General features: G+C 68.8%; 91 protein-coding genes (1 of these 91 only partly in view). 41 read left to right on the forward strand and 50 right to left on the reverse strand.

Translation table 11 applies throughout. The features are described from left to right. Positions 1 to 651: the 5' portion of a HEAT repeat domain-containing protein gene (locus tag NE358_RS16465; RefSeq protein ID WP_289940188.1), read on the reverse strand. Its footprint begins 9 nt before the window's first position; only the first 651 of its 660 coding nucleotides appear in the window; it begins with the start codon at positions 649 to 651; its stop codon lies off the left edge, out of view. 95 nt (positions 652 to 746) lie between these two features. On the opposite strand from NE358_RS16465, the gene NE358_RS16470 reads away from it, so the two are divergent. Next, positions 747 to 1535 carry a hypothetical protein gene (locus tag NE358_RS16470; protein ID WP_267788700.1) on the forward strand — a complete coding sequence of 263 codons (789 nt, stop codon included), beginning with the start codon at positions 747 to 749 and terminating at the stop codon, positions 1533 to 1535. 34 nt (positions 1536 to 1569) lie between these two features. Here the strand turns inward: NE358_RS16470 and NE358_RS16475 are convergent, their stop codons facing one another. Then, positions 1570 to 2097: a hypothetical protein gene (locus tag NE358_RS16475; protein ID WP_289940190.1), complete on the reverse strand. Its 528-nt coding sequence runs from the start codon at positions 2095 to 2097 to the stop codon at positions 1570 to 1572. Positions 2098 to 2145: 48 nt separating this feature from the next. Between NE358_RS16475 and NE358_RS16480 the strand changes: the two genes are divergently transcribed. Together NE358_RS16480 and NE358_RS16485 are read left to right on the forward strand one after the other, a co-directional pair. Next, a complete protein-coding gene (locus NE358_RS16480; RefSeq protein ID WP_289940191.1) occupies positions 2146 to 2499 on the forward strand; it encodes an SdpI family protein in 354 nt (117 codons plus the stop codon). A gap of 237 nt (positions 2500 to 2736) precedes the next feature. Then, positions 2737 to 3672: a nuclear transport factor 2 family protein gene (locus NE358_RS16485; protein WP_289940192.1), complete on the forward strand. Its 936-nt coding sequence runs from the start codon at positions 2737 to 2739 to the stop codon at positions 3670 to 3672. 67 nt (positions 3673 to 3739) lie between these two features. Here NE358_RS16485 and NE358_RS16490 read toward each other — a convergent pair whose 3' ends face one another. Continuing rightward, the gene (locus NE358_RS16490; protein ID WP_246078310.1) at positions 3740 to 4930 is read right to left on the reverse strand and encodes an ROK family transcriptional regulator; all 1191 of its coding nucleotides are present in this window, start codon (positions 4928 to 4930) and stop codon (positions 3740 to 3742) included. 150 nt (positions 4931 to 5080) lie between these two features. Between NE358_RS16490 and NE358_RS16495 the strand changes: the two genes are divergently transcribed. The 9 genes from NE358_RS16495 (at position 5081) to NE358_RS16535 (ending at position 14873) form a co-directional block, all read left to right on the forward strand. Next, positions 5081 to 5851 carry an amino acid ABC transporter ATP-binding protein gene (locus NE358_RS16495; protein WP_103207626.1) on the forward strand — a complete coding sequence of 257 codons (771 nt, stop codon included), beginning with the start codon at positions 5081 to 5083 and terminating at the stop codon, positions 5849 to 5851. A gap of 61 nt (positions 5852 to 5912) precedes the next feature. Next, positions 5913 to 6866 (forward strand): glutamate ABC transporter substrate-binding protein, encoded by a 954-nt coding sequence (locus NE358_RS16500; RefSeq protein WP_235556917.1) that lies wholly within the window; start codon positions 5913 to 5915, stop codon positions 6864 to 6866. Positions 6867 to 6945: 79 nt separating this feature from the next. Continuing rightward, positions 6946 to 7590: an amino acid ABC transporter permease gene (locus NE358_RS16505; protein WP_056224894.1), complete on the forward strand. Its 645-nt coding sequence runs from the start codon at positions 6946 to 6948 to the stop codon at positions 7588 to 7590. Continuing rightward, positions 7587 to 8453 (forward strand): amino acid ABC transporter permease, encoded by an 867-nt coding sequence (locus NE358_RS16510; RefSeq protein ID WP_289940193.1) that lies wholly within the window; start codon positions 7587 to 7589, stop codon positions 8451 to 8453. Before NE358_RS16505 ends, NE358_RS16510 begins: the two co-directional genes overlap by 4 nt. 33 nt (positions 8454 to 8486) lie before the next feature. Then, positions 8487 to 9494 carry an asparaginase gene (locus NE358_RS16515; RefSeq protein WP_289940194.1) on the forward strand — a complete coding sequence of 336 codons (1008 nt, stop codon included), beginning with the start codon at positions 8487 to 8489 and terminating at the stop codon, positions 9492 to 9494. Further along, positions 9458 to 11251 (forward strand): copper homeostasis protein CutC, encoded by a 1794-nt coding sequence (locus NE358_RS16520; protein ID WP_289940195.1) that lies wholly within the window; start codon positions 9458 to 9460, stop codon positions 11249 to 11251. Before NE358_RS16515 ends, NE358_RS16520 begins: the two co-directional genes overlap by 37 nt. Beyond that, positions 11248 to 12018 (forward strand): glucosamine-6-phosphate deaminase, encoded by a 771-nt coding sequence (locus NE358_RS16525; RefSeq protein ID WP_103207619.1) that lies wholly within the window; start codon positions 11248 to 11250, stop codon positions 12016 to 12018. Before NE358_RS16520 ends, NE358_RS16525 begins: the two co-directional genes overlap by 4 nt. Beyond that, complete coding sequence (gene nagA, locus NE358_RS16530) at positions 12015 to 13151, forward strand: N-acetylglucosamine-6-phosphate deacetylase (protein ID WP_289940196.1); 1137 nt, start codon at positions 12015 to 12017, stop codon at positions 13149 to 13151. The genes NE358_RS16525 and nagA overlap by 4 nt, the downstream gene beginning before the upstream one ends. A 246-nt stretch (positions 13152 to 13397) precedes the next feature. Continuing rightward, positions 13398 to 14873 carry an LPXTG cell wall anchor domain-containing protein gene (locus tag NE358_RS16535; RefSeq protein ID WP_289940197.1) on the forward strand — a complete coding sequence of 492 codons (1476 nt, stop codon included), beginning with the start codon at positions 13398 to 13400 and terminating at the stop codon, positions 14871 to 14873. A gap of 85 nt (positions 14874 to 14958) precedes the next feature. On the opposite strand, the gene NE358_RS16540 is transcribed toward NE358_RS16535, so the two are convergent. Both NE358_RS16540 and pdxH read right to left on the reverse strand, forming a co-directional pair. Next, positions 14959 to 16119, reverse strand: coding sequence for a GTPase family protein (locus NE358_RS16540; protein ID WP_279365709.1), 1161 nt, complete (start codon positions 16117 to 16119; stop codon positions 14959 to 14961). Between the two features lie 122 nt (positions 16120 to 16241). Then, a complete protein-coding gene (gene pdxH / locus NE358_RS16545) occupies positions 16242 to 16883 on the reverse strand; it encodes a pyridoxamine 5'-phosphate oxidase (protein ID WP_289940198.1) in 642 nt (213 codons plus the stop codon). A 137-nt stretch (positions 16884 to 17020) separates the two neighbouring features. On the opposite strand from pdxH, the gene NE358_RS16550 reads away from it, so the two are divergent. The 6 genes from NE358_RS16550 to NE358_RS16575 all read left to right on the forward strand — a co-directional run bounded on the left by NE358_RS16550 (position 17021) and on the right by NE358_RS16575 (position 22754). Then, positions 17021 to 17662 (forward strand): TetR/AcrR family transcriptional regulator, encoded by a 642-nt coding sequence (locus NE358_RS16550; RefSeq protein ID WP_289940199.1) that lies wholly within the window; start codon positions 17021 to 17023, stop codon positions 17660 to 17662. Between the two features lie 162 nt (positions 17663 to 17824). Beyond that, entirely contained in the window at positions 17825 to 18691 is an 867-nt protein-coding gene (locus tag NE358_RS16555) for an ABC transporter substrate-binding protein (protein WP_289940200.1), read from the forward strand. Between the two features lie 2 nt (positions 18692 to 18693). After that, the gene (locus NE358_RS16560) at positions 18694 to 19500 is read left to right on the forward strand and encodes an amino acid ABC transporter permease (RefSeq protein ID WP_289940201.1); all 807 of its coding nucleotides are present in this window, start codon (positions 18694 to 18696) and stop codon (positions 19498 to 19500) included. Next, on the forward strand, positions 19497 to 20264 hold the full coding sequence (locus tag NE358_RS16565; RefSeq protein ID WP_141377173.1) for an amino acid ABC transporter ATP-binding protein: 768 nt from the start codon (positions 19497 to 19499) through the stop codon (positions 20262 to 20264). The genes NE358_RS16560 and NE358_RS16565 overlap by 4 nt, the downstream gene beginning before the upstream one ends. A gap of 38 nt (positions 20265 to 20302) precedes the next feature. Then, on the forward strand, positions 20303 to 21859 hold the full coding sequence (locus tag NE358_RS16570) for a gamma-glutamyltransferase family protein (RefSeq protein ID WP_289940202.1): 1557 nt from the start codon (positions 20303 to 20305) through the stop codon (positions 21857 to 21859). Between the two features lie 280 nt (positions 21860 to 22139). Further along, positions 22140 to 22754 (forward strand): hypothetical protein, encoded by a 615-nt coding sequence (locus tag NE358_RS16575; RefSeq protein WP_146035538.1) that lies wholly within the window; start codon positions 22140 to 22142, stop codon positions 22752 to 22754. Between the two features lie 39 nt (positions 22755 to 22793). Here NE358_RS16575 and NE358_RS16580 read toward each other — a convergent pair whose 3' ends face one another. Both NE358_RS16580 and NE358_RS16585 read right to left on the reverse strand, forming a co-directional pair. Continuing rightward, a complete protein-coding gene (locus tag NE358_RS16580) occupies positions 22794 to 23015 on the reverse strand; it encodes a helix-turn-helix transcriptional regulator (RefSeq protein WP_258027900.1) in 222 nt (73 codons plus the stop codon). Between the two features lies 1 nt (position 23016). Continuing rightward, positions 23017 to 23403: a hypothetical protein gene (locus NE358_RS16585; RefSeq protein WP_258027899.1), complete on the reverse strand. Its 387-nt coding sequence runs from the start codon at positions 23401 to 23403 to the stop codon at positions 23017 to 23019. A 301-nt stretch (positions 23404 to 23704) separates the two neighbouring features. Here NE358_RS16585 and NE358_RS16590 point away from each other — a divergent pair, with 301 nt between their 5' ends. Further along, the gene (locus NE358_RS16590) at positions 23705 to 24781 is read left to right on the forward strand and encodes an alkene reductase (RefSeq protein WP_289940203.1); all 1077 of its coding nucleotides are present in this window, start codon (positions 23705 to 23707) and stop codon (positions 24779 to 24781) included. A gap of 135 nt (positions 24782 to 24916) precedes the next feature. After that, entirely contained in the window at positions 24917 to 25390 is a 474-nt protein-coding gene (locus NE358_RS16595) for a hypothetical protein (protein ID WP_289940204.1), read from the forward strand. A gap of 58 nt (positions 25391 to 25448) precedes the next feature. Here the strand turns inward: NE358_RS16595 and NE358_RS16600 are convergent, their stop codons facing one another. From NE358_RS16600 to NE358_RS16620, 5 genes are all read right to left on the reverse strand, one after another. After that, positions 25449 to 25634, reverse strand: coding sequence for a hypothetical protein (locus tag NE358_RS16600; RefSeq protein WP_146035536.1), 186 nt, complete (start codon positions 25632 to 25634; stop codon positions 25449 to 25451). Between the two features lie 106 nt (positions 25635 to 25740). Further along, a complete protein-coding gene (locus NE358_RS16605) occupies positions 25741 to 26046 on the reverse strand; it encodes a hypothetical protein (RefSeq protein WP_146035535.1) in 306 nt (101 codons plus the stop codon). A 34-nt stretch (positions 26047 to 26080) separates the two neighbouring features. Next, entirely contained in the window at positions 26081 to 26668 is a 588-nt protein-coding gene (locus NE358_RS16610) for a dihydrofolate reductase family protein (RefSeq protein ID WP_289940205.1), read from the reverse strand. 60 nt (positions 26669 to 26728) lie between these two features. Beyond that, positions 26729 to 27433, reverse strand: coding sequence for a protein NO VEIN domain-containing protein (locus tag NE358_RS16615; RefSeq protein ID WP_289940206.1), 705 nt, complete (start codon positions 27431 to 27433; stop codon positions 26729 to 26731). Between the two features lie 78 nt (positions 27434 to 27511). Beyond that, on the reverse strand, positions 27512 to 28471 hold the full coding sequence (locus NE358_RS16620; protein WP_499318098.1) for a helix-turn-helix transcriptional regulator: 960 nt from the start codon (positions 28469 to 28471) through the stop codon (positions 27512 to 27514). A gap of 116 nt (positions 28472 to 28587) precedes the next feature. Between NE358_RS16620 and NE358_RS16625 the strand changes: the two genes are divergently transcribed. The 5 genes from NE358_RS16625 to NE358_RS16645 all read left to right on the forward strand — a co-directional run bounded on the left by NE358_RS16625 (position 28588) and on the right by NE358_RS16645 (position 31762). After that, a complete protein-coding gene (locus NE358_RS16625) occupies positions 28588 to 29043 on the forward strand; it encodes a VOC family protein (protein ID WP_289940208.1) in 456 nt (151 codons plus the stop codon). A gap of 373 nt (positions 29044 to 29416) precedes the next feature. Continuing rightward, a complete protein-coding gene (locus tag NE358_RS16630; RefSeq protein WP_147301871.1) occupies positions 29417 to 29761 on the forward strand; it encodes a hypothetical protein in 345 nt (114 codons plus the stop codon). Continuing rightward, the gene (locus NE358_RS16635) at positions 29758 to 30996 is read left to right on the forward strand and encodes a putative T7SS-secreted protein (RefSeq protein WP_289940209.1); all 1239 of its coding nucleotides are present in this window, start codon (positions 29758 to 29760) and stop codon (positions 30994 to 30996) included. The genes NE358_RS16630 and NE358_RS16635 overlap by 4 nt, the downstream gene beginning before the upstream one ends. Continuing rightward, a complete protein-coding gene (locus tag NE358_RS16640) occupies positions 30993 to 31481 on the forward strand; it encodes a hypothetical protein (RefSeq protein WP_289940210.1) in 489 nt (162 codons plus the stop codon). The genes NE358_RS16635 and NE358_RS16640 overlap by 4 nt, the downstream gene beginning before the upstream one ends. Then, positions 31478 to 31762, forward strand: a complete 285-nt coding sequence (locus tag NE358_RS16645; protein ID WP_289940211.1) for a WXG100 family type VII secretion target — start codon at positions 31478 to 31480, stop codon at positions 31760 to 31762. Before NE358_RS16640 ends, NE358_RS16645 begins: the two co-directional genes overlap by 4 nt. Before the next feature lie 180 nt (positions 31763 to 31942). Here NE358_RS16645 and dnaB read toward each other — a convergent pair whose 3' ends face one another. Next, the gene (gene dnaB / locus NE358_RS16650) at positions 31943 to 33310 is read right to left on the reverse strand and encodes a replicative DNA helicase (protein WP_103207564.1); all 1368 of its coding nucleotides are present in this window, start codon (positions 33308 to 33310) and stop codon (positions 31943 to 31945) included. A gap of 627 nt (positions 33311 to 33937) precedes the next feature. On the opposite strand from dnaB, the gene NE358_RS16655 reads away from it, so the two are divergent. Beyond that, complete coding sequence (locus tag NE358_RS16655; protein WP_289940212.1) at positions 33938 to 34957, forward strand: hypothetical protein; 1020 nt, start codon at positions 33938 to 33940, stop codon at positions 34955 to 34957. A 78-nt stretch (positions 34958 to 35035) separates the two neighbouring features. Continuing rightward, complete coding sequence (locus NE358_RS16660; RefSeq protein ID WP_289940213.1) at positions 35036 to 36730, forward strand: hypothetical protein; 1695 nt, start codon at positions 35036 to 35038, stop codon at positions 36728 to 36730. A gap of 235 nt (positions 36731 to 36965) precedes the next feature. Here NE358_RS16660 and NE358_RS16665 read toward each other — a convergent pair whose 3' ends face one another. The 10 genes from NE358_RS16665 to rpsF form a co-directional block, all read right to left on the reverse strand. Beyond that, entirely contained in the window at positions 36966 to 37709 is a 744-nt protein-coding gene (locus NE358_RS16665) for an amino acid ABC transporter ATP-binding protein (protein ID WP_289940214.1), read from the reverse strand. Beyond that, positions 37706 to 38572: an amino acid ABC transporter permease gene (locus NE358_RS16670; RefSeq protein WP_289940215.1), complete on the reverse strand. Its 867-nt coding sequence runs from the start codon at positions 38570 to 38572 to the stop codon at positions 37706 to 37708. The genes NE358_RS16665 and NE358_RS16670 overlap by 4 nt, the downstream gene beginning before the upstream one ends. Positions 38573 to 38576: 4 nt before the next feature. Then, entirely contained in the window at positions 38577 to 39443 is an 867-nt protein-coding gene (locus tag NE358_RS16675; RefSeq protein ID WP_258873558.1) for an ABC transporter substrate-binding protein, read from the reverse strand. 114 nt (positions 39444 to 39557) lie between these two features. Continuing rightward, entirely contained in the window at positions 39558 to 39989 is a 432-nt protein-coding gene (locus NE358_RS16680; protein WP_103207552.1) for a cupin domain-containing protein, read from the reverse strand. Then, positions 39979 to 41283: an amidohydrolase family protein gene (locus NE358_RS16685; RefSeq protein ID WP_435302730.1), complete on the reverse strand. Its 1305-nt coding sequence runs from the start codon at positions 41281 to 41283 to the stop codon at positions 39979 to 39981. Before NE358_RS16685 ends, NE358_RS16680 begins: the two co-directional genes overlap by 11 nt. Next, on the reverse strand, positions 41280 to 42650 hold the full coding sequence (locus NE358_RS16690; RefSeq protein WP_289940216.1) for an adenosylhomocysteinase: 1371 nt from the start codon (positions 42648 to 42650) through the stop codon (positions 41280 to 41282). Before NE358_RS16690 ends, NE358_RS16685 begins: the two co-directional genes overlap by 4 nt. A gap of 101 nt (positions 42651 to 42751) precedes the next feature. Beyond that, the gene (gene rplI / locus NE358_RS16695; protein ID WP_103207550.1) at positions 42752 to 43204 is read right to left on the reverse strand and encodes a 50S ribosomal protein L9; all 453 of its coding nucleotides are present in this window, start codon (positions 43202 to 43204) and stop codon (positions 42752 to 42754) included. A gap of 10 nt (positions 43205 to 43214) precedes the next feature. Further along, entirely contained in the window at positions 43215 to 43469 is a 255-nt protein-coding gene (gene rpsR / locus NE358_RS16700; protein ID WP_055832386.1) for a 30S ribosomal protein S18, read from the reverse strand. 101 nt (positions 43470 to 43570) lie between these two features. Next, positions 43571 to 44095 carry a single-stranded DNA-binding protein gene (locus NE358_RS16705; RefSeq protein ID WP_289940218.1) on the reverse strand — a complete coding sequence of 175 codons (525 nt, stop codon included), beginning with the start codon at positions 44093 to 44095 and terminating at the stop codon, positions 43571 to 43573. A 5-nt stretch (positions 44096 to 44100) separates the two neighbouring features. Beyond that, positions 44101 to 44493, reverse strand: coding sequence for a 30S ribosomal protein S6 (rpsF, locus tag NE358_RS16710; protein ID WP_058622540.1), 393 nt, complete (start codon positions 44491 to 44493; stop codon positions 44101 to 44103). Between the two features lie 190 nt (positions 44494 to 44683). Here rpsF and NE358_RS16715 point away from each other — a divergent pair, with 190 nt between their 5' ends. Together NE358_RS16715 and NE358_RS16720 are read left to right on the forward strand one after the other, a co-directional pair. Beyond that, the gene (locus NE358_RS16715; protein WP_289940219.1) at positions 44684 to 45838 is read left to right on the forward strand and encodes a hypothetical protein; all 1155 of its coding nucleotides are present in this window, start codon (positions 44684 to 44686) and stop codon (positions 45836 to 45838) included. Continuing rightward, the gene (locus NE358_RS16720) at positions 45835 to 46935 is read left to right on the forward strand and encodes a hypothetical protein (RefSeq protein ID WP_289940220.1); all 1101 of its coding nucleotides are present in this window, start codon (positions 45835 to 45837) and stop codon (positions 46933 to 46935) included. Before NE358_RS16715 ends, NE358_RS16720 begins: the two co-directional genes overlap by 4 nt. 51 nt (positions 46936 to 46986) lie before the next feature. Here NE358_RS16720 and NE358_RS16725 read toward each other — a convergent pair whose 3' ends face one another. The 5 genes from NE358_RS16725 to NE358_RS16745 all read right to left on the reverse strand — a co-directional run bounded on the left by NE358_RS16725 (position 46987) and on the right by NE358_RS16745 (position 53369). After that, entirely contained in the window at positions 46987 to 48678 is a 1692-nt protein-coding gene (locus tag NE358_RS16725) for a dipeptide ABC transporter ATP-binding protein (RefSeq protein WP_289940221.1), read from the reverse strand. Next, on the reverse strand, positions 48675 to 49757 hold the full coding sequence (locus NE358_RS16730; RefSeq protein WP_289940222.1) for an ABC transporter permease: 1083 nt from the start codon (positions 49755 to 49757) through the stop codon (positions 48675 to 48677). Before NE358_RS16730 ends, NE358_RS16725 begins: the two co-directional genes overlap by 4 nt. Position 49758: 1 nt before the next feature. Then, a complete protein-coding gene (locus NE358_RS16735; protein ID WP_103207537.1) occupies positions 49759 to 50832 on the reverse strand; it encodes an ABC transporter permease in 1074 nt (357 codons plus the stop codon). A 121-nt stretch (positions 50833 to 50953) separates the two neighbouring features. Beyond that, the gene (locus NE358_RS16740) at positions 50954 to 52585 is read right to left on the reverse strand and encodes an ABC transporter substrate-binding protein (protein ID WP_289940223.1); all 1632 of its coding nucleotides are present in this window, start codon (positions 52583 to 52585) and stop codon (positions 50954 to 50956) included. A 184-nt stretch (positions 52586 to 52769) separates the two neighbouring features. Continuing rightward, positions 52770 to 53369: a TetR/AcrR family transcriptional regulator gene (locus NE358_RS16745; protein WP_289940224.1), complete on the reverse strand. Its 600-nt coding sequence runs from the start codon at positions 53367 to 53369 to the stop codon at positions 52770 to 52772. Between the two features lie 90 nt (positions 53370 to 53459). Here NE358_RS16745 and NE358_RS16750 point away from each other — a divergent pair, with 90 nt between their 5' ends. Both NE358_RS16750 and NE358_RS16755 read left to right on the forward strand, forming a co-directional pair. After that, the gene (locus tag NE358_RS16750; RefSeq protein ID WP_289940225.1) at positions 53460 to 54374 is read left to right on the forward strand and encodes an SDR family NAD(P)-dependent oxidoreductase; all 915 of its coding nucleotides are present in this window, start codon (positions 53460 to 53462) and stop codon (positions 54372 to 54374) included. After that, a complete protein-coding gene (locus NE358_RS16755) occupies positions 54371 to 55174 on the forward strand; it encodes an SDR family oxidoreductase (protein ID WP_289940226.1) in 804 nt (267 codons plus the stop codon). Before NE358_RS16750 ends, NE358_RS16755 begins: the two co-directional genes overlap by 4 nt. Before the next feature lie 69 nt (positions 55175 to 55243). Here the strand turns inward: NE358_RS16755 and NE358_RS16760 are convergent, their stop codons facing one another. Both NE358_RS16760 and sfnG read right to left on the reverse strand, forming a co-directional pair. After that, positions 55244 to 56284, reverse strand: coding sequence for a putative FMN-dependent luciferase-like monooxygenase (locus NE358_RS16760; RefSeq protein ID WP_289940227.1), 1041 nt, complete (start codon positions 56282 to 56284; stop codon positions 55244 to 55246). A gap of 77 nt (positions 56285 to 56361) precedes the next feature. Continuing rightward, positions 56362 to 57495, reverse strand: a complete 1134-nt coding sequence (gene sfnG, locus NE358_RS16765; protein ID WP_289940228.1) for a dimethylsulfone monooxygenase SfnG — start codon at positions 57493 to 57495, stop codon at positions 56362 to 56364. 124 nt (positions 57496 to 57619) lie between these two features. Here sfnG and NE358_RS16770 point away from each other — a divergent pair, with 124 nt between their 5' ends. Continuing rightward, positions 57620 to 58681: an LLM class flavin-dependent oxidoreductase gene (locus NE358_RS16770; RefSeq protein ID WP_289940229.1), complete on the forward strand. Its 1062-nt coding sequence runs from the start codon at positions 57620 to 57622 to the stop codon at positions 58679 to 58681. A 332-nt stretch (positions 58682 to 59013) separates the two neighbouring features. Here the strand turns inward: NE358_RS16770 and NE358_RS16775 are convergent, their stop codons facing one another. The 3 genes from NE358_RS16775 to NE358_RS16785 are packed head-to-tail and all read right to left on the reverse strand — an operon-like array spanning position 59014 to position 62122. After that, entirely contained in the window at positions 59014 to 60327 is a 1314-nt protein-coding gene (locus NE358_RS16775) for an O-acetylhomoserine aminocarboxypropyltransferase/cysteine synthase family protein (RefSeq protein ID WP_289940230.1), read from the reverse strand. After that, positions 60320 to 61261 (reverse strand): ATP-grasp domain-containing protein, encoded by a 942-nt coding sequence (locus tag NE358_RS16780; RefSeq protein ID WP_289940231.1) that lies wholly within the window; start codon positions 61259 to 61261, stop codon positions 60320 to 60322. The genes NE358_RS16775 and NE358_RS16780 overlap by 8 nt, the downstream gene beginning before the upstream one ends. A gap of 45 nt (positions 61262 to 61306) precedes the next feature. Then, a complete protein-coding gene (locus NE358_RS16785; RefSeq protein WP_289940232.1) occupies positions 61307 to 62122 on the reverse strand; it encodes a M14 family zinc carboxypeptidase in 816 nt (271 codons plus the stop codon). A 185-nt stretch (positions 62123 to 62307) separates the two neighbouring features. On the opposite strand from NE358_RS16785, the gene NE358_RS16790 reads away from it, so the two are divergent. Then, the gene (locus tag NE358_RS16790) at positions 62308 to 63138 is read left to right on the forward strand and encodes a class I SAM-dependent methyltransferase (protein WP_289940233.1); all 831 of its coding nucleotides are present in this window, start codon (positions 62308 to 62310) and stop codon (positions 63136 to 63138) included. Between the two features lie 63 nt (positions 63139 to 63201). Here the strand turns inward: NE358_RS16790 and NE358_RS16795 are convergent, their stop codons facing one another. Then, complete coding sequence (locus NE358_RS16795) at positions 63202 to 64008, reverse strand: hypothetical protein (RefSeq protein ID WP_289940234.1); 807 nt, start codon at positions 64006 to 64008, stop codon at positions 63202 to 63204. A 93-nt stretch (positions 64009 to 64101) separates the two neighbouring features. Here NE358_RS16795 and NE358_RS16800 point away from each other — a divergent pair, with 93 nt between their 5' ends. From NE358_RS16800 to NE358_RS16810, 3 genes are read left to right on the forward strand one after another with little or no spacing between them, the layout of a single operon-like run. Next, complete coding sequence (locus tag NE358_RS16800; RefSeq protein ID WP_289940235.1) at positions 64102 to 64494, forward strand: YbaB/EbfC family nucleoid-associated protein; 393 nt, start codon at positions 64102 to 64104, stop codon at positions 64492 to 64494. Continuing rightward, positions 64491 to 64826, forward strand: coding sequence for a type VII secretion target (locus NE358_RS16805; RefSeq protein ID WP_289940236.1), 336 nt, complete (start codon positions 64491 to 64493; stop codon positions 64824 to 64826). Before NE358_RS16800 ends, NE358_RS16805 begins: the two co-directional genes overlap by 4 nt. Beyond that, on the forward strand, positions 64823 to 65584 hold the full coding sequence (locus tag NE358_RS16810) for a hypothetical protein (RefSeq protein ID WP_289940237.1): 762 nt from the start codon (positions 64823 to 64825) through the stop codon (positions 65582 to 65584). The genes NE358_RS16805 and NE358_RS16810 overlap by 4 nt, the downstream gene beginning before the upstream one ends. 387 nt (positions 65585 to 65971) lie before the next feature. Here NE358_RS16810 and NE358_RS16815 read toward each other — a convergent pair whose 3' ends face one another. From NE358_RS16815 to NE358_RS16835, 5 genes are all read right to left on the reverse strand, one after another. Further along, the gene (locus NE358_RS16815) at positions 65972 to 66361 is read right to left on the reverse strand and encodes a DUF779 domain-containing protein (protein WP_289940238.1); all 390 of its coding nucleotides are present in this window, start codon (positions 66359 to 66361) and stop codon (positions 65972 to 65974) included. Positions 66362 to 66450: 89 nt separating this feature from the next. Continuing rightward, complete coding sequence (gene exaC / locus NE358_RS16820; RefSeq protein ID WP_103207506.1) at positions 66451 to 68001, reverse strand: acetaldehyde dehydrogenase ExaC; 1551 nt, start codon at positions 67999 to 68001, stop codon at positions 66451 to 66453. 259 nt (positions 68002 to 68260) lie between these two features. Then, entirely contained in the window at positions 68261 to 68785 is a 525-nt protein-coding gene (locus NE358_RS16825) for a hypothetical protein (protein ID WP_103207503.1), read from the reverse strand. Between the two features lie 79 nt (positions 68786 to 68864). Beyond that, positions 68865 to 70151: a sigma-54-dependent transcriptional regulator family protein gene (locus tag NE358_RS16830; RefSeq protein WP_289940240.1), complete on the reverse strand. Its 1287-nt coding sequence runs from the start codon at positions 70149 to 70151 to the stop codon at positions 68865 to 68867. Between the two features lie 137 nt (positions 70152 to 70288). Beyond that, positions 70289 to 70849 carry a hypothetical protein gene (locus NE358_RS16835; RefSeq protein ID WP_116239659.1) on the reverse strand — a complete coding sequence of 187 codons (561 nt, stop codon included), beginning with the start codon at positions 70847 to 70849 and terminating at the stop codon, positions 70289 to 70291. Between the two features lie 112 nt (positions 70850 to 70961). Between NE358_RS16835 and NE358_RS16840 the strand changes: the two genes are divergently transcribed. Then, positions 70962 to 71996: an NAD(P)-dependent alcohol dehydrogenase gene (locus NE358_RS16840; protein WP_103207494.1), complete on the forward strand. Its 1035-nt coding sequence runs from the start codon at positions 70962 to 70964 to the stop codon at positions 71994 to 71996. A gap of 262 nt (positions 71997 to 72258) precedes the next feature. Here the strand turns inward: NE358_RS16840 and NE358_RS16845 are convergent, their stop codons facing one another. Both NE358_RS16845 and NE358_RS16850 read right to left on the reverse strand, forming a co-directional pair. Next, the gene (locus NE358_RS16845) at positions 72259 to 73686 is read right to left on the reverse strand and encodes a CCA tRNA nucleotidyltransferase (RefSeq protein WP_289940241.1); all 1428 of its coding nucleotides are present in this window, start codon (positions 73684 to 73686) and stop codon (positions 72259 to 72261) included. A 49-nt stretch (positions 73687 to 73735) separates the two neighbouring features. After that, positions 73736 to 75250 carry a DUF7059 domain-containing protein gene (locus tag NE358_RS16850; RefSeq protein ID WP_141377071.1) on the reverse strand — a complete coding sequence of 505 codons (1515 nt, stop codon included), beginning with the start codon at positions 75248 to 75250 and terminating at the stop codon, positions 73736 to 73738. Positions 75251 to 75357: 107 nt separating this feature from the next. On the opposite strand from NE358_RS16850, the gene NE358_RS16855 reads away from it, so the two are divergent. The 4 genes from NE358_RS16855 (at position 75358) to trxA (ending at position 80645) form a co-directional block, all read left to right on the forward strand. After that, the gene (locus tag NE358_RS16855; RefSeq protein WP_289940242.1) at positions 75358 to 77604 is read left to right on the forward strand and encodes a DUF6049 family protein; all 2247 of its coding nucleotides are present in this window, start codon (positions 75358 to 75360) and stop codon (positions 77602 to 77604) included. Further along, a complete protein-coding gene (gene murJ / locus NE358_RS16860) occupies positions 77601 to 79199 on the forward strand; it encodes a murein biosynthesis integral membrane protein MurJ (RefSeq protein ID WP_289940243.1) in 1599 nt (532 codons plus the stop codon). The genes NE358_RS16855 and murJ overlap by 4 nt, the downstream gene beginning before the upstream one ends. 73 nt (positions 79200 to 79272) lie before the next feature. Beyond that, positions 79273 to 80259, forward strand: coding sequence for a thioredoxin-disulfide reductase (gene trxB, locus NE358_RS16865; RefSeq protein ID WP_141377065.1), 987 nt, complete (start codon positions 79273 to 79275; stop codon positions 80257 to 80259). Positions 80260 to 80321: 62 nt separating this feature from the next. Continuing rightward, on the forward strand, positions 80322 to 80645 hold the full coding sequence (trxA, locus tag NE358_RS16870) for a thioredoxin (protein ID WP_103207476.1): 324 nt from the start codon (positions 80322 to 80324) through the stop codon (positions 80643 to 80645). Between the two features lie 267 nt (positions 80646 to 80912). On the opposite strand, the gene NE358_RS16875 is transcribed toward trxA, so the two are convergent. From NE358_RS16875 to rpmH, 9 genes are all read right to left on the reverse strand, one after another. After that, on the reverse strand, positions 80913 to 81260 hold the full coding sequence (locus NE358_RS16875; RefSeq protein WP_378712970.1) for a tryptophan synthase subunit alpha: 348 nt from the start codon (positions 81258 to 81260) through the stop codon (positions 80913 to 80915). A gap of 82 nt (positions 81261 to 81342) precedes the next feature. Then, positions 81343 to 82314: a ParB/RepB/Spo0J family partition protein gene (locus NE358_RS16880; protein WP_289940244.1), complete on the reverse strand. Its 972-nt coding sequence runs from the start codon at positions 82312 to 82314 to the stop codon at positions 81343 to 81345. Beyond that, positions 82314 to 83231: a ParA family protein gene (locus tag NE358_RS16885; protein WP_141377062.1), complete on the reverse strand. Its 918-nt coding sequence runs from the start codon at positions 83229 to 83231 to the stop codon at positions 82314 to 82316. The genes NE358_RS16880 and NE358_RS16885 overlap by 1 nt, the downstream gene beginning before the upstream one ends. 4099 nt (positions 83232 to 87330) lie before the next feature. After that, positions 87331 to 87960 (reverse strand): 16S rRNA (guanine(527)-N(7))-methyltransferase RsmG, encoded by a 630-nt coding sequence (rsmG, locus tag NE358_RS16890; RefSeq protein WP_103207464.1) that lies wholly within the window; start codon positions 87958 to 87960, stop codon positions 87331 to 87333. Positions 87961 to 87968: 8 nt separating this feature from the next. After that, positions 87969 to 88472 (reverse strand): Jag family protein, encoded by a 504-nt coding sequence (locus tag NE358_RS16895; RefSeq protein ID WP_103207461.1) that lies wholly within the window; start codon positions 88470 to 88472, stop codon positions 87969 to 87971. Positions 88473 to 88487: 15 nt separating this feature from the next. After that, a complete protein-coding gene (yidC, locus tag NE358_RS16900; protein WP_289940247.1) occupies positions 88488 to 89561 on the reverse strand; it encodes a membrane protein insertase YidC in 1074 nt (357 codons plus the stop codon). 2 nt (positions 89562 to 89563) lie between these two features. Beyond that, positions 89564 to 89920, reverse strand: coding sequence for a membrane protein insertion efficiency factor YidD (gene yidD / locus NE358_RS16905; RefSeq protein ID WP_141377060.1), 357 nt, complete (start codon positions 89918 to 89920; stop codon positions 89564 to 89566). Then, the gene (gene rnpA / locus NE358_RS16910; protein WP_103207457.1) at positions 89917 to 90255 is read right to left on the reverse strand and encodes a ribonuclease P protein component; all 339 of its coding nucleotides are present in this window, start codon (positions 90253 to 90255) and stop codon (positions 89917 to 89919) included. Before rnpA ends, yidD begins: the two co-directional genes overlap by 4 nt. A gap of 8 nt (positions 90256 to 90263) precedes the next feature. Further along, positions 90264 to 90401 (reverse strand): 50S ribosomal protein L34, encoded by a 138-nt coding sequence (gene rpmH, locus NE358_RS16915; RefSeq protein WP_013584598.1) that lies wholly within the window; start codon positions 90399 to 90401, stop codon positions 90264 to 90266. Positions 90402 to 90696 lie beyond the last annotated feature (295 nt).

Raw genomic sequence — 90696 nt, forward strand, 5'->3', positions numbered from 1 at the left:
AACCGGCAGAGCGCGCTGAGCCACCACACGCCGGGCCTCGACCGCGGCGGCGGCGAAGTCGGCATCCGGGTCGTCCATGATGATCGCCGTGGCCCGCGCGTGCGCGCTGACGACGTCGTACGGCGAGGCCGCGGCGCGTTCGACGGTCGGCTCGGCGCGCAAGCCGATCGCGGCGAACGCCCGACTCAGGCTCCGCTGGGTGTCGTGATCGCCCCGACCGAACTGGGTCGAGAGCTCGTCGGCGAGGCTCTCGTGCTGGTCGTCGGGAACGAGACCGGATGCCGTCCGCCAGGCCGCCCGCGCCACCTCGGGGTGCCTGTCACGCAGGACCGCGGGCGTGATCGCGGTGAACGCGACCGGGTCGCCGATCTTCGACAGCGTGTGCAGGGCCTGGCTCCGCGCCTGGGGGATCTCGGACCCCACCTCGGGGAGCAGGGCGGGCACGGTGCGCGCGGGGTCGTGGCGCGTGAGCGCCCACGTCAGCATGTCGCGCACGAAGAAGTCGGATTCGACCGCGCACCGCGCCACGAGCACGTCGACGTAGCGATCATCGGGTCGCGTTCCCGCGGCGAGCGCGGCCTGCAGCCGGGCCGAGGCGTCGGAGTGCTCGAGGGCCGCGCGCAGCCGGTCGGCGGGTGTGGGGTCGGTCATGGTCGATCCCTCCTTCGGATCCAGCGTTTCACGGCCCGGGGCGGGGTGGGCCGTGCGGTGGTCCGCCCGGCCACTGTCTTCCTAAAGTGGATGCCATGAGACGAACGTCGACGACGGCCCTCGGGCTCACTCTCGCCTCGGTCGGCCTTCTGCTGCTCGCTGCCTGCGCGCCGACCGGCGAACCCGGAACCGCTGACTCCCCCACCCCCACCGCGATCGCATCGCAGACACCGGCCGGCGTTCCCGCGGTCTCGTCTCCGCGCGAGTGCGACGACGTCGATCTCATCGCCGACGCGACGGTCACCGGCGATGCTCTCTCGGCGTGCGTGATCGCATACTCGCGCGCCGCGGGCAGCGGCCACCTGCACCTGCAGTCGGCCGATCTGACGGGCGAAGCCGACTTCGTCTTCGGCGACGCACCCGCGACCTCGGGATCGGTCACCGGCTCCGACGGCACGCACGACTTGGTGCTCACCTCCGACGAGGCGTGGGTGAGCTTCGACGGCGCGTGGGTGCGCGCCGACGCCACCAGCAGCGACTACCGCGCGGTCATCGCCGCCACGATCGGTGAGACGTACCGGGCGTTCGCCGATCCCTCGGCCGCCGCAGCGCTGCTCGCGGCCGCTCCCGGCTGGACGGTGCAACCCGATCAGGACACCGTCTCACTGCCCGACGGCACCGAGGTGCGCGCGTGGCGGGTGCACGCGAACGGCTCCTTCTCGGCATCCGGGGTCGACGTGAAAGACATGACCGTGTGGCTCGGCGAGGGGCACCGCGTCGTCGCCATCCAAGAGACGGGATCGTTCGGCGGCATCGAGACCACCACGATGCAGCAGTTCACGGGGTGGGGCGAACCCGTGAAGATCGAGGTCCCGAAGGGCTGACCGCGCTCGGCTTCCTCGGCACGGCCCGCCGTGCTCAGTCGAGGCGCGTGAACCGCCAGCTCTTGCCGTTCTCACCGCACTCGGGCATCCGCGGGCTGTTCCAGTCGGGGTCGCGCAGCACGGAGCCGCCCTTGCCCGCGCGCAGGATGAGCGACGAATCGTCGAACTGCACCCGGATCCCCCACTCGCCGACGACCTCCCAGGTGGCGGGCCCGGTGTAGACGCCCGTCCCCGCGGGCGCGAAGCAGAGGTGCCGGCGGCCGTTGCGGTTCTGCCGCGCCTCGTCGCGGTCCTGACGCGTCACGTCTCCGCGCGGGGCATCGATGACCTCCGCCGTACCGTCGCGCTGCAGCCGGATCCGCATCTCGCTCCCGGGCGCGGCTCCGTCCAAGGCCCCGCGCCACTCGACGGGAGCGACGGAATCGCGCACCGCGTGATCGTTGGCGCTGGTGAGACTCGCCCCCGCGACGACCGCGATGACGAGCACCACGATCGCCACCAGCAGGCCCCGGCGTTCCCGGAACACACGTGGAAGCCGCGGGGCGCGATCTGACGAGGACATCACGTGGAGCGTACGACGGCGAGCGTATGTCGGGCGTATCCTGCCGCCATGAGCACAGGGGCGATCATCCTCGCCGTCGTCGGTCTCGCTTTCATCCCCATCCTCGCCCTGTGCGGGCGCGGGGTCATCCCGAGGGGCTGGGGAGTCGGCATCCGGCTTCCCGCCATCCAGCAGAGCGACGCCGCGTGGCGGGCCGGGCACCGCGCCGCGGTGCTCCCCTATGCCGTGTTCGCTCTCGTAGCGGTCGGCGTCGCAGTCCTGCCGCTGGCGGTTCCGGCCCTGTCGGACGCCGATCCCGCCCTGACCGCGGTGGTCATCATCGCCGGACTCGTCGTGGGCGGCATCGTCGGCAGCCGCGCGGCCGACCGGGTGGCGTCGGACCGCGATCTGCGCGACGCCTGAGCAGCCGGCGGGTCTTATGAATCCGCCCAGCATCGACCGCCGTCGCCACGAATCCGACCTCGGGGTCAGTACCTAACGGTCAGGTGCGTACGTGTGCGCGCGGTGGAATCTTGCGATCCTGCCGGTACTCCACGAGCCGCCGACCGCGTGCTCGTGTCTCCACCGGTCACCGTCGCAGAGAGGACCACGAGTCGACGGAACGGTGACTCACAGATCCGCACTGCGTAGGAGAACACCATGCCCCCCGTCACCCCCCGAATCACCCGCGCGGCCGCCCTGGTCGCCGGGGCAGCCATCATCGGCGGACTCGTCGTCGCCGCCCCCGCCAATGCCATGCCGACGACCGGATCGCCCGCATCCACGGCCCCCTCCGGCGATCGGCAGAACGTCGGCGCCGAGGAGTTCAACGCCTGCCTCGTCCGCACGCTGTTCGCCACCACGTTCGCCGATCCCGACAGCCCGTTCGCCCAGGCGATCGCGGATCAGATCGTGGCCCCGGATGCCATCGCTCACGGCAGTGGAACGGCATCCGGACCTCAGGGGCTTCTCGCCCAGTTCGCGGCCGACCGGGAGCGTATCCCCGGGGCTCAGGCCGTGATCAAGCACCTCGCATCAGACGGAGACCTGGTCGCGGTGCACTGGCAGATCGCCCCCGACCCGAGTGATGAGCGCCGCGGCGACGCCGCCGTCGATCTGTTCCGCCTCCAGGACGGCAAGATCGTCGAACACTGGTCCCTCGACCAGGCGATTCCGACCGGCACCCCCGCCAGCGGCAACACGAACACGATGTTCAGCGACCTGTACCGCCCGTCGGAGCCCGCCCCGCCCCCGACCGAGCAGCAGGAGGAGGAGAACCGCGTCTTCGCCGTCTCGGCGTACGACACGCTGTTCCGCGACAAGGACGTGTCGATCCTCGACCGCGCGTTCGACCCCGCCTACCTGCAGCACAACTCGGTCGCCCCGAACGGCACCGCCGCGCTGAAGCAGTTCTTCTCGAGCGGCGTGCAGTTCCCGGCGCAGCAGTCGGTCATCTCGCTGTCCGACGGTGACATCGTCTGGACGTTCTCGCAGGCCGTCGGCGCCAAGCCCGACGACCCGCTGCTGGCGGCCGACCTGTTCCGCGTCGACGGCGGGTTGATCCGCGAGCACTGGGACGTGGTTCCGACCCGCTGAGGATCAGCAGGGGCGGTGGGCCCGCTGCGGGACGGGCCCACCGCCGCGCCCGAGCGGGCCCCGCGGGCTAGGCGCGAGCCGAGACCCGCAGGACCGAACGAGCGGATTCCGGCCCGAAGGCCGCGTCGAGGAACAGGCGCGCAGCCCCGAGGATGCCGCCCGTGCGCGGGTGGTGCGGCACGGCGACCTCGAGCTTCTCCGTCGCCATGGGCAGGCAGTCGGCCCACAGCTTCGACTTGATCGCGGCGATGAAGACGTCGGACGCGCTCAGTGAGCCGCCGACGACGAGACGGTCGGGGGTGAAGAAGTTGACGATCGTGGCGAGAACACCGCCGGTCATGCTCCCCGCTTCACGGAGCAGGCCGGTGGCGAGCGCGTCCCCGTTTCGGGCGAGATCGATCACCGTCTCGACGTCGGAGACGTCGCGTCCGGCCTCCTGGGCCGCGCGGGTGAGGGCCGACCCGCTCGCCACGGCGTCGAGGCAGCCGACGCGCCCGCACGAGCAGGGCACCGGCGCCGCACCGGGCACGGTGACGTGGCTGATGTCACCAGCGGCCCCGCTCCGGCCCGTGTAGAGCCGTCCGCCCGCGACGACCCCCGACCCGATCCCGGATCCGGCCTTGATGAACACCTGGTTGAGGGCCTCGGGATCGCCCCCGACGAGCTCGCCGACCGCCATGCAATTGGCGTCGTTGCTGGCGAGGGCCGGCACCCCGAGGACGTCGGACAGAAGGGCCGCGACGTCGACGTCGTGCCAGCCGGGCATGCGCGACGGCGCGACGAGCCGACCCGTCTCGGCCGACACCGGCCCGGGCAGCGCGATCGCCGCCCCCGTCACCGTGGGCGCGCCGTTCGCCGCCGCCAGCGCAGCGAGTTCTTCTGCGACGCGGCGGAGAACGGCATCCGGGCCCTCCGCCAGATCCAGCACGAGGTGCCGGTGGGCGAGGGAGGAGCCGGCGTAGTCGACCAGCCCGATCGTGCTGCGCTCGACCCCGAGGTCGACGCTGGCCACCGTGCCGAGGTCGCCGCGGACCGCGAGGCGCCGGGGTCGGCGACCGCCGCGTGAATCGTCGGTGCCGTCCTCGACGATCACGCCCGCCGCGATCAGCGGATCGACGCGCGCGGTCACGGTCGACGGCGACAGACCGGTGTAGGCGGCGAGCTCGGCTCGAGATCGCGCAGCGCCCGTGCGCAGCGGGGTCAGCACGGCGAGCGTCTGCGGGCTGTAGGTCGGCAGGGCCGCGTGGAGAGGCTTCACACCCATATCTTATTCCAAACTTGGAGTTTCTGTCTCGAATTATCTCTGTAACATGGCCTCGTTAGTTTGATTTCACCAAGGACGCGGAAATCACCTCCCGCGTCGGCTGTACCCGATATCGCGGCGAGTCCGCGGGAAGGATCCACCCCCGTGTCGACGCCCGCCTCCCCCGCAGCCCCCGCCTCCGCGCCCCTCGTCGCGGTCCGCGAGGTGCAGAAGCACTTCGGCGACCACCACGTGCTCAAGGACGTCGATCTCGACGTGGCTCGCGGCGAGGTCGTCGTCATCGTCGGCCCCTCGGGCTCGGGCAAGTCGACGCTGTGCCGCTGCCTCAACCGTCTCGAGACCATCACCTCGGGCACCATCACCATCGACGGCGTCCCGCTGCCGAGCGAGGGGCGCGGACTCGCCGACCTGCGCGCCGAAGTGGGCATGGTCTTCCAGTCCTTCAACCTCTTCGCACACCGCACGGTTCTCGACAACGTCGCCCTCGCCCCGCACATCGTCTCGAAGGTGCCGCTGAAGAAGGCGCGGGAAGAGGGCCTGGCCCTGCTCGACCGCGTCGGGATCGCCGACAAGGCCGACCGCTTCCCCGGCGAGCTCAGCGGCGGTCAGCAGCAGCGCGCCGCCATCGCCCGCGCGCTGGCGATGAAGCCCAAGCTCATGCTCTTCGACGAGCCGACCTCGGCCCTCGACCCCGAGATGGTCAGCGAGGTGCTCGACGTGATCACCTCGCTCGCCGAAGAGGGCATGACGATGGTCGTCGTCACGCACGAGATGGGCTTCGCCCGCCGCGCCGCCGATCGCGTGATCTTCATGGACGACGGACGCATCGTCGAAGACACCACCCCCGAGCGCTTCTTCACCCACGCCGAGAGCGACCGCGCCCGGGCGTTCCTGTCGAAGATCCTCGCCCACTGACATCCTCCCCGCCCCCGACGCGGCTCGTTCCGCACGCACCCGCAACCGAAAGGCAGTACCCGTGATCTCCTCTCGCTCGATCCTTCGCCGAGGCCTCGTCCTCTTGGCGTCCGCGGCCACGGTCGCGTCTCTCGCCGCGTGCTCGTCCGGCACCGCGGCCGTCCCGGGGTCCGACCCCAGCGCGTCGGCCAAGGCCAGCAGCCTCGAAGAGGTCTACGCGAACGCGCCCGTCGCCGACGCCGCGGCCCTCATCTCCGACTCGACGATGGCCAAGATCAAGGCGCGTGGCAAGCTCATCGTCGCCGAGGCCCTCGACGCCCCCCTGCTGTCGCAGCAGGACCCCACGAACCCCGAAGACGTGCAGGGCTTCGACGCCGATCTCGCCAAGATGCTCGCCATCTACATCCTCGGCGAGCCCAACGTCGAGATCGTCCCGCCGGCGTCCGAGACCCGCGAGGCCCTGCTCGCCAATGGCACCGTCGACGTCGTCTTCAACACGTACACGATCACCGAGAAGCGCGCCGAGCAGGTCGACTTCGCCGGCCCCTACCTCGAGTCGGGTCTGGCCGTCGCCGTCCGCAGTGACAACACCGACATCAACGGCATCGACGACCTGGGCGGCAAGACGGTCATCGTCGGCGCGAACACCCCCGCTGTCACGGCCGTGCCCGAGAAGCAGCCCACCGCGAACATCGTCAGCTTCGCCACCGACCCGCAGGCCCTCCAGGCCCTGACCCAGGGCCGCGGCGACGCGTACGTGCAGGACTTCACCTTGCTCGCGAGCCACGCCATCGACGACAAGAGCATCAAGGTCGTCGGCCAGCCCTTCACCAGTGAGGCGTACGGCATCGGTCTGAAGAAGGACGACGCGCAGTTCAAGTCGTTCATCAACGACTGGCTGAAGAAGATCCAGGACGACGGCTCGTGGGCCAAGATCTGGGACGCCACCCTGGGCTCGGCCGTCGAGTCGAGCGCTCCGACTCCCCCCGCGATCGGCAGCGTCCCCGGCTCCTGATCCCCTGACCGACCGGCGTCCGTTCCGCACATGACGGGCGCCGGTCTCCCCTCCCCTCTCACGCTCTTCTGAGGACCCCATGGACTTCTTCGCCTCGAGCGCCGGGCCGATCGCGCAAGCGCTCGGTACGACGATCCTGCTCGCCGTCTCGGCGGGCATCGGATCGATCGTGCTGGGCACGCTCGTCACCGCCGCGCGCATCAGCCCGGTGCCGGTGCTGCGCTGGGCCGCCTTCGCCTACGTGCAGTTCTTCGTCAACGTCCCGCTTCTGGTTCTCCTCGTGCTGGCGGTGTTCGCCCTGCCGGATGCCGGATTCCTGCTGCCCCTGACGCCGACGGCGATCATCGTGCTCACCCTCTACGAAGCGGCGTACGTCGCCGAGGCCGTCCGCAGCGGCGTGAACACCGTGAGCCGCGGCGAGATCGAGGCCAGCCGCGCGCTGGGGTTCTCGCTCGGCCAGACCCTGCGCGTGCTCGTCATCCCCCAGTCGCTGCGGGCCGCGATCCAGCCCATCGGCAACGTCATGATCGCCCTCACCATGAACACCGCCCTGGCCGCTGCGGTGGGCGTCGTCGAGCTGACGAGCGCCGCCAACAAGCTCAACCTCGTCGAGGCTCAGCCCATCCTGATCTTCACCGCGGCGGGGCTCATCTACATGGTGCTCGCGCTGGCGATCGGCCTCACCGCCGGCCGCCTCGAGAAGAAGTTGAGGATCCGCCGATGACCTCCCCCGTTTCGCTCTACGACGAGCCCGGGCCCCGTACTCGCCGCCGCATCCTCATCTGGTCGATCGTCAGCGCGGTCGTCATCCTGGGCCTCATCGCCCTCGCCCTCGTGCAGTTCGCGTCGAAGGGCCAGCTCGACAGCGACCGGTGGTTGCCGTTCCTCGACATCGCGATCTGGGAGTACCTCGGCGTCGGCCTGCTCGGCACACTGCAGGCCGCGGCCCTGACCGCCGTGTTCGGGTTCGTGCTCGGCCTGCTGCTCGCCCTCGGGCGTCTCAGCCGCGTCCGCTGGATCAGCTGGATCTGCACCGCCTACATCGAGATCGCCCGCACGGTCCCCGTGCTGCTGCTCATCTACCTGATGCTCTTCGGCCTCCCCCAGCTCGGCCTGAACTTCCCGGTGCTGTGGAAGCTCGTCATCCCGCTCACGATCGCCAACGCGGCCGCCTTCGCCGAGATCATCCGCGCGGGTGTCCTCGCCCTGCCCCGCGGGCAGACCGAAGCCGGTCTCAGCCTCGGTATGACCCGCTGGCAGGTCGACCGCAAGGTGGTCCTGCCCCAGGCGCTGCGCTTCGTCGCGCCCTCGCTCGTGGTCCAGCTGGTGAGCCTGCTCAAGGACACGTCGCTGGGCTACATCGTGGCGTTCACCGAGCTGCTGTACCGCGGGCAGGTGCTGTCGAGCTTCAACGGCCTGCTCATCCAGACCTTCGTGGTGGTGACCGTAATCTTCCTCGCGCTCAACGGCGGCCTCTCGGGCCTGGCCGCTCGCCTGCAGAAGCGACCGGGCCGCCGCAGCCTCGCGACCCCCGCCAAGGTCGCCCCGGCCGGCCTCACCACCCCGAACGCCCCTGTCGACCGCTGATCCGCCTTCGCCCCGGCATCGAAAGAACCACCCATGACGTCCCTTCCCCCTGTTCCCTCCCCCCTGGCCGACCTCGCCGTCGTCATCCGCTCGGGTGTCGTCGAGAGCCGCCACCTCGGCTCGATCGCCGCCCTGTCCGCCGACGGATCGGTGGCCTGGCAGACCGGGAGCGGCGAACAGATCCTGCCCCGTTCCACCGTCAAGCCCGTGCAGGCCCTCGCGTGCCTGCTCGCCGGGGCCGACATCGACGGAGCCGACCTCGCGATCGCCGCGGGCAGCCACACCGGCGAAGACGTGCACGTCGACGTCGTGCGCGATCTGCTCACCCGCGCGGGCCTCGACGAGAGCGCCCTCGGGTGCCCGGTCGACTGGCCCGAGGACGAGCCCACGCGCGAACGTCTCATCCGCGACGGCGAGCAGCGCTCGCGCGTGCGCATGAACTGCTCGGGCAAGCACGCCGCGATGCTGCTCGCCTGCGCGGTCAACGGGTGGGACACCGCGAGCTATCTCGACCCGTCGCACCCGCTGCAGCAGCTCGTGCGCTCGACGCTCGAACGCCTGTCGGGCGAGACGGTGGTGCACGAAGCCGTCGACGGGTGCGGGGCGCCCCTGTTCAGCGTCTCGCCCCTCGGCATCGCCCGCATCTTCCGCGCCCTCGTGACGGGCGCCCCCGGCACGCCGGAGCGGAGAGTGGCGGATGCCATGCGGTCGTACCCCCGCTTCGTCGGCGGCGACCACCATGCCAACACCGACGCCATGCTGCGCGTACCGGGGCTGCTGTCGAAGGGCGGCGCCGAGGGGGTGATCGGCATGGCGACGGCCGACGGGGCTGCGGTGTCGATGAAGATCCTCGACGGCAACCCCCGCGCGACGACGCTCGTCGCCCTCACCGTCCTCGAAGCCCTGGGCGCCGACATCTCGGGCGCGGGCGACCTCGTCGAGCTGCCGATCCTCGGCGGCGGGGTCCCGATCGGCTCGATCGAGGTGGGTCGCGACGTGCGGGAGTGGCTCGACGCCTCGGCAGCGAGCGCCGCACCGTGACGACCGCCGCAGACCCGGCATCCCTCGCCGAGAAGTCCTCCACGCGCGCCCGCGCCCTCGTGGAGATCTGCGTCGACGACCTCGCAGGGGTGCTCGCCGCCGAGCGGGCGGGCGCCGATCGCGTCGAGCTGTGCGCAGACCTTCTCGAGGGGGGCACGACGCCCAGCCTCGGAATGATCGAGTCCGTCCTCGCCGCGGTGCGGAGCGTGGGTGTGCAGATCATGGTCCGCTCGCGCGGCGGCGACTTCGTCTACTCCGACGACGAGCTGCGCGTGATGCGGGCCGACGCCCGCGCCATCGCCGCCCTGGCGCGCACCAGTCGGGTGCCCGTGGGCATCGTCTTCGGCGCGCTCACCGTCGACGGGCACGTCGACGAACAGGCACTCGAGGCGATCCGGACCGCCGCGGGAGGGGTGCCGATCACTTTCCATAAGGCTTTCGACGACACCGTCGACCTCTTCGACGCCTACGACACGCTCGCCCACCACGGCATCGCCCGCGTACTCACCTCCGGGGGAAAGGCCACGGCCGGCGAGGGGACCGATGTGCTCGCCGCGCTGCGCGCCCGGTCGGAGGGCACCCGGATGCCGACGGTCCTCGTCGGCGGCTCGGTCCGGGCCCACAACGTGACGGCGCTGCTCGATCGCACCGGCGCCCGTGAGGTGCACCTGCGCGCGCAGGTCGCCTCGGGTCGGGGACAGCTCGTCACCGACGAGTCGGTCATCCGCGACACGGTGCTCGCGGTGAGCGAGAGCGACCGCGCGTCGCACCCGGCCGTGATCGCCGTCGACATCGGCGGCACCTCGGCGAAGGGGGCGCTCGTCGACATCGACGGTCACGTGCTGAAGAGCTCGCGCATCGCGACGGGCGGTTCCGGTGCCGAGACGGTCACGCGCATCGCGGACCTGCTCACCGACCTCGTCGCGGGGGCTGAGGACCTCGGCCGCTCGGTCGTCGGTGCGGGCGTCGTGAGCCCCGGCCTGATCGACAGCGCCACCGGCACCGTCCGTTACGCCTCGACGCTCGGGTGGACCGACGTCCCCCTCGCCCGTCTGCTCACCGACGCCACCGGACTCCCCGTCGCGGTCGACCACGACGTGCGCGCCGCGGGTGCGGCCGAAGGGGCCTACGGCGCCGCCGCCGGTTCGCGCAACGTCGTCTTCGCGGCGATCGGCACCGGGGTCGCGGCATCCCTCACCTCCGACGGACGGGCCGTCGAGGGGGCCATCTCCGGGGCCGGCGAGCTCGGTCACATCCCGGTGGTGCCCGGCGGCGAGCTCTGCGCGTGCGGTCAGCGCGGCTGCCTCGAGGTGTACTTCTCGGGCGCCGGCCTGGCTCGGCGGTACGCGGCGAGCGCCCCGCTGCTCGACGGAGAGACTCCGGATGCCGCGTCGATCATCGCCCGCGTCGACACGGATCCCGTCGCCGCCCGCGTCTGGTCGGAGGGGCTCGACGCCCTGGCCACGGGGCTCGCGACCCTGACCCTGCTCGTCGACCCCGAGGTGATCGTCCTCGGCGGTGGCGTCGCGCAGGCCGGGGACGCGTTCATCGAGCCCCTGCGCGAACGGCTGACCGCGGCGCTCGCGTGGCGAGAAGCCCCCCGGTTGACGACCGCGGCCCTGGGCACGCACGCCGGCCGCATCGGCGCCGCGATGCTGGCCTTCGAGGCCGCGCAGCGACCCGAGGTCACCCGCTCGTGGACCGCACCTGTCATCCTGGCTGAGCCGACCACCCCCCGAACGGAGGCCCGCTCGTGACCGAGATCGCGATCGTGCAGGAACAGGCGGATGCCGGCCGCATCGCCGCCGACCTCATCGTCGCCGCGCTGAGTCGCCGCAGCGACCCGACGCTGGGACTCGCGACCGGCTCGACACCCCTGCCGGTGTGGGCGGCCCTGGCGGAGCGTTCCCTCGACCTCTCGGCCGTGCGGGGTTTCGCCCTCGACGAGTACGTGGGCCTGCCCGCCGGACACCCCGAGAGCTACCGCGCCGTGGTCGATCGCGACATCGTCGGCCCCCTCGGACTTGACCCGTCGCTCGTGCGCGTTCCGGGCGACGACGGGGGTCCGCTGGCCGAGGCCGGCGAGCGGTACGAGGCCGCGATCGCCGCGGCCGGCGGCATCGACCTGCAGATCCTGGGCATCGGCCGCACCGGGCACATCGGGTTCAACGAGCCGGGCTCGTCGCTCGCCTCGCGTACGCGCCTGAAGGCGCTGACGCCCGCGACCCGCGCCGACAACGCACGGTTCTTCGACAACATCGACGACGTCCCCACGCACTGCCTCACTCAGGGCATCGGTACGATCCTCGACGCGGGCGTGCTCGTGCTGCTCGCCTTCGGCGCGGCGAAGGCCCCCGCCGTCGCCGCGGCCGTCGAAGGGCCGCTGACCTCGTCGTGCCCGGCATCCGCGATCCAGCTGCACCGGCGGGCCGTGGTCATCGTCGATGAGGCGGCCGCCGCCCAGCTCGAGCACCGCGACTACTACCGCTTCGCCTGGGACCACCGCGAGATCGCCTCGGCATGACCGCCGACCTGCTGCTCACCGGCGCCCGGGTGGTCGACGCGCGGCGCGACCTGCCCGACGCGTGGGTGCGGGTGCACAACGGTCTGATCGCCGAGGTGGGCACCGGGCTCGCTCCGAGGGCGTCCGAGCGCATCGACCTGGGCGGGGCGACCCTGACCCCCGGCCTGATCGACTTGCACGTGCACGGGGGCGGCGGGCACGCCTTCGACGACGGAACGCATGCCATTACCGCCGGGGTCGCCGCGCACCGCCGCCACGGTACGACGGCGACCCTCGTGAGCCTGGTCTCGTCTCCGCTCGACGTCCTGCGTCGGCAGCTCACTCGCGTCGCCGTCGCACGACGGTCCGATTCCGCGATTCTGGGCGTGCATCTCGAGGGCCCCTGCCTCTCGCCCGCCCGGCGCGGGGCGCACGACCCCGGCGCGCTCGCTCTCCCCGACGGACCCGTCCTCGACCTCGTGCGCGATGCCGAGCCCGGCCTCATCCGGCAGGTCACCCTTGCGCCCGAACTCCCCGGAGCTCTCGACGCGATCACGGAGCTCACCGCCCTCGGCATCCGCATCGCGATCGGCCACACCGAGGCCGATTACGCCCTCACGCGCGAGGCGATCGCGCGTGGCGCCACCCTGCTCACCCACGCGCTCAATGCGATGCCCGCGATCGGCCACCGGCTGCCGGGTCCGGTGCCGGCCGCTCTTGAGGACGACCGCGTCACCCTCGAGCTCATCCTCGACGGCGTGCACGTTCACCCCGCGGTCGCCCGCATGCTGCTGACCTCGGCGCCGCGCCGGGTGGCCCTGATCACGGATGCCATGGCCGCCGCCGCCCACACCGATGGCGCGTACCGCCTGGGCGAGCTCGACGTTCACGTCGCGGACGGCCGCGCGTTGCTCGACGACGGCGTCACGATCGCGGGGTCGACGCTGACGCTGGATCGCGCGGTGCGCGCGGCCATCGTCGACCTGGGTCTTGCCGCGTCGGATGCCGTGGGAGCGGCGACGGCCGTTCCCGCGGCGGCGCTGGGCGACCCCGCGCGCGGGCTCCTCGAGCCGGGAATGCGCGCCGACCTCGTCGCGTGGGACGCGGACTGGCGCGTGCGGCGAGTCTGGGGTGGCGGGATCCGCGTCGAGTAGATGCGGCCCGCAAGACCTTTCCTGCGCACTTTTTCGCAAAGCGTCCAGCCGCGTGGAAACGGCGAGAAAAACGAAGATGTATCACAGAATTTGACTCTTCATCAGGCTTCTTTTCCCTTGTTAGCGTGACCGTGGAACGTCGCCTGCTCGCGGAGGAGCGTGCGTCGGTTCTCACGTCGAGTGCACCATTGCAACCACGTCGTTGCTCGCCCTTTGGCCCACTCTCTCAATGGAGAAGGTCAATACATGTCACGTCGCCCGTTCTGGCGGAAAGCACTGACCGTGCCCGCCGCCATCGCCCTTGCCCTCGGGGGTGTCGCGCTCACCGCCGCGCCCGCATCCGCCGCAGAGGCAGGCCTCACCGTCACCAGCCCGATCGACGGCTCGACCGTCGATTCGCGCACGGTGACCGTCCAAGGATCCGTCTTCGGCGGGTCCACCGTCATCGTGTACGACCAGAGCGGGAACAACGTTCTGGCGCGCTCCAACGTCGGCGGCTCCTTCGGTCAGCCCACGCCGTATTCGCTGACCCTGCCCGCTTACGCGGACGACGCCCCGGTCGCGCAGACCATCGTCGTCGGCGGCCTTTACGGGGGCAGCGGCATTCCGCAGCAGTCCGTGTCGTTCGCCCTGCCCGCGGCCGCCCCCGTTGGCAACTTCACCGTCACCGCACCCACCAACGGCCAGACCGTCGACTCCCGCACCGTGACCTTCACCGGCACCGGCACCGACGGCTCCACCGTCAACGTCCTCGACGCCAACGGCAACCGCATCCCCGGCACCACCGCCGCCGTCGTCGTCAACGGACAGTGGTCCACCACCGGCACCTACCCCGATGACGCCCCGGTCGCACAGACCATCACCGCCAACCAGGTCACCGGAGGCGCAGGCCGCGGCGAACAGACCGTGTCCTTCACCCTCCCCGCCGTGACCCCCGTCGGCAACTTCACCGTCACCGCACCCACCAACGGCCAGACCGTCGACTCCCGCACCGTGACCTTCACCGGCACCGGCACCGACGGCTCCACCGTCAACGTCCTCGACGCCAACGGCAACCGCATCCCCGGCACCACCGCCGCCGTCGTCGTCAACGGACAGTGGTCCACCACCGGCACCTACCCCGCTGACGCCCCGGTCGCACAGACCATCACCGCCAACCAGGTCACCGGAGGCGCAGGCCGCGGCGAACAGACCGTGTCCTTCACCCTCCCCGCCGTGACCCCCGTCGGCAACTTCACCGTCACCGCACCCACCAACGGCCAGACCGTCGACTCCCGCACCGTGACCTTCACCGGCACCGGCACCGACGGCTCCACCGTCAACGTCCTCGACGCCAACGGCAACCGCATCCCCGGCACCACCGCCGCCGTCGTCGTCAACGGACAGTGGTCCACCACCGGCACCTACCCCGCTGACGCCCCGGTCGCACAGACCATCACCGCCAACCAGGTCACCGGAGGCGCAGGCCGCGGCGAACAGACCGTGTCCTTCACCCTCCCCGCCGCCGTCACGCCGACCCCGACCCCGACCCCGACCCCCGCTCCCGCGGGCAACGGGTCGAGTGCCGCCCCCGTCGGCGGCTCGTCGAGTGTCGCGTCCGGGTCGAAGCTGGCCGTGACCGGTAGCGCCGACGTGATGCCTCTCGTCGGTGCCGGAGCCCTCGCGCTCATGGCTGGCGCGGGCATCTTCCTGTACGGAAAGCGCCGCCGCGTTCACAACTGAGCGTCGCTAAAGAGACGATGCCCGCCCCCTCCGGGGCGGGCATCGTTCTTTGTCGGGTCGGGCGCGTCCCCGCTCGACGTGTCTCTCAGCTCTTCTTCGTGACGCGCCGCTCCACGAGCTTGCGTGCCACGTCCATGAAGCTGGGCGCGTACTTCGCCCACTCCTGGTCGAGCTTGCGCACGTCGATCTTGCCGGTGTGCAGCAGCTCGCAGATCTTCAGCCAGCTCTCGCCCGTCGCCGCCGTTAACGCACCCGCGACCGCCGCGTTCACGACGATCCCGGCGCCCGGGATCAGCTTGAGGAAGCTCGTCGCGAGCGCCCGCCCCGCCACCTGCACACCGAACTGCGCGAGCGCGCCGGCCGAGAGCATCGTCTTGACCTCGAGGTCGTAGATCGCGGCGATCCGGCCCATCATCGTCAGCTGGATCGGCGCCAGCGTGACAGCATCCGAGACAGGAAGCGGAACGGTCGCAGCCCCCGCTGCGGCCGCGGCCGCCGCGGCGATGATCGGCCGCGCCATCTCCCTCTTCCACGGGAGGTTGAGTCGCTGTGCGATGCGAAAGGCGTCCTTGTCGCGCTCGGGGGCGAGCTCGAGGGTCTGCGTGACAAGGTCACCGAGGCCGTGCCCCTTGCCCTTCCCGTTCTTGTCGCGGGTCGAGGTGAGGACGACCTGCCGGTAGGGGATGCGCAGTCGTTCACCGGTGTTCGGGTCGACGGGGTCGTTGAGCCACTCGACGAACGCCTCCAGATCTTTCGCGATGCCCTGGTGCCCGGTGAGGGGGTTCTTGATCCAGTCGACCTTCGTCAACACCAGGATCACCGGCAGCCCCCGCGCGTCGAGCTCGCGGATCATCGCGATGTCGGCCGGGGTCAGCCGATCGTCGGCGGCTCGCACGCAGTACCAGACGACCGAGATCTGGTGGTCGCCGGGGTGGGCGGCGATCGCGTCGAGGTGGGTGCGCAGCTGCTGATCCGGCGGAACGGGAGAGCCGATCTCGAACCCCTCGACGTCCCAGATACCGAGCGAGTCGTCGCTGTAGAAGTGCACGCCGCGCGTGACCGGCAGCCCGCGCCCGACCTTCGCCCAGTCCCGCCCGAACACCGCATTGACGAGGGAGGATTTGCCCACACCCGAGGCTCCGACGATCGCGAGGTTGAAGCGGCCGTAGCGCGACTTCGCCTCGGACGTCGCCTGGACGAACGCCTTGTCGTCGAGCTGACGCGCGTCGGTGTTCTTCTTCGCCATGATCTGGCCCTACCCCCGATGATTCGCGTCGCGACCCGCGTGTGCGGGATGGATCGAATCTACGGGGCCGGGCGGCACGAGGGACTTTCGGGAGCGCCCCTTGCGCGACGACCCGGTACAGGTCACGGCTGCCGCCGCTGCCCCACCCACCCGTCGTCATCCCGCGTGAACGCGACCCGATCGTGCAGCCGCGATCGCCGGCCCTGCCAGAACTCGATCTCGCGCGGCTCGACCCGGTACCCGCCCCAGTGCGGAGGCCGCGGCACGACCTGATCGTCGGCGAACCGGGCGGTGACCTCGGCCATCTGCTCCTCGAGAGCGGCTCGGGATGCCACGGGCTTCGACTGATGGCTCGCCCACGCCGACAGTTGGGAGCCGCGCGGCCGCGACGCGAAGTACGCGTCGTCGCGCTCCGGCGGCAGCGGCGTGGCCGTGCCGAGCACGATGACCTGTCGCTGCAGCGCGTACCAGGGGAACAGGATCGACACCGCCGGGTTCCCGGCGAGCGCGCGGCCCTTCCGTGACTGCCGGTTGGTGAAGAAGACGAGCGCCCCGTCGTCGTCGATCCCGCGCAGCAGAACCGTGCGCGAGGTGGGCCGGCCCTCGGCATCCACCGTCGACACGACCATCGCGTTCGGCTCGGGCTGGTCCGCGGCATCCGTCAGCCACTGCTGCAGCAGCTCGAAAGGTGAGGCCGAGAGGGCGTCGTCATCCAGCTCGGCGAGCGTGTAGTCGAGCCGGTGGGCGAGGGGGTTCTCGGTCATCGCGGGTCCTCCGGTGGGTGGCTGGGACCCTAGCGTATGACGGCGCGGCAGAGACCGGATCGCCGAAAAGAGGACATGTCGGCCCCCGGTAACGCCCCCGTCCGGGGCCCCGGCCTAGCGGCCGATAGAATCGCCGCATGGAAGAGGGGGGAACGCGGCAGCAGATTCTCGTGCACGCGGCCCGCCTGTTCGGCCGGCACGGGTATCACGGCACCACGACGCGAGAGATCGCGGATGCCGTCGGCATCCGACAGCCGTCGTTGTTCTACCACTTCTCTGCGAAGCACGTCATTCTCGCCGAGCTGGTCGACGCCGACCTCGCGCAGACCTTCGGTCGGTTGCAAGAAGCTCGCGACCTCGACGCGTCGTGGGCGGAGCGGTTCCACTACTTCCTCACGATCAGTTCGCACGACTATCTGACGCTGCCGTACGACGCGCGGGGGTATTACAGCGATGCGATCTTCACCGAGCCGGAATTCGAGACCCAGCGCGGCGAGATCTCGCGCTTCCACGACGAGGTGCGCTCCCTCGTCGAGCACGGCATGACGGCGGGCGAGTTCATGGCGATGGATGCCGAGTTCGTGCAGCGCGCGATCACCGGCCTGCAGTTCGAGGGCATGCGCGAGCGCGAGACGAATGCGTCGGCGCCGGTCGCCCACCGCCCCCTTCAGGTGTCGGATTTCATCCTGCGCGCGGTGCTCGTCGATCCGTTCCGTCTCGAGGACGTGCGTTCTGCGACCCAATCGCGCCTCGAGGGCGCGGTCTCTTTCTCGCGGTAGTCCCCGCCCCTTCCCCCGACTTTTCTCGGGGGCGACTCCGTCGCGAAATGCGGGCGCAACACACGCCCTCTATCAATTGATAGACGCATTACCTATCACTTGATAGCCTGCTCCGCACGTCACGCCCGAGGTGACGGAGCATCGAGCATCGACGGAGATTTCATGCACACCACCACTCGCATCGCCGCAGTCGCCGCGGTCGCCGGCCTCGCCGCTCTCGGCCTGTCAGCGTGCTCGTCGAGCCCGGCTCCGGCAGCCGACACGGCATCCGCTGTCGCCACCGTCGCACCCACCGCCCTGCGGTCGGCCGACACGCTGTCGATCTGCACCACGAACCTGGGCTCTCCGCCCAACATCACCACCGATGAATCCGGAAACCTCGTCGGCAGCGAGATCGACCTGGCAAAGGCCGTCGCGGGTCGTCTGGGTCTCACCCCCGACTTCGTGACCGTCGACTTCTCGGCGCTCATCCCGAGCCTGCAGGCCACGCAGTGCGACGTCATCATGGCCTCGCTCTACATCAAGCCCGAGCGCAAAGAGGTCGTCGACTTCGTGCCCTACCTCACCTCCGCCACCGGCGTCGCGGTGAAGCAGGGAGCGGATGCCGGCATCACCGGCCTCGACGACTCGCTCTGCGGCAAGAAGGTCATGGTGACCGTCGGAACCACCGCTCAGGATCTCGCCGAGAAGCAGTCGACGACCTGCACCTCCGAGGGCAAGAAGCCCCTCGACATCAGCACGAACAACCAGGCCACGGTGGGTTTCCAGCAGCTGGTCAGCGGACAGCTCGACGCGTACCTCGACGCGGCCGAGCTGATCGGGTACTACCAGAAGCAGGGCACCGCGGGCATCGAGATGGTGGGCGACCCGACCGACGCGATCGACATCGGCGCGGCGACCCTCAAGGACAACACCGCGCTGCACGATGCGATCCAGAAGGCCTTCGACGACCTCGTCTCGACGGGCGACTACGAGAACATCCTCCGCACGTGGGGGCAAGAGGCCCTCGCGTACAACGGAAGCAACTGACGGTGAACTTCGACTGGGGCTTCTTCTGGAAGAACCTGCTCACCCCGGGCGCGCCCTTCCTGCAGGGGCTCGCGCTGACGGTGCTCATCTCGGTGCTCGCGATGGCCGGCGCGCTCGTCGTCGGTCTCGTGATCGCGATGATGCGGCGCTCGACGTTCGCGCCGCTGCGCGTGATCGCGAGCCTCTACATCTGGCTGATCCGCGGAACCCCCCTGCTCGTGCAGCTCGTGATCATCTACACGGGGTTCGCGGCGGCGAACGTGTTCCGGTTCCAGGACGTCGATCTCGGCGGCATCCTGATCAAGGCCGCCATCCAGGCCGCGATCGTCGGGCTGATCATGAACGAGAGCGCGTACATCTCCGAGATCATCCGCGCGGGCCTCGACTCGGTGCCGGTCGGTCAGACCGAGGCGGCGCAGGCGCTGGGCATGTCGGGGATGTCGGCGATGCGGTGGATCATCCTGCCGCAGTCGCTGCGGCTCATGGTGCCCCCGCTGGGCAACTCGTTCAACGGGCTCATGAAGAGCACGTCGATCTTGAGCGTCATCGGCGTCTCGGAGATGTTCCTGGTCACCCAGAGCATCAGCGCCGCGAGTTTCCGCACCTTCGAGATCTTCGCGGTCGTCGCGATCTACTACCTCGCCCTCACCACGATCTGGACGATCATCCAGAGCGCGATCGAGAAGAAGCTCAACGCCCGCGTCGGCATCGTCACCACGGCGTCTCCGTGGCAGCGGTTGTTCGGGGGTCGTCGGTCGGCGCCCCTCACCCCCGTCACCACCCTCTCCGACTCGGGAGTCCTGAAATGACCGATCCCCTCGTCAGCGCGAAGAACGTCACCCGCGAACTCGGCGGGCGTCAGGTGCTCGACAACGTGTCGTTGGACGTGCAGCCGGGCGAGGTCGTCGTGCTCGTCGGTCCCTCGGGCGCCGGCAAGACGACGTTCCTCCGCACGATGAACGGCCTCGAGAGCATCGACGGCGGCGACCTCACGGTCGCGGGCCAGCCGATGGGCTACCGGATCGCGCCGAACGGTCGACGCGTGCCCGCGACGAAGTCGGCCCTGCGGCAGCAGCGGCAGGAGATCGGGTTCGTGTTCCAGCACTTCAACCTCTTTCCGCACATGACCGCGCTCGAGAACATCTGGCACGCGCCCGTGCGCGTCCGCGGTGTCGCGAAGGCGGAGGCCGTCGCGCAGGCGCAGGCGCTCCTCGAGCGCGTCGGTCTGGGCGACAAGGCCGACGCCCGCCCGAGCAACCTCTCGGGCGGTCAGCAGCAGCGCGTCGCGATCGCCCGGGCTCTCGCGATGAAGCCGCGGCTGATGCTGTTCGACGAGCCGACCAGCGCCCTCGACCCCGAGATGATCGGCGAGGTGCTCGACGTCATGCGCGAGCTCGCCGCCGACCACATGACCATGGTCGTGGTCACGCACGAGATGGGCTTCGCCCGCGAGGTGGCCGATCGCGTCGTGGTGATGGATGCCGGAGCGATCGTCGAGGTCGCCCCGCCCGGCCAGCTGTTCGCCGCGCCCGAGCACCCGCGCACGCAGGCGTTCCTCTCGAAGATCCTCTGACCCTCTCCCCTCCCCGCACGATCCACCGAGGAACACCCATGTCTCGCACGCCCCTGACCGGCGCCATCGCCACTCCGCACGCCGACGCCACCCGCTCCGCCGAGCGAGCGTTCGCCCGCGGCGGCAACGCGATCGATGCCGCCCTCGCGGCCGCGGCCACCCTCAGCGTCGTCTACCCGCACAACGTCAGCATCGGCGGCGACCTGATCGCCCTGGTCCGCGACCCCTCGGGGCGCACGCGCTGCGTGAACGCCTCGGGCCCGGCGGCATCCACCGTCGATCGCGACGCGATGCGCGAAGCGCACGGAGAGGTGCTGCCGTACCGGGGTATCGACACCGTGACGGTGCCGGGAGCCGTGCGCGGGTGGGACGCGCTGCGGCGCATGGGCGGTCAGCTCGAGTGGGGAGAGATCTTCACGGATGCCGTGGCTGCCGCCCGTGACGGAGTACCGGTATCGCGTTCGCTCGCGGCCGCGTTCCGCGAAGAAGAGGCGGCCGTCGGGTTCGACGCGGGCTTCCGCGACACCTTTCTCGCCGACGGCCTGCCGGTGGAGGGCGACCCGCTCGTGCAACCCGTGCTCGCCCGCACCCTCGAGGCGATCCGCGACGGGGGCGCCGCGGCCCTGTACGACGGCGAGCTCACCGCCGGTTTCGTCGACGGTCTCGCGCGCCTCGGCTCGCGCATCGGCGCGGCCGATCTGCTGCTCTTCCACCCCGAGGTCGTCGAGCCGCTGACCACCTCGTTCGGCGCGTATCGCGTGCTGACGAGCCCGCCCAACACGCACGGCTTCGTGCTGCTGCGCGTGTTGCGCGAACTGGAACGGTACGGCATCGCCGACCCCCTGGGCGCGGACTTCGGCCGCATGATGGAGCGCTTCTTCGCCGCCAACCTCGTGCGCGACGAACTGCTCGCCGACCCGCGGGTCACCTCGGGAGACGTCACCGAACTGCTCACCGGCGACGCGACCGCCCACGGCGACGAGCCCGTGCTGCCCGGCTTCCGCCGCCCCCGCGGCGACACGGTCGGCATCGCGGTGACGGACTCGTCGGGGTGGTCGGTCTCGCTCATCCAGAGCGTCTACCACGCGTTCGGAGCCGCCGTCGTGGAGCCCTCCACCGGCATCCTGCTGCACAACCGCGGCACCGGCTTCTCGCTCGACCCCTCGTCGCCGAACGCCCTCGCCCCCGGAAAGCGCCCGCTCCACACCCTCATGCCGGTCATGGTCGACGACGCGAGCGGTCTGCGTTTCGTCTCGGCGACGATGGGCGGCCAGGGCCAGCCGCAGATCCACGCGCAGACGCTGCTGCGCGCGATGGCGGGAGCCACCGCTCAAGAGGCGGTGTCGGCGCCGCGCGCCATCGTGGGCCCGCAGCGCGACGGCGACAGCCCCTCCGACATCTACGTCGAGGGAAACCTCGCCGCGCCCGCCCGCGATTCGCTCGCCGAGACGCGGCTGCACATCATCGAAACTCCGGATGCCGACGAGCTCGTCGGGCACGCGAATCTTGTCATAGTGGGGGCCGACGGTGGCCTGGATGCGGGCAGCGACCCCCGCTCGGACGGTGCGGCAAGCGTGCGGGGGTATGGGGCCTGACGCGGGCGCCCCCGTCTGTCGCTGTCAACGACCGAGACCACAGTCGAGCGTGGGTCGGGGACAGATAGCGACAGTGACGGCAACGGGAAACAGATCCATAGTGGCGTGACGACCACCGTCACCGCGCCTGCAGCGGCGCAATCAGACGAGATGCACTCAAGAGCCGGATCGCGAACGTCACTTACGCATCGCGGCCCCCTCACATACGGTGAAGAATCGTGAATCCGCCCCCGGGCTGTTCGCAACATGTATCTATTGAGACCGAAGTGAAAGAACATTCATGAAAAAGAAATCATTGCTATCCGTTTCGGGTGGCGCAATACTCACCGTCCTCGTCGCCTCTTTCCTGTCAGCGGCTCCTGCAACCGCGGCGTCCCCCTCGGAAATCGAGCCATCACCGGCGACGCTGACACGCTCAGGTGGGACCGTGCTCGAGTCCGTCGGAGCCACGCGAGCGGAATGGGAAGCGGAGATCGAATCCCTCGTTGCCAGCGATCTGCCCCGGACCGTCACCGAGCAGGACGGGGTCACCCGGTACTCGTTCGAACTCACGCCCCAGGGCGAGGGCGTACCCACCGGATACACGATGGATTACACCGTGGAGCTGCACGACGACGGAGCCATCGTGCCGATGCTGGCTGGCGGCTCAAACCAGCACGGCCCTTATCTGGATCTGAACCAGTTCGATCAAGATCTGGTCATCAGTGGGGGCGCTGCCGCTATCGGGCTCGCCGCGTGCGCGATCCCGGCCGTGGGATGGGTCAGCTGCGCCGCGATCACCGCTGCATTGACGATTGCCGCGGTCGCTCTTGCGCACAATGGAAAATGCAAGGGCGAATTCCGCATCTATCTGAACCGCGCTCGGGACGAACCGCAGTACGCCTGCGTCACCTGAGCACGATTTCGTAGGTAGCCGTCCGAGCCGGGCATCGTGTTAGAGGACACGATGCCCGGCTTCGTCGTTGAGACGGAATACATCGTGGACGGAGGTGCCGAGCGCTTCGCTGATGCGAAGGGCGAGAACCAGAGAAGGATCATGTTGACCAGCCTCGAGCGACACGATGGTCTGCCGAGAGACAAGGCAGAGGGCGGCGAGGGCCTCCTGGGTGAGCCCACGCTCTCGGCGAGTGGCTCGCACGGTGTTGAGGGTCTTCACCTCATGCTCTCCTCGGCCGAGTCGCGGCGATGCGGATCCAGTAGTCGCCGAGGGCGATGAACAACAGACCCGCGAGCCAAACCCAGCCCGCGATGTCTGCCAGCAGGACCGCAGCGAGGAGAAGAATCGGTGCCGCGACCAGCACATCTCGGAAAGCCGATGCCCGCGCTTTGCGATCCACATCGGCTTCGATCCCCTCCTCCGCAAAAGACCGGGTCGCGGTTTCTCGCTTCTTCCGTACGGCCACGATGGCGAGTCCCGCCGCGGGGATGACAGCGAAAGCGGCGTACCGCAACCACTCTGCGCGGATGGCCTCCCCCACGCCGAAAAGGACGGCGATCAGGGCGATTCCGGTGGCCAGAATCACCACAGGTGCAAAGCGTTTCATGGAGCATCCCCTCGAATGTCAATCGTGCTTGTCATTCCACGATGTCGTATCAACCCGACATTTGCAAGCTATTGCCTCTCCGATGCACCCTGACGGCCGCGCCACACCCGCCCAGCGACACACAGACCCCGGCCCCCGTGGGCTGCGGATGGAAGGCGTTGTTCTGCGGCCCCAACCCGGGCGAACGACCAGACGCACACTCGCGTGCCCCTCGACACGCCGTGACCCTGCGCGTGCGGAATACCTGTTGCGCACCGCGGGTTGGCCAGCCACGGCCCTGTTCCCCCACGAAAGGACACCCATGAGCCTGTTCGCCCCCACCACCGTCGGAGAGATCGGCGTCCGCAACCGCGTCTCGCTCGCCCCGATGACCCGCCTGCGCGCCGGCGCCGACGGAGTCCCCGGCCCGATCGTCGCGAAGTACTACGCGCAGCGCGCAGGCATCGGCCTGCTGGTCACCGAGGGTGTCTTCCCGAGCGACGAGTCGCGCGCGTACCCGGGTCAGCCCGGCATCGTGACCCACGCTCAGGCCGCGGGCTGGGCCAAGGTCGCCGACGCCGTGCACGCCGAGGGCGGCACCGTCTTCATGCAGCTCATGAACGGCGGACGCGTCACGCACCCCGAGATCACGGGCACCGACCGCATCGTCGCCCCCTCGGCGATCGCCATCGAGGGCGACACGCGCCTCGCCGACGGCACGAAGGTCGCCTACGCCGTGCCGCACGCGCTCGAGACCGCCGAGCTCGCCACCGTGCGCGACGAATTCGTCGCCGCCGCCCGCAAGGCCGTGGATGCCGGGTTCGACGGCGTCGAGCTGCACTCCGCGAACGGCTACCTGCTGCACGAGTTCCTCTCCCCCGCCTCGAACCAGCGCACCGACGCCTACGGCGGATCGCCCGAGGCCCGCGCTCGCTTCGTCATCGAGGTCGCGCAGGCCGTCGTGGCCGAGGTCGGCGCCACGCGCGTCGGCATCCGCATCTCGCCCGCGCACAACATCCAGGACGTGTGGGAGAAGGACGACGCCGAGACCCGCGCCACCTACGAGGCGCTCGTGTCGGGCCTCGCTCCCCTGGGCCTCGCCTACCTGAGCGTGCTGCACGCCGACCCCGCCGGCGACCTGATCCAGGACCTCCGCCGCACCTTCGGTGGCACCTTGATCATCAACAGCGGCTTCTCGAGCGTGACCACGCGCGACGAGGCCGTCTCGGTCGTGGAGGACGACATCGCCGACCTGGTCGCCGTCGGCCGCCCCGCCATCGCCAACCCCGACCTCGTCACGCGCTGGGAGCAGGGCGCCGACGAGAACGACGTCGACCAGGCCTCCGTCTACGGCGGCGGCGAGCGCGGGTACACGGACTACCCGTTCCTGCAGGCCTGAATCTCGGATGCCAACGGGGCGACGTCGCGAAAGTGACGCCGCCCCGTTCGTATGTCCACCGCGAACACCTCTCCGCTAGCCTGACCGCATGAGGACCGGCGGCCGACACGCTCAATCCAATGGTCGGGTGAGACCGTGATGCGTCCTTTCGGCCCGCGCTCCTACGTCGTCTCGCTCGAAGTGCCGTTCGGCTTCGGGGACGATGTCGAGCTCGACCACGACCCGGCCTCTCTCCGGCACGGCCTCAAGCCGTTCCTTCGCATCGACCTGATGCTCTACGAGCTGCCCATCCCCGACTTCACCACGACGTACGGGATCTACTTCGCAACGCCCCCGCTCGCCGAGCAGCTGCGTCCGCTGCGCGGTCTGCGCGAGCGTGAATTCAGCCTGTCGTTCGACCCGCAGATGCAGGAGCTCGGGGCGTTCGAGGGCAAACAGCTTCCTGAGCTTGTCTGTTTCGATGTGACGGGAACCTTCGGCGTCGACGACTTCTCCCACGTCGAGGGGGAAGCGGACCTTCTCGTGTCTCAAAGGGCGGCCGCGGCGCTGCGCCGTTTCGATCTGGGGCAGTTGGGCACGATTCGCCGCTTCCGGCGCGCGCGCTCATAGCGAATACCGCCCCGCCGTGTCCCTCAGCTGCACCACGGGCGCCGGGTTCTCCCGCCGGTCAGCGCTGCGGGAAGTCGTCGGTGATGCGGTACGGCACGGGGTAGCCGCCGGTCCAGATCCGTTCTCCCTCGTACAACGTCTCAGCAAGGGTCTGCGCGTACCTCGTCGCCTCGTCTTGGTCCAAGAAGACACCGAGGATCTCCACCTCGTCGTCGCCCCTGTAGACGATCCACACTTGCTTCACGGAACGACGATAGCCACGGACCGCACGGCGATGCAGCACGTGTGGGAAATAAGGCCCGGGCTGCGAACACGGACGTTCCGTTGCTCCGGGCGGTCTCCGTCGTCACTCAGCTCCGCCACGGCCGCGCCCGCAACGCCGCGAAATCCCCTCGTATGAACTCATCGGCGATGTCGAGGCGTTCCCTGTCGCTCAGCCCCCGCAGACCTCCAACTTCCTCGCCGCCGACCTCGCTGTTCTCGAAGAGCACCCGATCCGGATAGAACTCGAGATTCCACGCGTCCGAATCGGACACCGAAATGCTCCGGTGCTCGTCGTCACCGTCGTACATGGCGATGGTCGCTAGCAGCTCAGCGAGACGGCCGAGCGTGATGTCGTCGTCTTCCTCTGCGCCATAACGGTCCGTGAAGCTCACCCATCGCACTCGAACCCGCTCCTCTCGTCGACGCTCAATCCTGCTCCGCTGGCCGAAACCTTTGCACAATGGCGCCCGATCGGAACTCTCGCCGCTCGACCAGCTCGAGCTTCAAGTCGACGCCGTCGAGCAGCCGAGGCCCCCGCCCCGCAATCACCGGATGAACGACGAACGTGTACTCATCGATGAGCCCGTGCGCCGCGAGCGTCGCCGGCAGCCTCACCCCACCGACCGAAATCCCTCGCCCAGGTTCGTCCTTGAGCCGCCGAACGGCCTCAACGAGATCGCCCCGGACCAGTTCGGCGTTCCAGTCGGCTCTGTCGAGAGTCCCGGATGCCACGACCTTCCGCATCGGATCCATCACTTCCGAGAACGCGACCTCACTGGCATCCATCCAGTCCGGCCATTCCCCCGACTCCGGTCGGCGCCACGCGCCCTCCATCAGCTCGTAGGTGACGCGGCCGTAGAGCAGAGTGTCGGAGCGGCGCAGCTCGTCGGTCCAGAACGCCATGGACTCAACGTCCGGCGGCAGGCCCGCCTCGTGATGGACGCAGCCGTCGAGGGTGACGTTGATGGCGTAGCGGAGGGGCTGTCGCGTAGCGGAGCCGCCCGATTTCGTCATCGTCCCCATCCCCCCGACATGAGCCAATTCTCTGTCGCCAGGCTAAGGCGCCTGTGCTTTTTAAGGAAGCAACTGAGCACCCACACCCAACGAGTGCGCGAACACCATTCCTGTAAGGGACTCAGGGGAGGGGACCCATGATCGCCAGAGCCGCTTGCGTCCACCCTGGGTTTCGACGTTCCCTTCTTCGTCCGTTGTCAGAAGGATTTCGTCGACGACAAATAACTCGGTTCCTTCGGTTTCGGACGCGTGCGCAACTTCGTTTCGAGTGAGCGTAACCACGTCGAGCATCCTCGTCGATCCCTTCACTTCGACATGAGTCTCGCCCCGCGCGAACCGGACATTCAGGTCGTACGGCTTGCCCAGTTCTGTGACTTCGAGTGCCCCCTGCGCCCAGTAGTAATCGGTGGCAAGTCGCACCGCGTGACGTTCTATCGATCGCCGGACGACCGAATCGACAGCGTATCCCTGCCCGACGCCTCCTGTCTCCGCAACAAAACCCTCCGGCCTGGACTCCGCGCGGGCGTCCCGAAGGCCCCACCTCCCCTGACCAAGTCCGGAGACCGTGCGAAAGAGATCACCGTTTGACGGACGGAAAGCACGCGAGTCGGAGGATGACTGTTGAATCGTGCGACGGACGATCGCCTGCCAAGATGGCGGAAGGGATTCTCGCCGAGCTGCAATCTCTGCGTAGATTTCCTGATAGGGGGCTTCTCCGCCTAGGCGCGTCAGCGCGTCAATGATTGATTCGCGCCAGGAAAGCATTCCTCGACACTATTACGTTGCGGGATGCGCCTTTGAACCCCGATGAGTAATGGCGCCCGCATTCCCGGCCGGTCCCGATTATTCATTCCCCACGCGGCGAGCCCCCGCCACCACAAACCGCCCAGCCTGCACCGCGAACGCCTCCATCAGCTCCGGCGGCCCGACAACCTCCATCGCCACCTCGAACCTCCCGAACGACGCGGCGAGCGCACCCCACGACCACGACCCCACCTCGAGGGTGCAGCGCTCATCATCGACAGCGGTCACCGTGCCGTCGCCAGCGAACGGCAGCACGTCCCGCGCCGGCGCGTGCAACAGCACCGTCCCGCGACAGGGCCACTCGTTCGTGTCCGCCCCCTTAAATCGCGCCGAGACGAACACGTCCACGTCCCCGCCCGGCACGACCCGCGGCACGAACGGCGCGCCGTGTGGAACCCGGGGTCGCACGCGATCCGCCGAGAAGAGCCGCCAGTCCTCCCGCTCGCGATCCCACCCGAGCAGGTACCACCGCCCGTCCGATGCCACGAGGTGGTGCGGCTCGATCCGCCGAACCTGGGCTTCTCTCTCGCCCCTCGGCAGGTAGTCGAAACGCAGGGTGACCCGGTCGCGCACCGCCTGTGCGAGCGTGAGCAGAACCTCAAGCGGCACGGCAGCAACGGGCGCTCCCCCGGCGCGACTGACCGTCGTCACATCGACCGCGTCCAGCCGATGCCGCAGCCGCGACGGCAGAACCTGCCGCATCGTCGCGAGAGCGCGCACCGCCGCCTCACCGATGTCCGACCCCAACGCGGGAGCCGCGCGCAGCGCGATCGCGACCGCGAGCGCCTGGTCGTCATCGAACAGCAGCGGCGGCATCTCGGCGCCCGCGTCGAGGCGGTATCCCCCGTCGGGGCCCATCGTCGTCTCGATCCGGTAGCCCATCTCGCGCAGGCGATCGATGTCGCGCCGCACCGTGCGATCGCTGACATCCAGCCGCGATGCCAACACCGACCCCGGCCAGTCCCGCCGCGCCTGCAGCAGCGACAGCAGGGTGAGCAATCGCGACGTCGTGGCCATGCATCCGACGGTACTCGCGGTCTAGGACAGAAACCGACCTATACGGGTGGGACCGTGATCTCACAAGCCGATCCCGGCCCATTAATCGAGGAGCAGACATGCCCGTGCAGACCACCACCCACCTGAATTTCCGCGGCGATGCCCGCCAGGCGCTCGAGTTCTACCAGTCCGTCTTCGGCGGCCACCTCGTCGTCAACACCTACGCCGACTTCGGCACGCCGGCCGAGATCCCCGGCTCCGACAAGGTCGTCTTCGGCCTGGTTGCCGGCGAGAACGGCTTCCGCATCATGGGTTACGACATCCCCAGCCGCACCGAGGGCGGCATTGCCGGTGACGGAGCGACGCATCGCGAGAACAATACGACAGTGACCGACCAGGCGGTGTTCGTCTCGATCAGCACCCCCACCCTCGAGGAGCTTCAGGGCTACTGGGACACCCTCGCAGTGGATGCCACGGTCGTCGAGCCCCTCGCCGCCTCGGCCTGGAGCGCCGGCTTCGGCATGCTGACCGACCAGTTTGGCGTGACGTGGAGCGTTTCGGTCGTCGCGGACTGAGGTGGGCGGTCGCGACGGCGTTCGATTGCGGGTCGCGACCGCTTCGCCTCAGGGTCCTGAACAACATAAGCGTGCTGCACAGCAACCGGACTCAGAGGTTGGCCCGAAGAATTTGAGCCGGGCCTGACGCTGGGTTGGGGTTGGATGCCCAGCACGGTTGCCTTGTCTTGCTCCTGGTGAACGCGGCAAGATGCACCCGTGCGAGCTGGGCCACACCACGGATAGGCCGTAAGCGGATCCGGGCGAGCAGATTCATGCTTCAGGCGACGGCACTTCGCACGAATCTCCACCAGCGTCATGTGGGGCTGTCGTCGATGTAAAGGTGTGCATCATTGACGCGACCACGCAGGCTCCAGCCGCACCCTACCGACCCATGCTGACCCGAGGTACCGTTGTTGATCTCTTCGGGGGTGACAGCTTGAGCAAATTCTCAGTGGATCCAGACGCATTGCGGCCAGTTGCGGAGAAGATTGACGCGATTCGCGCCGAGGTCGCCGCCGGCGGGGTAAGCGGTCTCGATGGCGACGTCGGTCACGCCGATCTCGCTGCCGCTGCTGCTGGCCTGCAGGCAAAAGCCTCGTCATCCTGGTCGGAGCAGGTGCGCGCGCTCCAAGAGGTCGTCACTCGTTTGCGCGGCAGCGCTTCCCTTTACGAGAAGGCGGATCAAGATGCGGTGCCTCGAGCGGCAGCTGCTAGCGAGGGACTCATGCGTCCATGACCGAATTGGGCCAGACCACAGACGCGCTCGTTCTCATCCCCGGGTCGGTCGCAGCGCTGACAGATGCAGCTGTTAATTGGCGGTCTCGCGCTGAAACGGCCCGGATGGCCGCCGAGGAGCTTGGACAGGTGAGCCCGCCTGAGAGTTGGGCCGGCGAGGCCGCCGACCTCTTTGCTTCTCGGTTGTCAGCGGTCACGAGCGCGTGGTTGAAGAACGCGCAGATGATGATGACCTCGGCGGACGCGTTGGAGAACTACGCGACGATGCTCGGGTGGGCGCAGGGCAAAGCTGGTGACGCGATCGACATGTGGGAAACCGCCCGCGTGCGGACGGTCGAGTCCCTAGCTCCAAAGCCTCGGAGCAATCAGTTCTACGGCAGCAACGTCACCATCGAACCACCACCGGCCGATGCGGGTGCATCTCTGCGCGCGGAAGCAATCGCACTCCTCACCTACGCACGCCAGGAAGTTTCCTCGGCTGGAGCTCAAGCAGCGGACACAATCCGAGCGGCTGCGGACATCGCGCCTCCTGCTCCGGATCCGTGGCAGGTCGCATCGGCCATGACGCAGATGGTCGTCCAGCTCGCGATCACGACTCAGGTCGACACTCTCACCAATCTGGTCAATGGGACGGCGTCGGTTGCTAACGCACTCATCGAACACCCTGAGACCATCCTCGAGATTCTCGGCGGAATCGGTCTCATGGCCGGCGGGGGCGCGCTGGCCGTTGGGGGGCTACCGGTCGCCGCCACCGGTGTGGGAATTGTCCCCGGAGGGGCGGCCGTTGGAGCGGGCATCACCGCGGCTGTCGCCGGCGCGGCCGCTACCGGCATGGGAATCATGAACGTCGCCCAGCACGCAACCGGCGACAGCGCGGTTCGCCCGTTACCTGGACGCGACGCGAAGGGTCGCTTTACATCCGATCAAGAGGTGAAGCCCTGGGTCGACAAGGAGAAGCAGGGAATCGACGAGATTCAGGAGGAGTTCGGCGTCGAAGTCAAAACGGAGCGAACCGCCGCCCGTATAGAGGGCTCGGACCACACCAGATACTTCGACGGCTTCTTCAGAAACGACGATGGAACGTACACAGCAATCGAGGTGAAGAGCGGCGGCGCAACGAGAACAGCCGGGCAGCGCGAGTTCGACGGTCTGGTGTCTGAAGCAAATCCCGCGATCGTGAAGGTCGACGGCGAAATTATTAGAGTAACCAGTGTCTACCTGAAGCGAGTGCCATGAGTAACGACAAGCCCACGTTCGTCTACGAGATCAACGGAGCCTCGTTCGCGAACCTCATCAATGGTCCGCGGTCGTACGAAGACAACTTGCAGCGGATGGTGTCTCTCCTGGGCAAGTCGGGCCGTTCGACGTTCTCCCTATCGAGGCTGCCAGACGGCCAGGACATCTGGGACGTAACCCGCGAGTCACTGCCAAGTGTGTTTCTACAGGCGGCCGGGACCGCCGAAGCCATGACCATCGAGTGGCGACGCCTGGAGCAGGACGGAACAGAGCGGCTCTACACCGTCGGTCATGGTGGACCGCGCGACGGCGAACCGCCCGTGACGATCGACTTCCTCGACGGGACGGCCCACGCCCTCGTCTACCCAGACGAAGTGTTCACTGCGGACGAGGCCGGCGAGATCTTCGTGCATTACTTTCACACGCTGACGGTCCACGACCGCTACGCCCTCCGCGAGCTGAACCTCACCACGCCAACACCATGACCATCTCGTTCGACAGCGATCGCCACGAAGCCCTACTGGTCTCGCTTCGGGTAGCAACGAATGCCATCGGGGCCGAGCTCGATGCGCTCGAACGCAAGGCGGACACGTTGCGTTCTTCCTGGAGTGGTGAAGCGCGCGACGCGTACGACGAGGCGCAGAACGCATGGAGCGTCTGCATGCGCGGATTTCATGGCGTACTCAGCAATACCAACATCGTTGCTGCATCCGCTGGCGACTCACTCCGCCAAGCCGAACAGGCGGTGCGGTCGCTCTGGGCCTGAGCAGGGCTGCTCCGTCAACCCGCGGACAGGTCGCTCCTCAAGTGGGAGTCGCCGCCTCCAGGGCATCCCGTCCGCTCCGAGAATGATGATCGGCGCGGAGGAGAAGTGGCTGAATGCAATGTCGAGGATGACGAGCGGCCGCGGTCCCGGGGCGCGCTTATGGCGCGTCCGACGAGGTCTTCACATCCCCGGCGCCATATCCGTGAACCGCGAATAATGCCCCTGGAACGCCACCGTGATCGTGTCCGTCGGGCCGTTACGGTGCTTCGCCACGATCAGGTCCGCCTCGCCCGCACGGGGCGAGTCCTTCTCATACGCGGCCTCGCGGTGCAGCAGCACCACCATGTCGGCGTCCTGCTCGATCGAGCCCGACTCACGCAGGTCCGACAGGGCGGGCTTCTTGTCGGCACGCTGCTCGGCGCCACGGTTCAACTGCGACAGAGCGATGACCGGAACCTGCAGCTCCTTGGCCATCAGCTTCAGCGCACGCGAGAATTCGCTGACCTCTTGCTGGCGCGACTCGACGCGCTTACCGCTGGTGAGCAGCTGCAGGTAGTCGATGACGACCATCTTCAGACCCTCGCGCTGCTTGAGGCGGCGGCACTTGGCGCGGATCTCGACGAGCGTCATGTTGGGGCTGTCGTCGATGTAGAGGGGCGCGTCGTTGATGCGACCGCGGGTGGAGGCCACCGTGGTCCAGTCACGCGAGTCGAGCGTTCCCTTGCGCATGCTCTGCAGGGGGATCTGACCCTCAGCACTGAGCAGGCGCATGGCGATCTCGCTACGACCCATTTCGAGCGAGAAGAAGATGCAGGGGGCGTTCGACTTGATCGCGGCGGCGCGGGCGAAGTCGAGCGCGAGCGTCGACTTACCCATGGCGGGGCGCGCGGCGAGCACGATCATCTGTCCGGGGTGCAGACCGTTGGTCAGCTGGTCGAGGCCGGCGAAGCCGGTGGGAATGCCCGTCATCGACCCGTCGCGGCCGCGAGCGGCCTCGATCTCCTCGACCGCGGCATCCACTGCCGTCGTCAAGGGGATGTAGTCCTCGGCGCTGTCGTCGCCCGAGACGTTGTAGATCTCGGCCTGGGCGCTGTTGACGAGCTCGACCGGGTCGCCCTCGCCGGCGTAACCCATCTGCACGATGCGCGTGCCGGCCTCGACCAGGCGGCGCAGCATGGCGCGCTCGGCGACGATCGACGCGTAGTAGCCGGCGTTGGCAGCGGTCGGAACGATCGAGGTGAGCGTGTGCAGGTAGTCCGCTCCCCCGGCGCGCTGCAGCTCGCCCGTCTTGATCAGCTCGTCGGTGACGGCCACGACGTCGGTGGGCTCCCCGTGCGAGTACAGGGTGAGGATCGCTTCGAAGATCAGCTCGTGCTTGGGCACGTAGAAGTCGGGACCGCGGAGACTTTCGATCACATCGGCGACGGCGTCTTTCGACAGCAGCATGCCGCCCAACGCGCTCTGCTCGGCCAGCGTGTCGTGCGGGGGCGTGCGCTCGGGGCGCGGCGCTTTTCCGAGGCGTTCTTCGGCGATATCGGCGATCGACACGGGCTCTCCTTCAGTTCGGGCACCCCTGGCCGGGCCTCGCGCGCGCGTGAAGCGTTCGCGGAAACGGGGCTCGGGGCGGCCTCGGCAGCATCAGATCACCAAGTTCCGACGTTGACGCGGACGGCACGATGAGAGGGCTGCCCGAGGGGCTGCACCCACGCTAGATACCACTCTCCCCACACGCAAACGAGCCTGTGGATAACTCTGTGGACAGACTGCGGGAAACGCCGCCATCTCTGTGCACAAGTGCTGTGGAGAACTCGGTGGATGGATACGAATATCGGGCGTGTATACCCTGCTGACCGGGCATTTATCTATCCACAGTTTTCCTGGGGAAATCCCGTGTGAAGTGAACGTTGAAGGTTGCTGCTAGGGGCATGCACATGTGTACAACTCGGGGGATAACTCGCCGATCGCGTACCGACCCGGAGCCCCCGCTGTCAAGTTTTTCTTCACCGTCCGGCGTGTCGCTCGTCATCTGGCGGTCTCCCGAAAACTACTTAGATTTCACCAACCCCCTTTCACCCGGGTGAAGACGGGCGTAGCGTCGCCGCCCAAGAGTTTCGGAGATTCACCTTTGGGGGGCGAATCATCATGGAGAACGCGTCCGGTCGGGGGGCACCGCGCATGCTGCGGCTGCTCCTCATCGGCGCGTCCACCGCCCTCGGAGCAGCAGCTCTCTCCGTTGCCCTTTCGGCCTCTCCCGCTTCCGCCGACGACGGCTCGGGTGGCCTGCTCGGCGCCGTCGGCTCGACGGTCAACCAGGTCACCGACACCGTCGACGAGGTCGTCAACACCGTCGTCTCTCCCACGGTCGAGCACGTCACCGAGACGGTCGCTCCCGTGACACAGGTCGTCACCGACGTGGCACCCGCCCCCGTGGCCGAGGTCGTCACGACCACCACAGCAACCGTCTCCGAGGTCGTCACGACAGCGGATTCGACCGTCGGCGGCACCGTGGACACCGTAGGAGACGTGGTCACCGACGTCGCCGGTTCAGGGGTCGTCGGTAACGTCGTCACCCCCGTCGTCGAAACCGTTCAGGCGGTCCCCGTCGTCGGAGACGTCGTGCACACCGTCGGGCTCGACGAGCTCATCTCGGGCGTCACCGACGCGGTCGACTCCGCGCTCCCCGTGATCGTCGGCACCCTCCCCCCGATCTCCCCCGTGATCCCCGCGACCCCGGGCGTTCCGACGGCTCCGGGTGGTGACACCGCCACCCCGATCCCCGGCATCGTTCCCGCCGAACCCTTCTCGGCCGACGCAGCGGACGGTGCGACAGCGGTCGTCGCCGGCATCCTGTCGGCGGATCCCTCCCCCGCTCCGTCGTCGTCCCGCACGGCCCCCTCGGGCGGGGCGGCGACGCTGCTCGACGCCACCACGACGGGCGCGGTCTCCGTCGCCGTCGCGGCCGCACAGGGCGCCCCCTCCGGCCCGCGGGGCCACGACGAGCTCGCCGGAGTCCTCGGCGCGAGCACGGGCTCGAGCTCGTCGGCATCCGGAAACTCCGGCGCGGGGGGCGCGAACGCCGCCACCGCCGACGGCGGCAAGCTCTTCGCCGCCCCGCTTCTTCTCGACCGCCGGACCGTCGTCGACGACGACCTGCCCGGCACCCCGGTCTTCGGCACCGACGTCTCTCCTGACTGAGGACGGTCGCACCGTGCATCGCACGGCAGACGACCCCGCGCTTTCGCGCACCCTCATTCATCTACAGGAGAAACTCTCATGCGCAAGATCTACTCGCGTGTCCTTCTGGGCACGCTCGTCGGAGGCGGCCTCGCCGTCCTCGGAGCCGGCATCGCCAATGCCGCAGACACCTCGGGCGTCGACGGTCTGCTCTCGGGCGACCAAGTCGGTGTCTCGGTGAACCTCCCGGTCACCGTCGGCGGCAACGCCGTCTCGGTGCTCGGAGACAGCAGCAGCGACGGTGCCGACACCTCCGCTCCCGCGGCCCCCGCTCCCGCACCCGTCACCATCACCGATGGCAGCGACGGCGTGGGCTCGGGCAACCAGGGGCTCGTGTCGGTCAACGTCCCCGTGACGGTCGGCGGCAACGCCGTCTCGCTCGTCGGAGACAGCAACAGCACGGATGCCGGCACCTCGGCGCCCGCGACCGAAGCTGCCGCCCCCGCGGCGGACAGCAGCACCGACGGCAGCGACAGCGTCGCCGGCGGCAACCAGGGCGTCGTCTCGATCGATGCTCCGGTCACGGTCGGCGGCAACGCCGTCTCGGTGATCGGCGACAGCAGCACCGACGACGCGGCCACCACCGGCGGCAGCGCCTCCGGCTCGACCGGCGGCGGCACCGTCACGGACGGCACCGACGGCATCCTCGGCGGCAACGTCGTCGACGCTCCGGTCGGCCTGCCCGTCACCATCGGGGGCAACGCGGTCTCGGTGGTCGGTGACAGCGTCTCGAACGGCGCCGACACCACCGGCGGCACCACGGGCGGCACCGGCTCGACCGGCGGCAGCCTCACCGACGGCACGGACGGCATCGGCGGCGGCAACGTCGTGGGCCTCCCGGTCGGCATCCCCGTCACCATCGGCGGCAACGCCGTCTCGGGCATCGGCGACAGCGTCACCGACGGCGCTGACACCACCGGCGGCACCACCGGCTCGACCGGCACCGGCAACACCTCCACCGACGGAACCGACGCCATCGGCGGCGGCAACATCATCGGCCTCCCGGTCGGCATCCCCGTCACCATCGGCGGCAACGCCGTCTCGGGAATCGGCGACAGCGTCACCGACGGCGCTGACACCACCGGCGGCACCACCACTGGCGGAACGGGTAACACCAGCACCGACGGCAACGACGGCATCCTCGGCGGCAACATCATCGGCCTGCCGATCAACGCCCCCGTCACCATCGGCGGCAACGCCGTCTCGGGCATCGGCGACAGCACCTCCGAGAACGCCACCACCACCGGCGGCACCAGCACCGACGGCACGGGCAGCATCGGCGGCGGCAACATCATCGGTCTGCCGATCACCATCCCCGTCACCATCGGCGGCAACGCGGTCTCGGTGATCGGTGACAGCACCACCACCGACTCCACCACCGGAACGCCCACCACGCCCGGAACCCCGGGAACGCCCGGTACCCCCGGCACCCCCGGCACCCCGGGAACGCCCGGCACCCCCGGCACGCCCGGAACCCCCGGAACGCCCGGAACCCCGGGATCGAACGGCACTGACGGAACGAACGGCACCAACGGCACTGTCACCGTGACCGGCTCGCTCGCCTCGGTCGGCTCGGTCAACGCCCTTGCGGCCACCGGATCGAACAACGCTCGCGGCGCCCTCGCCGTGACGGGAACGGACGGCTCCATGGCCGCCGGGCTCGGCATCGCCGGCCTGCTGACCCTGCTCCTCGGAGCCGGTCTGCTGCTGCGTCGCCGCCGCTCGGTCGCCTGACCCGGAGCGTTCGCCCACAGAACGCGACACCGGATGCCACGCCCTCGGGCCGGCATCCGGTGTCGCAGCGTGCCCGGGACGGGGTTCGACCGCGGATCCCGGACCTTTCGACACGCTCAGGGTCGCGTGCCTCGCACCGTCAGACCCCGAACGTCGGGGCGCGTAGCGTGCACTGGGGCGCCCGTTGCGCGCCCCAGTGCACAAAAGACGCCCCACACCCTCTGAACCACACGCGCTACAGCACCCCACCCCGCCGCTCGCGCTCGAGGAACGCGATCGTCTCGGGCTGCTGCGGGGCGTCGAGGATCTGGGCGGGAGTGCCCTGCTCGACGATCCGGCCGCCCTTCATGAACACGATGCGGTCGGCGACCTCGCGCGCGAACGACATCTCGTGCGTGGCCATGAGCATGGTCGAGCCGCGGTCGCGCAGCACCCGCACCAGGTCGAGCACCTCGCCGACCAGCTGCGGGTCGAGGGCCGAGGTGATCTCGTCGAGCAGCAGAAGCTCGGGGTCGGTCATCACGGCGCGCACGATCGCGACGCGCTGCTGCTGGCCGCCCGACAACCGGTCGGGGAACTCTCGCGCCTTCGCGCCCAGGCCCAGCTGCTCGAGCAGTTCGGTGCCGCGCGCGTAGGCCTCGGTCTTCGGCATCCCGTGCACCTTCCGCGCCGCCAGCGTGACGTTGTCGATGACGCGCAGGTGCGGGAACAGGTTGAAGTGCTGGAACACCACGCCGATGCGCGACCGGGCGGAGTCCTGGTCGATCGTCGGGTCGGTCAGATCGTCGCCGTTGAGCAGGATCTGGCCGTCGTCGACGCGCTCGATGAGGTTGATGGTGCGCAGCAGCGTCGACTTGCCCGAGCCCGAGGCGCCGATCAGCACGACGACCTCGTGCTTGGCGAGCTCGAGGTCGATGCCGTCGAGCACGACGTGGTCGCCGAAGGCTTTCCGCACCCCGCGGACGTCGAGCACGCTCATACGATCCCGCCCATCTGCTCGCGCTTCGCCAACCGCGCCGACACATAGTCGGTGAGGCGGATCATCGGCAGCGCCATGGCCACGAACAACAGCGCCGCGACGATGTACGGCGTGAAGTTGTAGTACTCCGCCGCCGAGATCTGCGCCGCGCGCACGGCATCCACCGCTCCGAGAACCGAGATGAGGCCGACGTCTTTCTGCATCGACACGAAGTCGTTCATGAGCGCCGGCACGACCTTGCGCACGCCCTGGGGGATGACGACGATCCGCAGCGTCTGCCCGTGCGTCAGACCCATCGAGCGGGCCGCGACCCGCTGCGAGGGGTGCACGGCCTCCATGCCCGCGCGCAGCACCTCGGCGATGTACGCCGAGTAGGTCAGCACGATCGCGATGGTTCCCCACAGCACGACCGGCACGCGCCCGAAGATGCCCAGGGCCGGCAGGCCGAAGCCCACCAGGTACAGCACGATCAGCAGGGGGATGCCGCGGAACAGGTCGGTGTAGATCGTAGCCAGGGCGCGCAGCGGAAAGAACACCGGCCCCCGCAGCGACCGCAGCACCGCAAGGGTCGTGCCGAGCACGGCCACGGCGAGCGCGGCGACGATGAGCACCTGGATGTTCACCCACAGCCCCGCGAGGATCGACGGGAAGCTCTTGACCGCGATGTCGAGGTCGAAGAAGCTGCGGCGCACGTCTTCCCAGCCGGGGCTCGACAGGATCGCCCACCCGACGACCACGACGAAGACGACCGAGCTGACCAGGGCGATCAGCACCGACTTCGTCGACTGCTGACGCCGCGTGGCGCGCCGACCGAGTTCGAGCTCGCTCGGCCGCCACGCGGTGTCGGAAGAGGTGGATGCCACGGAGTTACTTCAGCACGGGGGCGGCGGAGGTGCCGCCGAGCCACTTCTGCTGCAGCTCGTCGAGCGTGCCGTCGGCCTTGAGCGCGTCGACAGCGTCGCTGACGGGAGTGGTCAGCGCCGAGCCCTTGGGCAGCACGTAGGCGAGCTCGTCGCCGCCGGCCGAGGAGTCGGGCAGCTGACCCACGACCTTGCCGTTGTCGAGAACGGCCCCGGCGAGGTAGAACGCGGTCGGCAGGTCGACGACGATCGCGTCGACCTGGCCCGACTGCAGGGCGGCGACGGCGTCGTCGTTCGAGTTGAAGACGCTGAGCTTGCCGGTGCCGAGCTGGTCGGCGGCCACCTGGTAGCTGGTGGTGGCGCTCATGACGCCCACGGGGATGTTCTTCAGCTCGGCGACGGTCGTGGCCGAGGCGGCGGGCGAGGTGCCCGTGGTGACGACCGCCTGGGTGGTCGTGTAGTACGGCGACGAGAAATCGACGGCCTGCTTGCGCTGGTCGGTGATCGAGAACTGCTGCACGTTCATGTCCCAGTCCTTCGGGCCGGGGGCGATCGCGCTGTCGAAGTTCGAGCGGACCCACACGATGTCGTCCTTCGAGAAGCCGAGCTTCTCGGCGACGGCGCACGAGACGGCGGCCTCGAAGCCCTCGCACGACGCGGGGTCGTCGTTCTCGACCCACGGCGAGAAGGCGGGCTCGCCGGTGGCGATGGTGAGCTTGCCCGCGGCGACGGTCTGCAGGGCGCCCTCGGTCGCGGGGGCGGAACCGGCGTCGGATCCGGTCGGGGCGAAGGCGCAGGCCGTCAGGGTGACGACCGTGGCGGCGGCGACGGCGGTCAGGGCGGCGACGCGGCGCAGGCGTGCGGAAGCGGTCACGATGTCTCCTCGTGGACGTATCGGGGTCATCCCCGGAGTGCTGTGATGTGCACAGCGTACCGAGCGCATGTTTCAGGGGATGTCGCCGGTGAAACCTGGCGACACGGGACGCGGCTACTCGGCGAGGCGCCAGTCGGCGAAGCTGAAGCCGGGAGAGACCACGCAACTGACCACGACCTCGGTGTCGCCCGCCGGTCGGGCCGCCTGCCAGACGCCCGCGGGCACCGTGTGCTGCAGCACGTGACCGGCGGCGAGATCGGGCCCGAGGGTGACGGTGCGCGCGGTACCGGGCTGTTCGCCGTCTCCCCCGAGCGACAGCTCGAGCGTGCCCGGCCCGTGCCAGAGCCACACTTCGTCGCTGGTCACGACGTGCCAGGCGCTCTCTTCCCCCGGGGTCAGCAGGTAGTGGATGCAGGTGGCCGCGGGCCGCGTGCCCCCGGGGGTCTCGACCTCGACGCCGCCCGTCCACATGCGCCGGAACCAGCCGCCCTCGGCGTGCGGTTCGAGATCGAGCAGGACGGCGGTGGCGGGACGCTCAACGGTCATCGGCGGATACTCCGGTCTCTCGGGTGAAGGCGGCGGATGCCGAGCGCACCTCGCCGTCGATGAAGGTTGCGGCCGCGCTCCCCTCGCCGGCGACGACGAGGTGCTCGATGGTGTCATCGACCTGCGACACCGGCACGTCGAAGAACGCCAGATCCGCCACCGCGCCCACGGCGAGGTACCCGGTGCGGGCGGGGCCCGTGTCGAGCCCCATGGCGTGCGCTCCACCGAGGGTCGCCGCGCGCAGCAGCAGCTCCGAGAGGTCGCGGTTCGCGTAGCCCTGCGCCCGCGCCAGCCGGTGCAGCGCCGACACGTCGGCCAGCAGATCGAGCGAGGGGGTGGATGCCAGCGAGTCGGTGCCCACGGCGAGCGCGTTGCCCTCGAGCAGGTACGCCGCGACCGGCGGCTCGTCGAGCCCGATGACCGCGTTCGAGCGCGGGCAGAGGGCCACCGACGTGCCTCGCGCCCGCAGGATCGCCCGATCGCGGGCGGTCATGTAGACGCCGTGCGCGATGTGGCAGTCGGGGCCCAGCACACCGAGCTCGTCGACGAACTCCGTCGCCCCCGTGCCGAAGCCCTCGTCGCGCAGCGCGCGGAAGCTCGCTGGCCGGTGGAGCTGCCAGGGCACCGCCTCGCCGTGCTCGCGCTCGAAGGCCGCTTCGCCGAGGTGCAGATGCAGCCGGCTCCCCCGCTCGCGCACGATGTCGGGGATCTCGAGCAGCGGCTCGACGTCGAGGGAGTACGGCGCGTGCGGCGACAGGCCCGTGCCCGGGGGTGAGGGCATCGCGTCGAGCCGCGCCTCCACCTCTGCGCGACCGCGCTCGGCCCACGCCGCGTTCGTCCAGCTCATCACCTCCCAGTAGGTGATGCCGTGCAGGCGAGCGTCGTGCAGCGCCGAGGCCGCCTCGACGTCGGTGACGATGTCGGCCACCGCCGTCGTGCCGGCGGCGATCATCGCGAGCGCCCCGGCCCTGGCATCCGCCGCCCAGTCGTGACCGGCGCGGTAGACCGGGGTGAACGCGTCGTCCCAGTCGTCGAATCCGGCGTACGAGCCGCGCCCCACCTCGGCCATGCCCGTGTACTGCAGGTGCGCGTGCGCGTTCACGAGCCCCGGGGTCAGCACCCCCGGCCAGTGCACCTCGTCGAAGGCGATGCCGCGCGCCCGTAGTTCGTGGCGCACCCACTCGCGGTCGCCGACGTGGCGGATGCGACCGCCCGCCACCGCGATCGCCCCGCCGGGGATGGGGGGTGCGGTCACGGGGACGACGAGCGACGCCGAGTACAGCACGACGTTCACGAGCGCGACTCCCGGTAGCGCGGGGAACGCCAGTCATCGACGCCGTCGAGGTCGAGCGCGCGCGGCGGGTCGATGTCGGCGCCCCGCACGGCCAGCGCGGTCCGGGCGACGAGGTCGTCGATGTCGGTTCCGAGGGCGTGCACGCCGGGCCCGGGCCGCCGACTCAGCAGCTCGCCCAGGGCCGCGAGCTGCACCGCGAACGACAGGTCCATGATCTCGATCGGGTTGCCCTCGGCGGCGGTGATGTTCACCGCTCCCCCTCCCCCGAGAACGAGCGCATCGCCGCTGCCCGACACCTCGCCCGGCACTCCTCCGGCGACCGCGATCACACGCGCGACAGCGGCGATCTCGGGTGTCACCGTTGCGGGGACGCCGGTCGCCGAGACCACCAGCGCTCCCCGGGCCAGCTCGACCGCCCGGCCGGTGGCGAATCCGTCGTGCCGTGCCTCGAGCGCCCGCACGGGGTCGGTCTCGGCAACGCGCACCTCGGCCCCGAGCGCGCGCAGGTGCACGGCGACTCCCCGGCCGACGGGCCCGTAGCCCAGCACGAGCGCGGGCTGATCGGTGAGTGCGATCCCCCGCTCCTCGAGCAGATCGGCGATCGCGAACACACACGACTGTCCCGTGCCATAGCGGTTGTCGAACATCGTCTTGGTGCGCGCGTCATTGACGGCCATCACGGCGCAGCGGAGGGTGCCGGCATCCTGCATCCGACGAAGGGGCGTGAGGCCGCTCGTCGTCTCTTCGCACGCGCCGATCCACCCGTCGACCAACGCCGGGTCGTCTTCGTGCGCGAGGCGGATGAGGTGCGCGCCGTCGTCGAGCAGCACGTCGAGTCCCGCGCGGAGGAAGGTCAGCGCCGCCGCGCGCTCCGCGGCGCCCGCGAGCCCCGGGTCGGCCGTCACGGCGAAACCGCGAGCTCGGAGCTCATCTGCGACCGCGACGTCGGCCTCGTCGGGGTGCGCGTACACCGACACCGCGGCCCCCCGCTCGCGCAGCAGGAGCGACAGCACCGCGGTCTTCGGTTCGAGCACCATGGCCACGCCCACCCGCAGGCCGGACAGGTCGAGCCTCTCGGCGAGGGCCGCGGCCACGGGCATGTGCTCGCGGGCGAACGCGATGCGCCCGGCGGCGTCGCCGCGTTGGGGCAGCGGCTCTCCGTCGAGCAGCACGAGCCCGGCATTCAGGTCGAACTCGACGCGCCCCGGCGTCGGAGACGGGCTCGGGATGCCACCGAGCCGGGCCAGCAGCTGCGTCAGGGCATCGGCGCCGACCCCGGTCGCCGCGAACGGGCGTCCGGCGATCATGAGGTTCGACGCGCGCGCGAAGCGCCGGACGATGCGCTCGGGTGCGCGAGGGTCGGTCACGGCACTCAGCCTAGGGTCACGGCGTCCCGCCCTCGCTCCCCCGCACACGAAACGGCCCCGCCCTGCCGAAGCAGGAGCGGGGCCGGATCGTGCGTCGCGAATTACTTCGCGGCGACCACCTGGAGGGTGATCACGGCGGTGACGTCGTCACGCAGGCGAACGGTCGCCTCGTGCTCGCCGACCGACTTGATCGCCGAGGTGATCTGGATCTTGCGCTTGTCGAGCTCACCGAGACCGGCGGCCTTGACGGCGTCGGCGACATCGGCGGGCTTGACCGAACCGAAGAGGCGACCCTCGTTGCCGGCCTTGACGGCGAGCTTGACGGTGTTCGACTCGAGCGAGTTCTTCAGGGCCACGGCGTCTTCGTGGTCGTGGATCGCGCGGGACTCGCGAGCGGCGCGGATCGACGCGACCTGCTTCTCGCCACCACGGCTCCACGACACGGCGAAGCCCTGCGGGATGAGGTAGTTACGGGCGTACCCGTTCTTGACCTCGACAACATCACCGGCGCTACCGAGCCCGGTGACCTCATTCGTGAGAATCAGCTTTGCCATCGGGTGCTCCTTAGCGGCCGGCGCCGGCGTAGGGCAGAAGAGCCATCTCGCGCGCGTTCTTGATGGCGCGGGCGATCAGACGCTGCTCCTGCACGGAGACACCGGTGATACGACGGGCGCGGATCTTGCCGCGCTCCGAGATGAACTTGCGGAGGGTGGGGACGTCCTTGTAGTCGATGACGCCGACGCGGATCGCCTTCGCGGGGGCTGCGTTCTTCGCACCCTTCCGCGGCTTGCGGCGGTCGCCAGTGGCCTTTCCAGCCATGCTTCCTTCTTTCGTGTGGTTCGGACGCCGTTCCGGTCACGAGGACCGGGGCATGGCATCCGGAATTTCGGGGGTCGTCTCGCTCGAGAGCGGGGCGAAGATCAGAACGGGGTGTCGTCGCCGTAGGAGCCGGGAGTGCTCCACGCGTCAGCGCCGCTGTTGCCGCCGCCGCCGTTGTTCGAGCCGGGGGTCGACCACGGCTCGTCGTTCGACTGCTGCACCTGCGCGCGCTGACCGCCACCGCCGCCACCGTTACCGCCACCGGCGGCTCGGGTGACCTGGGCGGTCGCGTAGCGGAGCGAGGGGCCGATCTCATCGACTTCGAGTTCGATGGAGGTGCGGTTGTTACCCTCGCGGTCCTGGTAGGAACGCTGCTTCAGGCGACCGGTCGCGATGACACGGCTGCCCTTCGTCAGCGAACCGGCGACGTGCTCGGCGAATTCGCGCCACACCGAGGCGCGCAGGAACAGCGCCTCGCCGTCTTTCCACTCGTTCGCCTGACGGTCGAACGTGCGGGGAGTCGACGCGATGGTGAAGTTCGCGACCGGCAGCCCGTTCTGCGTGTACCGCAGCTCGGGGTCGGCCGTGAGGTTGCCCACAACGGTGATGACGGTTTCGCCGGCCATCGTCGTTACTTCGCAGCCTTCTCGGCGGACTCGACCTTGCGGGGAGCGGCAGCCTTGCGGGCGGCCTTCTCCTCGGAGCGCTTGGCTTCGGCGGCGACCTGAGCGATCGCCTCTTCGGCACGGAGGACCTTGGTGCGCATGATCTGCTCGTTCAGCTTCAGCTGACGATCGAGCTCGTTCGTGGCCTCGCTGGTCGCGACGAAGTTGACGACGGCGTAGATGCCCTCGTTCTTCTTGCGGATCTCGTAGGCGAGACGACGGCGGCCCCAGATGTCGATCTTGTCGATGGTTCCCCCATCGGCCGTGATGACCTTGAGGAATCCGTCGAGCTTCGGAGCGACCTGGCGCTCGTCGACCTCGGGATCGAAGATGACCATGAGTTCGTACTGGTGCGTCACTAACCCACCTCCTTCGGACTAGAACGGCTGACGGGCATTTCCCGGCAGCAGGAGGGTGTGTAGCACGTCGTCACGGGGTTACACGCGCATGGGCGCAGCCGGACAACCTTCGTAGTCTAACGGATGCCGGTGGCCCCGCGGAATCCGACATCGGTAGCGTGGACGTGACCAGACGACGGCGGGGGGCCGCATGGCAGGGATCCGACCATTCGACGCACGGGCGTTGCTGACGCCGCCCGACCCGCGGGCCGCGAAGACGTTCACCGCGCAGCTGCGCAGCGCCGGACGCCTCCCGGGTACGGGCGCCGCCGTCGCGGCGTACGCGGTGGCGTTCGCGCTGATCGGCGGTGTGGGGGTCGTCATCGTCGTGCTCGCCGCCATGCTGTCGCCGTTCCTTCGCGAGGGGTCGTTCATCCTCGGCATCCTGTTCCTCTTTCCGATCGCGCTGGGTCTGGGCGGGCTGGCTCTGGCGTGGTTCCTCGGTCAGAAGGCCCAGCGCACCCAGGAGGACCGCCGCTGGCGCCTCGCGAGATTCAGCCGCGACGTGGGAATGGAGTACGTCCCCTCGGTGCCCGCTCCCCCGCTGCCCGGAGTGCTGTTCGGAATCGGCGGCGACCGCACCGGCTACGACATCCTGCGCGGGAGTGAGCCGCGGTTCGTCGAGATAGGCAACTACGCGTACACGACGAGCGACGGCAAGAACACGCACACCTCGCGGTGGGGATACATCGCGATCCGGCTCGACGTGCCTCTTCCTCATATCGTTCTGGATGCCGTGGGCAACGGCGTGAAACTCGGCGTGTGGGAGCGGGGGCAGCGCCTGAGCCTCGAGGGCGACTTCGACAGGTACTTCCACCTGTCGTGCCCCGCGGGCTACGAGCGCGACGCGCTCTATCTCTTCACGCCCGACGTCATGGCGCGATTCGTCGACAACGCCTCGGCGCTCGAAGTCGAGATCGTCGACGACTGGATGTTCCTCTACTCCCCCGATGAGCTCTCGACCCTCGACCCGACCCGGTGGGCCTGGGCGTTCGCGGTCGTCTCGGCCCTGATCGACAAGCTCGATCAGTGGGGGCGGTGGCGCGACGACACGCTGCGGGCGAGTGCCCCCACGGCTCTGCCGACCCTGCCCGGGGCGGCGGCATCCGCGAGTCCGGCAGCTGCACCTGCACCTGCTCCCCTCGCGTTCACCCCCGCACCCGTCGGGGTCGCGCCTGCGGGCCAGCGGTTGAAGCGCAGCAACGCGTGGCTCATCGCGCTGCTCGTCGTCGCGGGGGCCTTCGTCGTCGTCCCGGTCGTGCTCTTCGCGGTCGGCTTCCTCATCTTCTTGGCGCAGTCGTCATGACCGTCGACACCACCGCCCTGACCCAGCCGATCGATCGCGCGAAGGTCCGCGCCTTCAGCAAGGCCCTGCGCGAGAAGGGGATGCTGCGGAGCCGTGCGTTCACGATCATCGTGTTCGCGTTCGTGGGGATCGTGGGCGCACTCATCGTCGTCCCGACGCTGGCGACGATCGTCACGAACGCCTTCGCGCGCGGCAGCGGCAATCCCGTCGCGCTCCTGCCCTTCGTGCTCGTCCTCGCCATCGTCGGATTCCTGGCCTGGGCGATCATCCGCGGGGTCGGCGGGGCCGCGGCACGCCGCTACCGGCTGAGCCTCTTCGCGAGCGCGAACGGCATGACATGGCATCCGGGATTCTCCCACCCCCGACGCCCGGGCATGATCTTCGATCTCGGCCGCAACCAGGAGTTGCACGACGTGATGCGGCGCGAGCAGCCGCGCTCTCTCGAGGTGGCCAACTACACGTACGAGACCGGGTCGGGAAAGAGCAAGCAGACGCACCGCTGGGGCTACGTCGCGCTGCGGCTCGACACCCCGCTCCCCCATATCGTGCTGGATGCCGTGGGCAACAACGGTCTGTTCGGCGGCTCGAACCTGCCGATCACGTTCGGCCGCGACCAGCGGCTGAGCCTCGAGGGCGATTTCGACCGGCATTTTGCGCTGTACTGCCCGGAGGGGTACGAGCGCGATGCGCTGTACCTGTTCACCCCCGACGTCATGGCGCGGTTCGTCGACAACGCCGCGACGCTCGACGTCGAGATCGTCGACGACTGGCTGTTCCTCTACGCCAAGCGCGACCTGTCGACCCTCGACCCCGACACCTGGCGATGGTTGTTCGCCACCGTCGACGCGATCGACGAGAAGCTCGCACAGTGGGCGCGGTGGCGCGACGACCGGCTCGGGGATTCGTCGTCGGGGGCCGCCGCCACGGGCCCCGCGGCATCCGGCGCCGCAGCTCGGAGCGTGCCGTTGCTCACCCCGCCGCCCGCCGGCGTCGCCCGCGAGGGGCGGCGGCTCAAGCGCGGAATCCCGTGGATATCCGTCGCGGTGCTGGTCGTCTTCGGCGGATTCTGGATGCTGTCGCTCGCGTTCGGACGGTGAACGCCGTCCCCGAGCCCGCACGGGGCGGGCCCGGGAACACGGCGGCTGCGGTCAGACTCCCCGGGTCGCCCGCCAGAGCTCGCGGCGGTTCTCCTGCTCGACGGGGTCGGGCACAGGCAGCGACACCAGCAGGCGCTTGGTGTAATCGTCGCGCGGCTCAGTGAGCACCTGCACGGTCGTGCCCTGCTCGCGGATCACGCCCTGCTGCAGCACGACCACGCGGTCGGCCACCTCGTCGACGACGGCGAGGTCGTGGCTGATGAACAGGCACGCGAAGCCGAACTCGGACTGCAGCTGCGCGAACAGCTGCAGCACGCGCGCCTGCACCGACACATCGAGCGCTGAGGTCGGCTCGTCGGCGATCAGCAGCTTGGGGTCGAGCGCGAGGGCGCGGGCGAGCGAGGCGCGCTGGCGCTGACCGCCCGACAGCTCGTGCGGGTAGCGGTCGCCGAACGCGGTCGGCAGCTGCACGGCATCCAGGAGTTCGTTCACGCGAGTGCGCGCCGCGCGGGCTCCCGAGACGCGACGGTGCACGACGAGCGGCTCGGCGATGCACTCCGCGATCGTGAGCAGCGGATTGAAGCTCGTGGCCGGGTCTTGGAACACGAACCCGATGTCGGGGCGGGTCTTGGCGAGCGCGCGGGGCTTCGCGCCGCGCATCTCGGTGCCGAGCACCTTCAGCGACCCGCCGACGACCGACGTCAGCCCGACCATCGCGCGACCGATCGTCGTCTTGCCCGAGCCCGACTCCCCCACCAGACCGAGCACTTCGCCCGGACCGATCCAGAAGTCGACGCCCTTCACGGCGACGACCCCCGGCGAACCGAAGCGGCCGGGGTAGCCGATCTCGACCTTCTCGGCGACGACCAGACTGCCCTCGGGCGGCGCGGTCGGGGCCGGTGTCTCAAGCGACTGACGGGCGCTCTTGCCGCGACCGACGTGCGGCACGGCGGCCAGCAGCTCGCGCGTGTACGCCTGCTGCGGGGAAGCGAAGAGCTCGCGTACGGGCGCCTGCTCGACGATGTCGCCGCGGTACATGACGATCACGCGGTCGGCGAGGTCGGCCACGACGCCCATGTTGTGGGTGATGAGCACGATCGTCGCGCCGAACTCGTCACGGCAGGTGCGCAGCAGATCGAGGATCTCGGCCTGCACCGTCACGTCGAGAGCCGTGGTCGGCTCGTCGGCGATGATCAGGCCGGCGTTGAGCACGAGCGCCATCGCGATGACCACGCGCTGCTTCTGCCCGCCCGAGAACTGGTGCGGGTAGTCGTCGACGCGCTTCTCGGGATCGGGGATGCCGACGCGGCGCAGGATGTCGACGGCCTTGGTCTTCGCCTCGGCCTTCGACAGCTTCTCGTGCGAGCGGAGCCCCTCGGCGATCTGCCAGCCCACGGTGTAGACGGGGTTGAGCGCGGTGGAGGGCTCCTGGAACACCATGGCGGCGTCACGCCCGCGCATCTCGCGCAGCTGGGAGCGGGTCGCGTGCACGATGTCGGTCTGGTCGCCGTCGCGGCCGCGCACGATGACGGCGCCCGAGAGCGTGGCCGTCTCGGGCAGCAGCCCCAGCAGCGTGTTCGCGGTCACGGTCTTGCCCGAGCCCGACTCGCCGACGATCGCGAGCACTTCGCCGGCGTGGGCCTCGAGCGAGATCCCGTTGATCGCCGAGACCGGCTCGCCGTCGGTCGCGAAGGTGACGCGCAGGTCGTCGATCCGGGCGACGGGGGCGGTGGTGCCGGTCATGAGGGGCTCCCATCGGAGGGGGCGGATGCCGGGGGCCCGGCGGGAGCGGCGGTGGCGCGAGCCTCGGCGGGAGCCGTCGACGGGTCGACCGCGGTGACGGGCGCAGGTGCCCGACCGGCGCGGCGGCGCGTGCGCAGACGCGGGTCGCTGAGATCGTTGAGGCTCTCGCCCACGAGGGTGATGCCGAGCACCGCGAGCACGATCGCGACTCCCGGCGGGATGGCGGTCCACCAGATGCCGCTGGTCACGTCGCTCACCGAACGGTTGAGGTCGTAGCCCCACTCGGCGGCGGCGGTGGCCTCGATTCCGAACCCGAGGAAGCCGAGGCCCGCGAGGGTCAGTAGCGCCTCGGAGGCGTTGAGGGTCACGACGACCGGCAAGGAACGGGTCGAGTTGCGCAGCACGTGACGGAGCAGGATGCGACCGGTCGGCACCCCAATCACGCGCGCCGACTCGACGAAGGGCTCGGCCTTGACCCGCACCACCTCGGCGCGGATCACCCGGAAGTACTGCGGCACGAAGACCACCGTGATCGAGATGGCGGTGGCGAGGATGCCGCCCCACAGCGTCGACTGGCCCTTCGTGATCGCGATCGACATCACGATCGCGAGCAGCAGCGAGGGAAAGGCGTAGATCGCATCGCACAGAACGACCAGGATGCGGTCCAACCAGCCGCCGAAGTAGCCGCCGACCAGGCCCAAGAAGATACCCAGGAAGATCGAGAACGCGATCGCGCACAGGATCACCAGCAGAGCGGTCTGCGCTCCCCAGATCACGCGCGAGAGCACGTCGTAGCCGCCGACGGTCGTGCCGAGCAGGTTCATCGCACTCGGCGCCTGTTGCGTCCCGAACTTGACGCCGTCCGCCTCCTGCTGCGCGAACCCGTACGGCGCGAGCAGCGGGGCGAACAACGCCGTCAGGAGGAAGACGGCGGTGATGACGAGGCCGAGCACCAGCATGGTGCGCTGCAGGCCGACGCTGCGGCGGAGGTGCGAGATCACCGGCAGGCGGTCGCGCAGGGGCACCTTGCGCACGGTCACGCTGTCGTCGGAGAGGGTGGGGGTCGCGGCATCCGACATGTCAGTACCTCACTCGCGGGTCGATGATCGCCGCGATGACGTCGACCAGGAAGTTGGTGAAGGCGACCAGCACGGCGATGATCACGACGATGCCCTGGACGGCGACGAAGTCGCGCGCCTTCAGGTACTCGCTGAGCATGAAGCCGAGGCCCTTCCACTCGAAGGTGGTCTCGGTCAGCACGGCGCCCGACAGCAGCAGAGCGATCTGCAGACCGATGACCGTGATGATCGGGATGAGCGCGGGGCGGTAGGCATGCTTGGTGACCAGACGGTACTCCCCCACGCCGCGCGAACGCGCCGAGGTGACGTACTGCGCGCCCAGGGTGCCGATGACGTTGGTGCGGACCAGACGGAGGAAGATTCCCGCGGTCAGGATGCCGAGAGCCACACCGGGCAGGATCGCGTGGATCAGCACGTCACCCGCGGCAGCGCCGTCGCCCAGACGGATCGCATCGAGCAGGTAGATGCCGGTGGGATTCTCGATCGAGGCGAACTTGAGCTCGGTACGGGTGCTCGCGCGCCCGGCGACCGGCAGGACGCTCAGCCACACCGAGAAGACGAGCTTCAGGAGCAGACCGACGAAGAAGATCGGCGTCGCATACCCGAGGATCGCACCGATGCGCAGGGTCGCGTCGGGCCAGCGGTCGCGCTTGTAGGCGGCGAGCAGGCCGAACGGGATGCCGATGAGCAGCGCCACGAAGAGCGCGTAGATCGCGAGCTCGAGAGTGGCGGATCCGTACTGCAGCAGGATCTCGATCACCGGACGGTTGTCGGTCAGCGTCGTGCCGAAGTCGCCGCGGAGGATCCCCCCGATGTACTCGAAGTACTGCACGATCAACGGCCGGTCGTAGCCGGCCTGGGCGATGCGCTCCGCGAGCTGATCAGGCGGAAGGCGGCCGCCGAGGGCGGCGGTGATCGGGTCGCCCGTGATGCGCATGAGCACGAACACCACGGTGACGAGGATGAACACCGTCGGGATGATCAGGAGCAGACGGACCAGGATGTAGCGCCACAGTCCTCCGCCCCTGGGGGCGACGGGTTTGGCGATGTCGGCAGCGTCGACGGCGGTGACCATACGGGAGAGACCTCACTCGAAGGGGGAACGGCGCCTCGTCGCACCGCTCTCGCCCAACGACCGAGGGTACGTGACCCTCGGTCGTTGAGCGTGCGGAATCGCGCGAGGCGCCGATTCGGTCTTACTTGTGCAGCGGTGCGTAACGGAACTTGAACGACCCGTCGAGGACGGCGCCCTCGACGCTCGAGCCCACGATCGCGACCTGCTTGCCCTGGAGCAGCGGCAGCGTCGACAGATCGGCGGCCACCTTGTCCTGGATCTCGCCGATCTCCGACTCGCGCGTGGTCTTGTCGGTCTGCGTCGCCTGGTCGACGAGCAGCTTCTGGACCTCGGCGTTGTCGTAGTGGTTCAGCAGGAAGTTGTCCTTCGAGAAGAACGGGGTGAGGTAGTTGTCGGCATCCGAGTAGTCGGGGAACCAGCCGAGCTGGTACGCGGGGTACGCGTCGGCCTTGCGGTCCTTCGTGTACTGCACCCACTCGGTCTGAGCGAGGTTGACCGTGAACAGGCCGTCCTTCTCGAGCTGCGCCTTGACCGCGGCGTACTCGTCGCCCGACGAGGGGCCGTAGTGGTCGCCGTTGTACTGAAGGTTCAGCGTGACGGGCGTCGTGAGACCGGCGGCCTCGAGAGTCGCCCTGGCCTTGGCGGCATCGGGCTTGCCGTTGCCGTCGCCGTACATGTCCTTGAGCGCCTCGTTGGCGCCCGCGAGACCCTGCGGAACGTAGGAGTACAGCGGCGAGTAGGTGTCCTTGTACACGTCGGTCGCGATGGCCTGGCGGTCGACGAGGTCGGCCGCGGCCTGGCGGATCGCGAGCGACTTGGCGGGGTCGGCGTCGGCCGTCTTCGTGCCGTAGGGCATGGTGTCGAAGTTGAAGACGATGTAGCGGATCTCTCCGCCGGGGCCGTCGACGACCTTGACCGCGTCGTCCTTCTGCAGGTCGGCGACGTCGGTCGCACTGAGGCTGCGGTAGGCCACGTCGATCGCACCCGACTGCACGTCGAGCTTGAGGTTCGACGAGTCGGCGTAGTACTTGGTCGAGATGCCACCGTTGGCAGCCTTGGGGAGGGACCCCATGTAGTCGGCGTACGGCTTGTACGAGATGAGCTCGTTGGGCTTGTACGAGTCGATCGTGTACTGACCGGCGAAGGCCTTGCCCTCGACGATGGTGTCGTCGGAGGTGACGGCGGTGGCCGAGAAGACCTCTTCGTCGACGATCGGCGCGGCGGGGCTCGACAGGATCTGGGGCCAGACCTGGTCGTTGCCGTTCTTGAGGGTGAAGACGACGGTGGTGTCGTCGGGAGTGGCGACGCTGTCGAGGTTGCCCAGCAGCGATGCGGGGCCGTTCGGGTCGTTGATGGCGACCTGGCGGTCGAACGAGAACTTCACGTCGGACGACGTCAGGTCGTGGCCGTTCGCGAACTTCAGGCCGGACTTGAGCTTGACCGTGTACTCGGTCGGCGAGGTGAACTCGGCCGACTCGGCGATGTCGGGAGTGACCTCGGACGTGCCGTACTGGCTGTTCATGAGGAAGGGGTAGATCTGCGTCATGACGGCGAACGAGCCGTTGTCGTACGAGCCGGCCGGGTCGATCGAGGTGATCTTGTCGGTGGTGCCGATGACGAGCGGGTCGGTCGATCCGCCGTCCGAGGAGCCGCCCCCGGTCGTGGTCGTGCAGCCTGCCAGGACGAGGGTCGACGCACCGAGCGCGCCGAGAGCGAGGCCGAGTCGGCCGCGGCCACTGTTGTGCAGTGTCATGAATTACCTCTGCTGTGAAGTGTCAATCGCGACAGATGCCGCGGTCCTTGGGACATCTTGGTCTTCAGCAGCCCGCACACCAACTCTTTGCCCGTCTTTTTACGATAACGAAACCTCGAATATCTTCCGGTGTGCGTATTTCGGGTTCGGACATGTTCCGGGCGGGAGCGCTCCCGAAGGCAATTCAGGGCAAGGGCCCCGCGAGCGCCGGTGCGATCGCACCCAGGGCCTCGACGGCAGCCTCCCGGGCCGTGGGGGACTCTCCGAGCGCCCAGGACTCGACGGCCATCGTCAAGGACGCGATCGTCGCCGCGGCCAACCCGCGCACGGCGAGGGGCCCCAGCTCGGGACGCTCGCGCCGGAACAGCTCGACGAGGTCGTCCTGTGCCTGACGCCCGGCGGCGAGCCACGACGCGCGCAACGCCGGCGTCTGCACGATGATGCGGGTCAGTCTGCGGCGCATCTCGGGCTCCACGGCGGTCGACTCCGCGAACCCCTCGACCACGGCCGCGAGCAGCGGCCCCGGCAGATGAGCGGCGAGGTGTCGGATGAACGTCGCGGGACCATCGGCCAGTTCGCCCACCAGCGTGCCGTCCTTGCTCGGGCAGTGCCGGTAGAACGTGCGCATCGAGATCCCCGCTCGGTCGGCGATCTGCTCCACGGTCGTCTGCTCGTAGCCCTGCGCCTCGAAGAGGTCTGCCGCAGCGGCCTCGATGAGGGCCATCGTCTCGATGCGGCGCCGCTCGCGCAGCGTCGGTGCGGGCGGAAGACGGCTTTCGGACATGGGCCAAGTATGCCGCCTCTCTAGTGACACACATATGCGTAGTGGCAGACTGTGCCACAAGCGCATCGCTCAGCTTCAAAGGAGAACAACATGTCCGAAATTTCGTTCACAGGCAGAGTGGCCATCGTCACCGGTGCCGGCGGAGGACTGGGGAAAGCCCACGCGCTCGAACTCGCTCGACGAGGGGCCAAGGTGGTCATCAACGACCTCGGCGGAGACATCTCCGGCGCGAACGGCGGCACCGCGATGGCCGACGACGTGGTCGCCGAGATCCAGGCCGCCGGCGGTGAGGCCGTCGCTAACTACGACTCGGTTGCCACGCCCGAGGGGGGAAGAGGAATCGTCGAGACCGCGCTCGACGCCTTCGGCCGCGTCGACATCCTCGTCAACAACGCCGGCAACATCCGCAACGCTCCTTTCACCGACCTCTCGCCCGAGTCCGTCGAGTCGCTGCTCGCCGTGCACGTCAAGGGCGCGTTCCACGTCACTCAACCGGCGTTCGAGGTCATGCGGGACAACGGCTACGGCCGCATCGTCTTCACGTCCTCGGCGGCCGGACTCTTCGGCTCCATTCAGCAGGCGAACTACGCCGCCGCCAAGGGGGCCGTCTTCGGCCTCGCGAATGTCGTCGCCCTCGAAGGAAAGCCGCACGGCATCCTGGTCAACACGATCCTCCCCGCCGCGAACAGTCGCATGCAGGCCGACATGAATGCGGAGCAGTTCGTCGGAATGCCGACTACTCCCGCACACGGCGAGCCCGAGATGATCACCGCGATGGTCGCGTACCTCGCCAGCGAACAGAACACCGCGACCCGCGAGCTGTACTCGATCGCGCGGGGACGCTACGCCCGCGTCTTCATGGGCGTCGCACCCGGGTGGCACGTCGCTCACGACGAGCCGGTCGCCACCGCCGACGACGTCGCCGCCCACATCGACCGTATCCGCGACCTCGAGGGCTACGCGGTCCCCGAGTCGATGGTCGCCGAGTTCGCGCTCGTCCCGTGACGGCGGCATCGGAGGGCACGACGCCCCGCTCCTACGTCGTCACCGGGGCAGGATCCGGAATCGGCGCGGCCACCGCCGCCCTCCTGCGCTCGCGCGGGCATCGCGTGATCGGGATCGACCTGCGCGGCAGTGACATCGATGCCGACCTGTCGACCGGGGAGGGCCGCCGGTCCGTCGCCCACGCGGTTCGCGGGGCGGTCGGCGACACCGTCGACGCCGTCATCGCCGTCGCGGGCGTGGCCCTGCCCACGTCTCTCACGGTGCGGGTCAACTACTTCGGCGCGATCGCGACTCTCGAGGAGCTCCTTCCGCTCCTGCGGAACTCGCCCGCGCCTCGCGCCGTCGTGGTGGCCTCGTTCTCGGCCCTTCAGCAGAACGACGCCGAACTCGTCGATCTGCTCCGCGCGGGCGACGAGGATGCCGCGGTCGCCCGCGCCGACGAGCTCGTCGGCGCGAACCAGGGCGATCTCATCTACCCGTCGACGAAACGCGCGATCGCGGAGTGGGTGCGCGAACGGGCCGTGACGCCCGAGTGGGCGGCATCCGGAATCCCGCTCAACGCGGTCGGACCCGGCATCATCCTGACGCCCATGACCGAGCCTCTGCTCGCCACGGCCGAGGGACGCGACGCGCTCATGCAGGTCGTGCCGATGCCGCTGGCCGGACCGGCTCGACCCGAGGCGATCGCCGAGGTGCTGGCCTGGCTCTCGGACGCCCCCAACGCCCACATCACGGGTCAGGTGGTGTTCATCGACGGCGGCGCGGACGCCGTGATCCGCGGACCTCGCGTCTTCGATTGACCGTGCGGGTGGGCGTCACTCCGGGCGTCCACCCGCATCTCCGTGCGCCGTCCATCACGCAGCTCCCTGTCAGCGGGGGAGTGGCGGCGACCCCAGGGCCCGCAGCTCCTCCGCCGCCTCGGCGCCCGTGCGCAGCCCCACGCGCGGCGCGACCTCGGTCGCCAGCAGCTCGATCGAGCGCAGCGTGATCTCGTGCGCAGGATCGACGGAGTGCACCTGGAACGCGACGTCGGTGGCCAGCGCGAGGGTCTCATCGGCGGTCAGTGAGGCGGTTACCTGCTCGACGGTTCCGAGGTGCGTGTCGGTCTGGCGCGCGAGGTCGCGCAGGTCACCGTCCGCATTCCGCTTGAGGAATGTACGCGTCAGGCGTCGCACACCGGGCTCGGCCGCGCTCCACGTGGCGTCGAGGTTCTCGGCATCCACCACCACCGCCGTCCGCGAGGCGAGGATGCGCGGCGTCACGCCCGCGGGCAGAGCGGCGAGATAGGCCTCGACGATCGGCACCTGCACCGCGTGCAGTGGCACGCTCTCGTCGCGTGGTTGGGTGCGCGAGAGCAGCAGCCCATCTCCGTCGGCGCCCGCCCTGCGGCCGCCCTCGACCGAGAAGGTCGCCTGCCACAGGCGCCCGCCCAGCTGTGACGCAGCGGGATTCAGGCGCGAATCGGTGCCGCGGATGCCGCGCCCGGCGAAGGCGTCGCGCAGGACCTCCAGGTGCGCGGCCTGGATCCGGCGTCGGTCATCCGAGGAGCGCTCGAACGCGGCGAACGAGCCCGGTGTCCCGCCCGTTCCGATCCCCAGCTGCACCCGGCCGTCGCTGAGCGAATCGACGACGGCCGCATCCTCGGCGACGCGTATCGGATCGTCGAGGGGCAGGGTCACGATCCCGGTGCCGAGGGCGATCCGCTCGGTCTGCACCGCCGCTGCCGCCAGGAACGCGAAGGGCGACGGCAGCCCACCCTCGTCGCGGTCGAAGTGGTGTTGAGCCACCCAGAGCGACGCGAAGCCGTGCCGCTCAGCGGCGCGTACCTGCGCGAGCGCCCGGTGGTATCGCTCACCGTCGGTGCCGGCATCCAGGAGTCTCGTGAAGAAACCGAGTCGTGCGCCGCTCATGTCGGAGCCTCACCGTCCTATGCCCGTCAAGGAATGTCCCTCCAGGCTAAGACGGATCCGCGGGCTCGCGGCCGTCGTCAGCGCGTCGCGACCTCGATCGGGTCGCCCGTGCGCTCGAGGTCGGCCTCGATCTCGCGCACGATCGGGATCACCGTCTCGCCGAAGGTCTCGAGCTCCTCCTGGAAGTGCAGGAAGCCGAGCAGGAACAGGTCGACCCCCCGCTTCTTGTACTCGATGATGCGCTCCGCGATCTGCTGAGCGTCGCCGAACAGCTGCGTGCGGAAGCCGTCGTTGTACTGCACGAGATCTTCGAACGAAGAGTCCGACCACATGCCCTTCTTGTCGGCCGTGGCATTGCCGGCCTCTTGCACGCTCTTGCGGAAACCCTCGACGGCCCCGCCATCGGCGTGCGCGATGATCTCGCGCAGCTGCGCCTCTGCCTCGGCGCGGCTGTCGCGCTGGATGACGAAGCCGTTGAGCCCGAAGCGCGTGCGGCGCCCGTGCTCGGCGGCGATGCGCGTGACGTCGTCGTACTGCTCGGTGAAGCCGTCGAAGTCCTTGCCGTTCGAGAAGTACCAGTCGGAGTACGCGCCGCCGTTGAACCGCGCCGCCGTGGAGTTCCCGCCCTGGAAGATCTCGGGGTGCGCCCGCCCCGGCACCTCGTACGGGAACGGGCGCAGGGTGAAGTCGGTGATGTCGTAGTACTTGCCGTGGAACGAGAACTTCTCCTGCGTCCACAGACCGCGCAGCACCTGGATGAACTCGGCGGCGCGCTCGTAGCGCTCGTCGTGCTCGAGCCACTCGAGCCCCAGGTCGGTGTACTCGTCCTTGAACCATCCGCTGACGACGTTGACCGCCGCCCGGCCGTGCGAGAACTGATCGGCCGTGTTGATGAACTTCGCCAGGACGGCCGGATGCCAGATCCCGGGGTGGATGGCCGAGATGACCTTGAGCTTCTCGGTGGCCAGCAGCAGCGCGAGGCTGATCGAGGTGGACTCGTGCTGCTGCGCGGCACCGTAGCTCGAGGCGTACCGCACCTGGCTCAGGGCGTACTCGAACCCCACCCGCTCGGCGGTGCGAGCGAGCTTCACGTTGTAATCGTAGCCCCAGTCGGTGCGCTGCTCGATCGAGCTGATGACGAGACCGCCGCTGACGTTGGGCACCCAGTAGGCGAACTTCAGCGGCTCGTGGGTGGGCGTGGTGTCGGTCATGGGGTCCTCCTGGCGGGATCGGAACCCGGCTACCGTCGCACCGCTCGGTCGAGGCGTCAACGACATATGACGGACCATGTCGCCGCGTGACGCCGGGCCTCATCGACCGGGCGAGGATGGAGCCATGACCTCCCCCCAGCGCGTGCGTTTCGGTTACTGGACCCCGATCTTCGGCGGATGGCTGCGCAACGTCGACGACGAGCAGACCCCCGTGTCGTTCGCGCACGTCGCCGAGATCGCGCGGGCCGCGGAAGAGGGCGGGTTCGACCTGACGCTGATTCCCGAGCTCAACCTCAACGACATCAAGGGCGTCGAGGCGCCGTCGCTCGACGCCTGGGCCGTGACGGCTGGTCTCGCCGCGGTGACGTCGAAGCTCGAGCTGATGACCGCCGTTCGCCCCGGCTTCCACAACCCGTTCCACACCGCGAAGCAGGCCGCGACCATCGACGAGATCAGCGGCGGGCGGTTCACGCTGAACGTCGTCTCGGCGTGGTGGGCCGAGGAGGCGAAGCAGTACGAGGGCCTCTTCAGCGCGCACGACGACCGGTACGCCCGCACGATCGAATGGGTCGAGGTGCTGCGCGGCCTGTGGTCGCAGACGCCGTTCGCGTACGAGGGCGAGTACTACCGCACGGAGGGCACTTACACCGAGCCGAAGCCGCGGGTGCAGCCCCGCCTCTACGCCGGCGGTGAGAGCGAGGCCGGACGCACCGCGATCACCCGCTTCGCCGACGCCTACCTCACGCACGGCGGCACGCTCGAGGAGCTCGAGACGAAGGTCGCCGACATGCGTCGTCGTCGGTCCGAGGCCGGAGCGACCCCGTTCGAGGCCTTCGGCATGGCCGCCTACGCGATCGTTCGCGACACCGAGGAAGAGGCCCAGGCCGAGATCGACCGCATCACCGACGTGCGCGGGGGAGCGGCCTACGGTTCGTACCAGGACTTCGTGAGCAAGTCGAAGCTCGACACCCAGGTCGACCTCAAGGAGTACTCGGTGTCGAACCGCGGGCTCCGCCCCGATCTCGTCGGCACGCCCGATCAGGTGGCCGAGCGCATCGTCGCCTTCGCGAACGTGGGCGTCTCGACCCTGCTGCTGCAGTTCTCGCCGCACCTGCCCGAGATGCAGCGCTTCGCGGCCGAGGTGATCCCGCGCGTACGCCGCCTGGAGACCCAGCGCGACGCGTGACGCCGCGCCCCTCGGGTTGAGATCCATTGGGACGCGGCTGTGAACGACTGCGTGTCCAGAACACCCGAACGGTTGCAAAGAACGTCCGGGTGTTCTGGACACTCAAAGGCGCCGCAGGATGCCGAGCACCTGATGGCGGGACGGGATACCCAACGCCCAAGGGCGCGGCGGGCTGCCGGAACTGACGGCGTGACGGGACGCCGGGCACCCAACGGCGCAGCGGATACCTGACACCCAACGGCGCAGCGGGATGCCGGGTACCCGACCGAACGACGGGAAGCCGAAAACCTCACGGCGCAGCGAGATGCCGGGCGCCCGGCGAACCGTGATGACTAGACCGCGGCGCGGAGGGCCTGGTCGAGGTCGGCGATGAGGTCTTCGGCATCCTCGAGGCCGATGGACAGGCGGATGAGGCCGTCACCGATGCCGAGGCGGTCACGCGTCTCTTGCGTGAAGCCGAGGTGCGTGGTCGTGGCGGGATGCAGCGCCATCGAGCGCGTGTCACCGATGTTCGTCATGCGACTGAACAGGCGGAGAGCGTCGAAGAAGCGCTCGGCCGCGTCTCGGCCACCGCGCACGGTGAACGAGAAGACCGAACCCGACAGCCCGTCGTAGTCGCGGACCGCCAGCGCGTGCTGCGGGTGCGACGGGAGGCCGGCGTAGTCGACGCTCTCGACCGCGTCGTGCTGCTCGAGCCACTCGGCGATCGTGCGGGCGCTGGCGAGATGCTGCCGCATGCGGACCGACAGCGTCTCCATGCCCTGCTGCAGCAGAAAGCCGTTGAGGGGCGACAGCGCGGGGCCGGTGTCGTTGGCGATACCGAACCGCAGCGACAGCTCGAACGCGCGCGGCCCGAACGCTTCGACGAACGAGGAGTACGCCGCCACCGGCGTGTCGGTGAGGGCGGGGTAGGAGCGGTCGGATGCCGCCCACTCGAACGTTCCGCCGTCGACGACGGCGCCAGCGAGGTTGGCTCCGTGGCCGGACAGGAACTTCGTCGCGGAGTGCACCACGATGTCGGCACCGTGTTCGATCGGACGGATGAGGTACGGCGTCGCGATGGTGTTGTCGACGACCAGGGGGATGCCATGGCGACGCGCCACCCGCGCGACGGCGCCGATATCGACGACGTCGTTCTTGGGGTTGGGCAGTGTCTCGGTGAAGATGGCCTTCGTCTCGGGACGGATGAGGGCGTCCCACTCGGACTCGTCGTTCGGGTCCCACACGTATTCGACCGTGACGCCCATGCGAGCGAACGTGCGGTCGAAGAGCACACGCGTGCCGCTGTAGATGCTCGCCGTGGACACCATGTGCTCGCCGCTGCCGGCGAGGCCCAGCAGCGCGACCGTGATCGCGGCCTGCCCGGAGCCGACGACGATCGCCCCTGACCCGCCCTCGAGAGAGGCCAGGCGCGCCTCGGCGACCTGATTGGTCGGGTTGGCGTTGCGGGAGTACAGGTGTCCGAGATCGGCCGCAGCGAAGCGGTCGGTCGCTTCCTGGAACGACGCGAAGCGATAGGCCGCGGACAGGTGGACGGGCGTGATGCGCGAGCCGTGCGTGAGGTCTTCGACCTCGCCCGCATGCACCTGCCGTGTCGCGAAACCGAAGCCGTCCCAGTCGGCGTGCGGGGGAGAGGGCTCAGCCACCCAGACCCACCGCCTCTTGCGGCAGGAGGGAGCCCAGCCAGCGGGCGATCTCTCGCGGGCCGGAGCGCGGGGCCGTCGCCTCGACGTCGGGGTTGTAGTTCGTGTTGGTGTTGACGTCGTACGTCACCGTGCGACCGTCTCGCGTGTCGATGAACTCGATGCCGGCGATGCCCACGCCCTCTGCGGCCAGGAAGGCGAGATAGCGGTCGATGAGGGCCGGGTCGACGTCATCCCGCCGCCGGAAGAGAGGTTCGGGCTCGACGCCGTCGGCGCCCGGGAGAGCGCACGCCTCGGCCGGGCACAGCTCGAAGCTGCCCGCACTGGTGTCGACGCGAACCGCGTAGACGAAATCGCCGGCCACGAACTCGGCGCGTGTCACGAACGGCGCCTCGGCGACGAGGAGCTCCTGCAGCAGGGTGATGCCGTCGGGGGAGGGCTCGAAGTCGGAGCTGCCGACCCACGCGGCGAACTCGTCGATCGAATCCCAGCGCCGCACGCCGAGGCCCTTACCGCCCTGATTGTGCTTGCTGATGAAGGGGGCACCGAACTCCCGAGCCTTCGCGGCGAGGTCGTCAGTCCCGAAGACCGCGACCGTGCGCGGAACGTCGATACCGGCGTGGCGCAGCGCCGCGTGCTGCGCGACCTTGCTCACCTCGAGCTCGAGCACGTCGGCGCCGTTGATGACGGTACGGCCCCACGACGCCAGCCAGCGGAGGACGGCGCGACCGAACTCTTTGCTGTAGGCGTGATCGCGAGTGTGCGCCGAGGCGCTGAGGCGCGACCAGAAGATGCCCTCCGGCGGCTCGACGGACAGGTCGATCGACCCGTCGGTGAGGAGCCACTCCTCGAACGGCACCCCTTCTGCCTCGAACGCCGCCGCGAACGGCGGGATCCACTGAGGATTCTCGTGGATGACATAGACCTTGCCCGACATAGGGTCCACGCTAACGCGGACCCCCGACATCCCGCCCGACCGCTGTCACGCGACGACACCGGGGCGTGGCATCCCGCCGTGCGGCGGCCCGCACGGCTCGACCTGCAGAACGTCGGTGTATCCGTGGATGTCGATGAAGTACGTGGGCTGGATGATGGCCGAGAGGTCACGGACGATGGATGCCTCGGCCGTGGCGCCCCTGATGAAGTCCCGGTTCGGGTCGTAGCCGTTCCACGTGCCGCGCCAGCCGAGGACGCGACCGTCGGGGTTGTTCGTCACGGTGAAGTACAGACGACGGTCGGACAGGATCTCGGTCACGGCCGGATCGGTGCTCGTCGCGAGATCGGCGATGTAGTCGAGCGTCGCGTCGGTGCCCTCCCACTCGTTCCCGTGGATGTTGGAGTTGAACCACACCGGGACCTTGTAGTTCGCCAGGAGGTCGGCATCGGTCGCGGCCGCGATCGGGTCGTACTTGACCGTGTCTCGCCGGGCCTCCTGTCGTGCGGTCTCGGCGGCCGTCTCGGGGGCGGTGACGGTGACCAGATAGATGTCGCGGCCCTGCGCGGAATGCGAGACGACCTGCGTCGAGACGCGGTCGCTCTTGCTCATGAGGTCGTTGAGGAGGGGAGCGATCTCGTCGTATGGACGGGCTCCCCGCCAGATCGAGGCATCCCCGGGATCGTCCGGGAAGACGCGGAGCTGGGGCTGCACGGGGTAGCTCGCGCGCATGTCGATGAGCGGCGACGTCGGTCGGACGATCGGCACGGACGCGGAGATGGATGCCGCCTGCGCGGCTGCCGCACCGAAGATCATGGCGGCGGTGAAGACGGTGACGACAGCGGTGCTGGTGCGTCTCTTCAACGGAATCTCTCCTGGACGTGGGGGGCTCAGCACACGGCGGATGCCGCGCAGGGCGAGATCGAATGAGAGCTGAAAGAAATATATGATTCCGTCATTTCTTGGATGTGAAGGATGCGCGTTGTTGGGTTACGGTGCGTTTCCTGCATTCTCGAAAGTCTGGACGACTGAGTTTCAAGAGGGGTGCCATGACGTCTGCGTACATCGACGCGAACCGCGCCAACTGGGACGAGCGGGCGACGCTGCACGCGGCTCGGGACGGGTCAGGGTACGGCGTGCAGCGGTACGTCGCAGACCCCGCCGCCCTGTCCGACGTCGTCCGCTTCGACCTGCCCCAGCTCGGCGACATCGCCGGAAAGCGCGCGGTCCACTTGCAGTGCCATATCGGTACCGACACGCTCTCGCTGGCGCGCCTCGGCGCTCGCGTCACGGGGCTCGACTTCTCCGAGAACGCGGTGGCCGAAGCCCGCCGCCTCGCCGCGGAGGCCGGTGCCGACGTCACGTACGTGCAGTCCGACGTCCGGGATGCCGCGAAGGCGCTGCCGCGCGGGGCGTTCGACCTCGTCTACACCGGCATCGGAGCGCTGTGCTGGCTCCCCTCGATCACCGAATGGGCGGGGGTCGTCGCCGAGCTCCTGACGCCCGGCGGGACCCTGCACATCCGGGAGGGACACCCGATCCTGTGGGCCCTGAACGAGGAGCTCCCCGGTCTCGCGTTGACCTTCCCGTACTTCGAGCAGGCGGCGCCGCTCGAGTGGAACGACGACAGCACGTACGTCGAGGTGTCGGCGCCGCTGACCTCGACTCGCACGTACGAGTGGAACCACGGCCTCGGCGAGATCGTCACCGCCCTGCTCGACAGGGGACTGCGCATCGACGCTCTCGTCGAGCACGACAGCGTCCCGTGGGACGCACTCCCCGGGCGCATGACCCAACGACCCGACGGCGAGTTCGCTCTGACGGAGCAGCCCTCGGTCATGCCGCTGAGCTACACGATCCGGGCGACGAAGGGGGCGTGACCCGGAGCGCGTCACCTTCCGAAGGTAGAAGGGACTGCGCAGCCCAGTTCGGCGTCCTGGATGTCATCGGCCGCCGAAGAGCAGCGCGGCACCACCCGCAACCCCCATCGCGGCGACCACGGCCAGCAGGTACCACGTGACTCGCATACGGTTTACACGGCCACCCTGCGACTGCATGGGCGCCACGGACTGGTGTACTTCAGTGCCCGAGGACGAGGCGTCCATCGGGAAGATCTCACGGATCCGATCCATCAGCAGCTGCGCTGTACGAAGAGTGTGCTTCCATGACTCCGCATCGTCCGTCGCAAGAGAGCGAGGGGCGTACAGAAACAGCCACCGTCCGTTCAGTTCCACATTCAACGGATATGTCCGGTTGTCCAACGCCCCGACGACCTCGGGCGTCAGGAGCGCGTTAGCCACAAACTCTGCTCCGGGGACCGCCTCGACGCGGAGGCCGCTGCGACGTTCGTCCGCTAGAGCCCCGGCCGGGGTTGCCGGCAGAGGGTTCTGGGCAAAGTTCGACCGCGATTCCATCGTGACGGAGGGCATCGCGACGCCGACGTCCGCAGCAAGATACCCCCACCGCTGAGTGAATTGATTCCCCACAGCGACCTTCGTGTAGAAGCTATCGCCGATCTCCATCATGGGAGTGCCGGGGATGCGCACGATGTTGACGGCGCGCTGCGACAACCGCGACCCGCCATTCGGTTCACGGAAGACCACCCCGGGCAGCTGCTGGTCGACCGCATGCGTGTAGTACTGCCAGCCGTTCGCCAGGGCGAGATGAGCGACGGCGTTCGCCGTCGGGTCTGTCCTCGCCGGCGGATCGGTCGGGTGCGTGAGCGGCGTGAAGTCGATGTCAGCGTGCACGGGGTCATTCTGCCCGCTGCGGCGTCAAGACGAGACTCCGCCTGTGGTGCGGGAGACCATGTGGTGTTGAGCACGACATTCAAGGAGGGCTGAGTGACGGACTCTGCAGAAGTGAAGGAAGCACTACTCAAGCTCGACAGGCAGGTGGCCCTGAGCCAGCGCCGGGCGGAGCAGATGCAGCAACTCGCATCAGACATCGATGCAATACGCGTCGAAATCGCCTCCCCAGGTGGGCAAGTAAAGGTTTCAGTGGATGCCAACGGTCGGTTGCTCGATGTCGGCTTCACTCACCAGGCGTTCGCATTGGGTCCCGATCGGATCCGTTCGTTGCTTCTCCAGGCGCTCGACGAGGGCTACGAGGAAGCGACACGTCGCAGTATCGCCCTGGCTGCGGATGCTTTCGGACCCGACGCACCAACGGTCGCTGGCCTTCGAACGAATGCTGAAAGGTACCGCCCACAAGCGAAGCAAGAGGATGCAGGGTGAGCGACGATCGTATTCGAGTAGATCCGGATTTCCTGCGACAGCACGCTCGTAAAGTGGCGGCGCTGTCCAGCGACGTTGCTGAAGCCGCCTCGGCGGCAAGGCATGTCTCTCTCGGAGGGCAGGCTTTCGGAATCATTTGTGCCTTTGCCGCCACCCCGACAACTCTCCTCGGCCTGAGCGCTACAGGTGCCCTCCGATCCGTTGAGCGCGCCCTGGGGAGAGCTGCAACCGCAGCAACGCAGATGGCCGACGACTTCGAGGACCTCGAGAACCGCTTCGTGTACGAGCTAGAAACTCTCCGAGCAAAAATTGACGGCGGTGTATACACATGACGGAGACAAACCCGCTGATCGCACTACCGGAAGCAGGCAGTCTCGCCGACGGCATTGGTCCGTTCGAAGATGGATCTCTCCTCGTCGAGTCCATCTCGGGGGGCGATTGGATTGGGGCATCACTTGCCGGGGGCTCGATCCTCGCGTCTGGCTTCGACGCGGTCGTAAACCCGATCGCGACCCTCGTCTCGCTCGGCGTTGGATGGCTTCTCGAACATATGTGGCCGCTGAACGACTGGCTAAACGAGCTCACCGGCGACCATCACGAGGTCGCCGGTTTCGCCGAGACCTGGCAGAACATCGCGGGTCGACTCACTGGGTCGTCAGACTCGCTGCGTCTTTGCGTTAGCGACCTGGGCGACTTCGACGGGGCCGCTGCTGACGCCTACCGAGCGTTACTCACGGCCCTGACGTCGTCATTGCACAGGTGCGCTGAACTGTGCTCCGGACTTGGGATTGCGGCGGAGTTACTTGCTGGGATCGTCAAGGCGGTACACGATGTCGTCCGCGACGTGATCGCAGACCTCGTCGGGTTCGTCGTTCAGGAGCTGGCGCTGGTTGCAGGAACCTTGGGGGCGGCAACACCGGTAGTGGCCGCCCAACTGGCGGTGAAATCGGCCAAATGGACCGCCCTTCTCTCCGGATTCATCCGCGACCTCGTGACGTCTGCCGGAAGTTACGTGGATCTTGCCAAGACGATCAGGGAATTCGTCGACCGGGCATCCTCGGCCATCGACGGGAGTGTGCCCGCCGCGTGATTCCGCTTCTCGATCGCGCCTTGGCCGCCGTTCCTCCCGCCAATTGATTATGCGGCGCCCTCGGCGTTCTGCGTTGCTATGCCCGCATTCAGCAACTCGCGATCAGGTACCCCGCGAGATCCGGCTACTGCCGGGGCACACCGCATTGGCGATTGCCTACACAAAGGGGGCCGAACATCGTTATCGCTCCTTCATCCGGCGCGATCTCGTGCATTGCTGGGTCGTGCGGCAGGTGGTATCAGTCCCTCGGCCCCCTGTCCTGACGTCACTCTCGCATTTGGTCGGCGCAGGAGTACGGCTGGGTCATGAGTCCGGCAGCTCGCGACCACCGCGACGGTAAGCGACACACGAAGCGCCTCGGGTTGATGAGGACGTGCTCCTTTGGCATTACGACGACGCGCCCACCCCGAACGCCACCGCCTCTTCCTCCGTCAGCATCCGGGAGCGAATGAGGAATCGCATGCCCGTCGGTCCTTCGACCGAGAAGCCGGCGCCGCGCCCCGGAACGACGTCGATCGTCAGGTGCGTGAACTTCCAGTACTCGAACTGCGACTCCGACATGTAGACCTCGATCGGGTCGCCCAGGCCGACGTCGAGGTCGCCGAGGTGCACGTCGCTCGGCCCGGTGAGGAACATGCCTACCGGGTAACACATGGGGGAACTGCCATCGCAGCACCCACCGGACTGATGGAACATCAGCGGCCCGTGCGTCGCCGTCAGCTCGCGCAGCAGCGCGGCAGCGGCATCCGTCACATCGACGCGAGACAGCTGGTCCATGTCCCGTTCCTTTCAGACGATGTCCCACTTTCGGCTGCTCAAACGCTCGGCAGACAACCGAAAGTGGGACATGGGGAGCACACGGCGGCTCAGAAGAAGCCCATCGCCCCGTCGGCGTACGACACGAGCAGGTTCTTCGTCTGCTGGTAGTGATCGAGCATCTTGAGGTGGTTCTCGCGGCCGATGCCCGACTGCTTGTACCCGCCGAACGCGGCGTGCGCGGGGTACTGGTGGTAGGTGTTCGTCCACACACGTCCCGCCTCGATGGCCCGGCCGGCGCGGTACGCCGTGTCGCCGCTGCGGCTCCAGACACCGGCGCCCAGGCCGTACAGCGTGTCGTTGGCGATCGAGATCGCGTCGTCGAAGTCGTCGAACGAGGTGACCGACAGAACCGGTCCGAAGATCTCCTCCTGGAAGATCCGCATGTCGTTCGTGCCCTCGAACACGGTCGGCGCGACGTAGTAGCCCTCCGACAGGTCACCACCGAGGTCGACCCGCTCGCCGCCCGTGAGCAGCTTCGCGCCGCCCTGCGTGCCGATGTCGATGTACGACAGGATCTTCTCGAGCTGGTCGTTCGAGGCCTGCGCGCCGATCATCGTCTCGGGGTCGAGCGGATTGCCCTGACGCACCTTCTTCACGCGCTCGAGGCCGTCGCCCAGGAACTGGTCGTAAATCGATCGCTGGATCAGCGAACGCGAAGGGCACGTGCAGACCTCGCCCTGGTTCAGCGCGAACATCGTGAAACCCTCGAGAGCCTTGTCGTAGTAGGCATCGTCGCTGCGCAGGGCCACGTCTTCGAAGAACACATTGGGGCTCTTGCCTCCGAGCTCGAGCGTCACCGGGATGAGGTTCTGGGAGGCGTACTGCATGATCAGGCGGCCGGTCGTGGTCTCACCCGTGAAGGCGATCTTGCGGATCCGCTTGTGCTGGGCGAGCGGCGCGCCCGCCTCGATGCCGAAGCCGTTGACGATGTTCACCACGCCCGCGGGGAGCAGGTCGCCGATGATGTCGAAGAGGAAGAGAAGGGATGCCGGAGTCTGCTCGGCCGGCTTGATCACGACGCAGTTGCCTGCGGCCAGGGCGGGGGCCAGCTTCCACGCGGCCATGAGGATCGGGAAGTTCCACGGGATGATCTGGCCCACCACGCCGAGCGGCTCATTGAAGTGATACGCCACCGTGTTCTCGTCGAGCTGGCTGAGCGAGCCCTCCTGCGCACGCAGCACGCCCGCGAAGTAGCGGAAGTGGTCGACGGTGAGCGGAATGTCGGCCGCGAGGGTCTCGCGCACCGGCTTGCCGTTCTCCCACGTCTCGGCGACGGCGATCTTCTCGAGGTTCTCTTCGATCCGGTCGGCGATCTTGTTCAGGATGACGCTGCGCTCGGCCGGCGTGGTCTTCTTCCACGACGCGAATGCCTTCCACCCGGCATCCACCGCTCGATCGATGTCGTGCGCGTCGCCGCGACCGACCTCGCAGAACGGCTTTCCGGTGACGGGGGTGATGTTCTCGAAGTACTCGCCGCTGTGCGGTTCGACCCACTCGCCGCCGATGTAGTGCCCGTACCGCGAGCGATACTCGGCGACGGCCCCGCGGGTTCCGGGGGCGGCATAGACGCTCGAGACGCCTTCTTCGACGATGGTCATGCGTGTCTCCTTCGACGGTCATGAGTCGCCGCGTCGGCTGCGGGCGGCGATGCGCCGACGGTACGCCCGCGGAGGTTGCATCGGGTTGCACGGAGGTCGTCGCGGCCGCGGGGGGCGCGAGATCACGTGACCTGGACGAGAACACACGACAAGACGGGTGGTGTCGACGAGATCACGTGATTTCGCAGCCTCACCACGCCCCGCGAAACGACGGATGCCACGACCCCGAGGCCGTGGCATCCGTTCTGTGCGTCGAAGACTAGGCGTCGGCGTCGGCCAGCACCGACCGCAGCGGAGGCACGTTGACCTCGTGCAGGTCGACGTCGTCGAGGCGCTCGATGCTCTGCACGCGCGGCGCGATGGTGCGGTCGTCGGCCACGATCCAGCTGCCGACGAGAAGGAAGCGGTCGTTACCGGCCGTGATGGGACCCGTCAGCGCGAAGGTCTGGTGGGTCGGGGTGACGAAGGTGACCCGCACGGGGGTGCCGTGGGGGAGGGTCGAGGGGTCGACCACCTCGGCCTCGAGCGCGGGCTGCGGGGCCTCGATACCGAGGTCGATGCGCTGGATCTCGGCGCTCGTGGCCAGGATGACGTCGCCGACCAGCGGCTGCCCGCCCACGCCGATACGTACGGTGCCCTCGAGCGCGTACAGGCCGTACCGGGGCGAACGAACGATGACGCGGGCGACGTCGCCCGCCTTGACCTCGGCGAGGGCCTCGCGGATACGCCCCACGTCGCGACGGGCGCGAGCTGCCGAGAAGATGTCGAGCGCGTTTTCGTCCATATGTTCAGAGTAACGAGGGCCTCCGACATCGCGGACGCTCTCGGGAAATCCCCTGGTGCTGCCGGGGGAGTACGGAGTGTCACCCGCGTTCGAGGCGCTCCAGCCGCGCCACGAGACCCGCGCGCTTCGGCGAGCGAGCGGGCACGAGCTCCAAGCACAGTCGCAGAACCTCCTCGTCGTCGCGCGCGTCGGCGGTCTCGGCGTAGGCGAGCAGCACGTCGACACCCGCCTCGGCGATGAGCGCCTCACGCAGCGTCGAGCGCACCGACTCGCGCACCTCGACCACGCCCGGAGCCTCGGAGTCGGGGAGTACCGGACCGGCGTAGGCGGCGAGCGCCACCCGGTGTGCGCCGCGGTCGAGCAGCGATAGCACGTGCTGAGCGTCGGTCTCGAGGCCCGCGGGCAGCCGATACGGCCGCGACGAGGGGACGAGGCGCGGAGCCACCGGAACGAGCGCGCGCCGCAACCGCACCATCTCGGGCCGCAGCGTCTCGACGGCGGCGTGGCCATACACCGCCTCGCTCAGGGCCTCGGCCGACAGACCCTCGCGGTGCACGGCGAGCAGCAGCAGGATCTCCGCGTGGCGCGCGCTGAGCTCGACGGACGCACCGCCCACCTCCAGCAGGGCGCGGTCCCGGCCCAGGATGCGCAGCAGGGCTCGCGCCGGCGTGGGTCGACGCGGGGGAAAAGCCTGCTGCGCGCGCAGCCGCGCCACGAGCAGCTCGCTCTCGATCGCGCGAGCCGTGGCATCCACCAGCAGATGAGCCTGGGGCGTCACCGCCTCGGGCCCTCCGGTGACGTCGATCACGCCGAGCAGCCGGCGCGTCTCGGGGTCGTGAACGGGCGCCGCGGTACACGACCAGGGCTGCACGAGCCGGTTGAAGTGTTCCGCGCCGCGGATCTGCACCGACCTGTCGAGGGTCAGGGCCGTCCCCGGGGCCGAGGTGCCCACGGCATCCTCCGCCCAATTCGCCCCCGCCACGAACCCCATATCGCCGGTCAGGGCGCGGATATGACGATCGCCCTCGACCCACAGCAGGCGGCCCGCGGCGTCGCCCACCGCCACGACCACTCCTGATTCCTCCGCGGTGCCGGGCAGGAGCAACGAGCGAACCATGTCCATGACCCCCGCGAGCGGGTGAGCGCGGCGGTACGCCTCCAGCTCACCGCTGGGCAGATCGAGCGGCGGAAGACCTTCGGGCCCAACGAAGGATGCCAGCGACCTCCGCCACGAATCCTGCACGAGGGGCCGCACGTCATCGAGGCGCCGGTCGTCATTGCCGGCGAGGAGCTCGTCGTGAGCACGCGCGATCAGCAGCCCCGAGGTCTCGGGGGAAACGGCCGGTCGCGACCATGGAGAGGGCACGGGACTCCCATCGGCGGTGACGGAGGTGGGTCCCAGTGTAGGTCGGGTGGTCCGCGATCGGGAGGGTCGAATCGACCGGGGCGCAGTCCGTGCACCGGGGCGGTCAGCGAGCGCCCCGGTGCACGAAAGACACCCCGCTACGGCGCGACCTCCCAGGACACGACACGAGCGCGGTCGAGCGGGACGGACCCCGGAGCCAGGACATGCGGGATGCCGTGGAACCAGGCCCCGCTCACCCCTCGGCGCGCGCAATCCTCGAGCCAGGCGCGATTCTGCGGGGTCGTCGTCAGTGCCGCTCGATGGGACGCACGATCGAACGGCAGGACCTCACGCGGGTCGATGGGTTCACCCGTGGCGGTGAGCGTGCGGTCCAGCACGACACAGCCATCGGGAAGGTCAGCGGCCGGAATGGCCCAGAACTCCACTGGGGGCCTCTCACGGCCCCGGATCTCGAGCCACGCCTGCCAGATCGCGTGCGGGTGCACGGGGGAGAGGAAGACGACCTCTGTCCACGTCCGGTCGAGGCCGGGAATGACGGTGTCGCGCAGCCGGCGCCGCTCGGCGGTGTCGTCGTACTTTGCGAAGGCGTCTCGATAGGCCTCGGGCGCGATTCCGGCGAGGTCGCTCATCGGCACGAGCGCCGACGTGCCCTGCGCGAGACCGACCCGGGCGTGAAACACGCAGTCCGTGGCATCCATTGCCCCAGCCTGCCGATGAGAACCGTTCCCGATGTCCCGAAAACGCCGTCAACCCCCACAGGAAACACAGAGGACGCGCCCCACGGTGGAAAGAACGAGAGAAAGGGATGCCATGAAGGCAGTGCAGTATCGCGAGATCGGCAAAGGCCCCGAGGTCGTCGACATCGATGAGCCCCACGCGGGTCCCGGCCAGGTGCGCCTGAAGGTCACCGCGGCCGGCCTGTGCCACTCGGACTGGTTCGTCATGGACCTGCCCGAAGACCAGTACACCTACGGACTCCCTCTCACGCTGGGTCATGAGGGAGCGGGTGTCGTCGACGAGCTCGGCGAAGGTGTCGAAGGCGTCGAGATCGGCGCGGCGTACGCGATCTACGGACCGTGGGGCTGCGGCCGCTGCCATGCCTGCGCCCAGGGGGCCGAGAACTATTGCCCCTACGCGGCCGAGATGGGCATCACGCCTCCAGGACTGGGCAGCCCCGGAGCCATGGCCGAGTACGTGATCGTCGACGATCCGCGTCACCTCGCGCCCCTCGGCGACCTCGACCCGGTCGAGACCGTCTCGCTCACGGATGCCGGCCTCACGCCGTACCACGCCATCGTCGCGGCGAAGGAGAAGTTGTACCCCGGTGCCACAGCGGTCGTGATCGGTGTCGGAGGCCTCGGTCACGTCGGCGTCCAGATCCTCCGCGCGATCACGCAGGCGACGGTCATCGCGGTCGACCTGGGCGAAGACAAGCTGGCACTGGCCCGCGAGGTGGGCGCGCACCACACGGTCACCTCCGACGAGCATGCGGCCGAGCGCATCAAGGAACTGACGAACGGCCTCGGTGCGACCGCTGTCTTCGACTTCGTCGGCGTCCAGCCGACGATCGACCTCGCCCGTGCGGTCGCGGGAATGGACAGCTTCATCCACATCGTGGGCATCGGCGGCGGCATCCTCCCCGCCGGTTTCTTCTCGACGCCGATGGGCGCGGCTGTCCGCGCTCCGTACTGGGGCACCCGCAGCGAACTCATCGAGGTGCTCGATCTCGCCCGCAGCGGCGCGGTCGGCGTGCACGTGGAGCGCTACGGCTTCGACGGCGCCGTCGAGGCATACGGGAAGCTGCACAAGGGGGAGGTCCGGGGGCGCGCGGTCGTCGTGCCCTGACGCGGGCAGTGAGGGGGTGGCATCCGACCTTCGAGCAACCCGATGACGCCGCCCCTCTCTCTCGCCAATGGCCCCGGGGCCACACAGAACGCCCCGGGGCCACGAACAACGCCCTACGAGGCCGCCCCACCCCGCACCGTCGTGCGGAGCGCGCGCCCGACCCGCCGCCGACGGCCCGTCACCGTCGGCGTGTCATCGTCGGCGTGTCACCGACGAACTCCGCGCGACGGTCCCGCCCACCGGCGGGAAGCCTGGCCCCGGTTCAGCCCCGCGCCGCCCACCACTCCCGCAGGCGCTTCTCGGCTTCGTCCTCGCCGAGCACGCCCTCGTCGAGTCGCAGGTCGAGCAGGAAGCGATACGCCTCGCCCACCTCGCGACCCGGCTTCAACCCGAGCACCTGTTGAATGCGGTTGCCGTCGAGCTCGGGGCGGATCGAGTCGATCTCCTCCTGCTCGCGGAGCGCCGCGATGCGGGCCTCGATGTCGTCGTACGCGGATGCCAGGCGCTGGGCCTTCCGCTTGTTGCGGGTGGTCACGTCGGCACGCGTGAGGATGTGCAGACGTTCGAGCTCGTCGCCCGCATCGCGCACGTAGCGGCGGACCGCGGCATCCGTCCACGCTCCCTCGGCGTAGCCGAAGAAGCGCAGGTGGAGCTCGACCAGGCGGGCGACGACGGTCGTGGTCGCGGCGTCGAAGCGGAGGGCCTGCAGACGCTTGCGCGCCATGCGCGCGCCCTTGATGTCATGGTGGTGGAACGTCACTCCACCGCCCGCTTCAAGGCGACGGGTGGCGGGCTTGCCGATGTCGTGCAGCAGCGCTGCCAGGCGCAGGGGCACGTCGGGTGCGGCATCCGGGTGACGCTGCTTCTCGAGCGCGATCGCCTGGCGCAGCACCGTGAGCGAGTGCTCGTAGACGTCTTTATGGTGGTGGTGCTCATCGACCTCGAGGCGCAGCGCGGGCACCTCGGGCAGGAACTCCTCGATCAGTCCGGTCTCGACGAGCACCCGGATGCCGCGCACGGGGTCATCGGTCTGCAGGAGCCGTACGAGTTCCGCCTGCACCCGCTCGGGGCTGACGATCTGCAGCGAACCGCGCAGCTCGCGGACGGCGTCGAGGGTGTCGGGGTCGACGGCGAAGTCGAGCTGAGACGAGAAGCGAGCCCCGCGCAGCATGCGCAGCGGGTCGTCGCCGAAGCTCACGGCCGGGTCGATGGGGGTGCGCAGACGCCCCGCGACCAGGTCTTCGACGCCGCCGGTGGGGTCGACGAGGGTGCGGGCCGGAACCCGGAGAGCCATCGCGTTGACCGTGAAGTCGCGGCGGCTCAGGTCGGCCTCGAGGGTGTCCCCGAACTCGACGGTGGGCTTGCGGGTGACGCCGTCGTAGCTGTCCGCGCGGTAGGTGGTGATCTCGACCTGTTCGCCCTTCACCCGGGCGCCGATCGTGCCGAAGGCCCGGCCCACATCCCACTGCACCGACGAGACGGGCTTCACCAGCGCGAGGATCTCGTCGGGGCGGGCGTCGGTCGTGAAATCGAAGTCGTGGGTGACGCGGCCGAGCAGAGCGTCGCGCACGGGCCCCCCCACGATGGCCAGATCACGACCGGCCTCGGCGAACACGCGAGCGAGCGTGGCGACCACGGGATGCGCGGCGAGCTCCTCGAGGCGCGCGAGACCCTCAGCCATGTTCAGCATGCCTTCGAGCCTATCCGGGGCCGCGGAACGCCACCGAGCGGGGGCCGGATCAATCGTCGGCGAAACCCAAGAAGCCCGTCACCAGCAGCTCGCGCACGCGCGGCAGCAGATCAGCGCGCAGGGCCGCGGCATCCACCTCCATCAACTGCGCGATCGCATCGACGAGGGAGCCCACCGGCAGGTCACCGTCGCAGGCGCCGACGAGCGCCGCCAGACCCGGGTCGACCTCGAGCGTGCGCGCGAAGCCGCCGCCCTGACGCAGCTCGATGACCGAGGGGTCCTCCTCACCCGGGCGGTGATGACGCGCCTCGGTGACGTCGGGGGCGACGCGCAGCACGCTCGCGGCCACGTCCTCGTCGTCGAGCAGGGCCGCACGGTCGTGCGCGGCGAGGGATGCCGACAGGTGCGGCCCGAACGCCGATTCCCCGCCACCCGAGACGCGCTCGTAGCGCGCGAGCGTGGGTCCACCGGCGAGAGGTCGACGCAGCAGCACGTACCCGAAGCCGACGCCCGTGACTCCGCGCCGGGCGAAATCGTCGAGCCAGGCGTCGATCAGACGCGCGTAGGCGGGAGTGCCGGGCACCGTGCCGCCGTCGCGCACCCACAGCTCGGCGTAGGCGAGGGGGTCGAGCACCTCGCGCTCGATCACCCACGCGTCGAGCGACGGTCCGACCCATCCCCGCACGCGGTCGAGCCCCGACTCGCCCCAGCGGTACTCCCAGTTGCCGAGCGATTGCGCCACCGCACCGGGCGCGAGGTGCTCCCCGACACCCGAGATGACCGATGCGACGAGCGAGTCGCCCTCCATCCCCCCGTCGCGGTACTCGTACGCGGGCACCCCCGCGACCCGCGGCGTGATGACGAACGGGGGATTGGATGCCACTCGGTCGAAGGTCTCACCGGCGACGGGCTCGAACAGGGAGCCCAGGCGGGTCTCGATCCCGTCCACCCCGTTCACGAGGGCGTTGAGGCGGGTGAAGCGCAGGGCGCGCTCGGAGATGTCCGTCGCGACGACGCGATCGACGAGCCGGCGGAGTCGAAGGGCCTGGATGCCGCAGCCCGTGCCGATGTCGAGGGCAGAGCGCGCGCGACGGGTGAGCTGAAGGCGCGCGAGTGTCTGTGACGCCCCGCCGACGCCGAGCACATGGTCCTCGGGAAGAGGACCCTCGAGGGCTGCTTCATCGAGGTCGCTGGCGATCCACCATTCGACCTCACCCTCGTCGTCGGCGAAGGCCTGAGGCCTCACGAGCACCGCCGGAGTCACGGCATCCCCCGAGATCTCCAACAGACCGAGGGCCGCAGCCCCGTCGACGCGCAGGGTGGGAAGAGCCGCCTCGGCGTCACCGCGGGGGACGGGCAGCCCGAGCCCCCACAGGCGGCCCAGCACGGCGAGGGCGTCGCCGCGATCGCCCAGGGCCCGGGTAGCGGGTCGACGGAGCCCGCGGGCGACGGCGTCGTCGGCCTGTGTTCCCCACGCGTCGCGGAGGGCGGCGCTCGTGTAGCCCGCCGCGCGGAGGTCGTCGGCGAGGGCCTGGCACAGCTGGGGATCGGGTTCGGGGAGCACCGGTCCATTCAACCGTCTGCGCGAGGCTATCGGGGGGCTTGTAGGTACGCGGGCCTAGACTCGCAGGCGGTGCGAGGCCCCCTCGTTCCACCGACGATCGTATGACCGTGACCTCCCAGCCTTCGGGCGCACCCGTGCCGCGGCGCTCCCTCACGCGCCGGCTCCTGGCGACCCTGGCCGCCGGGGCCATCGTCGCGGGCATCGCACTGCCGGTCACGACCGCCTCCGCGGCCACGCCCAGCCCGTCGCCATCCGCCTCGACATCGCCGTCGGTGCTCACCGCCGCTCCCGCAGCGAACGGCATCCTGCGCCCCGGCGAAGCCCTCTCGGTCGTCGTCAGCGTCGCCGCCGGAACCTCGCCGGCGTCCGCGGGGCCCGTGGCCCTGTCCCTCGGTGCCGCCCCTCTCGCCGACGACGCCGCGATAGACCGATGGCTCAGCGGTGATGCCGCCGGCGTGACGCTTCAGCAGGTCGCCACGGGAACCCTGGATGCCGCGGCCTCCGGCTCGCAATCCACCACGACGCTCACGGCGCTCGGTAACGACCCGGCCCTCGCGAACCGGGGCGCCGGGGTCTACCCGGTGCTCGCGACGAGCGGGGGACTGACCGCACCCAGCGTCGTCGTCGTCCCCGCCGAGACGGGCGCGCAGACCCCGATCGCCCTCGTCGTGCCCATCAAGGCGGCCCCCCTCACCCGCGGCCTGCTCACGGCGAACGAACTGGCCGAGCTCACCGCTGTCGACGGCGCGCTTTCGGCGCAGCTCGACGCGGTCGACGGTACGGCCGCGACCCTGGCGGTCGACCCCGCCATCCCCGCCGCGATCCGCGTGCTCGGCTCCGCGGCCCCGCCCACCGCGGTGTCGTGGCTCCAGCGTCTGATGGCCCTCCCCAACGACCGGTTCGCCCTGCAGTTCGGCGACTCCGACGTCGCGGCTCAGCTGCACGCCGGGCTGACGGCCCCGCTGACCCCCACATCGCTGCAGAACTACATGACCGCGGCCGACTTCGTGCAGCCGGCGCCGGCCGTCTCGGCGGTGTCGACTCCCGAACCCGCCCCGAGCACGACGCCCGGCCAGCCGACCTACCCGTCCCTGTCGACGCTGCTCGACATCGGAGTCGCCACCCCCCACGTCTACTGGCCTGCCACCGGATCCGCGGGTTCGGATACCGTCGCCGCCCTGGGCGCCCTCGGCAGCACCGATGACCCCACCCACGTCCTCATCCCGTCGACGAGCGTCTCGGGCGGCGGCCGGCAGGCCTCCGCCCGCGTCGGAGGGGTGTCCACCCCGGTCTACGACGCCGAGGTCTCGCGTGCCCTCGCCGACGCGGCGGGGCAGAACGACAGCACCCGGCGCGGAGCCTCGTTGGCGGCCGCCCAGGCGTATCTCTCCATCGCACGCGCCGCCACCGGCGACCAGCCGGTGCTCGCCGTCCTCGACCGGGGCACCGACCGCTCTCGTGTGAGCCTGCGCGCGACCCTGGGCCTCGCCGCGACAGCGCCGGGCTTCACGGCCTCGACGCTGCGTACGGTGGCTGCCCTCCCGGCATCCGAGGTCTCCCTCACCGCCCCGACCGTCGACGCCGCCCGTGTCGAAGAGGTCCGCAACCTCCTCGGCGACGAACAGAGCATCGACCGCTTCGCCTCGATCCTCGACCAGCCCGAGCTCCTGACCGGGCGCGAACGCGCCGAGGTCCTGCAGGTCACGAACGTCTCGTGGACGGGGGATGCCGCCCGCCAGGCCGTCTCCGACCACCGCGACGCCACGCGCACGACGCTCGACTCCGTCGGCATCCTGTCGTCCGACTTCCGCCTGGTCAGCTCCAGCGCCCCGCTGCGGCCGTGGGTGCGCAACGATCTGCCCTGGCCGATCACCGTCGTCATGGCGGTCCGCACCAACGACGTGCGGCTTCGCGTCCAAGACCACACGACCATCGACGCCCAGGCCTCCGCCAACACCCGCGTCGAGGTCCCCGTCGAAGCCCGCATCGCCAACGGCGAGGTCAGCGTCGACCTGCAGCTCTTCAGCCCCACGGGCGTGCCGATCGGTTCGCCTCAGGCGGTCGACGTCGAGGTGCGCGCCGAGTGGGAGAACATCGGCATCGTGGTGGTCATCGCCCTCATCGTCGGCTTCCTGAGCCTCGGAGTGGTGCGCACGGTCGCCCGTCGACGCCGCTTGCGTGCCGAAGAAGCCGCACCTCAGACCCCTCACGACGACGAGCCCGCGGACGGGATCGTCCTGAAAGATCCGGATGCCGACGGGCGCAGCCCCGCGGAAGACGCCGAGGACTTCGAGCACGACGACCAGACACCCCGCGCGACCGCGTCGGAGACCGAGCAGGAGACACGCCCGTGAGCAGTATCGGACGGGCCAGCGTGCTCATCGGAGCCGGGACCATCGCGTCCCGCGTGAGCGGGGTGCTGCGCACCATCGTGCTCGTCGCGGCCATCGGTTCGCAGAGCAGAGCGGGTGACGCCTTCGCCGTCGCGAACCAGCTCCCGAACAACATCTACGCGATCATCTCGACCGGCCTGTTGACCGCCGTGGTCGTCCCGCAGATCGTGAAGGCCGCCGCGCACGCCGATGGGGGACAGGCCTTCATCTCCAAACTGTTCACCCTGGGCACCGTCGGTCTGCTGGGCGCCACCGCTCTCGCGATGATCGCCGCCCCGCTCCTCGTGCAGGTCTACGCGAGCAAGTTCACCGGGGACCAGCTCGCGCTCTCGACCGCTTTCGCCTACTGGTGCCTGCCGCAGATCTTCTTCTACGGGCTGTACGCGCTGCTGGGCGAGATCCTCAACGCCCGGCGCGTCTTCGGCCCGTACACGTGGGCGCCGATCGTCAACAACGTCGTGTCGATCGCGGGTTTCGGGGCGTTCATCCTGCTGTTCGGCGGTCCGCAAGAGAACGTGGGCGCGTGGACCCCGTCGATGATCACCCTGCTCGCGGCCACGGCGACGGGTGGGATCGTCGTGCAGACGGTCGTTCTGATGTTCTTCTGGCGTCGCGCGGGTCTGACGCTCCGACCCGACTTCCAGTGGAAGGGTGTGGGGCTCCGGCACATCAGCCGGCTCGCCGGCTGGACCTTCCTCATGGTGGTCGCCGGCCAGTTGGCGGGCATCGTGCAATCCAACGTGCTCTCCGGGGCCTCCGGCAACGACCCCGCGATCTTCGCCTCGCAGAACGCCTGGTTGCTGTTCATGCTGCCGTACTCGATCATCGTGCTCTCGATCGGAACGCCCTACTTCACGCAGCTCAGCGAGCACGCCGCGGCCGGACGCGACGACGAGGTGCGGGCCGACATCGCGCGCAGCATCCGAACCCTCGGGTTCTTCATCGTCGCCGCCACGGCGGCACTCGCGGTCGCGGCGGTCCCCGCAAGCCGCATCTTCACCAACGGGCCGGAGGAGGCCCTCGCGGCGGCCCCGGTGCTGTGGTCCTTCCTCGTGTGCCTGGTGCCGCTCGCAGTTCTGTTCGTCATCCAGCGGACGTTCTACGCCTACAACGACACCCGCACGCCGTTCTTCTTCACCCTGCTGCAGTGTGCGCTCGTCGCGGGCGGTGCTCTCGCGGCCGGTGCGGTCATCGACCGGTCGGAACTGGCTGCCGGCGTCGCCCTCACCCAGTCGTTCGCCAGCATCGTGCAGGTGATCGTCGCGACGATCCTGCTCCGTCGACGGCTCTCCGGCATCGGCACGGGCTCATGGCTCCCCGCGCTCGGACGCTTCGCCCTGGCTGCGATTCCCGCCGCCGCCGCCGGATGGGGGACCCTGCTTCTCCTGGGCGGACCCGAAGGATGGATGACGAGCAGCGTCGGGGCCGGTATCGCCGGTGCCGCGGTGCTGGGCATCGTCGTCCTCGCCGTGTACATCGGCATCCTGGCCCTCTTCCGCACTCCCGAACTCGCCCCGGCGCTCGCGCTCGGTCGGCGGTTCCTCCCCAAGCGCTAGCCCCGGCGCTGCGGAATACCCCGCGGCTACCATGGGTTTCATCCGACGGAATCAACGAGAGGAAGGCGCAACCGTGCGTCACGTCATCATCATCGGATCGGGCCCGGCCGGATACACGGCCGCCATCTACGCTGCCCGAGCCAACCTCGAGCCCCTCGTCGTCGCGAGCTCCGTCGAAGCCGGCGGCGACCTCATGAACACGACCGAGGTCGAGAACTTCCCCGGGTTCCCCGACGGCATCCAGGGCCCCGACCTCATGGCCAAGATGCAGGCGCAGGCCGAGCGCTTCGGTGCCCAGGTGCTGTACGACGACGTCGTGTCGCTCGAGCTCGACGGCCCCGTCAAGAAGATCACGCTCGGCAGCGGCAAGGTCGAAGAAGCAGTCTCGCTCATCTACGCGACCGGCTCGGCCTACCGCAAGCTCGGACTCGAGGGGGAAGATCGCCTCTCCGGCCGTGGGGTCTCGTGGTGTGCCACGTGTGACGGCTTCTTCTTCCGCGACCGCACGATCGCCGTGGTCGGCGGTGGCGATTCGGCGATGGAAGAGGCCAACTTCCTGACCAAGTTCGCGTCGAAGGTCTACATCATCCACCGCAAGGACTCGCTCCGCGCGTCGAAGATCATGCAGGAGCGCGCCTTCGCGAACCCCAAGATCGAGTTCATCTGGAACAGCGCCGTCGACGAGATCCTCGGTGAGGACGCGGTCAACGGCGTGCGTCTGCGCTCGACCGTCGACGACTCGACCCGTGAGCTGCCCCTCGACGGTCTGTTCGTCGCGATCGGCAACGACCCGCGCACGCACCTCGTGCACGACAAGCTGCAGCTCACCGACCAGGGCACCATCTGGGTCGACGGCCGTTCGTCGCGCACCTCGGTCGACGGCGTGTTCGCCGCCGGTGACGTCATCGACCCGACCTATCGCCAGGCGATCACGGCCGCGGGCAGCGGAACGGTCGCGGCTCTCGACGTGGAGCACTTCCTCGCCGCGCGCGGTGAGGCCGGCGAGCCCGCCGTCGCCGAGAGCCCCATCGAGGGACTCCCCGACGCCGCGGTCGTCTGAGGAACAAAACCGCGCTCACCGGCGTTTTCACGAACTGACGCTTTCATCTAAGGAGAAATGCAATGACTGCCAAGGCGACGACCTCCGCAACGTTCGAGCAGGACGTCCTGCAGGCCGACGGACCCGTTCTCGTAGACTTCTGGGCCGAGTGGTGCGGCCCGTGCCGCATGGTCGCTCCCGTCCTCGACGAGATCCAGAACGAGAACGCGGGCAAGATCACCGTCCTCAAGCTCAACGTCGACGAGAACCCCGACCTCGCGATGAAGTACCAGATCACCTCCATCCCCGCGATGAAGGTCTTCCACGGCGGTGAGGTCAAGACGACCATCATCGGCGCGAAGCCCAAGTACGCTCTCGAGCAGGATCTCGCCGCTTTCCTCGGCTAAGACCTGCCGTGTGAACGTCCCCGGTGCCGTATGGTGCCGGGGACGTTTGCGTTGTGGGTGCCGGGCTCGTCACGACGATCACAGGTATGGCCGCCTCTGACGACGTGTGCAGGGCGGCGTCGAACGCCGGAGCGCGGGGGCTCCCCCCGCTGTCGAAGCCGTTGCGCCATGACCTCGAATGAACCGCGGAGTCGGGGCCCGGGAGGGAAGACAGCGCCCGTGGTACGAGAAGAGGCACGAATGTCTCTGAGGGACCGTGAGCGCCCCTCAGGAGACGTCGAGACGAACGCTGGCGTCCCAGCGGCGGTGTGGCTCTTCTTCGCCCAGAATGCGCCACACAGCCTTCGTGAGGGCGGGGTAGTCGAGAGCGATCTGTCGGAGCACGCGGTAGTTGCGCGCGCGGGTCGGTCGGACGCCGCCATTCTCCGAGATGTTGTCAGCCCGCAGGATGAGCACGACCAGTTCGTCGACGCTCGGAAGATCCTCCATGAAGTCCCACGGGTCTTCTCCACCGCGCAGGCGCTCGTGGATGAGGACCGCGAGTTCGTCGGAGGCCTCCGCGCGCAGTAGCTCGAGGCTGGCGCGACGGCGGGGAGTGTCGTCGTTCGCTGTCACCATTCCAGGTTACGTCGAGGGACCGACACCAGGCCTCGAAAGTCGCTCGCTGCCCGGGAGACGCTCATCAGCGGCAGGCCTCTCAGCCGGTGTATCCCTCTTCACCCAGGGTGGCGAGGATGCGATTCAGATCCTGAATGCTCGCGAAATCGATGCTGATCTGGCCTTTTGTTGCGCTCAGCGAAACGCGCACCTTCGTATCGAAGCGATCCCCGAGCCGATTGGCGATGGCATCCAGACCCGATCGCTGCGATCCTGCCTTGGGCTTCTGGCGGAGGGGGGCGACGCCCGGCATCTTCGCGGCGGCTTCGGCCGCCCGCACGGAGAGATCTTCGTTGACGATCTTGTCGGCGAGCTTCTGCATCTCTTTGGGGTCATCCAACGAGAGGATGGCACGAGCATGTCCAGCGCTCAGGACACCCGCGGCGACGCGCTGCTGCACGGCGACCGGTAGCTTGAGCAGGCGAATGGTGTTGCTGATCTGGGGGCGGGAGCGGCCGATGCGCGTTGCGAGCTCCTCCTGCGTGATACCGAAGTCCTCCAGCAGCTGCTGATAGGCGGAGGCTTCTTCCAGCGGATTCAGCTGCGAGCGGTGAAGGTTCTCGAGCAGAGCATCGCGGAGCAGGTACTCATCATCCGTCTCGCGGACAACGGCAGGAATCGTCTCGAGTCCCGCCTCGCGCGAGGCGCGGGTGCGACGCTCGCCCATGATCAGCTCGAACGTGCCATCGCCCTTATCCCGGACGACGACCGGCTGCAGGACTCCGAACTCGCGGACGGAGTGGACGAGCTCCGCGAGGTCGTCCGCGTCGAAGTTCGTGCGTGGTTGGCGTGGGTTGGGAACGATCGACTTCGGGTCGATGTGAACGAGCCGCGCACCGGGGACGGTGACGAGGTTGTCGTCGGACGACTCCGGAGCGGCGGTCTCCGCGGCAGCGTCCGAACTCTTCATGTTGCCATCGGGAAAGAAGACGTCGACGGGACGCGCCTCGGACGGCTCCATGGTGGGGATGAGGGCGCCGATACCGCGGCCCAGACCGGTCCTCTTAGCCATCAGGAACCCTTCTTGGTGGTGTCGCGAGCGACGATCTCGACCGCGGCCTCGCGATAGGCGATGGCGCCCGCTGATTGGCCATCGTACGCGATGACGGTCTGCCCGAAGCTCGGGGCTTCAGAGACGCGCACGGATCGAGGGATGACGGTGTTCAGGACCTCGTCGGTGAAGTGCGAGCGAACTTCCTCGGCGACCTGCTGGGCCAACCGCGTGCGACCGTCATACATGGTCAGCAGGATCGTCGACACGTGAAGACCGGGGTTCAGGTGCTTCTGAATCATCTGCACGCTGCCGAGAAGCTGACTGAGGCCCTCGAGCGCGTAGTACTCGCACTGGATAGGTATGAGCACCTCGTCTGCTGCGGTGAATGCGTTGATCGTCAGAAGGCCGAGGGAGGGAGGGCAGTCGATGATGACGAAATCGAGGTGGTTGCCCTCGATGTCGAGATAGTCGCGCAGAGCCCCACGGAGGCGGTGCTCACGAGCGACCTGCGATACCAGTTCGATCTCGGCCCCGGCGAGATGGATCGTGCTGGGTGCGCACAGCAGCTTCGGGGACTCCGGACTGGTCTGAATGATGTCCGCGAGAGGAAACTCATCGATGAGGACGTCGTACACGCTGGGCGTGTCCGCGTTGTGTGCGACACCCAGTGCCGTGGACGCGTTGCCCTGTGGGTCGAGGTCGACGACGAGAACACGAGCTCCCACCGACACCAGGGCCGCTGCGATGTTAACGGCGGTCGTAGTCTTACCCACCCCGCCCTTCTGGTTCGAGACCGTGAACACGCGGGTGCGACCCGACAGCTCCACGGTCGTCTCTTCCAGGGTGCGCCGGCGCGCCGAGAGATTCGCGATCTCCCGAGCGATGGGGGAGTCGTCGAACGACGTCGACGCGGGCGCCTCATCGGACTGTTTCACGTGAAACGCACCTCTCCCTCGGCAACCCGCTCAGTCTACCCGCGCTCTGGCCCGCTCATGATGGACCGCTGGCGTGGCTGTGTATTCAAAGCTTGTCGATCGTGGCTCACCCGGCCTTCTCGAGCGCCCAGCTCGTTGCAGGGAGTTCCTGCGCTCCACCATCAGGCGGCCAGCGAAGCGCACCGAGGGCGATGACGCGCTGCCACACACGCCTGTGGTCATTCACGTTTCACGTGAAACATGCAGACGGTGAGCGTACGCACGTCCGTCCTCCGACGTCGCCGATTCCCCTGTGCGGCTCCGCGCTCACATCCGAGTGGCCTCAACGCCCCGAAGGGTCCCTGCACGGCGTCCCCATAATGGCCGGCGTTTCACGTGAAACGTTCGTGACGGGGCATTGGATTCCTCCTTGGCGATCGTGCCGATTTCGAGAAGTCGCGTCGGGTCTAGCCACGAGATGCGCGCGGGCGGCAATTGCCGGGCGCCGGGGGAGGGCGAGAGGCCGCTTCCCGCGCGCGTCCATCCGCGTCTCCGTCGAGGTGCAGAGAGTAGGTCCCAGCCTCCACAACGGTAGACGGGAGCCGACGGACAAGGAGTCACGATCGAGCAGCCTCTCGACAGTCGAGGAACCTGGCGAGGGCACACTCCGACGGTTCAGCTGCACCCGCGCCCTGCGTCTCGTCTCGTCCCGACCGGCTTCGGGTCACGTTGCCCGCGTTTCGGTGGACGAGCGCCGGGGAGAGCGGCACTCGACTTTGGACCCCAAAGAGCGACTGGGGACTCCCGCAGGACCCGACGGCACTCGACACCCTCATCGAAGAGGTTGAGCGCAAGCTGTCGAGGTCTCAGGAGTTAGTAGGCGTCCCTTCGGAGGCGGCTGTCTCCAATGTGTCGCCGTGCCGTGGACGCCTGGCAGTTCACGATGTCACCCTGCCCAGCGCAGGTTCACCCTCGCCCAGCAGTCGGAGGTGTCGGAAAGAGAAGGTGCTCCCCATGAGAGCCGGGCCGGAACGGTGATCGGCTGTGTAGCCCGGGCTTCACCTGCCGCGGTCTCACATGCTTCGGTCATCGGCCGTAGGGGAACAGCACTGATGCGTCCTCCTCCGCGAACAGAAGCACACCTTCTCGCGGTCCACCTAGAAGGCTCGTGGCCATCAAGCCGGCGCGGGACCCTAAGGGTCAGTTCAACGCGCGCGACGACAGTGGATCGTCGTGACTTCCCCCCGGCACCTCGCACGCGGGTCGACACGGTTTCGACTGCGGAACAGTGCGAGCAGCTGAGCGCCAACACCTCGGCGCCGGCCGGTCCAAAACATCGCGGTCTTCTGCATCGTGGCGTAGAAGGCGGATGGCCCTGATGACCACGGCTGAGGCCGCTCGCTACATGCCTGCCGTGCGTGGAGCCGGATAAGCCCCTCCATGTCACACAGCGTCAGACCCTTCTTGGGCGCCGGTCAGCTATCCATCTCTCCCGTCAAGGTGGAGCTGGCGTGCAGGTCTTAGCCCTCACGCGGGCGCGTGTTCCACGTGAAACGGTGCCGATCACTGGTGATGAGCTCCGCTGACTCGCGGCTCGAGATGCGGGGGAGTCCCGCTTCACCGACGGGTGACCACGCCGATGTACGCCGCCCCCGCCCACCGCGGGGTGACGCACACTCACTCCCAGGGCACGAAGCTCCCATCGGCCGAATCCCGAGCTAGTACGCCGCCCTCTCGCTGTCCGCATCGCGCCCGTCGGGGCACTGACCGTCTACTTACGTAGACGGACAAGCTAGGGATCTGTGGGTAATCGGAGTGGCCGGGGGTCGCCCCACAGTGGCGGACCACCCGAGACATACGTCGCGACATCGCCCAGTGCCTCGCTTCGCAGCGGTGTTTCACGTGAAACCCTCATCAGCTCTCCTCAGGCGCCACCGCGTCCGCTCGCGGTGTCGCACTCCGCGACCGTCAGCAGGTGGGTAGCGAGGAACTAGCCACGCGCCGCCTTCAATCGCTCGCGCAGTATCGAGATACCTATACGAATGCGACACCTGTGGCGGATGATACATAGGCGAGTGTTCCCAACCCGTAGGAACAGTACCCAAAGGTCGACTGTCCGCCAGCTATCTCGCGACAATGACCGTGAGTTCGTGACCGCTAGGGCACACGGCGTGCATCTCTCCATGTTGGCGCAATCCCACGATCCGACGCTGCGTGCTCACCCTTCAGCACCCACCGACAGACACGCCACCACCCGACACGCCTCCGCTGTTTCACGTGAAACACGTGCCACACCGAACCGGCCCAGATTGCCGTCGCCCTGCATCGGTTGCCGACGCAATTGATCGCGCAAGCTCTACCTCAACGGGCACGGAGCACCCACGATCCGAGCAGTGTCGACCCACGACTTCCCCGCCGGCCTAGAACGCACCACTGGCGCAATCATCGCCCGCAGGATCAACGCGACGTTTCACGTGAAACCAAGCGGCGTACCGACGTGAGAACGCCGCGTGGATTGTGCGGCAGGTGGACGATCAGCCAGCAGGGGAGTAGAAGCAGGGGCGACGATTGAGAGTTCGCCGCCGTACGAGGCGAACCGCAAGAGAACATCCGGGCCTCACCACGACGAGCAGCCCGACCATCCAAGGGCCCCGTCTCAGCCGCGTCGGGGGGGCGGCCTTCCATGCGGGCGCGTGACACTGAGTGTGGCCAACGAGAAGATCTCAGTCGCCCCGTGCATCGGACCGAGCTGATGCGACTGTCACCGCCGACATCAGACGGAACGGAGAGCGCCGCCACCCACCAGCCGGCTCGCTCAGATGAACCGCTCGACGATCGCGTATCGGTGCTGCCCGTAGGCCCCTGGTCGCGGGTCGACCACGACGTCACCCCGCCCCGCAGACGCTGGAACAGTGACTGTGTCGTGCGACTCCCGCACCCCGCCACCAAGCACCCGGGCGGTCGGCTCAGTGCCCGGCAGGGGACCCGACGCGCGACACAGCCCGATGTGCGCCGTGATCGTTGCGAGAGCTGCCCACCCCTGTCGTTCCAGGGATCGCGAGTACGTGCCGGGCACGTCGTGCAGGAGCCTCTCTCACCCTGCAGACGTGTGCGCTCTTGAGCGCGCTATGGAAGGAGGCCGCCGTGCGAGTGGGGGAGAGCCGTCGGTCTCTCTTGAGCCCGAACAAGGCTAGACGTGCGTGCGGATCACGCGGACATCTACGCCTACGCACGAGCGAACTCCCGTGGTCTCGCGCGCGTCCCAGACTCGAAGTAGAGCGCGAGAGCGCTCGCGGGTGCTTTACCTCCGCCGTGGCGGTCGATCCTGACGCGAAGCGCACCACGGCTCGCTAGCGCGCGACGAAGCCACGCCGAACGAACCCGATCACGCTGGGAGCCGAAGGTCAGCGACCTCCGCGGGTACCGGCCGAGGGCTTCGGTGACGAGACGACAATCGTCGTTCAGCCCACTCGTTCCACGCGTGACCAGAGAACGTCCGTCGTGGCCGAACCCGCCCCGGCGTATCGCAGCGCCCGAGCCCCCCGGGATGCAACTGCCGCGAAACCGTTTCACGTGAAACTCATGTCCTGCACACCCGGCACGTGGTCCCGGGCCGGCCGGCCGCCCCGTACACGTCACCTGAACGGCGCGGAGCGCACACATCACTCACCGCCAGCGAACGAACCTGCCGAGCTCGAAAACGGCCTCCCGCCACGCCAGGGTCACATTCCGACGGACGCGCCGAAGTCTTTCGGAGCCCCGGATTCGACGACCAAGACGTCACGGCACCGAAGCAGACAGCATAGGTGCCACCGATGCGCGAGCCATCTGGTCACGCGTCGATCGCAGCCTCTACCGCCTTCTCACAACGGCACTTCTTGCCGAGCTCCCGTTCGGCACTGCACCCCGCGCCCCATATCGAGACAACGCGACCGGGCGGCACGACCCACTCCGATCGACCTCGTCACCCTCGCGTGCTGCGCGGTGCTGTTCTCGATGCTCTGAAGGTTGCTGAGATCGACGTCAGCGACGTTTCCACCCACGAGTAGAGAACTTTCACGTGCATAGGAAAAACATAGATAAAGCGCCAAAGCACATGCCGTATGTGCACATGCCTCACTCAGCGACCGAGCGTGGCGAGGAAGACCCGTGTTGGCTCGTCGAGCACGCCCTCGCCGACGACCTCGATCGATACATCGGTGAGGCCGTACTTGCGCACCTGCTTCGCGGCCGCCTCGACCTCCGCTCCGACGTTGGCGCCCTTCAGGAAGACGAGACGCCCGCCGGGACGCACCAGGGGAGCGGTGAACGGAAGCAGAGTCCGCAGCGCGCTCACAGCGCGCGCCGTCGCGACATCGAACACGCGCCCCTCGCTCCACTCCTCGCCGCGCATGCGTGCAACGGTCACGTTCTCGAGCTCGAGCTCACCGACCTGCTCCGACAACCAGGCCGTGCGACGCTCCATGGGTTCGATGAGCGTCCACTCGACGTCCGGCCGCGCGATGGCCAGCACGAGCCCGGGCAGCCCGGCGCCCGAGCCCACGTCGACCGCGCGACCCGCGAAGTACGGCGCAGCGATCGCACTGTTGAGAATGTGACGCGTCCAGAGTCGCGGGACCTCGAGCGGGCCGATGAGACCGCGCTGCTCCCCGTACAGGGCCAGGTTCTCGGTGAAGCGACGGGCCTTCTCGATGTTGTCGCCGAACAGCGTCAGCGCTGCACTCGGCTCTGCCTCGAGCTGTTCCGGCATCCCGAGACTCAGCCGCGGCGAAGCACGGTGTGACGGTCAGCGCCCTCACCGAACGATTCGGACGAGAAGCCGCGATCGGCCGCGATGTCGTGCACCAGCTTGCGTTCGTAGCTCGACATCGCCGGGAGCGACGCCTGCGACGCACCCTCGTCGAGACGCGCGATCGCCCGGTCGACGAGGTTCTCGAGCTGGCGCTGACGCGCATCACGGGAGCCACCGATATCGAGGATGAGCCGCGAGAATCGGCCCGTCGAGTTCTGCACCGCAAGACGCGTGAGCTCCTGGAGGGCCTGCACGGTGTCGGGGTGCGACAGCGTCGACAGTGCGGCTGCATCTTCGGCCTCGACCGAGACGTACGCGCGGCCTGCGCGCACGTCCATAGCGAGGTCACCGTCGATGTCGGCGATGTCGAGAAGACCCTCGAGGTAGTCGGCGGCGATATCGCCTTCCTGCTCGAGCTGCTCCACCGTGGCGGCCGTGTGCTCGGGTGCGATCTGATCGGATGTCGTCATCGTGATCTCCGGTTCTCAGGAGGCGGGTGCGGAGCCGGCTGTGCCGGCGGATCCGCCCGCGGCACCGGTGTTCTTCGTGGACTGCTGCTTCTTCGCCCGCTGCTTGCCGACCGGCTGCTGGCGCTTGGGCTGGGCCGCGCGGGCCTTCTCGGCCTCTTCGAGGAGCCGCTGCTGCTCGGCGCGGTACTTCTCGATGGGCACGACCTTGCCCGACGAATCGATGGCCTTGCCCTTCCGCGCCAAGCGCTCTTCCCGCGCCTTCGCCGCGTCGGAACCGGGAGTCGGCATCTCGCGAATGACCACGAACTGCTGGACCATCGTCCACAGGTTGCTGACGAACCAGTAGATGACGACACCGAGCGGGAAGAACACACCCGAGAAGATGAAGGCCAGCGGCAGGATGTACAGCATGATCTTCTGCATCTGGTACGCCTGACCGATCTTGGCCTCGGGCGACAGGTTCTTCGAGATGATCTGCAGCTGGGTGAAGAACTGCGAGCCGATCATGAGTACGACGAGCGTCAGCAGGATCGCGACGGTCACCTGGCCGTCCGACTGGCCCCACGCCGTGACGAGGTTGACGTGCATGGATGCCACGTCGAAAAGGCGTGCGTCGTAGAACTCGGTCGTGAGCTCCGGCGTGAGCAGACCCACGCCGCCGATGCCGCTGGCGGCGTGCTTCGACACGTCGTTCAACACGCTGAAGAGGGCGAAGAAGATCGGCATCTGCACCAGAAGGGGCAGGCAGCTCGAAACCGGCGTCGTACCGTGCTTCTTGTACAGCGCCATGGTCTCGCGGCTCATCGCCTCACGGGAGAGCTGGTCGCGCTTGCCCTTGTACTTCTCCTGCACCTTGCGCAGCTCAGGGGCGATCTCCATCATCTTGCGCTGGCTCTTGATCTGCTTCACGAAGAGCGGGATCAGAGCGGCGCGCACGATGAGTACCAGGCCGACGATCGACAGCACCCAGGTCAGACCGGCCGCGGGGGCCATGCCCAACGCCGTGAAGAGAGCGTGCCACCCCACCAGCACGAGTTCGACCACCCACTTCAGTGGCCAGAGGATGGTCCCAATGAGATCGAATTGCACGATCAGTCCTTTCGGGAGGGCACGACGAATCCGTGCCGAGTGAGTTCGTGGCGGAAGGCCCGATGAGGACGGACGTCGTCGATGCCACCCTGAGCCCAGGGATGACAGCGTGCGAGACGGGCCGCGGTGAACGCGATACCCTTCACGAGTCCATGCTGCTGTACGGCACCCACCGAATAGGCGGAGCAGGACGGGTAGTACTTGCACACGTCGCCGTAGACGTGCGAGATCGTCGCTCGATACGCGTGCAGCAGTGCCAGCCCCGCATTGCGGGGGAGGAGCGGCACGGATGCCACGACGCCGTCGACAGTGAGCCGTCCGGTCCCCGTGGACGAGGTCGGGAGAGTAGAAGCACTCATACCGATGCTTTTCGCTCGAGGCATCGCACCACTTCGGCACGAAGCGTCGAATAGTCGACGGTCGCTGCCGACGGCAGTGCGCGGATGACGATCGAGGCGCCCCCTCGAACAGACGGGAGCGCCTCGGCGCACACCGCCTTGAGGCGGCGGCGAATGGTATTGCGGGTGACCGCGGAGCCGACCTGGCGACTCACGATGAAGCCGAACCGGGGCGAATCGGTCTCAGCCGAGATCCCGACGTACGTCACGGTGTGCGCTCCGGCACAGCGAGTACCCCGTCGGACCGTGGCTTTGTAGTCCGATCCGCGAGTGAGTCGGTTCGGCTTCGCGAGCACCGGGTCCGTCAGGCCGAGAGCTCGGTGCGGCCCTTGGCGCGACGTGCGGCCAGGATGCCACGGCCGGCACGCGTACGCATGCGGGCGCGGAAGCCGTGCTTCTTGGCACGACGACGGTTGTTGGGCTGGAAGGTGCGCTTGCTCATGGGTCACTCCGGAGGTGATGTCGCCCGATGCTCTTCTGCCGGGGACGGGGGTCGGGACTGCCGTATAGGCATAAGTCAACCGACTAAGGCTACGTCGCGCGGGGCGTTAACTCAAACCGAAACCGCGACCGCCCATTATCCCCAGGCGTTGTCCACAAGCGTGGCAAAGACACGCGACCGAGTCCTACAGTGGATTTTGCTCCGACAGGGCCGCGAACTAGCGTGGCCCCGGAAGTTATCCACAGGTTCGACGCGACACGTCGATCACCCGTCGCGTCAAGATCCCGGAGGGGCT

This window comes from Sphingomonas sp. G5 (genome assembly GCF_052660795.1).

Coding starts and splice junctions, on each gene's coding strand:
- NE358_RS16680 (WP_103207552.1), bottom strand. CDS start 39,989: ATGACCGTTGAGCGTCCCGCCACCGCCGTCCTGCTCGATCTCGAACCG.
- NE358_RS16550 (WP_289940199.1), top strand. CDS start 17,021: ATGGAAGAGGGGGGAACGCGGCAGCAGATTCTCGTGCACGCGGCCCGC.
- NE358_RS16660 (WP_289940213.1), top strand. CDS start 35,036: ATGCGCAAGATCTACTCGCGTGTCCTTCTGGGCACGCTCGTCGGAGGC.
- trxA (WP_103207476.1), top strand. CDS start 80,322: ATGACTGCCAAGGCGACGACCTCCGCAACGTTCGAGCAGGACGTCCTG.
- NE358_RS16715 (WP_289940219.1), top strand. CDS start 44,684: ATGGCAGGGATCCGACCATTCGACGCACGGGCGTTGCTGACGCCGCCC.
- rpsR (WP_055832386.1), bottom strand. CDS start 43,469: ATGGCTGGAAAGGCCACTGGCGACCGCCGCAAGCCGCGGAAGGGTGCG.
- pdxH (WP_289940198.1), bottom strand. CDS start 16,883: ATGACCGAGAACCCCCTCGCCCACCGGCTCGACTACACGCTCGCCGAG.
- NE358_RS16745 (WP_289940224.1), bottom strand. CDS start 53,369: ATGTCCGAAAGCCGTCTTCCGCCCGCACCGACGCTGCGCGAGCGGCGC.
- NE358_RS16535 (WP_289940197.1), top strand. CDS start 13,398: ATGTCACGTCGCCCGTTCTGGCGGAAAGCACTGACCGTGCCCGCCGCC.
- rsmG (WP_103207464.1), bottom strand. CDS start 87,960: ATGCCGGAACAGCTCGAGGCAGAGCCGAGTGCAGCGCTGACGCTGTTC.
- nagA (WP_289940196.1), top strand. CDS start 12,015: ATGACCGCCGACCTGCTGCTCACCGGCGCCCGGGTGGTCGACGCGCGG.
- NE358_RS16770 (WP_289940229.1), top strand. CDS start 57,620: ATGACCTCCCCCCAGCGCGTGCGTTTCGGTTACTGGACCCCGATCTTC.
- NE358_RS16615 (WP_289940206.1), bottom strand. CDS start 27,433: ATGCTTTCCTGGCGCGAATCAATCATTGACGCGCTGACGCGCCTAGGC.
- NE358_RS16780 (WP_289940231.1), bottom strand. CDS start 61,261: ATGTCGGGCAAGGTCTATGTCATCCACGAGAATCCTCAGTGGATCCCG.
- yidD (WP_141377060.1), bottom strand. CDS start 89,920: ATGAGTGCTTCTACTCTCCCGACCTCGTCCACGGGGACCGGACGGCTC.
- NE358_RS16565 (WP_141377173.1), top strand. CDS start 19,497: ATGACCGATCCCCTCGTCAGCGCGAAGAACGTCACCCGCGAACTCGGC.
- NE358_RS16555 (WP_289940200.1), top strand. CDS start 17,825: ATGCACACCACCACTCGCATCGCCGCAGTCGCCGCGGTCGCCGGCCTC.
- NE358_RS16815 (WP_289940238.1), bottom strand. CDS start 66,361: ATGGACCAGCTGTCTCGCGTCGATGTGACGGATGCCGCTGCCGCGCTG.
- NE358_RS16705 (WP_289940218.1), bottom strand. CDS start 44,095: ATGGCCGGCGAAACCGTCATCACCGTTGTGGGCAACCTCACGGCCGAC.
- NE358_RS16505 (WP_056224894.1), top strand. CDS start 6,946: ATGGACTTCTTCGCCTCGAGCGCCGGGCCGATCGCGCAAGCGCTCGGT.
- NE358_RS16590 (WP_289940203.1), top strand. CDS start 23,705: ATGAGCCTGTTCGCCCCCACCACCGTCGGAGAGATCGGCGTCCGCAAC.
- NE358_RS16730 (WP_289940222.1), bottom strand. CDS start 49,757: ATGTCGGATGCCGCGACCCCCACCCTCTCCGACGACAGCGTGACCGTG.
- NE358_RS16720 (WP_289940220.1), top strand. CDS start 45,835: ATGACCGTCGACACCACCGCCCTGACCCAGCCGATCGATCGCGCGAAG.
- NE358_RS16810 (WP_289940237.1), top strand. CDS start 64,823: ATGACGGAGACAAACCCGCTGATCGCACTACCGGAAGCAGGCAGTCTC.
- NE358_RS16880 (WP_289940244.1), bottom strand. CDS start 82,314: ATGGCTAAGAGGACCGGTCTGGGCCGCGGTATCGGCGCCCTCATCCCC.
- NE358_RS16740 (WP_289940223.1), bottom strand. CDS start 52,585: ATGACACTGCACAACAGTGGCCGCGGCCGACTCGGCCTCGCTCTCGGC.
- NE358_RS16655 (WP_289940212.1), top strand. CDS start 33,938: ATGCTGCGGCTGCTCCTCATCGGCGCGTCCACCGCCCTCGGAGCAGCA.
- NE358_RS16540 (WP_279365709.1), bottom strand. CDS start 16,119: ATGGCGAAGAAGAACACCGACGCGCGTCAGCTCGACGACAAGGCGTTC.
- NE358_RS16845 (WP_289940241.1), bottom strand. CDS start 73,686: ATGCTGAACATGGCTGAGGGTCTCGCGCGCCTCGAGGAGCTCGCCGCG.
- NE358_RS16645 (WP_289940211.1), top strand. CDS start 31,478: ATGACCATCTCGTTCGACAGCGATCGCCACGAAGCCCTACTGGTCTCG.
- exaC (WP_103207506.1), bottom strand. CDS start 68,001: ATGACCATCGTCGAAGAAGGCGTCTCGAGCGTCTATGCCGCCCCCGGA.
- NE358_RS16725 (WP_289940221.1), bottom strand. CDS start 48,678: ATGACCGGCACCACCGCCCCCGTCGCCCGGATCGACGACCTGCGCGTC.
- NE358_RS16510 (WP_289940193.1), top strand. CDS start 7,587: ATGACCTCCCCCGTTTCGCTCTACGACGAGCCCGGGCCCCGTACTCGC.
- NE358_RS16750 (WP_289940225.1), top strand. CDS start 53,460: ATGTCCGAAATTTCGTTCACAGGCAGAGTGGCCATCGTCACCGGTGCC.
- NE358_RS16840 (WP_103207494.1), top strand. CDS start 70,962: ATGAAGGCAGTGCAGTATCGCGAGATCGGCAAAGGCCCCGAGGTCGTC.
- NE358_RS16485 (WP_289940192.1), top strand. CDS start 2,737: ATGCCCCCCGTCACCCCCCGAATCACCCGCGCGGCCGCCCTGGTCGCC.
- NE358_RS16760 (WP_289940227.1), bottom strand. CDS start 56,284: ATGAGCGGCGCACGACTCGGTTTCTTCACGAGACTCCTGGATGCCGGC.
- NE358_RS16625 (WP_289940208.1), top strand. CDS start 28,588: ATGCCCGTGCAGACCACCACCCACCTGAATTTCCGCGGCGATGCCCGC.
- NE358_RS16575 (WP_146035538.1), top strand. CDS start 22,140: ATGAAAAAGAAATCATTGCTATCCGTTTCGGGTGGCGCAATACTCACC.
- NE358_RS16570 (WP_289940202.1), top strand. CDS start 20,303: ATGTCTCGCACGCCCCTGACCGGCGCCATCGCCACTCCGCACGCCGAC.
- NE358_RS16630 (WP_147301871.1), top strand. CDS start 29,417: ATGCTGACCCGAGGTACCGTTGTTGATCTCTTCGGGGGTGACAGCTTG.
- NE358_RS16515 (WP_289940194.1), top strand. CDS start 8,487: ATGACGTCCCTTCCCCCTGTTCCCTCCCCCCTGGCCGACCTCGCCGTC.
- NE358_RS16665 (WP_289940214.1), bottom strand. CDS start 37,709: ATGAGCGTGCTCGACGTCCGCGGGGTGCGGAAAGCCTTCGGCGACCAC.
- rplI (WP_103207550.1), bottom strand. CDS start 43,204: ATGGCAAAGCTGATTCTCACGAATGAGGTCACCGGGCTCGGTAGCGCC.
- sfnG (WP_289940228.1), bottom strand. CDS start 57,495: ATGACCGACACCACGCCCACCCACGAGCCGCTGAAGTTCGCCTACTGG.
- NE358_RS16480 (WP_289940191.1), top strand. CDS start 2,146: ATGAGCACAGGGGCGATCATCCTCGCCGTCGTCGGTCTCGCTTTCATC.
- NE358_RS16610 (WP_289940205.1), bottom strand. CDS start 26,668: ATGACGAAATCGGGCGGCTCCGCTACGCGACAGCCCCTCCGCTACGCC.
- NE358_RS16835 (WP_116239659.1), bottom strand. CDS start 70,849: ATGGATGCCACGGACTGCGTGTTTCACGCCCGGGTCGGTCTCGCGCAG.
- NE358_RS16640 (WP_289940210.1), top strand. CDS start 30,993: ATGAGTAACGACAAGCCCACGTTCGTCTACGAGATCAACGGAGCCTCG.
- NE358_RS16475 (WP_289940190.1), bottom strand. CDS start 2,097: ATGTCCTCGTCAGATCGCGCCCCGCGGCTTCCACGTGTGTTCCGGGAA.
- NE358_RS16735 (WP_103207537.1), bottom strand. CDS start 50,832: ATGGTCACCGCCGTCGACGCTGCCGACATCGCCAAACCCGTCGCCCCC.
- NE358_RS16470 (WP_267788700.1), top strand. CDS start 747: ATGAGACGAACGTCGACGACGGCCCTCGGGCTCACTCTCGCCTCGGTC.
- NE358_RS16895 (WP_103207461.1), bottom strand. CDS start 88,472: ATGACGACATCCGATCAGATCGCACCCGAGCACACGGCCGCCACGGTG.
- NE358_RS16825 (WP_103207503.1), bottom strand. CDS start 68,785: ATGGACGAAAACGCGCTCGACATCTTCTCGGCAGCTCGCGCCCGTCGC.
- NE358_RS16635 (WP_289940209.1), top strand. CDS start 29,758: ATGACCGAATTGGGCCAGACCACAGACGCGCTCGTTCTCATCCCCGGG.
- rpmH (WP_013584598.1), bottom strand. CDS start 90,401: ATGAGCAAGCGCACCTTCCAGCCCAACAACCGTCGTCGTGCCAAGAAG.
- NE358_RS16585 (WP_258027899.1), bottom strand. CDS start 23,403: ATGAAACGCTTTGCACCTGTGGTGATTCTGGCCACCGGAATCGCCCTG.
- NE358_RS16790 (WP_289940233.1), top strand. CDS start 62,308: ATGACGTCTGCGTACATCGACGCGAACCGCGCCAACTGGGACGAGCGG.